The following is a 115,049-nucleotide window of genomic DNA, read 5'->3' on the forward strand; positions in this document are numbered from 1 at the left end:
GTTGCCGCCGGCGACGACAGCCAGAACGTTATTGGGGTCGATGGTGTAGGCCACCAGGCCGGTCACCCAGCTGTACTTGTTGGAATAGTAGCCGTCGTTCACCGAGACCGAGGCGCTGATCGGACCCGAGGCGAAGTTGACCTGGACGCCGCGGTTGACCGCGTTCTCCTGGTTCCACAGCTGGCCGCGGGTGATGTTCATGTTCTGGAAGCTGTTGGTGTACTCGGCGCCGATGAGCGTCGAGAGCTTGCCGATCATGATGTTGAAGTTGTCGTTCGGCACGATCTTCACGAAGCCGACCTGCAGCGCGCCGAAGGTGGCGTCGGTCTGGCCGACGGCCTCAGCCTGGGGGAAGCCCAGTGTGGACATCGAGTAGATGCCGATCTGGCCGAAAAACTGGATCGGGCCGTCGGTCTTCTGGATGAAGACCTGGGCGTTATTGACGTCGATGCCGTCCTTGTTGTCGCCCGCGATGGTGTTGGACTGGGTGTAGGCCACGCCGGTCACGGCGCCCGTCACAAAGACATCGCCGAGGATGCCGGTGTTGATCACGGTCGGGTTCGGGTTGGCCGACAGCGGCGCGGTCATGGCCGGCGTCGTCAGCGGATCGGCGTGAGCAGCGCCGCCAATGCAGGCGAGGGCGGCGACCGAGCCAGCCAAGTACAGACGAGCCTTTGAGGCGGAGCGGCTAACAGAATTCTGCTTATTTTGCGTCATGCGCATGTTTATCTTTCCCCTTTTCTGGTGCGCCGCGGCGAATAGAGCGGGCGACGCATCGCCGCCGCTGATCGCGACGACGCGCAGACCTTGGCCGCAACGGGGGCCCAAGCCCATCGGATCGATATGACGTTCGCTGTATTATAAGCGATCGGACAGTTTCTTGAACTTGTCCTCACGCGGGGGCCTGCAGCCTAAGCGTTCCGGTGCTTGGCGATGCGCGTTCGTGCTAAAAGCAGCTCGACGGCGGCGACCTTCTCTGGGGGGCCGTGCGCGAAGGCGTCTTCCGCGGCGCCTTCTCCGGGTCAGGCGATGTCAGGCGCGGCCGGGCCGCCGTGTGGCGCCGAGGGCGTTGGCTGCGGCGAATCCGCCCGCGCGGAACACCAGCGTGTCGGTCAGCTGACCCGAGAGCGGGCAGCGAAAGGCTGGGCCGTCGACCGTGTCGATCAAGCGCAGCGCCTGGTCGACCAGGCGACCGTCGATGAAGATCTCGAAGCCCGCGAACCAGCGGCCGTCCTCGCGGAGGTCCAGCAACAGGTTGCAGTGATCAAGCCCGCAATCCAGGCCCGACCAGTCGAGCTGAACCCCGCGCCGATGTCCCGGCCGCAGAAGGCCGTGTTGCGCCAGGGCGCGGAGGCTGATGCGAGGGTAGTTCTCGACATAGTCCGGCGCCAGGCGGGCAAGCCCTTCCGCCCAGGCGACGTCGTCGAGTCGCGTTTCGAAATCGCCACCGCGCCGGTAGAGCCACTGGATGGTGTCGTCGTGTTCGTCGCTCAGGGCCTCCGCCCGCTCCAGGGCGCGAAGCGTGGACAGCGAGGGCCCGCGCAGGGCGTCCTGGCGTTCAGCGGGCTTCGACAGGATCAAGAGATCGGCGTTCGCGCCGACGGGGGCGAAGTGCGAGGGCGACCTGCGCCGGACCATGCCGTCGAGGCGGCGACCCAGCCGCTCAAGCCGACCCTCGATCCACGCCCGCCGTTCCGGAGACGGTAGGGGCCGGCCGCCCGCGCCTTCCAGTTCGGCGGTCAGCCGCCGCGCCGTGTGGCCGTAGCGGTCGCTCAGGGATCCGTTCTGCGAGGAGTAGGTCAGACCCTTGGCCTTGCGGCTGCCCCAGCCGCCACCGGCGAAGTAGAGCTTCTCGCAACGCTCCGCCGAGAGCGGGCAGACGAAATAGTAGGCGCCGCCCCGGGACGGATCGCGCCGTCCGACCGTGACGGCGGTGCGCCGGTCAGGCGCGAGATTGGGCGTCCCGATCAGAATCTCGGAACGCTCTGAGTCCCAGGCAAGGTCGACGTCGAGCTCGAAGGCGTCGGGCGAGATGATCTGGCAGGTGACGCGTGTGTGATTGATCGGCGGCTCAAAGAAGCCGTCACGGCGCAGGCGTCGGCTGTCGATGCTGGCCACGCAGTCCGCATACTGCCGAACGGGGTTTTCGAGCTTCACATCGACTGATGGTGGTCAGGCGGCGTTGCTGGAACGCATCCGCATTATGACAAAGTATAGCGAGCGTGCGAAAAGGACGGTCGCTCGCCTGGTCCAGGCTTGGCGACCCATGCAGGCGTCCCCTTGCCGCAGGAGCAGAAGGGACGCCTGAACGGCGGTCAGACCGGGGCCGCGGGTTGGCGCTTAGGCGGCGCAGGCGCTGCTGGCGGCGGCGCGGACGTGGGCGGCCTGGCGGCCGGCTTCGTCGGCCGAGTGGAAGGTCACGACGACCTTGCCGTTGGCGTGCGACGCGTCGGCGACGCCGGCGTGGCCGCGGACGGCGACGGCGGCGCGCGGCGCGCAGTCGCCGAGGTCAGCGATGTGAACGGTGCGCTGGGCCTTGCGGGCGACTTCCTCGGTCAGGCCGAGGCCGGTGCCGGCGGGACCGGCGAGCACCGGCGAGGCGAAAGCGGCGGCGAGGATCAGAGCGGAGAGAGCGAGCTTCATAAGAGCGTTCCGGTTGCTAAGGGTCGAAGAGGGCGGCCGCAGGCGCGGCTCAAGGTGAGGACGACACTTTCTTGGTTTTGATCGACGTCCGGGGCGGGCGGTTACTCGGCCGCCATGGCCTGGGCCGCGGGAAACTGGTCGTAAGCGCGGCGCTGGGTCGGACCGACGGCGAAGGGCAGGTCGGCGCCTTCGCGGACAGGACTGAACGCGCCGGTCTCGCCGTCGAGGGCGAGGATTTCGCCGGCTTCGATTTCGAAGAACCAGCCGTGCAGCCTGAGGTCGCCCTGGGCGAGGGCGGCGGCGACGGAGGGATGGGTGCGCAGGTGGTTGATCTGGGCGACGACATTCTCCAGCGCCAGGGCGTGGGTGTGGTCGTGGTCGCTCATCGGCTGCGGATAGGCGTTGCAGACGACGCTGTGTGCGGCGTGGGCGTGGCGCAGCCAGGCGGCGACGTTGGGCATCTTCTCCAGGGCTTCAGGGTTGGAGAAGGCCTTCATGGCCCCGCAGTCGGAGTGGCCGCAGACGATGATGTCGCGCACGCCCAGCGCCACGACGGCGTATTCGACGGCGGAGGAGACCCCGCCGTTGGCCTGGCTGAAGGGCGGAACGATGTTGCCGGCGTTGCGGCAGACGAACAACTCGCCCGGCTCAGCCTGCATGATCATCTCCGGGACAACCCGGCTGTCGGCGCAGGAGATCATCAGCGCCTTGGGGCTCTGCCCGTCCTTGGCCAGTTGTTCGTAGAGCGCCTGCTTGGCGGGGAAGACCTGACCTTGGAACCGGGACATCCGGCCGAAAAATTCGTCCACGCGATACTCTCCATCGACCAGAGGCCAGGGCGACGCCACCGGCCCGCAGACGCTCTGGAGGAGGTCGGTATGCGGGGGGCGCACGGCGCGAGCCGGCGGCGTCGTCAATGAAGATGGGCGGTGCAATTTGCTGCACCGCGTCCTCAGCGTGACAAACTGTGAGGGCCCGGCGGGTCTTCACCGCCGCTGCGTTCAGGTGTCGCGGGGGCCCAGGGGCAGGAGGATCTCGGCCCGCAGGCCGCCTTCGGGACGATTGCTGAGGCGGAACTCCCCGTTCTCGCGCTCGACGGCCTGGACGACGATCGCCAAGCCCAGCCCCATGCCAGAGCCATCGCGGGCGCGGGCTTCGTCAAGGCGGTAGAAGGGGGCCGTCACGGCGAGCAGCTTGTCCTCCGGCACGCCAGGGCCGTCATCCTCGACGAGGATGCGCGCGTGGGTCGCGGTCTGCTCCAGCCGCACCTGCACGGACTGGCCGTACTTGAGCCCGTTCTCGACGAGGTTACTGAGGGCGCGCTTCAAGGGCAGGGGGCGCGCGACGATGAACAGTCGCTCCAGGCCCTCGAAGCGCACGGGCCGGCCCACATCGGCGTTGGCGTCGACCAGCGTCGAGATCAGCGCCGCCAGGTCGATCTTGCGGGGCGGGGCGCCGTCGGTGTCGCCGGACATGTAGGCGAAGATCGAGGCGAGCAGGGCGTCCATCTCGGCGATATCGCCTTCCATCGCCTCGCGCGCGTCGGGATCCGGGATCAGGCCGGCCCGAAGGCGCATTCGGCTGAGCGGGGTGCGCAGGTCATGGCCGACGGCGGCCAGCGCCTCGGTGCGGTCGGCGATCAACCGGCCGATCCGCGCCTGCATGGCGTTGAACGCCTTGGCGACGCGGCGCAGGTCGCCTGGGCCTTCCTCGAGCACGGTCACCGGCGCGCCGTGGCCCACCCGGTCGGCGGCGTTGGCGAGATTGCGCAGGGGCGCAGCCAGGGTGCGGACGAGCATGCCGGCCGCGGCCAGGACGCCGAGGGTGAGGATCGCGGCGCTGCCGATGGTGCGGTAGAGTTGCGGCCAGTGGCCAAACAGATCGCGCGAGCGGAATTCGAGCCACTTGCCGTCGCTGAGCGACATGGCGCCGACCAGATCGGCGCGGCCCTGGCGGCCCGGGGCGGAGCCGAGCCGCAGGGCGTTGTCCGCCAGGGACGGCTCCCAGGCGATGATCTGGGTGCGCAGGCGGGCGAACACCGGATCGTCCTGTGACTTGATGATCGGCGGGGTGTCGCGCAGGACCGCGGTGAGGTGCTCGGTGGTCAGGGTGTTCAGCACGTCGGCGCGCCGATCAGGCTCGGCGTCGGCGAGCAGGCGTTCCCCCACCACCAGCAGTTCCGCGACCCGCCGCGCGTGGTCGGCGCGCAGGGTGTAGCGCCCCAGTTGATCCTGCAGAAGGATGCTGCCGACGAACTGCAGCAGCACGGCGGCGAGGATGACGGCGGTGACGCGGCCGACAAGGCCCTTGGGCCAGAGCGTCACGTGCATGGCGTCAGTAGCATCCGATCAGTGGCGCGCCTGGACCTGGGCGCGTCAAGCCCGCTCCACCTTGGCCGAGAACATATAGCCGGCGCCGCGGACCGTGCGGATCAGGGCCCGGCCGCCGGCCTGGTCGGAAAGCTTGCGGCGCAGGCGGCTGACCAGGACGTCGATCGAGCGGTCGGAGGCCTCGGCCAGCCGGGTCCGCGACAGCTCCAGCAGGCGCTCACGGCCGATGATCCGCTGCGGATTCTCCAGGAAGCTGATCAGCAGGTCGTACTCGGCGCCGGACAGCTCGACTTCGGCGCCTTCCGGCGAGGTCAGGGCCCGGCGGCGCAGGTCCACCGTCCAGCCGGCGAACTGCAGGGCTTCGCGCGCGACGGCGTGCTCGATCGGCCCGTTGGTGGTGCGCCGCAGGACCGCGCGGACGCGGGCCAGCAGCTCCTTGTTCGAGAACGGCTTGGGAATGTAATCGTCGGCGCCCAGCTCAAGACCGAGAATGCGGTCCATCTCGTCGCCGCGGGCGCTGACGATGATGATCGGCACGGCGCTGTTGCGGCGGATCGTGCGGCACAGGTCCAGGCCATTGGCGCCGGGGAGCATGATGTCGAGCAGCACCAGGTCGAAGGGCTGCTCCTTCATCGCCCGCCACATGTCCGGCGCGGCCGGCGCCGCGGTGGCGCGAAAGCCGTTCTCCCGCAGGGTGCGGGTCAGCAGGACGCGCAGGCCAGGGTCATCCTCGACGATGAGAATTTCTGGCGGGCGATCCTGCAGATCCGACAAGACGCCGTTGCTCAACATGAGGGGCGACCGACGGGCGCGGACGGGCGGAGGAACTGGTCTTGCATCACGCGTCCACGTAGGTCGCGTGGCTGCGCTGTGAAAGCGGCGTTTCAATCATTTTCCACACGAAATGCGTCCTGCGGGGCCTCGTAGGCGAGGTTGCACCGCAATAAGCGTCTCGTTTGCGGCTGAAACATTACAAAACGAGTCTGAACAACAAACTGTTGCGGTATGTCAAAAACGGCGGCCGGCTCGGGCCGGGTACGCCGGACGCGACGTCCGCGCCCGCAGATTTGGGGCCTTGCGCAGGAAATATGGCAGGCCTCGCGTCTTGGGTCCGGCGGCGGCGGCGGCCTAAGGTGCGCCGGCAAGGGTTGGCGCGAGACCGACTCGTTCGGGGGGAGTGGTTGATGGTGGCGAACGAGGAACGGGCGACGCCGTGGGGCATGGTGGTCCTGCTTGCGGCCATGACGGTGCTTGGCCCGCTGTCCATCGCGATCTGCCTGCCGGCGCTGCCGAGCATCGCCACGGCGCTGTCGGCGTCCATGGGCCAGGCGCAGGCGACGGTGTCGGCCTTCCTGCTCGGCATGGGGGTGGGCCAGCTGTTCTACGGTCCGGCTTCGGATCGGTTGGGCCGCCGCGGCCCGCTCCTGCTCGGCGGGGTGCTGTACGTCGCTGCGTCCTTCGCCTGCATCTTCGCGACCAGCCCTGAAATGATGATCGCGAGCCGCTTCGTTCAGGCGCTAGGCGCGTGTGCGGGCGGCGTGATCGGCCGCGCCATCGTGCGCGATCAGTTCGGCCACGTGGAGACCGCGCGGATGCTGAGCCTGATGGCGTTGCTCACGGGGCTCGCCCCGGTGTTCGCCCCGATGCTCGGTGGCCTGTTGCTGGGTCTGGGCGGCTGGACGCTCGACTTCATCTTCATGGGAGTCGCCGGCCTGGTCGTCCTGCTCGCCACCGTGATGACCTTGAAGGAGACACGATCGGCTGAGACCACGGCGCACTCGAAGACAGAAGGTCCGGTGCGCGCCTATCTGATGCTGCTGCGGGAGCGGCGGGTGGCGGGCTATGTGCTGGCCGGAGCCCTGAACGGGGCGGGCCTGTTCACCTTCATCGCCACGTCGCCGGACCTGTTGATCAACACCTATCACATGACGCCGGCGCAATACGGCGGGGTGTTCATCTTCATCGGCATGGCCCTGCTGGGCGGCAACTATTTCAATCGGATCCTGCTGCGCCGGTTCGGGCCGGATCACATCCTGCGCGGCGCCAGCTGTGTGGCCGTGCTCATCGCGATCCTGATGGTGGTGGTCGCGGTGACCGAAGTCGCCGCGCCGTGGAGCCTCATCGGCCTGCTGTTCCTGCTCCAGGGATCCTACAGCTTCATGCAGGGCAACAGCATGGCCGGCGCCCTGAGCGTCGACCCGCGACGGGCGGGATCGACGTCAGCGCTGATGGGCTTCTCCTCCTTCGCCGCCGGCGCCGTGGGATCGGCGGTGTCGGGGGCGCTGCACGATGGCACGGCGCGGCCGATGGCCCTGGTGACCCTGGTGGTCACCGTAGGCGCCGCCGTTTCCCTGTGGGTTCTCGCGCCGCCGAAGCGCGCGCGGTCGCCCGCCTAGAACCAGCCCTGGGCGGGCGGCGCGGTGTAGATGGCGTCGATCGCAGCCAGGGTCTCGGGCGAGAGCTCGAGATCGGCGGCGGCGATGTTGGCCTCCAGTTCGGCGAGGCTTTCCGGGCCGATGATCGCCGAGGCGACGGCCGGGCGGCGAAGCAGCCAAGCCAGCGCCAGGTGCGTACGCGGCTGGCCAACCTCTTCAGAGATGTCCTTCAAGGCCTTGGCGTAGCCCAGCTGAGCTTCGCTGAAGCCTGAGCCGAAGCCCCAGCGGGCGTTGCCGGTGTGGGTGCGCACCTCATCGACCGCGGGCGTGAAGAGGCCGCCGGCGAGCGGGCTGAAGACGGTCAGCGACAGGCCGTGCTTGAGGCAGATCTGGCTGATCTCGCGCTCCGCCAGGCGCTGCTGAATATTGTATGACACCTGGTTGGCGACGGGGCTGTCGAGGCCGAGCTTATCGGCGGTCCACAAGGCCTCCATCATCTGGACGCCGCTGTAGGTGGAGAGCGCGATGTAGCGGACCTTGCCCTGGCGCACGAGATCGTCAAAGGCGCGCAGGGTCTGCTCGATCGGCGTCTCGGGGTCTGGGTGGTGGGCGTAGTAGAGGTCGATGTGGTCGGTGCCCAGGCGCTTCAGGCTGCGCTCGACCTGGTTGAAGATGTGGTAGCGCGACAGGCCCCGATCGTTCGGGCCGGTTCCGGCCTGCTCTTGCACCTTCGAAGAGATGAAGACGTCGTTGCGGCGGCCCTTGAGCGCGCGGCCGAGAATCTCCTCGGCGGATTCGCGTTCAGTGTAGGGCGGCGCGCCCGGACGGTCGAAGGACGCGCGGTCGCCGTAGGTGTTGGCGCAGTCGAAGTAGTTGATCCCGTAGTCCAGGGCGGCGTGGACCAGACGATCGCAGTCGGCGGCGAGCGGCGCGACGCCGAAGGTCGCCGTGCCCAGCGCCAGCGTCGACACCTTCACCCCGGTTTTGCCCAGTGGTGCGTATTTCATGTTGTTTTCCCCCGTTGAGAGCCGGGGACGCTACAGTAGACCTTCGCGACCTTCATCAGCGAAGGCGCCGGCTCGGACAATATTCTTCGATTGTCGGTGAGACGCCAGGGGGACCACATCGCCCTCCGCCATGGGGCGTCGGAGGTTTTCGAGATGGATCTGCAGCTGACCGGCAAGCGCGCCCTGGTGACGGGCGGCAGCAAGGGCATCGGCCTGGCGATCGCGCGGCAGCTGTTGGCGGAGGGCGCGCAGGTGGTCATCGCCGCGCGTGGACAGGCGGTCCTGGACGAGGCGGTGCAAGGTCTGCGCGCCGCGACCGGCGGCAAGGTCGCGGGGTTTCCGGTGGATACGGCTGACGACGCCTCCGTACAGGCGCTGGTGGCCGCAACGGTTGGCGAACTGGGCGGTCTGGACATCCTGGTCAACGCTGCGGCCAAGCCCGGCGGCCATGCGCCACCCCCCAAGCTCAGCGAGATCACGAATGAGCTTTTCTGGGACGATGTGAACGTCAAGGTGCTGGGCTATCTGCGGACCGCCCGGGAGGCCGCGCCGCACATGGCGGCGGGCGGCTGGGGCCGGATCATCAACATCAGCGGGCTCGCGGCGCGGAGCACCGGTTCGACCATCGGCTCGGTGCGCAACGCCGCGGTCACCGCGCTCACCAAGAACCTCGCTGACGAGCTTGGTCCGTCGGGGATCAATGTGACGGTGGTCTATCCGGGCCCGACGCGGACGGAGCGCACGGCGGAGACGGTCGAGCGCCTGTCGGCGCTGATCGGCGCAGACGCCGCCGCCGCTGAACAGCGGATCGCCGCCAACACGACCATTGGGCGCCTCGTGGAAGCCTCGGAAGTCGCCGACATCGTGACGTTCCTGGCGTCGCCGCGCAGCGTGGCGATCAATGGCGACGCCATCGCCTGCGGGGGCGGCGTGCGCGGTCCAATCTTCTACTAGCGACCTCGCGCCGCCTCATTCCCGTGGTTGACGCGAGGGACCGCCACGGGTCTGTTGCCTGGGCTACATAGGAGGCTCTGCGTGGACGTCGACGCCCTTCGCCAGTTTGTCGAGACCGTCTGGGACGAGGAGATCGTCGGCGAACTGACCGACTACATCGCGATCCCGGCGAAATCCCCGCACTTCGATCCGCAATGGGCGGAGAACGGCCACATCGACCGCGCCGTCGATCACATGGTGCGCTGGGCGCAAGGCAAGTTGGCCGAATTGCCGGGGGCGACCATCGAGGTCGTCCGCCTGGAGGGCCGCACGCCGACCATCCTGATCGAGGCCCCGGGCGAGATCGACGACACGATCCTGCTCTATGGCCACCTGGACAAACAGCCGGAAATGACCGGCTGGGCCGAGGGCCTGGGACCGTGGATCCCGGTGCTCAAGGACGACAAGCTCTATGGTCGCGGCGGGGCCGACGACGGCTATGCGATCTACGCCAGCGTCACGGCGCTGCTCGCCCTGCAACGGCAGGGGGTGAAGCGGGCCCGCGCTGTGGTCCTGATCGAGGCGTGCGAGGAAAGCGGCAGCTACGACCTGCCGTACTACGTCGATCATCTGACGGCGCGGCTGGGCGAGCCGTCGCTGGTGGTCTGCCTCGACAGCGGCTGCGGCAACTATGACCAGCTATGGTTGACGACGTCCCTGCGCGGCCTGGCCGGGGGCCTGTTGACCGTGCAGGTGCTGGATGAGGGCGTCCATTCCGGCGACGCCTCGGGCATCGTGCCGGACAGCTTCCGCCTGGCGCGGGCGCTGGTGGGACGGCTGGAAGACGAGGCGACGGGCGAGGTCCGCCTGCCGAAGCTGAATGTGCAGATCCCGCCGGAGCGGCGGCGTCAGGCCGGGCTCGCGGCCGAGGCGCTGGGCGAGGAAGTCTGGCGCAAGTTCCCCTTCAGCGGCCAGACGCGGCCGGCGACGCTGGACGGCGCGGAGCTGGTGCTGAACCGCACCTGGCGGCCGCAGCTGGCGGTGGTGGGGGCTGGCGGCCTGCCGGACCCAGTGCAGGCCGGAAACGTGCTGCGTCCGACAACGGTGCTCAAGCTCAGCCTTCGGTTGCCGCCGACGGCCGACCCGCAGGCCGCCCAGGCGATTATCGGCGAGACCCTGACCGCCGATCCGCCGCAGGGCGCGTCCGTGCAATGGAGCGGCGACCAGGCGGGATCCGGCTGGAACGCGCCAGCGCTGGCGCCCTGGCTGGAAGCGGCGGTGCAGTCGGCGTCCGAGACGGCGTTCGGCCGCCCGGCGATGATGATGGGCGAGGGCGGAACGATCCCGTACATGGGCATGCTCGGCGACAAGTTCCCGGCGGCGCAGTTTCTGATCACCGGCGTGCTCGGTCCCAGATCGAACGCCCACGGGCCGAATGAATTCCTGCACATTCCCACAGGCAAGCGGGTCACCGCCTGCGCCGCCCTGATCATGGAGGCGCACGGCGCGCAGGCCAGCGCGGTCACGTAAGTGTTTGCTGGGGAGCTAGCGTGCAAAGATCAATTTGCGAGCTGTCGCCGACGGCTAACCTTGCTCTGAGTTAATAAGCTGATTTCGTACAGGATTATCGGCCTACCGGTGTCGGATTTCACGCCCGGAGAAAGAGGCCGATGGTGAGGGCGACGCCGATCAGGACCACGCAGACCCGAAGCGCCTTCTCGTTGACCCGGTGAAGCATGTGGGCGCCGACCAGGCTGCCCAGCATCGCGCCGGCGCAGGCGATCGCCGCGGGCAGCCAGTGAACCTGGCCGGAGAACAGGAAGATGGCCACCGCGGTCAGGTTCATGGCGCCCGCCAGCAGGTTCTTGGTGGCGCCGGCGGCGCGCATCGCCAGGCCGCTGAGCGTCAGGGCGGCCAGCATCAGGAAACCGATGCCGCCGCCGAAATAGCCGCCATAGATGGCGATCAGAAATTGCAGGAAGCCGGCGAGCAGGGGGCTAAGGCGGCTCTCGCCGGTGGCGGGCTTGCGGCCGAAGCTGCCCCAGGCGAAGGCGGCGGTGGCGAACAGCACCAGCCAAGGCACGAGGCGGGCGAAGAAGCTGCTGGGCGTCACCAGCAATAGGACCGCGCCAGCGGCGCCGCCGACCAGGCTGATCAGCACAAGGGCGCGCAGGGATAGGCTGGGCGTGCCGGTGGCCAGCTTGCGCGCATACCAGCCTCCGGTCAGCTGACCTGGAAACAGAGCGACCGTCGACGTGATATTGGCGGCCCGCGCGTCCATGCCGGTCAGCATCAGGGCGGGCAGGGTCAGGAACGAGCCGCCGCCGGCCAGCTGGTTCTGGGCGCCGGCCCAGAGGGCTGCGGCGAACAACAGTCCCATCTGCAAAACGGCGGCGTGATCGATGGGCATGGGCGATACTCTATGCTGGCGCGAAGCTGCGCTGTCGGCCTTCTTTGCGTCCTATATATCGAGTTTGCGAGGATGCTGATGATCTCTTCGAACGCCGCTATCATCGCAGAGCTGGCCCCGGGCGGGGTGCTGCGCGCGGCGATCAACCTGGGCAATGTGGTGCTGGCCCATGACGATCCGCAGGAGGGCCCCTCTGGTGTTACAGTGGATCTGGCCAGGGCGCTGGCCGCCCAGCTCGGTCTCCCATTGGAACTGATCGCCTATCCGACGGCCGGTGCCGTGATCCCTGGCTTGCTTAGGGATCGCTGGGACATCGCCTTCCTGGCGGCCGAGCCGGAGCGGGCGGCCCTGGTCCGCTTCACGGCGCCTTACGTCTATATTGACGCCACCTATCTGGTCCGACAGGACGCGCCATTCCAAGCGGCCGACGCCTTGGACGTCCCTGGCGTCCGGATCGCGGTGGGCAAGGGCGCGGCCTATGATCTGGCGCTGACCCGGCGGCTTCAGGCGGCGACGCTCGTTCGCGCGGCGACCTCGGCGGCGGCGATCGACCAGTTCATGGCCGACGGGCTGGAGGCGGCGGCGGGTATCCGCCAGGCTCTGGATGACGCCGCAAACGCCCATCCCGGCTATCGGGTGCTGGCTGATCGGTTCAGCCGGGTGGAACAGGGCATGGCCGTGCCGCAAGGGCGTGAGACCGCAGCAACCTACGTCGCTGATTTCCTGGAGGCGCAGAAGCGCAGCGGCTTTATCCGGGGGGCCCTGGACCGACATGGGCAAGGCAGCGCGACGGTCGCCGACGCCGCACCTTCCTGAAAGGCTCCCTGCAGCCTAGATAACGCGCTCCGCCAGAAGGAAGACAACGTGCCGATCCAGCTGAACAGCCGCGCAGCCCACCATGATATCGCGCCGTTCTTCCTGGAGCGCTGGTCGCCGCGCGCCTTCCTCGACGAGGCGATCAGCGAGGATGCGCTGATGTCGCTGTTCGAAGCCGCACGCTGGGCGCCCTCGGCCGGCAACGGCCAACCCTGGCGTTTCGTCTACGCACGCCGCGGCGCGCCGGCGTGGGACGGCGCGCTGGATGCGCTGGTCGACAGCAACCAGATCTGGGCCAAACACGCCGCCGTCCTGATCTTCGCCATCTCCGATCTTAAGCGCGCCCGACCTAACGGCGAGCTGGTCGACAACCCCACCTCGGCTTTCGACACCGGCGCCGCATGGGGCTACCTCGCCCTGCAGGCGCATCACCTGGGTCTGGCTGCTCATGGCATGGGCGGGTTCGATCGGAACAAGGCCGCCATCGCCTGCGGCGTCGATCAGTCCCGCTTCCAGGTCCTGCTGGCCATCGCCGCCGGCCGGCCGGGCGGCCCGGACCTGTTGCCCGAGGACCTGCGCGCCCGCGAAACGCCGAGTGGCCGCAAGCCCGTGAGCGACTTTGTGTTCGAAGGAAAGCTCGGCGGCTAGCCGGAACGCTGATCGGCGGATCAGACAGAGCCGAGAGGTCGCTGATCCGACGCTGCGCGCGCCCTTTTCCCGCAAGCGGCCAAGGCCGTATGCGCGCGCGCCCATAGGGTGCGCTCTTGCGCTCGCCCTTGAGTCATTCCCAGCCTTGTGCATACTCAGAGCGGAATTTTAGGACCATTCGCGTACAAGAGTGGCCATTGGTCGATCCGTGCATTCAGGAGGAAAGCGCTTGAGCGAAGCTGACGTGATTTCCTTTGAATTTGCAGAAGACGGCGAAGGCCGCGGGCTGCTGTCCGATCGCATCCGCAACGCCCTGACTGACGAGATCGCCAGCGGTGGGTTGCCCGCCGGTTCGCAGTTGGATGAGCAGCAACTGGCTGACCGCTTCGGGGCGTCACGCACCCCGGTGCGCGAGGCGCTACGGCAGCTGGCTGTGGGTGGGTTCGTCGAAATCCGCCCGCGGCGGGGCGCCGTCGTCACCCAGATGACGCCAGAGGCGATCATGGACATGTTCGAGGCCATGGCCGAGATCGAGGCCATGTGCGCCCGGCTGGCGGCGCACCGGATCACGCCGCTGGAGCGCAGCCGCCTGATGCAACTGCACGAGGAGTCCGCCGGGGCGGTCTCCAGCGGCGACCTGGACGCCTACGACGCCTTCAACCGCGACTTCCACGCCGCACTCTATCGCGCGACGCATAACCGTTTCCTGGAAGAACAGGCGCTGGCGACCCGCACACGTCTGAACGCCTTTCGCCGCACGCAGCTTCGCCAGGCCGGACGGATGGATCGTTCCTGGGAAGAGCACGATCAGGTCATGCAGGCGATCGCCGAGGGCGACGGCGAACTGGCCGCCCGGCGCATGCGCGCCCACATGCTGAACGCCGCGAGCGCGCTCGACCGCTACATCGCTGACCACGCTGGACCGCAGATCGCACCCGCGCAGCGCGCATCCTGATGAAGGCTCTTGTTCAAAACCCATAAGGAGGACGCCCCATGCTCTATGAAAACAGAGGTCCGTTCCGGACCATGGTCGATGTGGAAAAGGGCGTGGTCGATCGCTCGATCTTCGCCGACCAGGACATCTATGAGCTGGAGCTGGAGCGGATCTTCGCCCGCGCGTGGAACTTCATGTGCCACGAGAGCCAGATCCCGAAGGCCGGCGATTTCTTCCTGAGCTTCATCGGCGAAGAGAGCGTCATCGCGACTCGCGACAAGAAGGGCGAGCTGCAGGTCCTGCTGAACAGCTGCCGCCACCGCGGCAACGCGGTCTGCCGGGCCGAGAGCGGCAATGCGCGCTCGTTCCTCTGCACCTACCACGGCTGGACCTATGGCCTCGACGGCCAGCTGATCGGCGTTCCCGGCTACAAGGATTTCTACCACGAGCAGTTGGACAAGAGCCAATGGGGCCTGGTGAAGGCCGGCAAGGTGGCCAGCTACAAGGGTTTCGTCTTCGCCACCATGGATCCGGAAGCCCCGGACCTTGAGGAATACCTCGGGGAAGTCGGCCGCATGGGCCTGGACCTCCTGGCCCACAAGGGCGAGGCGCTGGTCGCGGTCGATGGAGTCCAGAAGAACCTGATCGGCTGCAACTGGAAGCTGGCCGTCGACAACCTGTTCGATTGGTATCACCCGCAGATCAGCCACGCCTCGGCCAACATGGCGGACTTCCGCCGCCAGCAGAGCCGGCTGACCGACGAGGAGCGGGAACTTGCGGCCAAGGCCGGCATCGCTGGCGGCGGCGGCGCCCAGCGGCCTCACCGGGTCGTCATGGGGGCCTATGGTCACGCCATCGGCGGGCCGCGGCTGACGCAGGAGGCGCGTGACGCGCGCCAGCAGCTGCGCGGCAAGATCGGCGGCCTGATCAACGACGAATTCCGCGAGACGCCCGCCGCCAAGGAAGCCCTGGGCGAGGTCGGGGCCGATACGGCCGGCCACCCGAACATCTTCCCCAACCTTTGGATGACCAATCACCAGCTGTCGCTGCGTCTGCCCAGGGGCCCGGGCCAATGCGAGATCTGGTGGTTCACCTTCGTGCCCAAGGAAGCCACCGAGGAGCGCCGCGAGGAGATCATTCACGGCGCCAACCACGTGTTCGGCCCGGCTGGCATGCTGGAGCAAGACGACGGCGAGAACTGGGACCAGTCGACGCGGGCCATGCGCGGCGTGGTCGCGCAGCGCTATCCGTTGAACTTCGCCATGGGCCTGGGGCAACACGCGGTGCAGCAGGCGTCGGACACCAGCTACATCGACACCCTGATCAACGAGCACGCCCAGCTCTGGACCTATCGGGCGTGGGCGGAGTGGATGGATGCGGAGAGTTGGGCGGCGCTGAAGGAGAACCACAGCGTGCGGCCAGCGGCCGATAGCCGACCTTAGTCGCGCCGTCGTCGGCGGGCGCCGCTCGCGCCCGCCGCTCTTCTCATCCTCTGGCGCGTCCCCCGTTCGGCGTTAAACTGCCGGCCTTCCATCGAGTCCGCGGCGCATGGCGCTGGGACCGGTCGCGGGACGGGGGGAACGCGCGTGAACACATCGCCTAGCCGGATGAAGCAGGTCCGGTCGGTGGCCATCGTCTCGAGCGGCAACTTCCTCGAGATGTATGACTTCATGGTCTTCGGCTATTACGCGCCGGCGATCGCCAAGGCCTTTTTCCCGTCGGGCAGCGACTTCAACGGCCTGATGTTGACCCTGATGACGTTCGGGGCGGGGTTCCTGATGCGCCCGGTGGGCGCCATCGTGCTGGGCGCCTGGGTGGACAAGCATGGCCGACGAAAGGGATTGATCCTGACGCTGGCGCTGATGGCGCTGGGCACGATGACGATCGCGGCGACCCCCGGCTACGCCCAGATCGGCGTCGCCGCGCCGCTGTTGATCCTGTTGGGCCGCCTCATTCAGGGCCTGTCGGCCGGCGTCGAGGTGGGCGGGGTCTCCGTCTACCTGTCCGAAATCGCCACGCCGGGGCGCAAGGGCTTTTACGTCGCCTGGCAGTCGGCCAGCCAGCAACTAGCGGTGCTGTTCGCGGCGGGTGTCGGCCTGTTTCTCAATAGCCGTTTCAGCCCCGACGAGATGGCGGCCTGGGGCTGGCGCATCCCCTTCATCATCGGCTGTCTGCTCGTGCCGTTCCTGCTGTTCATCCGCCGTCGGCTGGAGGAGACGCCGGCCTTCCTGGCGCGCACCGAGCGGCCGCATCTGCACGAGGTGTTCCGCACCGTCGCGGCGAACTACAGCCTGGTTTTGCGCGGGATGATGATCGCGGTGATGACCACCGTCTTCTTCTACGCCATCACCGCCTACACCCCGACCTATGGCGCCAAGGTGCTGAAGCTCAGTGCGGCAGACGGCTTTCTGGTGACATTTTTCGTCGGCCTGACCAACTTCATCATGCTGCCGATCGCCGGCGCGATTTCCGACCGGGTCGGCCGCAAGCCGCTCCTGGTCGGTGCGGCGCTCATTGGCCTTTTCAGCGCCTATCCGATGATGAGCTGGCTGGTCGGGGACCCGTCCTTCGGCCGGCTGATGACGGTGCAGATCTTCTTCGCCCTGGTCTACGCCACCTACAATGGGGCCATGATCGTTTTCCTGACCGAGATCATGCCGGCCCACGTTCGCACCGCGGGCTTCGCCCTGGCCTACAGCCTGGCGACGGCGCTGTTCGGCGGCTTCACCCCGGCGATCAGCACCTATCTGATCCACGTCACCGGCGATCGCGCCATTCCCGGCGCCTGGTTGTCCTTCGCGGCCCTCCTGGCGTTGCTGTCGGCGCTCAGCTTCCGCGGGCGTGGCCGAGCCGTCGAGACCTAGGGATCGGCGAAACCCTGGACGGTGAGCACGGCGCCGGTCGGGTCCTGTTCGAAGACAAGCCCGCCGCGCGCTTCGCCATTGCCCGGCACATAGGCGAAGGTCGCGCGCCGTTCTTCCGGCGCAAGGCCTGGCCGTGCAAGCACGGCCAGCACCTCGACGTCGGCGGCGGTCGCCGGACCTGCGTTCCGGACAACGACAGGGAGCACATAGGTCTGTCCCGCCTGGACCGCCTGCTCGGCGACGGCGCTGAGCCGGGGCGGACCTTCCCGTTCGCTCAACCCTTCCCACAGGGTGTAGCCGACCACGAGGATCGTCAGGACAAGGCCGGCGGCGGCGGCGGCCCATTCGGCGACCGAGGTCCGCTGCGCCAGACTGGGCGGAGGCTTGCGCGCGGCCATGGTCAGACCACCAGCCGGGCGAGGGCCGCGCCGATGGCGGCCGGAAAGCTCAAGACGACAACGGCGCGCATGGTGTCGCTGAGGCCGCCGTCCAGCCGGCCGAAGGTCCACAGGATGTAGACGCTGATCAGCAAGGCGATGCCGTAGCCCGCCAAGGTGTAGTGGGCGAAGGCATGGACCTGGCTTTCATGCTCTTCCTGGCCGGCGAAGCCCGCGGCGAACACCAGGCCGTGCAGCGTTGCGAGCGACACCGCGATCAGCGCGAGACCGTGCCATGGAGTCATACGGAAGCTGATGAGGATCATCTCCTCGGTGGGCGCGACGTTGAAGGCCAGGAACAGCGCGCCCGCGGCCATCAGGAACAGCTGTCCCGGATAGCCGGCGCGATCCTCCTTGGGTCTCTGGGTCGATTGCTTTTGAAGCTGCTTGTTGGCCAGCATGGCCCCGATGCTGGCGGGCGCGGCCTGGACCGCGATCATGCCGATCGCCTCACGCGGGGCGGTTTGTGGTGTGAGCAGGCCGAGCAAACCCAGAAGGGCGGCGGATACGACGAAGCCGACGAAGAGGGCCGCCAAGGCGTCCAGGGCGTCGTCGGCCAGGTCGGTGGTGTCCCGGAAGCCTGCGAAGCGGCTGAGCCCGAAGACAACGGCCGCGCTGGCCAGGAGAAACAGTCCCAAACGCAGCCGATCCATGTGGAAGCCCAGCGACCACATCTCCATGGTCATGAGCAGGGGGAAGCTGAAGACCAGGGCGCCGGCGGCCGCACGGCCCAGGCCGCGCAGATAGGCTTCCTCCTGCGGGCCCTGCCTCGCGGGCGCGTTCGCACGGCTCATGACTATCGTTCTCCCAACGGATTGCGTTGGGCCAACGGCGCCGCTTGGGCCTAGGTTCCGGAATCCATACGCGGCTGAATCTGGGCGACGGCGGCCAGGCCGCAGACATCGTCCTTTTCACCGCCGGGCGCGCCGCTGACGCCGATCGCGCCGATCAGCACGCCTTTGCTCATCAGGGGCTGGGCGCCGGCGCGGGCGAAGAAGGCCGGATTGGCGGCGAGCCGCTCGGCGATCGCCGGATCGGTCTTAGCCGCCTCAACGACCGCGGCGGTGGGCCGCGCGAAGGCCAAGGTGGTGGCGGCCTTGCGCTGGGCGACGATGACGCTCCTGGCCGATGCGCCGTCCCCCGACAGGATCGCCTTCACGACGCCGGCCTGGTCGATGACAGCGACGCTGACCTTGTGGCCGTTGGTCTCGCAGACGCGCACGGCGGTCTGGGCGGCCTCCACGGCGAGGACGAGGGCAGGTCCTGGCGCAGGCGGCGCGGCGGGCGGCAAGTCGAGGGGCTGGGCATGGGCGCCGAATGTCGATAACCAGACGGCGGCTGCGACGGCTGAAATTTGGCGGACAGACATTACGTGGGCCTCAAGCGGGGGTGGGCGGGGACCTTCCAGCCCTCCGCGTCTCGTCGCAAGGACCGATTGATCGCCGGCGCGGCGCTTCTGATCGGAGCATACGCTGCTGCGGGAGGCTCAGCCGGTTCTGGCGGACCGTTTGGAACCACTGGTTTCGCCGCACGCTCGAACGCTGGGGCGCTCAGGCCCCGTGGGCCCTTTGATGATTCCTCCCGAACAGCGTGCGACGCGGCTGCGTGAAGTTCAGAACCTGAAGATGGCGCGCTCGGCGCACGCCTACGTGCGGGGCAGCACCGCGCGCCTTTACGAGTGGCTGGCCGCCAGCCCGGCGAACGTGCCGGAAGGTCCGCCCGTCTGGATCTGCGGCGATTGTCATCTGGGCAACCTGGGTCCTCTCGCGGACAGCAAGGGCCGGGTCGCCGTGCAGATCCGTGATCTCGACCAGACCGTCATCGGCAATCCGGCCCACGACCTGATCCGGCTGGGCCTGTCGCTGGCTTCCGCGGCGCGCGGATCGGACCTGCCCGGCGTGGTGACCGCGCGTATTCTGGAACGCCTGACCGCCGGCTACGAAGCCGCGATCCTGGGCGATTTTGATCGTCAGGCCGAACATGACCTGCGGCCCAAGAGCATCGGCGCCCTGCTGGATCAATCGGTGCGTCGCCGGTGGCGGCACCTGGCGGCCGAACGCCTGGCGACGGTCGAGCCGGTGGTGCCCCTGGGGAAGAACTTCTGGCCTCTGACGGATGCGGAGCGTTCGGCCCTGTCGGAGATGATCCAGGAGCCGGAGCTGCGCGCGCTTCTCGCCGGCCTGTCGGCGCGCGATCGCGACGATCCCATCGCCCTTGTCGACGCGGCGTATTGGCTGAAGGGCTGCAGCTCGCTCGGCCGGCTGCGCTACGCCGCCATGCTGCGGATCGGCGAGGGCAAGCGGGCGACCTACAGCCTCGTGGACGTCAAGGAGGCGGTCTTCGCCGCCGCGCCGCGCGCGCCTGACGCGCCCATGCCGCAGGATCACGCCCAGCGGGTCCTGGCCGGCGCCAAGGCGCTTTCGCCTAATCTCGGTCAGCGCATGATGCCCGGCCGTGTGCTGGGCCGCCCCGTCGTTCTGCGCGAACTGATGCCGCAAGACCTGAAACTGGAGGTCAATCGCCTGACCGAGGCCCAGGCTGTCGAACTGGCCGAATACCTGGCCAGCGTCGTTGGCAAGGCGCATGGCCGGCAGATGGACCAGGCGGCGCGCAACGCCTGGAACGCCGATCTGCAGCGGGCGCGCAGCACCCAGCTGGATGCGCCGGGCTGGCTATGGTCCGGCGTGGTCGAGCTCCTTGGCATCCATGAGCGCGCCTATCTGGAGCACTGCCGCGCCTATGCCTTGGCCGACCTGCGCGCTGTGGCGTGAGGAGATCCGCATGAGCGGAGTCGGCGTCCGTCGCTTTGTCAGACGTTTGCCCCTGGCGGACGCCTTTCCGCATTGGGTGCGCCCGCTGGCGACTGTAGTCGAGGTTGGCGCGCGTCTCGGCTATGTCGCGCGCGGCGCGGTCTATGTCAGCATCGGCGCCATCGCGCTCCTGGCGGCGCTGGGCCTCACGCCTCGCGCCGTCGGCGTCGTGGGCGCGCTGGAGGCGTGGGGCGAATGGCCGCCTGGCGTTGCGCTGCTGTGGGTGATCGGCCTGGGCCTGTACGCCTTCGCCGGCTGGCGCGCCTTGCAGGCGATCTTCGACGCAGACCGCCTGGGAACGAGCCTTTCCGCATGGGCCGCACGCGCGGGCAAGGCGTTCGGCGGCCTGACCCACGTCGCCCTGGCGATCTCGGTGTTTGGCCTGCTGGACGCGATTGAAGACCTTCGCGAAGTCGACGACCAGGCCTCCACGCGGGCGTTCGTAGAGCAGGCCCTGGCGCAACCCCTGGGCGATCTGATGGTGATCGGGGTCGGCCTCGTCGTCGCCGTCGTGGGCCTGGCCGACATGGTTCGCGCGCCGGGCGGTCGCTTTGCGGCCGACCTGGAGTGCCGCGGCGTCACAGCGCGCTGGGCCAATCGGACGGCGCGCTTCGGCTACGCCGGCCGGGGCTTCGCCATGTTGCTGGTGGGCGTGGTGACCATGATGGCGGGCTGGCATGCGCGCTCAGCCGAGGCGGGCGGACTGGGCGCGGCGCTGGAGGTTCTCAAGGACCAACCTTTCGGGCGTTGGATCCTGGGCGCGACGGCGCTGGGCCTCGTCGCCTTCGGCGCCTTCAATTTCCTGAAGGCGGCGTTCCGCAGGATCGGCTGTTGAATCGAAACCGATGAGCCGCGGACGTGGGCGGCCGGAACAGCTGCCCGGGCTCGCCGTTGGGTGGTCGGGCAGTTCGAGGATTTCAAGTGAGCCATCAGGCAAAGGCGCAGGCCGACGAGGCGGGCGCGGATCGGTTGACCCCGGGTCCGGCGGCCTCTCCGCAGATCGAGCGTGTCCGGCAGACGCCGGCGGCGGCCGTCGCCGCGACCCTGGCGAACCATCTGGCCGCCGCGAAGCCCGCGACCTTCGTCCATCTGGCCTCGAGCGAACGCCGCGCCGACGAGATCGGCCGCGCGCTGACCGCCTTTGCGCCGGACGCGCAGGTGGTGATCGTGCCGCCCTGGGATTGCCTGCCCTATGACCGCGCATCGCCTTCGCGCGATGTCATGGCGCGCCGCATGCGGGTGCTGGAGGTTCTGGAGACGAAGCCCGAGACGCCGCGTGCGGTTATCGCTTCTCCTGAAGCGCTCAGCCAGCGCTTGCCGCCGGTGAGCGCGCTTGCGGCCGGGCGCTTCACGCTGGAACGCGGACGACGGCTCGATCGGGAGGCCCTCGCCGCCTTCGCTGAGGCGACCGGCTATGTGGCCGACGATCGCATAGACGAGCCCGGGGAAATCGCGATCCTGGGGGAGGTCGTCGATATCTTTCCGGGCGATAGCGCCCGGCCGTTGCGTATCGTGACCGACGCCGACGGCCGGATCACGGAGATCCGTGTTTATGACCCGCTGACCCAGCGTTCGGTGGGCGAACTCGATGGCTTCAGCCTGGGTCCGGCCTCCGAGCTGATCTTCGACGCAAGCGCGCCGCACCCGGCGCGTGAGCCTGGCGCGGAACACGGCCTGGCCCAGCATTACGGCGCCTTGCCGAGCCTCTTCGACCTGGCGTCGGACGCCAGCCTGTCGCGCGACGACCTGGCGGATGATCGACTGCAACGCTTTGAAGAGCAGCTTCTTGAGGCCTTTGAGGCGCAGAAGACGCTGAGCGTCGGCGCGACGCCCGCCGCGCCCTCGGCGCTCTACATCCATGGGCAGGATTTGCAGGCGGGCTTGAAGGCCTGGCGCCCGCTGTCGCTCGACCGCGCCGAGCTGGAGCCCGCGCCGCAGGTAGCCGCCTCGCGCAATCCGGGCCGCGCCTTTTGCGATCTGGTGGAGCGCCATCGCGCCGCGGGCGACCGGGTCGTGCTGACGGGCCTGCGCCACGAGCTACGGGCCATGGGCCGGGCGCTGGTGCGGGGCCTGGAGCTCGACCCTGTCCGGGTGGAGAGCTGGCGAGCTGCCCTGGACACGCCGCCGGGCGGCGTTGTCGCGGCCGTCCTGGACCTGGACGCGGGCTTCACGGACGCCAGCGAGAAGCTGGTGGTCTTGGCGGCCAGCGACGTCCTGGGCGGCAGGCTGGCGGAACGGAGCGCCGCCAACGACCCGTCGCTGTTCGTCGAGCCCGAGCTGCGGCTGGGCGATGTGGTCATCCACGAGGACCATGGAGTGGGGGTGCTGCGCGCCCTTGAGCCGGTGGAGGTGGCCGGCGTCGAACGCGAGGTGCTCAAACTCGAATACTATGGCGGCGCCCATGTCCTCGCCCCGATCGAGGAGATCGGCCGGATCTGGCGCTATGGGGCGGAAGAGGCGGCTGTGACGCTGGATCGCCTGAAGGGCGACGGCTGGATCAAGCGCCGCGCCGAGGTGAGCCGGCACATCGACGAGACGGCCCGGACGCTCGTCGAGATGGCCAAGGCGCGGGAGGCCGCCGAATGCCCGGCGATCGTCCCGCCTAAGGCCGCCTACGCCAAGTTCGCCGCCCGCTTCGCCTATCCGGAGACTCCCGACCAAGCCGCCGCCATCGCGGCGGTCCTGGAGGACCTGGCGCGCGGCCGACCGATGGACCGGCTGATCTGCGGCGATGTGGGGTTCGGCAAGACCGAGGTGGCGTTGCGCGCTGCGGCGGCCGTGGCCCTGGCGGGCCATCAGGTGGCGGTGGTCGCGCCGACCACGGTTTTGGCCCGGCAGCATCTGCAGACCTTCGAGCGCCGGTTCGCCGGCACGGGCCTGCGGATCGCCCAACTCTCGCGGTTGGTGAGCCCAGGTGAAGCCAGGGCGGTCAAGGCGGACCTCGCTGCGCGCGAGGTGGACATCGTCATCGGCACGCACGCCATCGCGAATGGCGCGGCGTTTCCGGACCTCGGCCTGATGATCATCGACGAGGAGCAGAAGTTCGGCGCCGCGATCAAGGCGCAGCTGCGCGACATGGCGCGGGGCGGCCACCTGCTGACGCTGACCGCCACGCCGATCCCACGCACCTTGCAGGCGGCCATGGTGGGCCTGCAGGAGGTAAGCGTCATCGCGAGCCCGCCGGCGCGCCGGCGGCCGATCCGCACCTTCCTGGCGCCGTTCGACGCCGCGACCGTGCGCACGGCGCTGCTGCGGGAGAAGCGGCGCGGGGGGCAGAGTTTCGTCGTCGTTCCTCGGATCGAAGACATCCGGCCTCTGGCCGAGCGGCTGGGCGGCCTTGCGCCGGAGCTCGCGATCCGCATCGCCCATGGCGACCTGACGCCGGAGGCGGTCGACCAGGCCATGGTGGGGTTCGCCGACGGCGACGGCGATGTGCTGCTGGCGACCAACATCATTGAAAGCGGCCTGGATGTGCCGCGGGCGAACACCATGCTGGTCTGGCGGCCGGACCGGTTCGGCCTGTCGCAGCTGCACCAGCTGCGCGGCCGCGTCGGCCGCGGCCGCACCCAGGGCGTGGCCTATCTGCTGTCCGATCCCAAGGAGGATCTGTCGGAGGCGACGCGGGCGAGGCTTTCGACCCTGGAGGCCTTCGATCGGCTGGGGTCGGGCCTGGCGATCAGCGCGCGCGATCTGGACCTGCGCGGTGCGGGCGATCTCGTCGGCGACGAGCAGGCGGGCCATATGCAGATGATCGGCGCGGCCCTGTATCAGCGCGCGCTCCATCAGGCGCTGCGCGCTGCGCGCGGCGAGGTTGTCGAGGCGGACTGGACGCCGACCCTGAACCTGGGGGACGCCGGTTGTATCCCTAGCGCCTATGTCCCCGATCCGGCGATCCGGATCACCGTCTATTCGCGTCTCGCCCGGCTGGAATCCGTCGAGGCGATCGACGCCTTCGAGGAGGAACTGGCCGATCGGTTCGGACCGTTGCCGGCCGAGGCCGCCGCGCTGCTGGGTCTCGCCCGACTGCAACGGCTGGCGCGGACGGCCAATGTCCGGCGGGTGTCAGCGGGCCCCAAGGGCATCGCCCTGTCCCTGACGCCGGACCATGACCTCGACGCTCTGCGACGCGCCAAGCCCTTCGCTGGCGCCGACATCGACGGCGAGCGTCTGCTCGCGCCCGCCGTCGCGGGGAATGACTTGATCGGAACGGTCGAGCAGTTGCTGACCGCCGTGGCCAGGGCCTCACGATGATCGATACCCGCGAACAGCTGATCCACGTCCTGACAGAGGCCGCGGAGGTCGAGCACAACCTGCTGTGCTCCTATCTCTATGCCGTCTTCAGCCTGAAACGTGCGGGCGAAGAGGGCTTGAGCGAGGCGCAGGGCGAGGCGGTGGAGCGCTGGCGCAAGCTCATCCTGTCGGTGGCGCTGGAGGAGATGACCCACCTGGCCTGCGTCAACAATCTGCTGCTCGCGGTGGGCGGCGCGACGCATTTCGACCGGCCGAACCTGCCGGTCGCGCCGGGCTACCATCCGGCGGGCGTGGTCGTGCGCCTGACGCCGTTTGACGCGGAAACCCTGGAGCATTTCATCTTCCTCGAGCGCCCTGTCTCGGCGCGGGTTTCGGATGCGCCGGGATTTGCGAGCGCGGACGCCGGGCGCGAGGTTCCCGGCCGGCCGTTGACGCCCTCCGCCATCGACTACGCGACCATCGGCGAGCTTTACGACGCCCTCGCCGAAGGGTTCACGCGGTTGTCCGCGGAGCTCGGCGAGCACGCGCTGATCGATCCCGGCGGACTAGGTGTCGTTTCCAAGAAGGTTGTTCACCCTTGTCCAGGGTGAGAGTCCGCCGATGCCGGCGTGAGGTCGGCTGAGGTTGTAGGCGTCGATCCAGGGTCCGATGGCTTGGGCGCGTTCAGCCGATGAGCTGTAGGGCTTGGCGTAGGCCCACTCCCTGAGGCTGGTCTGGATGAAGCGCTCGGCCTTGCCGTTGGTCCTGGGCGTGTACGGCCGGGTGCGGACGTGGCGGGCGCCGGCGGCCTGCAGGGCGTTGGCGAAGAGCTTGGAACGGTAGGCCGAGCCGTTGTCGGTCATCACCCGCTCGACGCGGACGCCGCAACGGCCGAGCCAGGCCAGGGCGCGTTCGAGGAAGCCGGTGGTGTCGAGTTGGCCTTCCGAAGACAGGATCTCGGTGTAGGCCAGGCGCGAAGCGTCATCGACGCAGACGTGCAGGAAGTCCCAGCCAGCGCGGCGCGAGCGGCCGAGCTGGCGGTCGCCGGTGACGCGGTGGCCGGCGACGTCGAAGCGGCCGAGCTTCTTGATATCCAGATGGATCATCGCGCCCGGTCGGCTGTGCTCGTAGCGGATCACCGGCGGCTTCGGATCGAGCGCGGCCAGCTTGCCCAGCCCCTGCCGGCGCAGGATAGCCCCCACCGTCGAGCGGGCCATGCCCAGCGTCCGGGCGATCGCCGGACCGGTCATCCGCTGACGCCGCAGTTGCTCGATCTCAGCCACACGAGCCGCAGCCACCTTGCGCGGACATCGTCGCGGCGCCGAGCTGCGGTCGTGATGCCTTCGCTCGCCGCCGCGACGATGCCGGGCGATCCATTTGCGCGCTGTCCGCAGCGACACCCCTGCCGCCTCCGCCGCCGCCTTCGCCGTCCAGCCTTGCGACACGCGCCGCGCCAGCAGCGCTCGACCCCCAGGCGTCAGACGGGCATTCTGGTGGACGTTCATCCGGGACCTTCCGGGTTAGGAGTTGGAGCTTTGCAACCCCAGCCTCTCAGCCCTGTCCCGGGTGAACAACCTTCATAGCTTCGACAACTAGGGCAGGTGGACGTGGAGAGCGCCAGGCTGCCAGGCGTGACCCGCGTCGCCAGCCTCGCCGAGGCGCTGGCTGTGATCACTTTGATCAAGGAGCAGGGCGAGGGCGCCTCTGGCGATATTGAGGACAGCCACTTCCAGCGCTTCCTTGCGATCCAGGAGGAATGGGCCGCGTTGAGCGCCGCCGCGCCGGACTTCCAGCCGGCCTGGCCCGCGGCGCACGATCCGGTGATGCGACGCCCGCTAGACATGGCTGAGCGCGTTTGGGTGACCGAGCCTGAGGCGGCGGACCTGCTGGATCTGGGCAACGCCGCCTATGGCGGCATGCTGAACCTCCTCAGCCAGGCCTTTGGCGCGGGGAGCGCCGCCGATCAGGCCCACCTCATGCGCGCAGGCGTGGAGCTGATGGAGTTATCAGCCGCCATGGGCGTCGCTCTTGCGCGGCGCGCGGCCACGGCGGAACGATCGGGCGTGAACGCAGGGCTCACCTTCACTGTGCCGCGGAACCTCGGCCGGCGTCCGCGCGAGACGAAGCGTCACCTGCTCGAGCGGGTTGACGTGATGCAGCGGCGTGCGGAGGCGATTCTCGGCGGTGCGCTGCTGGCGAAGGCTCTCCGCCGATGCGGCGCATGCGCCGAAGCGCTCGGAAAACTCGCCGGGTGAGCGGCGGCGCGCAGCGCGAGCTGCCTGCTCAGGTTCGCGCCCGCGTAGTCACGCCAATTCATTGACCAAGTCGGGAAGGTACGCGGCCCGCGCCGCAAAAAATGGCGGCGCCGGGACGCCGCCAAGTCAGAAGCGGATGGGGAGGCTTTAGAAATTCACATCGAGCCGCGCGCCGAAGGTTCGCGGGGCCGCGACGTTGGCGACGTAGAGGCTGGGCAGGTTCGGATTGGTGAAGCTGCCCGTGTAGATCACGGCGTCGTTGAAGTTGCGGACATAGCCCGCGAGCGACCAGTTCCGGTCGGGGCTGTGGTAGGTGAGGAACAGGTCGCCCGCCACGTAGCTCTTGGCCAGGACGCCGGCGGTGTAGTCGATCCCGAGATATCGTTGGCCAGCGAATTGCGCCGATATGGTCGCGTCCACGGACGATCCGTTGTCGAAATCGATGTTGTGCGTATAGCTCGCCGTGCCTGAGTATTTCGGGGCGCGGATCAACGGCTTGCCGGAGCAATCGATCGTCTGGAACGGGGCGCCGGGCGTGATCTTGCATCCGGTGGTGGCCGCCGACAGGCCTGATGTCGTGTAGACGAACTTGTCGAACGTCGACTTGAGATACTCGACACCGACATGGAGGGTGTCGTTGGGCGTGAACTTGGCGATGACATCGATGTCGCCGCCGTACATGTGGGCCTGACCGGCGTTGGTGTAGGCCGACGCCGGATTGCCGACGCCATTGATGGTCGTGAAGAGTTGCTGGGAGTCTTTGTATTTCCAGCGGAATAGTTCGACGTTCACCTGCAGTCGGTGATCCAGGAAGCGGTTGCGTGCGCCGATCTCCAGGGCCGCCAGGTTCTCCGGGCGGTAAATGGACGGGCTGCCGGGCCGCGTGCCGCCCGCCGTTGACAGCTGGTTGAACCCGCCGGCTTTCAGGCCGGTCGCATAGGTGACGAACAGCATGTTCGAGGGCGTGAGGTCGAACTCCGTCCCCACCTTGTAGGTGAATTTCTTGAACTTGACCGCGCCGGCGTAGAAGTCGGACGTGCAGATCGGCCCCTTCTGATAGCAGACACCGCCCACCCGGAAGGGAAAGCTGATCGGGTCGGCGTAGACGACGTTCATGCCGTCGATCGTCTTGTCGTCCTGCGAGTAACGTCCGCCGGCGATCAGCCGCAAGTCCTCAGTGAGGCTGTAGGTGGCCTGGCCGAACACCGCCTTGCTCTCGGTGGTGAAGAACGAGATCGTTTCGTTGTGGCCGCTGAAGACCGTCTGGGCGAGCACGCCGCCGGCGTGGGCCTTCTGGTTTTCGCGGTAGAAGTAGGCGCCGGCCACCCAGGTCAGGCGTGGGCCGCTGGCGCCCAGTCGCGCCTCGAGGGAATAGGTGTCCGATTGTTCCGGATGGCCGTTGGCGGCGTCGTCATAGACGACGAAGGGGAAGGTCACATAGTCGTTCCGGACTTTGCGGAAGGCGGGGATGACCGTCAGGGTCGCCAGACCGAAGTTCCAGTTGAGCTCGGCGGAGATGTTGTTGTCGTTGTTGTTCAACCGCGCGGCGGAGATGTTCGGCGGCTTAAAGAAGGCGCTCATCCCCGGTGCGCACAGACCCCGGTCGGACGGGCCCAGCACAGTGGTCTGTGAGTTGGACGCGACCGGGATGGTGTTCGGCGTATAGCAGCGGCCGGAGACGACTTCCGCAGCGTAGTAGAGCTGGGTGAAAATCGGGTCCGTCGAGGAGACCCGGGGATCGGTGGGCAGGCTGACGCCATTGGCGTTCAGCACCGCGAGCAGCGCCGCCGAGGGTGGGCCCTTGAAGACATACGCCGGCCCACGACCGCCGCCGACATGTTCACGGTCGACGGTCAGGCGGAGGGAGAAGTCATCCGAGGGCTTCCAGAGACCGGACAGCCGGATCGCCTCATGGTGGTCGTCGTCAAAACCCATGGTCGCGTAGCCGTCGCGGCTGACGATCTGGAAGGCCGCCCGCACAGCGATGTCGTCGCCGATCGGGGCGTTGAAGGCGCCCTCGACATGGGCCAGGCGATAGTTGCCGACCTCGGCCTGCATATGGCCTGAGACCTCGCCCAGGCGTGGCTTTGCGGTGATGATGTTGATGGCGCCGCCGCTGGCGTTGCGCCCGTAGAGGGTCCCTTGTGGGCCCTTCAGGACCTCGATGCGTTCGAGGTCGTGGAAGTTGCCTTCCAGGGAGTTGGCGCGGCTGACGTACACGCCGTCGATATTCGTCGCCACGGCGGGATTGGTGATGGGCGAGGCGCCAAAATCGCCCACGCCACGAATATAGATCTGGGTCGCGGGACCGCCCTGGCCGATCTGCACGCCGGGTTCGAGCTTGATGAGGTCGCGCATCTGCACGACGCCGGCCTGCTTGGCCTGTTCTGGCGAGATGACCGAGATCGCCAGCGAAGACGTTTGAACCGACTGAACGCGGCGCTCGGCGGTGACCACGATTTCCGTGATGGCGCCTGCATCCGCCGGCTCTTCCGCGGCGTGCGCCGCCAGGGGCGCGAGCAACGTGGCTGACAAGGTCAGCATGCAGCTGGTCGAAAGCAAAACGTGTCGACGCATTGAAGTCCCCCTATTCTCAGTGCGAGACAACGAAGTATAGATTTCGATAGGTCCTAATAGACCTTTGTCTGTGCGCCATAGAAGGCTATTTAAGGCTGAGATACAGAACAAATCGTTTGATTCGATACTCAGGTATGGAATCGATGGATGCCTCGGTTCACATGGTCACTAACGGTCTGGCGGAAAATTCGCCGAGGATTGGAAGTATCACGGATATCGATGACTGATCGCGCGGCGATCTGTTCGCAGTCTCGTCGTCATTGGCCAATTAATTCGGCAGGGAACCGAATCCTTCGGCGGGGATCATTTTGGCGTTCGCGCGGGGTTGAGCCGCCTCAGATCATGGCCCCGTCAACCGGTGGTTGCGAATGGCTCTGCTTGAGCGCCGCCCAGCTCTCGGCGTCCATCCATTCGGTCCAGGCGCGATAGGTCCACAACTGGGGATGCTCATTGACGTTGGTGTCGAGGTAGCTGACGCCTTGCGCCACCGTCACCGGCGTCCGGCCCAGACCCATGGCGAAGTTGAGCGGATAGCGCTGGGCGATCACGCCGCGCATGGCGCGGGTGGACTGGTCCCAGTTCTCCCCGTCATCCTGTTCGAGCAGGCCGGCCGCGCCGAAGACATGGTTGGAGCGACTGACAATGTCGGCTTGCCGCGCCTCGGGCTCGTCCTTGGGCACGAAGGTGAACCACCAGATTTCGCAATCGCCAGGCCCGCGAGGCAGTCGCAGCGATAGCTGGTAGCCGGTCATCCAGAGGTTCGGAAAGATATTGGGGTGACCTGCGGTGTCGAGGCCGACTTCACCCAGAGCGTTCCTTGCCTGAGGCCGTTCGCGGAAGGCGTCGTTCGACATCCCCTCGATCTTGTCCCCCAGTTGCGCGCGAGCCTCGCGTTCATCGGCGGTCAAGCGCGGCCCGCCGATCGCATGGCCATAGGCGCCCAGGACCGCACGCTGGTTCTGGCGCGCGCCCCCGCCGAGCAGAAGGCCCGCGCGCGCGGCCAGAACCTGATCTTCTGGGCTCAACTTTTCGAGTTGAGGCCGGAAGCCGGACATGAACGCCGAGGCGTGGCTGATCTGCGGGTGGTACCAGTCGAAAAGGTTGTCGACGGCGAGCTTCCAGTTGCAGCCGATCAGGTTCTTCTGGACGCCGCCGACAGCGACGAGGTCGCCCTTCTCGGCCAGCAGGTCCAGGCCCATGCGTCCGACCGGGCCGAGGTACTCATCGAGGTCCGGGGCTTCCGGATCCATGGTGGCGAAGACGAAGCCCTTGTAGCTGGCGACCTTGCCGGCCTTCACCAGGCCCCATTGGCTCTTGTCGAGCTGCTCGTGGTAGAAATCCTTGTAGCCGGGGACGCCGATCAGCGATCCGTCCAGGCCGTAGGTCCAGCCATGGTAGGTGCAGAGGAACGAGCGGGCGTTGCCCTCTTCCGCGCGGCACACGGCGTTGCCGCGGTGGCGGCAGGAGTTCAGCAGGACCTGCAATTGGCCCTTCTTGTCGCGCGTCGCGATCACCGACTCTTCGCCGATGAAGCTCAGGAAGAAATCGCCCGCCTTCGGGATCTGGCTCTCGTGGCACATGAAATTCCACGCGCGGGCGAAGATCCGCTCCAGCTCCATCTCGTAGATGTCCTGGTCGGCGAAGATCGAGCGATCGACCAGACCGGCCTCAGGATCGACCAGAGTTCGGAATGGACTTGTGGCGCGGTGGAGCATGGCTGGCCCTCGTAGCGATGTGATTGGAGGTGGGCGCGCGGCTTCAGGCCGGCGCGGCGATCGCCGGGGTCACGCCGCGGCTCTGCAGGAAGGCGTCGACCAGGCCGTTGAACCAGGCAGGATGCTCCAGTTGGGACCAGTGGCCGCAGCGGTTGAAAATGTGCGCCGAGGAGTCGGAGATGACCCCGACCAGACGCAGAGTGTTCTCCATGGAAACGGCGCGGTCATCGCGACCATGCATAACCAGCGCCGGACCCTTGAAGGCCGAGAGCCGCGCGATCAGTTCAGCGGGCGGCATCCCGGCCTTGCCGTGCGGAAAGCCCTTGAGGAAGTTCGTCAGGTGCGTGGGGTTGCGCCTGGCGCTGACGCTACGCTCGGCGCAGAAGGCGTCGCTGGCGAAATCGGGGCTGAAGGCCATGGCCGTCGTCATCTTCCGGAAGTTCTCCGGCGTGGGATCGGCGTAGGTGGCGCGCAGGTGGCGCACCGCTTCCGGAGGGCCTGCCGGGGTGAACATGTTAGGCGCGCCTGTCGGCACCGGTGACCCCGTCGTGACCATGTGGGACAGCCGGTCGGGATAGCTCGCCGCGAAGTGCAGCGTGTCGACGCCGCCCGCAGAATTGCCCACGAGGCAGGCCTTTGCCAGGCCCAGTTCGTCCATCAGGAGCTTGACCGCCTCCGCGTTGGCCAGGTTGCGGTTCTCGATCGTCGGATCCATTTCGTCAGAGCCGCCCCAGCCGGGCAGATCGATGGCGATGACCCGGTACTTGCCGGCCAACCCCTGGATATTGGGCGCAAAGTTGTTCCAGCCGGTCGCGCCGGGGCCGGAGCCGTGGATCATGATGACGGGATAGCCCGATCCGGCTTCGTTATAGTGCAGCTTCCATTTCCGGGTCCGCACGTCTCTCGCAGTCGATTCTTCGGTGATCGATGCCATCTGAAGGTCTCCAAGGGTTCGAACGTGGGCTGGTCCCGCCAGGCGCGCCGCCGCGCCGCGCCTCAGCGCGTCGAGATAGCTAATCTTTGAAAGGCGCCGACATCATCGGAGGGCGCTGGATATTCTGTATAAGTTCAAAATAAATCAAACATATACTTAAATTTATAAGGTTAATAACCGCGAATTGAGTCCCTATACTAACTATTCCTATGGAAGTCAGATAAGCACAGGAATCTCGGAAGCGAGATATGGTTGTTTTGGATATCTGACTATCGAGCAGGTCGATGTCAGATGATCATGCTTGTCGCCGCACACGGTTCGGCGATTTCCAATCGCGATTGCGAGGCATATATTTAGAGGATGGCAATAGTCATGCCTCAATTGTAAGCGGTGATCACGCAAAGCGAGCGCAGAGATATCAAGACGATTGAATTTCCATTGCCAAATGGCGTGTAGTGTACGGAATTTGCTTGTGATCAACCTGCTTGCCGCTTCTGCGGCAAGCGACCGGGGTGACCGGTCAGCCGGCCGGGCATGGACCAAGGAGGCGTCGGTGAGATTCAAGGGGCTTGATCTAAACCTCCTCGTCGCGCTCGACGCCCTGCTGACGGAGATGAACGTCTCGGTGGCGGCCAGACGGATATTTCTCAGCCAGTCGGCGATGAGCGGCGCGCTGGCGCGCCTCAGGGATCATTTCCAGGATGAGCTGCTGGTGCCGCTGGGCCGTCGGCTGGTCCTGACGGCCTTCGCCGAAAGCATTGTGGAGCCGGTCCATCAACTGATGCTGCAGATCGAGGCGACGGTGGACACCGGCAACGCCTTCGATCCGACGACCTCGCGGCGGACCTTCAAGCTCGCGGTGTCGGACTACATGACCGAGTTGCTGCTGCCGCAGGTGGCGGCCATGGTCGCCAAGGCCGCGCCAGCGGTGATGCTCGACATCATCGCGCCGGACGGGATGGCGCCCGAGATGATCGAGAACGGCAGCATCGACATCAGCATCGTCTCCGAGCACGCCTTGTCGCCGCTACATCCCTTTGAATTCCTGGCCGAAGAATCGCACGTCATCATCGGCTGCCGGACCAACAGGATCCTGCAGGAGCCGATCTCGACAGAGGACTTCTTCGATATCGGCCGCGTCGTCGGCCGGTTTGGCAAACGCCGCGCGCTCTCCTTTGGCGAGATGCAGCTTCATCGGTTCCCCTACAAGCAGAAGATCGAGCTGGTGACGCCGTCGTTCATTGCGATCCCGAAGTTCCTCATCGAGACGGAGCGCGTGGCGCTGGTCAATAAGGCCCTGGCCAACTTCTACACCTCGACTCTGCCGCTAACGTCCGCGCCGCTGCCCTTCTATCTCAAGCCGCTGCAGATCGTGCTTCAGCACCACACGGTGCGGATGTCGGACTCCGGCGTGCAGTGGTTGAAGTCGGTCATTCGCGAGGCCGTCGCGGCGCCAGACTACTGGTACAATCGCGCTAATCGGCCCTAGTAACAGAAGAATCAGGATATCGGAATTCTGGATACCTGACTATGGATACTATAGATGATCCAAATGTAGTTGACATATATCGTCCGATTAAGACATCAGTATATCTGTGACGTCGGAACGATGCGCCCTGGTTTACTGGCCTGAAGCGCTCTTAACATCTGAATAGCAGCGTCATCCCGTCCAATCGCGGAACGAGACTTTAGGATGACAGTGTCAGCGTCCCCCGGGGCGGCCTATTACTATGGCTGGAACATCGTCGCCGTCACGGCCCTGTGCCAGGCGGCAAGCTTCGGCGTGGCGATCAACTGCCTGTCGCTCTACATCCCGGCCTGGTCGCGGGACCTTGCGGCGCCGGTAAGCACGCTTGCGCTTTGCTACACCGTCTCCGGCGGCCTGTTTTGCCTTCTGGCGCCGGCGGCCGGCGCCGCGGCGGATCGGTTGTCCGTGCGGATCATGATGGTCCTGGGCCTGCTCGGCGTGGCGGGGCTGTTCGGCCTGGCCGCGCTGGTGACCAACGCCGTTCAGCTGATCGCCCTCTTCGCCACCATCGCGCCGGTCTCGATGGTGATCGCCGGGTCCCTGCCGTCACAGGTGCTGGTCTCGCGCTGGTTTGACCGGCGTCGCGGCCTGGCGATCGGCCTGAGCGCGATGGGCTTGACCGTCGCCGGCGCCGTCCTGCCGCCCATTCTGGCGCTGGCCATACCGATCCTGGGCTGGCGCGCCCTGTTCCTGGTGATCGCCGCGACGCTCGCCTGCCTTTGCGCGCCCATCGCCTTCCTGGGCCTGCGCGACAGGCCGGCTGGCGCGCGCGGCGCTGAGCGCGAGCTGGAGGTCAGCCGCGCCAGCGCGACGGTCGTGACCGACAGGCTGACCAGCCGGGCGATCCTGGTGCAGCCGGTGTTCTGGCGTCTCGCCCGCATCTACGTGGTGGGCGGCTTCATGTCTTCGGGCGTCCTGGTCAACATGGCCCCTCTGGCGCTGAACCGGGGCCTCACCACCCAGGACGCGGCGGCGCTCTTGTCGGCCTTCAGTCTCTGCACGCTGGCCACCAAGCTCGCGGCGGGCTTCGCCATTGATCGCTTCGGCGGCCGGATCGTCATGATGGCGATCCTTGCCTGCGGCGTGGCCGGTGTCCTCGCGCTCAAGTTCGCCGGCGGGTTCGCGGCGCTTCTGGGGGGCGTTGTTCTTGTGGCCGGCTGCGGCGCGATGACGGTGCCGGTCGCCACCTTGGCGGCCCGCCAATTCGGCGCGGTCAGCTTCGGTCGGGCGATGGGCATGATCGTCATGGCCGGTCTGGGGGCCGCCTTTGCGCCCCCCATCGTGGCGTTCCTGCGCGAGCGCACCGAAAGCTACGACGCTCCCCTGTGGGGTTTGGCCGTCATCGGCGTCGCGGCGCTGGCCGATGCAGCCCTGTTCCGCGACCTGCGCCGCGCCCGACTAATACGCTGAAGGAAGTTCGATGAAGATTGTCCGCTACCACGAGAAGGGCGCCCCGGAGGTTCTCACCCTCGAAGAAATCGAAACGCCGACCCCTGCGGACGGCGAGCTGCTGATCCGAATCGAGGCCTGCGGCGTCTCCTACGGTCAAACGCTGCAACGCGCTGGCCGTCACTACCCGACACCCATCACCCTGCCGCACGCGCCTGGCGCAAATGTCTCTGGCGTGGTGGCGGCGCTGGGCGCCGGCGTCGCGCAAGGTCTGCTGGGCAAGCGCGTCTATGGCCAGGTGACGAGCGGCGGCTACGCGGAGTTCGGCGTGGGCCAGGCCGCGGCCTTCATCGTCATTCCAGACGGTGTCGCCAGTGTCGACGCCGTAGCGGTCCTCAGTGACGGCGTGACCGCTTCCCTGATCGTCCGTACGGTCGGACAGCTTCAGCCCGGCCAGTCGGTCTTCATTCCGGCCGCGGCGGGCGGCCTCGGGTTTGTCGCCGTGCAACTCGCCAAGCTCTACGGCGCGGGCCGGGTCTTCGCGGCGGCGAGTTCTTCGGCCAAGCGGGCGCTCATCCTCGACCTCGGGGCCGACGTGGCGATCGACTACACGCAGGAGGGGTGGTCGAAGGCCATCATCGCAGCCAACGACGGCGTCGGCGTCGACCTGGCGCTGGAGATGACCGGCGGTCCTGTCTTCTACGAGACCCTCGAGGCCGTTCGGCCGGGCGGCCGCGTCGTCAACTACGGCAACGCCAGCGACACCGATGCGCCCATCAATCCCCGCGTGCTGCTGCGTAGGAATCTCACCCTGTCCGGCTTCATGAACGGCGCGAACATGCCCTACGTGGCCCAGCACGATCGCGCGCGCGCGGAAATCCTCGGCCTGCTGGCGGAGCAGAAGATCAAGGCCCGACACCAGACGTACCCCCTGGCCGCCGCGGTCGAGGCGCACCGGGCGATCGAAGCGCGAAGCTCCGCTGGCCGCCAGATCATCACGCCGTTCGCCTGAGGCGCCGGCCGGCGCCCCAGGCGAACGGCGCAAGGCCGAACTCCTTGAGGGCGGGGATGAAATTGACATTGTCGTGGCCCGCCCGCGTCAACTTCAGCAGGGCGAAGCGTTGCAGCGGACTGAGCGCGGCCCATTGAAGCGGCGTCGGCGCTGGCAGTCCCGCGTCGACCGCCATATGCGCGACGGCCGCTGGCGTCGCGGCGGGGTGACGCCACAGGTCACAGGCGGGTTCAGGCAATGGCTTTGCGGCTTCGCCAACGCGCTCTGCGATCAAGGCGATCAGGCCTGCGCGATAGGCGCTGATCTCCGCGGGCGCGTCGCAGGGCTCGAGCAACAGCCCACGGCGATCGGCGACAGTGAACCGGCTCCACTGGCGCAATGACAGTTTCACCTCGGCCAGATCCAGCTTGAAGCGCACCGCCATGGGCACGCAACGCAGGCTGTCGACGAAATCACGCTCGAAGTCGAAGAGGGTTACGTCGTTCATTCGAACCTCGCTGGTGAGTTGCGCCTGGGCTGTCGTTTCACCGACGATGATGACCACCGGGCCTTGGACGTCGGCCGCCGCAAGGTCGACGCCGAGCGCCGCAAGCGTGCTGGCGATCGGACGCGCGTGGGGCGCCCCGGCGTTCTCAACCGCCAGCACTGGGGTGTGGGCGGCCCGGCCCGCGCTGATCAGGCGCATCGCCGCCTCCGCCGCCCTGTCGCGGCCCATATAGAGGGCGAGCGTCGTCTCGGGATCGGCCGCCTCGACCCAGCCGCCGGCGGGCAGGGCGCCATCGGCCAAGCTTGCCGTGGCGATCAACAGACGACGCGCCTGGCCGCGGTGGGTCAGCGGAAAGCCGAACTGGGCGGCCGCGGCGCTGGCGGCGGTGACGCCGGGGATGATCTCGGCCGACACGCCGTGGGCGGCGAGGAACGCTTTTTCTTCACCGACCCGGCCAAAGATGGATGGGTCGCCGCCCTTCAACCGAACCACCGTCAGGCCGCGCCGGGCCAGCCGCAGCATCAGGCGATTGATCGTCTCCTGCCGCATGGAGGCGCGGCCCGCCCGCTTGCCGGTCTGGATGCGCAGGCAGCGCGCCGGCGCGAGCTCCAGCACCTCGGGCGAGGTCAGGGCGTCGTAGAGCAGGGCGTCCGCGCCCGCGACGGCGCGGGCGGCGCGCACCGTCATCAGGTCGACGGGACCGGGCCCTGCGCCGACAAGCAGCACGCGACCGGGTTCATGCGGCATGGGTGATCTCCTTGGCGAGGATGCGGTTGATCTCGATGCGGCAGGAGCCGCAGTTGGTCCCGGCGCGAGTGGCCGTCCCGATCGCCTCGACGCTGCGTGACCCGGCCGCCGCGGCGGCGGCGATGGCCCGCTCGCCGACACCGAAGCAGGCGCAAACCGTGACGCCGCGGTCTTCGACGGCGCCCATGGGCCGCCCCACGAGGAGCGCGGCGCGATCGTGGGCCGTCAGACTGTCCACGGCGAACAGGTCGATCAGCCAGTCGCGGGGCGGCAGGCGCCCGTGCGTGATGAACAGCACCTGCTGCAGTCGATCGCCGTCAATCCAGGCCCGGCGATAGGTCCCTGTGGCGGGATCATCCAAGCTCAGCATGTCGCCTCGGGCGCCGGCGCTCAGCGCCCTCGCGGTGAAGGCGCGCTCGACCTCGTCGCCGCGGCCGGCGAACTCGTGCTGGTGGCAGGCCTCGCGCACCGTGCGCCGCCAGACGAGACCCGGGCCCGCCGGACGATCGGCGCGGCTGCGCGACAGGAAGACGCCGCGCCAGACGTCGCGCCACGCGGTCAGGCGCGCCGGCGTGTGCTTGAACTCGGGCTGGCCTGAAACGGCGTCGCGGTGCGGCGCGATCAGGTCGTTCGACCGGCCCTGTGGAGCCAGGGCGTCGGTCCAATGCATGGGCATGAAGAGGCCGCCCGGCCGTTGTCGATCGGTGATCTTGGCGACCGCCACGGCCTCGCCGCGGGCGGTGCGCACGCGGGCCAGCATGCCTTCGCTCAGGCCCGCGCGGGCGGCGTCGTCCGGGTGGATTTCGACATAGGGTTCGGGCGCGTGGCGGTTGAGTTCAGGGGCCAGGGCGGTGCGTGTCATGGTGTGCCACTGGTCGCGGACCCGGCCCGTGTTCAGCCATAGCGGGAAACTCGGATCGACCGCCTCCGCGGGCGGCTTGGGCGCAACCGGAACCATGCGGGCGCGCCCGTCCGGCGTCTGGAACCGACCCTCAGTGAACAGGCGCGCGGTTCCCCCTTCGGACGTGACGGGCCACTGCACCGGGGGCAACTGGTCGTAGTCGGCATCGATAAGACCGGCCAGGTTCAACAGCCGCTCGCCCTCGTTCTCGAAGGCGGTGAGCCGGGCGTATTCGCGAAAGACCTCGGCGGAGGCGCGCCAGGAAAACGCGTCGGCGTGACCCATTCGCGTGGCCACGTCGGCGATGATCGCCCAATCGGCGCGGGCTTCGCCCGGGGCGGGGAAGATCGGCCGCTGGCGGGAGACGCGCCGCTCCGAGTTGGTGACCACCCCGTTGCGCTCACCCCACGCGAGGGCGGGAAGCAGGACATGGGCCAAGGCGGTGGTGTCCGTCTGGGCCATCGCCTCGGAAACGACGACAAAGGGACAGTCCCGCAAGGCGGCGCGGACCGACGCGGTGTCGGGCATGGAAACCGCCGGGTTGGTGGCCATGATCCAGATCGCCTTGATGCGGCCGTCCCGCACGGCGTCGAACATCTCGACGGCCTTCAGACCCTGTCCCGCGGCCATCCGTGGCGCCGACCAGAATCGCCGCACGCGATCACGTTCGAGCTCGCTGAAATCCATGTGGGCGGCGAGGGTCGTCGCCAGGCCGCCGGTTTCGCGGCCGCCCATAGCGTTAGGTTGGCCGGTGATCGAGAAGGGCGCAGCGCCCGGCTTGCCGATGCGCCCCGTCGCCAGGTGGACGTTGATCACCGCCAGGGCCTTGGCGACCCCCTGTTGCGACTGGTTCGACCCCATGGAGAACAGGGTGACCGTGCGTTCCGTCGCGGCGAACAGCGCGTAGAAGCGCGCCACGTCCTCAGGGTCCAGGCCGCAATCGCTGGCGATGGCGCTGATCGATTGATCGTCGCGGGCCAGTTCGGTCTCAACGGCGGAGAAGCCTTCGACGTGGGCGACGATGAAGGCGCGGTCGACCACCCCGTGTCCGATCAGGTGGGCCAGCAGGCCGTTCCACAGCCGCACATCGGCCTGAGGGCCGATCGCCAGGTGCAGGTCGGACATCTCGGCGGTGTCCGTGCGGCGTGGGTCGATGCAGACCCAGCGCTGGCCCCGGGCGCGGGCGGCCTCCATGCGGCGCACCAGGACAGGATGGGTCCAGGCCGCGTTGTGACCGCTGAAGACCACCAGATCGGCCAGCTCCAGGTCCTCGTAGCAGCCGGGCACGAGGTCGGCCCCGAAGGCCTGCTTATGGGCGGCGACGGCGCTGGCCATGCACAGCCGCGAATTGGTGTCGATATTGCCGGAGCCGATGAAGCCCTTCATCAGCTTGTTGGCGGCGTAGTAGTCCTCGGTGAGCAGCTGGCCCGAGACGTAGAAAGCGACGCTGTCGGGCCCATGGCGGGCGATGGTCCGGGCGAAGGTGCGGGCGACCAGGCTCGCGGCCCTGGCCCAGCTCGCGCCGCGGCGGCCGATCATCGGCTGCAGCAGGCGACCGTCCAATCCTACGGTGCGGGCCAGGGCTGCGCCCTTGGAGCAAAGCCGGCCGTAGTTGGCCGGGTGCGCCGGATCGCCGGCGATGTCGACCTGGCGCCCGGCCGCCGCCGAAGCCGTGACGCCGCAGCCGACCCCGCAGTAGGGACAGGTGGTCGCCAGGGTCGCAGGCTGGGTCATCGTCACGCCGCCAGCCAGATCCGACCGTCTTCCACCCGGACGCCGATCACCGGCGCGCAACCCTTGCCGGCGTCGGCGCCGACGGGTTCGCCGGTGGCAAGGTCGATGGCCCAGGCGTGCAGGGGGCAGGTGACGCTACGGCCATGGACGATGCCCTGGCTCAGCGGGCCCTGCTTGTGCGGGCACTGGTCGCGCAGGGCGAAGACATCGCCGTCCCCGGTGCGAAAGACAGCGATGTCGCCGATCGGCGTGGCCACGCGCCGCGCGCCGCGTCGCGGCACGTCGCTCACCGCGCCGACATCAATCCAGCGGGTCTCAAGAAGCGAAGCGCTCATGGCTGGGCGAACTCCATGCTGCGGGCCAGGGGCGTGAACTCTTCGGCGTGGCGGCCGGCGACCCGCTCGGCCCAGGGATCGATGCGGTGGAAGCGCTGGGCGTAGGCGAAGCGGTCGTAGAGGGCGCGGCGCTGCGCGCCGTCTTCGACGGCGGCGCGGATGGCGTCGAGGCCGATCCGGTCCATCCACTTGTAGATGCGCTCCAGGTACCAGGCGTCTTCGCGGTAGAATTGGGTGATCGCGCAGATCGCCCAGATCGCCTCGTCCTCGGTGGCGACACGGGTCAGCAACTCCGTGCCGCGGATATGCAGGCCGGCGGCGCCGCCCACATGAATCTCGTAGCCGCTGTCGACGCAAACCACGCCGATGTCCTTGCAGGTCGCCTCCGCGCAGTTGCGCGGGCAGCCCGAGACGGCGAGCTTGACCTTCGCCGGCGTCCAAGATCCCCACATGAACTTCTCGAGCCGGACGCCGAGGCCCGTGGAATCCTGCGTCCCGAAGCGGCACCATTCGGAGCCGACGCAGGTCTTCACTGTGCGCAGCGACTTGCCGTAGGCGTGGCCGGAGACCATGCCGGCGGCGTTGAGGTCGGCCCAGACGGCGGGCAGGTCGTCTTTGCGTACGCCGAGCAGGTCGATCCTCTGACCGCCGGTCATCTTGACCATCGGAATCTGGAACTTGTCCGCCACGTCGGCGATGGCGCGCAGTTCGGCCGCGGAGGTGACCCCGCCCCACATCCGTGGGACCACGGAGTAGGTGCCGTCCTTCTGGATGTTGGCGTGGACCCGTTCGTTGATGAACCGGCTCTGCTTGTCGTCGGCGTAGTCGCCCGGCCAGGCGCAGATCAGGTAGTAGTTCAGCGCCGGCCGGCAGGTGGGGCAACCATCCGGGGTGTTCCATTCCAGGGCCTGCATCACCGCGGGCATCGACTTCAGCCCCTCGGCGACAATCCGCGTCCGGACGTGGCTGTGGCCATGCTCCGTACACTTGCAGAGCGACTTCGGGCCGGTCTCGGCCTTGAACGCCGAGCCCAGGGTCAACTTCAGCAACTGTTCGACGAGCGGCGTGCAAGACCCGCAGGAGGCCGAAGCCTTGGTCACCGCGCGCACGCCCTCCAGGGTCTGAACGCCAGCCTCGATCGCGGTGGTGATCGCGCCCTTGCAGACGCCGTTGCAGCCGCAGATTTCCGCCGTGTCGGCCATCGCCGCCACGGCCGCGCTAGGGTCTAGGCCCCGAAGGCCCTCCGTGATCGCCTGGCCGAAAACGAGCGTCTCGCGCAGGTCGGCGACATCCTCGCCGCGCTTGATCAGGTCGAAGTACCAGGCGCCGTCGACGGCGTCGCCGAACATGACCGCCCCGGCCAGGCGGCCCTCCTTCAGGACCAGGCGCTTGTAGACGCCGCGGCCGGCGTCGCGAAAGACGATGTCCTCGCAGCCGTCTCCGCCAGAGAACTGGCCGGCTGAGAAGACGTCGACGCCTGAGACTTTAAGGCGGGTTGAGAGGTGCGAGCCGGTGTAGGCCGCCGTCTCCTCGCCGGTCAGCACCGCCCCCAGGGTGCGGCACATCTCCCAGATCGGCGCCACCAGGCCATAGGCGACGCCGCGATGTTCGGCGCACTCACCCACGGCGAAGATCGCGGGGTCGGAGGTCCGCATCTGGTCGTCGACGACCACGCCGCGACCGGTCTCCAGGCCGCAGGCTTTCGCCAGGGTGAGGTTCGGACGGATGCCGACCGCCATGACCAGGAGAGAGCACGGCAGGCGGCGGCCGTCCTTCAACTGGAGGCCGGTGACGTGGCCGTCCTCGCCGACCACCGCCTCGGAGTGGGCCGACAGGACCGTCTCGACGCCGCGCGCCTTCAGGGCCTCGCTCAGCAGATGGCCGGCGGCGGAGTCCAGCTGGCGCTCCATCAGCACGTCCATCAGGTGAACGACCGTCGCCTTCATGCCGCGCCGGGCCAGGCCGTAGGCCGCCTCAAGCCCCAGAAGCCCGCCGCCGATCACCACCGCCTCGCCGCCCGCGTCGGCGGCGGCGACCATGGCCTGGACGTCGTCGAGATCGCGGAAGGTGACGACGCCCGCGAGGTCCGCGCCGGGGAGGGGCAGACGGATCGGGTCGGAGCCGGTGGCCAGGATCAGCCGATCGTAGGGGGCCGTGATCCCGCCGGCAGCTCGCACGACCCTGGCCTCGCGATCGATCGCCTCAACGGCGGCGCCGGCGTGCAGGGTGATATCGTTGTCGCGGTACCAGGCCTCGTCGTTGATGACGATGTCGTCGAACCGTTTCTCTCCCGCCAGCACCGGCGACAGCATGATCCGGTCGTAGTTCACCCGGGGTTCCGCGCCGAAGATCGTGATGGCGAAGCGGCCTGGCTCGCGCTTCAGGACCTCTTCAACTGCGCGACAGCCGGCCATGCCGTTGCCGATAACGACGAGTCTCTGCTTTTCCATGGGTCCGTTCCGCTCAGAGCCGCAGGGTCGCGCCGAGGCGTTGGGCCTCGCTGGGCCAGGTCTTGCGCCATCTGGCCTTGACCCCGGTGAGGCCGGCGAGCGCCAGCAACGCCAGGCCGGCGAAGGCCAGCAAGCCGATCTGGTAGGAGCCGGTCGCCTGCTTGGCCCATCCGAGACTGGAGGCCAGGTAGAAGCCGCCGATCCCGCCGGTCATGCCGACCAGGCCGGTGACGACGCCGATCTCCTTGCCGAACCGCTGAGGCGCCAGCTGGAAGACCGCGCCGTTGCCCGCGCCAAGGGCCATCATGGCGAACATGATGACGGCCAGGGCGATCCAAGGGCTGGACTGGTGGAAGCTGGCCAGGGCGAGGCCGAAGGCGGCCAGCACATAGACCACGCTGAGAGTGCGAACCCCGCCGAGTCGATCGGCCAGGGCGCCCCCCACCGGGCGCACGAAGGATCCGGCGAAAACGCAGGCCGAGGTGAAGAAGCCCGCGGTCACGGCGCTCAGGCCGTACTCCGAATTGAAGTAGATGGTGAGCGATGAGGAAAGGCCGACGAACCCGCCGAAGGTCACCCCGTAGAGGCACATCAGCCACCAAGCGTCCGCGGCCTTCAGCACGTCCAGGTATTCGGCGAGGCGCTTGGGCGGCGGGCGGTTCGGCGCGTCCTTGGCGAAGACCATGTAGATGACAAAGGCGACGCTCAGGGGCAGGGCGGCCAGGCCGATCACGGCGTTCCAGCCGAAGACCTGGGCCAGGCCAGGTGCGAACAGGGCCGCCAGAGCGGTGCCGGAGTTGCCGGCCCCGGCGATCCCCAGGGCCAGGCCCTGATGCTCCGGCGGATACCAGCGCGACGCCAAAGGCAAGGCCACGGCGAAGGATGCGCCCGCAACGCCAAGCAGGACCCCGAGGACCAGCACATGGGCGTAGTCGTGGACGCCCAGGAACCAGGCCAGGGCAAGGCCCGCAATCACCAGCAACTGGCCGATCGCGCCAGTGGTCTTCGGGCCGATGTGATCGACGGCGACGCCCGCCACGAGCCGCAGCAGGGCGCCGGAGAGGACCGGCAGGGCGACCATCAGCCCCTTCTGCGCGGGGTCGAGCCCCAGGTCCTTGGCGATCGCCACGCCCAGTGGGCCCAGCAATACCCAGACCATGAAGGAGAGGTCGAAATAGAGGAAGGCGGAGAGCAGAGTCGGGGTGTGACCTGCCTTGAGAAAGGAACGGCTGACCATGGGGAAAGACCCTTGGATAAAATGGAGCTGGCGGCGTCGCCTGGGTGCTGCGGCTCGTCATTGAGCTGCGCTAGAACCGCGAACGCCGTTGTCCTGGGCCTGATCGCACCCTCATCTGTAATGTCGGCGCTGTCGCGTGCGGCGGACGGCTGCGGCGCCTTACGCTGCGCCATGCGAGATGTTTGGGCGCCGGTTTCGCGGCCGGCGCCCGAATTATGAGCGTCAGAGGCGATACTCGAGGGTGAGCCAGAGCTTCGCGCGGGAGGCCGGCGCTGGCGTAGCGCCGGCCCGGACCGCCTTGGCCCGCCGGAAGTCCGCGAATTTCATCGCCGCGGTCAGGTGGGGCGTGACGGCGGCCTGGGCCTGGAGGTCCCACTCGCGGCCGAGGCGCGCGCCGGTCTGTTGCGCCTTGAAGTCGTGATGTCGAAGGATCAGGTCGATCTTCGAGAGGTGAGGCAGGCGCAGGCGAGGGCGGACGTTAAGGCTGAGGTTCAGATCCTCCAGACCGTCGGCGAACCCCTTGTTCGCCCCCAGCGGCTGGATGAAGGCGTCGGCCCATCCGTTGAAGTTGTGGGCGGTCGACAGCGGCATGGTGAAGCCCCGGGTCCCATTGCCCGCCAGGTGTTCGTAGCCGAGCCGCATCGTATAGATGTCATTGGTGGCGCTTAGCGCTCCTGACCAGAAGTCGAGGTCGAACCGGGTCGGCGCGTTTCGCCAGTCGCGCTGTCTGGCGTAGGTCATCTCGTAGGCGAGGCTCAATCTGGCGATGCCGGCCTGACCGGACGCCTTCAATCCGCGCGTCAGAGAACTGTTGGCCGCAGCGTTCTCGAATTCCAACGCATACACGAAGGCCTGGACGCGCAGGTGCGGCGAGATGGGCAGCGCGGCCGTCACAAGGTGACTGTCCGAGCGCCAGTCACGCGCTTCGCCCAGTACGCGATTGACGCGGTCGAGATAGGCGTAGGTGGCCTTCAGGGGCCCAAATGCAATGTCTGCGCGAGCGGCGTCAAAGGTCTGCTCGTCCTGACGCCAGGCGACGGCGCCGATGAACCGCTGGTCGTCGAAGGCGATGCGCTGGCGACCCAGGGTGGCGGTAAGCGGCGGCCCCGCCGTCCAGGTCACCTGCAGGCGATTGAGTTCAGTCCCTTGCGGATCGTTGACTACCGGGAAGCGCGCCTTGCCGGCGCCATTCAACGGTGGCGTCGTCGCGCCCGGGGCGTTGACCGCATAGCGGCCGACGAGGGCGCGGACGTCTTCGACCTCGACCAGGCCTGTCACTCCACGCCAGGACGTCGTCTCCCAGCCTAGCGTCGTGCGCAGCGTCAAAGCCTGAGCGTCGCGCGGAAAATTGGCCTGGTCGACGCCTTCGTAGCGCAATCGCGCCCCGAGGATCGGATGCCCGGCGGCCTGGGCCAAGGCTAGGGCGGGTGCGCTGAAGGCGCCGATGGCGATGAGCGCGGCAAACGTCTTGTTCATGGATCTCCGAGCCAAAAAAAATGACGCCCGGACGGGGTGCGAACCCCATCCGGACGTCATTGTCCGATTCCAGCGGCGCAAGGCTTCGTCGCCCGCGCCAGTACGCGGGACATCGTCGCCCCACGTGGTCGCCGACAACACGTGGCGCCGCAGCGGCCGACGCAACGCGGGGCCGCCCTCGCCGGCTGAACGGCGTTCTGCGGACTAAGGAAGCGGCGCCATTAGCTCGCGCCGCGCTTAATTATCAGGCGCTCAGCGACCCAGGCGCGAGATCGGGAAGCCCTGGATGTAACGCTCCGGCTGCCGCGGATCGAAGATCCGACCGTCGAGGAAGGCGTCCGGCGCCATGGGGATAGCCGTCGTCGCGAGATCCAGCTCCCAGGGCGCTTCGTGCCCGCCCTCGGCCTTCAGGTCCACCAGCGGCGCCGACTGTCCGAGTGCGGCGGCGGCGCGGCGGAAGAGATCGGGACGATAGACGCTGTCGGCGACGGCGCGAATATCGACTTCCGGCCCGATCTGGCCCCAGCGTCGCATCTGCGTCAGGAACCACAGGGCATGGCTGCGCCACGGGAAGCTCGCGGCGTAGCGGTTGAACACCAGGTAGTCCTGGCTGGCCGGTCCGTCCTCGCCAGGGGCATAGGGGGGCGAGCCGATCAGGGACTGGCGGACGACCGCCTCGGCCACATCGACGTAGGCCGAGCCGGCCAGCAAAGTCGCAACCTGGGCGCGGTTCTCTGGCGCGTCGGCCCAGGCCGCGGCCTTAAGCAGGGCGCGAACCACGGCCTGCAAGGCCTCGGGATTGGCCTCAGCCCAACCGCGGGTCACGCCGAACACCTTGTCCGGACCCATCCGCCAGATGTCCGAGGCGTAGACGACAATCTCGCCGTCGCCCTGGCTGACGGATAGCGCATTCCATGGGGCGGCGACGCAGAAGCCATCGATATCGCCAGCCTTCAGCCGCTCGCCCATGCGCGGGGGCGGCACCACCACCAGGCGGATGTCGTGGTCGGGATCGACTCCGGCCGCGGCCAACCAGTAGCGCAACTCATAGGCGTGCATCGAATAGGGAAAGACGACCGCGAAGGTCAGCGGCCGCTCGCTGAAGGCGCGACGCGATGCGATCAGCCGGGCCAGAGGCCGCGCGGTGCGAGGCCGCTCCGCCATGCCTTCGGGGTCGACGGCACGCATGGCCTCCGCCAGGGCCGTCGAGACGGTCACTGCGCTGCCGTTCAGGTTCAGCGACAGCGGCACGGTCATCGGCGTTCGCTCGCCGCCGACGCCGATGGAGGCCGCCAGCGTCATAGGCGCCAGCATGTGGCCGCCGTCCAGAGCGCCGACCGCCACCTTGTCGCGGATATTGGCCCAGGATGCTTCACGCGACAACTCGACGCGCAGGCCCTCCGCCTCGAACAGGCCGAGCTCCTTGGCCACCACGAGGGGAGCCGCATCGTTCAAGGGGATGAATCCCAGACGCAGGTCGTTGCGTTCGAGCCCGTTCATTCGGCCTTGCCCTTCAACACGCCAGCGAACGCCAGGAGGTCGCTGGCGACGGCGCCGAGCGGCCGGCCGGTGTCCATGGCCAACTTGCGCAGCAGCTTGAACGCCTGCTCTTCGTCCATGCCGCGTTCCTTCATCAGCAAGCCCTTGGCGCGTTCGATGGTCTTGCGCGCCGCCAGGTCCGCCTGGGCCTTTTCCAGATCGGCGCGCAGGCGTTGCATCAGGGAGAACCGGCTCATGGCCACTTCGAGCACCGGCCGCACGCGCGCCTCCTGGAGGCCATCGACCACATAGGCGGCGACGCCGGCTTCGACCGCCGCCTCCGCGAGGCCCGGGGCCGAGCGGTCGACGAACATCACCACCGGCCGGGGATTGTGGGCGTTGGCGTCGCGCAGGGATTCCAGGGTGTCGCGGTCCGGGCTTTCGCTGGCGATGACGATCACATCCGGCGCAAACCGGAGCGCCGCAGCCTCGTCGAAGGCGGAGATTCGCTCGACGTCGAGGGGTTCGATGCCCAGCAGCCCTTGGGCCACCAGCGCCGCCCGCGCCTCGTCAGGGTCTATGATCAAAACGCGCATGTCCGATCGGTCCCTAGCGCTAAGCGGCGAAACACCCAAGCGCACTCTCGCGCCAGCGACTGCTCTTGATGTCTGGGCGGACCTGCGTAGCACGCCATAGAGCACACTCCGGAATATCGGCATCGCGAAGAGGCGCTTAGCAGCAGGGCCTCAACCGACTTAAGATGGATAGCGCTCCGCTCCCACCGGGCGCAGGTTTCAGAAGCGGACGAGCGAGGGCCCAATGCATAGGCATTCCGAACATCATGCGGTGGAGCGCATCGGCTGGCTTCGCGCCGCCGTCCTCGGTGCGAACGACGGCATCGTCTCAACCGCCAGCTTGCTGGTCGGTGTCGCCGCAGCCGACCAGGCGCGAAGCGCCGTGCTCCTCGCCGGCGTGGCCGCTCTGGTGGCCGGGGCCTTTTCGATGGCTGCGGGCGAGTATGTGTCCGTCAGCTCCCAGGCCGACACCGAGGCCGCCGACCTCGCGCGCGAACGGGGGGAGCTGCGCGATCAGCCCGCCCTGGAGCGCGATGAGCTGGCCGACATTTACATCGGGCGCGGGCTGGAGCCGCCGTTGGCGCGCCAGGTGGCCGACCAACTGATGGCCAAGGACGCGCTCGGCGCCCACGCCCGCGATGAGCTTGGGATATCTCAGGCCACCACCGCCCGGCCGGTGCAGGCGGCGCTGACCTCGGCGATGACCTTCTCAGCCGGCGCCGCCCTGCCGTTGCTCGCGGCCTGGATGGCGCCGACAAGCTTGCTAGGGTGGGTGGTCGCCGCAACGTCGATCGTGGCCCTAGCGGCTTTAGGCGGCGTGGGGGCTCGCGCCGGTCGCGCCGGCGTGTGGCGCGCGGTCGCGCGGGTCACATTCTGGGGCGCCCTGGCGTTGGGGGCGACGGCCGGCGTCGGCGCTCTGTTCGGCGCCGCCGGCTAGCTGGCCGCGGCCTACAGGCGGACCGACCGCAGCCGGAGCGCGTTGAGGATCACACTGACGGACGATCCCGCCATCGCCGCCGCCGCCAGTTGCGGCGAGAGCAAGAGGCCGAAGGCCGGGTAGAGCACGCCCGCGGCCACGGGCACGCAAGCGACGTTATAGATCAGCGCGAAGGCCAGGTTTTGCCGGATGTTGCGCATCACCGCCCGCGAGAGCCGCCGCGCGCGCGCCAGGCCCCGCAGGTCGCCTTGCAACAGGGTGACCCCCGCGCTCTCGATGGCGACGTCCGCGCCGGCGCCCATGGCGATCCCCACCTCGGCCGCAGCCAGGGCGGGCGCGTCGTTGACGCCGTCGCCGGCCATGGCGACATGGAGGCCCTCGGCGCGGAGTCGCTGGACGACGGCCGCCTTGTCCGCGGGCAGGACCTCGGCCTCGACTTCCTCGATGCCGAGCCGTGCGGCCACCGTCTGGGCGGTCGTGCGGTTATCGCCGGTGAGCATCACCAACCGCACGCCGTCGGCCGCGAGCGCTTTCACCGCTTCGGCGGTGGTCGCCTTCAGGGGATCGGTGATGGCAAGCAGTCCAGCCAGGCTCTGGTCCGCCGCGACGAAAACAACCGTAGCTCCGGTGGCGCGCAGGCCTTCAGCCTCATGCTCCATGGCGCGGGTATCGACCTGCTGGTCCACCATGAGCGGCGCGCCGCCCAGGGCCACCCGCCGGCCATCGACCCTACCGAGAACGCCCATGCCGACCGGCGAGTCGAAGTCATCGGCTTGCGAGAGCGTCAGGCCGCGGAGATTGGCGGCGCGAACGATCGCGTCGGCCAGCGGATGTTCACTGCCGCGTTCCAGGCTGGCGGCGAGCTGGAGGAGCGCGGCTTCATTGACGCCGGGCGCGGGGATGATCGCGGTGACGGCGGGGCGGCCCTCGGTCAAGGTCCCGGTCTTGTCGATCACCAAGGTGTCGATCCGCTCGAGGCGCTCGAGCGCCTCGGCGCTGCGGATCAAGACGCCCGCCTGGGCGCCGCGTCCGACCCCAACCATGATCGACATCGGCGTCGCGAGACCGAGCGCGCAAGGGCAGGCGACGATCAGCACAGACACGGCGACCGCCACGGCATAGGCCAGGCGCGGTTCGGGTCCGACGAAAGCCCAGCTCAGGAAGGCGGCGAGAGCGACGAGAATGACGGCGGGGGCGAACCAGGCGGAGACCGTATCCGCCAAGCGCTGAATAGGCGGACGGCTGCGTTGGGCCTCGGCCACCATCTGGACGATGCGGGCGAGCAGAGTCTCGCTGCCGACGCGATCCGCGCGCATGACGAACGAGCCGGTCCTGTTCAGCGAGCCGGCGACAACCTTGCCGCCCGGCGCCTTGGTCACCGGCATGGATTCGCCCGTGACCAGGCTTTCGTCGAGAGACGCGCGGCCTTCAATAATCTCGCCATCCACGGGTGTCTTTTCGCCTGGGCGGACACGCAAGCGATCGCCGACCTGAACGAGGTCCAGGGTGACCTGCTCATCGGATCCGTCGTCCTTGAGCCGGAGCGCCATCTTCGGCGCAAGATCCAGCAGCGCCCTGATGGCGTACGACGTTCGTTCACGCGCTCGCAGTTCCAGGACCTGCCCCAAAAGCGCGAGCACCGTGATGACGGCGGCGGCCTCGAAATAGACCGCGACCGAGCCGTCGCCCTGATGGAAGGCGGGAGGGAAGAGGCCCGGCGCCAGGGTGGCGATCACGCTATCGGCCCAGGCGATCCCTACGCCCAAGGCGATGAGGGTGAACATGTTGAGGCTGCGGTTCCGCAGGGATTCCCAGGCCCTGACGAAGAAGGGCCAACCGGCCCACAGGACGACCGGCGTGGCGAGCGCCATTTGAATCCAGCCCGAAAGCTTGGGCGGACCGCCGTGGCCCATCATGTGGCCGCCCATTTCAAGCGCGAACACCGGCGCGGCGAAGGCCAAGCCGCCCCAGAAGCGCCGAGTCATGTCCTTCAGTTCGCCGCTCGGCCCCGCATCCTGCAGCGGGGTCACCGGCTCCAGCGCCATGCCGCAGATCGGGCACGCGCCAGGTGCAGGGCGCCAAACCTGCGGATGCATGGGACAGAGGTAGCCGGTCCCCGCGCCGCGCGGTTCGGTCCTACCGGTGGTGTTCGCCGCGCCTTGTGCGGGTTGCGCGTCCATGGTTGCGCCCTGTCAAATTTCGTCCGGACCGCAGAGCGCCAGGTCTGCGTGGCCAAACCCTTTGCCATAGTCGAGGACGGAAATGACGGTCGGCGTCACCCGGAATAGGGCGATATCGGCCAGCGCCGGCATCGGCAGGCCCATTGCGGCGTGTTCGGGATATCGCGCCATGATCAGGGGCAGCACCTTCGCCGCCTCGGCGGCGTCAGTGATGCGGTCCGCCCTTGCCGCCATGGAAAGGCCCGTGATCTGCATCACCATCGGCTTGTCCTCGTCGATGGTCAGCGAGACCCGGTTGTCTCGCGCCAGGTTCGCCGCCTTCTGACTGTCAGGCGCGCAAAGGAAGTAGAGCCTCAAGCCGTCGTGCGCGTAACCGACCGTCGTGACCTGCGGCCAGCCGTCAGGGCGCAGGGTCGCCAGCGACATGACGCGGTGCTGGTCGAGCAGTTCGAGAACTTTCAGTCTGTTCGCAAGATCCATGCCGCTGTCCCTCTCTCGCGGAACAAGACGCGACCTGGCGCAAGGGAGCCTTGACCGCGCTCAAAGTCCGTCAGCCGCGCAAGGCTCAAGGCCGCAGCGCCGCCTCGGGCGGCGACGACGGTCCATCACCCGATCACGGATGAACCTTGAAAAAGCTCCGACCAAAGTTCGCGCCGGCCTTCGTGCGGAACGTGCGGCGACGGTCCAAAACCTCGGAATAGACGTCAAGATACCGGTCCGCCATCTCACGCGTGCCGTAGGTTGTTCCGGTCGTCTGCTGCCAACGCTCAACGGCGAGGGACTTTTCGAGTCTCTGTGAACTGCTCGCTCTCAAATCTAGCAAGAGCTTGTACAGCGCTTCGGCCGTTGGGTTGTTGAACAGCCACCCGGCTCCGCTTTCTGAAATACGTCCGCCGACAGCGCCGATGTCGTAGCCCACCACCGGGAGGCCGCTCGCCCACAGTTCAGTCAGCGTGTGGCAATAGGTTTCCGGCCATATAGAGAATATTCCGCCGACATGAGGTTGGATATTCGTCAGAATGTCAGGAAGATCCTCTCGGAGATAGACACCGTGTTTTATGACCGCCGCGTCCGATAAGGATTTACCCGGCTTTCCGATGATGTGGAATTCTATCAGGTTGTCGACATCCAAAGCCTTGACGGCCGCGATGAGTTTCCCGCCCTTTGCGTCATTGATGTTCCCGGGCACGGCGACACGGATCGGGCCTTCGATTTCGCCCTCGGGCCGAACAGCTGGCCGCATCTCAGGGAAGTCCCGACCGTGCTGGATGACATAGCGAGGCACGTCCAGCAGAGACGGGTAAGCGAGATCAAACACGGGATACACATCCGCGAGTGTCGTTACAAAGGCGTCAACCTTCGACAGGCTAGTGGCTACGATCCTCCGCCAATTGTGCACCCATTGGTGTTTCAGATTAGGCACGGTGGCTAAGTCCCAAAGAGAAGGTAAGCAATAGCCTTCTCCGGATGTGCAGACGCCTCCACAATAAATGCCGTTATTATCGAGAAGCTTAACAGTTGGGCAAACGAGATAATAATCATGGAGGGATGTGACGACTGGTATGTCTAGATTCTTAGATATATCGATCAGACCAAGGCTGTGCCACGCGATGTGACGAATGTGCACGAGTTCAATCGCGTAGATGGACAGCCATTCGGCGATGACGTCGTCATATTCGCTCGACCTGTGTGTCGTCACAGCCACCGGCGCAGATAAGGCATGTTTGGCGACGGGTATCAGTACGCCATCCTGAAGACGCGAAAGGACCATGTCTCCGTCCGTGCAGGTCAGGAGGAAGGGATCGCAATCTCCCTGCAGGGCGCTCATCAGATCGAGATTCGTTTGTGGGGTGCCACCGATCGGCGAACTGATGACGAACATGATGCGCGGCGCAGGTTTTGCGGCGCGGGACATGGCTGTTGCGATGGCCGAACGGACGCGGGCCTTTGCCGTGAGAAACGGGACACTAGACGCAAGGGGCGCGACGAGGCGCTGGTACTCAGGGTAGCGCGTCTCGATCACACGGCGTCCTTGTGCGAGGAGGGCGGGCTTGCGATCGCCAAAACTGGCGCCGCGCCTGTGAAACACGATCGTCCGATCGTCGACGACCTGACGCCAGCCCAGATAGCTGGCGCGCATGGACCAGTCGTTTTCTTCACCATAGCCGACAGGAAACGCGTCTTCGTCGAACAGGCCGACGGTCTCGAGAGCGTCGCGACGGACGTAGACGCAAAAGCCATGCGCCGTTGGAGACGCGAAATGCTGGTGAGCCGACGACTGAGTGACCAGCCGGGCCAGTTCTGGCTGGGACAGGCCGTGAGGTTGTTCCGCGACGGGGAGGCTGAAGACGCCCGCATTATCGGACATGGCCGTGGCGGAAGAGACTTTTACATCCGAATAGGCGGCGAGCCGAAGGTTCTCGACCCAACGGGGGGTCACCGCGGTGTCAGAGTTGAGCAGGATCACATCGCCAGATGAGGCCAATGAGATCCCACGATTGATCGTCCCGCTGAAGCCGATGTTCTGGGGGTTCTGATAGGCCGAAAAGCCGGGGCGGGCTGTGTAATCGCTGAGGACAGCCTCTACTCCGAGGTCGGTGCTCGCATCATCGATGATGATGACGGATGCGCCAGCGTAGGTCGTGTGTTCCACAATTGACTGCAAGCAGGCGCGCAATTCGTCCGGCGCGTTGAAGACCGGGATGATGATCGTCACGTCACGGGGGGCGAAGCGCTGCAATTTCGCCGATAGCGCCGCCTTGGGCGCGGGATTGTGCGCGAGCAAGCCGGTGAGCGGAAGCTTTCCCAGGCTGCCGTCAATCGTACGCGCCTCCAGTACGGCGCTGGTGGCTTCGGCGCTCATCGAAAAGGGGATGCTGGTGATGAAACCAAAGCCCCTATGACCTGAGCGGCTGATGTCGGGGCGCGTCTGGCTGGCGGAGATTCTGCTGTGCAGAACGCCATCGACGAAGAGTTCGACGACAGGCGGGGAGGACACGCCATCATGCCGCGCCCATCCCGTTATCCGCTGCGGCGTGGCGGTCTCAAGCACCCCCAGCACAGTCTTGCCGACTCGGCTGCGCGGTGGCCGGTCGGCTTGCGCGCCTTTCGGCGGCTTGGCGTCGCTCGCGGCCTGCTCAACCGTGTCGCGATAGACGATCGCAAGGCGCCGCGCCTTCTGAAGCGGGAGGCCGGTGCGGCTTTGCCTCACCTCAATATCTTCGACGCTAATATCACTAGAGGCGCCTGAAACCGTGAAAGCATATCCAGCTGTGCGGATTTCCGAGCGTACTTTTCGCTGGATATTGGCGAGGGTTGAGGCAAATTTCTTGCCACTTAGATAGAGATCGACTTCACAAATCTCAGATAAATCATCCAATGCCCAGCCGGAGACACGTAAATCTCCTTTCGTCCACTCAAGGGTGTCGACCCAGCCTGAGACCTCAGGGGATGCATTGCTGTCTGCGATGGGGCGGAGCTCAGATTTTCCGGCCTGGCTCAAGTGCGTTTCCTTGTCAGCCAAGAGGCGCCTCAGGATTCAAGCGCAGAGCCGAGGAGCGATCACTGGGACCGCTTCGCCGCGAGAACGGCCTGCATAGCTCAAGCTTTGTGAGAAGCGCCAGCCGCTGTCCAGCGGCTATTCGTCGGATAGCCTCCTGGTCTTGGCGAACGCCGGTTCACCGTCCGCAACGACGCAGCGCCGACTTAAGCGTCGCCCTCGAAAACAGCCCTTCCTTTGGCTAACGGTTGTAACGTATGTGGCTTTCAACCGGTCGCGGTGGGCGGGTTCACCGGGTCGCGTGATCGAGGCGGTTATGCGGGGGCGCGTAGAGGCGATCGAGGGCGGCGCGCTCCGTGGTTGGGCGTGGGATCCTGCTCGGCCCACCGAGAGGCTACGTGTGCGCGTGCGCGTCGCCGACGCAGTTATTGGTGAAGCCATTGCTGAGGCGCCGCGGGGGGATCTCTTGCGAGCCGGCATCGGCGACGGCGGTCATGGCTTTCGCCTCGCCCTGCCTTCACAGATTCAGGACGGCGGCCTTCAGGCCTTCCTGCTTGAAGCGAAGACGGCCGATGGCGGTTTCGCCCACGTGCATCGGGCTCGCCTGGTCGCCCCGGCCTTGGCTGCGCCGACGGAGATCGCGACCCCGGAGACCGCCGCAACCTTGAGGCGGGCTATGCCGCCCGTTGCGGCGCCCCTGATTGACCCAGCGCTGGTCCGGGGACTGTCGATTGAGGTGGGCGACCAGGGCGTTTTCGCGGAGGTGATCGCGCCCGCGGCTGAGCTGGGCCTGCTGGTGTATGAGCGCGACACTCTGCTCGGCGCCGCCACGCTCCGCGCCTCGAACGCCGTTGAGGATGAGGCCGGCGCCTATCGCCTCCAATTCCATTTCGACTTGCCGCTTCAGTCCCGCGACGGCGGCTTCCACGCCTTCAACCTGCGCATGCCTGGGTCGGACCGGGTCATCCTCGATGCGATCCCCATCGCTCTGCCGGCCGGGCGCGCAAAGCTGGCGAAGGCGCCGCCAGCACGGCCGCAATATCTCATGCAGCCAGAGGCGCTAGCGCGTCTTTCCTCCGGTCCTTGGGAGCCACTGGCCGGTCGAAACCTAAGTCCAGCTCCCCGCGAACGATACATAGAAGCGCTTAGGGCCGAAAGCCGATGGTTCGAAGCGCACCAGGACCATTGGAACGTGACGGTCGGGCTTGTCCTAACGCCTGCCGTGGAGCACGACGCCGGCTGGACGGACAGTGAGCGCATGTGGGCGTTGCAGACACGGCCCGGCGCCGTGGTCCTGGCGCTGGGCGCTTCCGCAGCGACGCTTGATCCCGGTTCCGAGGCTATCGCCGTCTCCGCCTCAGACGACCTCAGATCGCGCTTGGCGAGCCTGGACTGGTGCGTGTTCGGCGCGGCTGGCGACCTGTTGCATCCCTCAGTCAGCGCCACTCTGATCCAGGGCGGACGGACAGCCGACTGCGTGGTGTGGAGCTTGCTGGTCGCTTCCGGGGACGTCGCGGGCGAGGCCGATCTTCATCGCCGGCCCGAGATCGACCCGCATACGCTGCGGCATAATCCGTCCATCGACACCACGTTCGCGGTTCGGGCGTCCTGTCTCGCGGACTGTCCGGATCTTGTGCTCGAAGCGTTGCTGCACGGTCACATCCATCCCCTGCTGTTCTGGTTGTCGACCCGGCCCGGCCTGCGCTGGCAGACCCGCCTCGAAGCCCACACCGGCCGCCTTCGCGCGCCCGACGCAGGTCCCCGTTTCGAGCGAACGGGGCGCCCGGCGCCGATCGAGGTTTACGCGGCGATGGAGAGCTCAGTGACTGAGGCCTTCGATCTTCGCGAGTCGACCGCTCATTTCCCGACGCCCTTCGTTCTCGTGCCGAAAGCTCGCGCCGGGCTCACCAGCGTCGTCATCGGCGGCCTCGGCGTCGAGACGACAACGGTTCTGAAGTGTCTCCATAATCTGTCGCGCCAGCGGGTCACGGGACTGATCGAACCGGTTCTGGTGTGCGAAGGCGAAGATGCGGCGCCTGAGATCGTCGCGCTCGCGCGCAGACTGTTTGTGGGGGTCGAGGTGCGAACGGCGGTGGTCGCGCGCGGCGCCTACGGACGCAGCCGGGTGTGGAATGCGGGGGCGGCCCAGTCGACTGGCGAGGTGCTGGTGTTCATGAACCCTGCCGTGCGCCTGCGCGATGGTGTGGCCCTGGAGCAGTTCGGCGCGTGGGCGCTGCGCCCCGACATCGCGACAGTCGGCTGTGGGATCCATGCGAGCGGCGGCGGATCGTCGGTCTATGGCTACTCGGGCGCCGCCCCGGCGGATAGCGGTCCAGTTCTACAGGGGCAGCAGGATCAGAAATTCGCCGCGAGCCTGCGGCAGTGCCTCGGCAATGTGGGCGATCTTTTCGCCGTCTCTCGGGAGACGTGGCTGGGCATGGGGGGCATGGACGCCGAGCGGTTCGCCCATAGCCAGGGCGACGTGGAGTTCATGCTGCGGGCGCGGCGGCGGGGATTGATCCATCTTTATCTTGGGCAGTTGTCCGCAGAGATCGATGGGGCCGGTGTCGTCCACAGTGAAAACCTGTTCGAGATCGCCGAACTGCGGCGCCTCTATCCAGAGGCGACGCAGGAGTCGCAATACGACCTACGCACCGACCCTGTCGGCGTTCGCGCTTTGGAGGAATCGTTCGGTGACTCCGCTGAACTCAGTCCGCTTGAAGTGGCCGCCGCCAGCAGGATCGGCGCGGCCGAGGACTCGCGCCGTGAGCTGATCGCCCAGATCGCACGGGCGCTGAAGAGCAAGAACGACCTTGAGGCGGCCGTCGTGCGACCGTGACAAACCTTCCGATCCGACAAGTGAGTTGGGTGCTGGCGTCGCCGATCGAGACGCTTGGCGTAGCCGCAATCACCCTGTTGCAGCCCATGCTCTCGCCCGAGCTAGGCCATGTCCGCACGCGCCTGGTCGACCTTGCCCGCCTGTCCGCCTCGACGGTCGTTGACGATGAGCTGCTGGTCTTTCTGATCGACCGTAGCGCCGCGCGGCGCAAAGACGAGATCCGGTCTCTGATCGCCAAGGCGAAGCAGCGTGCGGTGCTTGTGCGATGGCAGGGGGTCGGATTGGCCGCGCTCGCGGGATGGACGTCCGACCTGGATCTGGAGGTGGCGACGATCGCAGACCCCTGGGCGCCCCGCAGCGGCTGGATCGGCGGGGTGGCGGTCGAGCCCTTGCCGCTGCTCTCCTCGGGCCGCGAGATCGACGCCTTGATCCGGGAGTTTCTGCCCCTTCTGCGCCGTGATGAAGCGCCGCCCTACGAGGGCGCGCCGCCCATCATCTGCCTCGCCAATTCCGCGGAAAAGTTCGCTGAACTGGCGCCGCTTCTGATGAGGGCGTCCGCGCGCCATCGCACGCCGCTGATTGTGGTAACGCGGGATGTCAGGATGATCCGCGAGGCTGGAGCGCCCAAACGTCGGATTGCGGCTGTCTTTAGTGAAGCCGATCCCGCCTGGCTTGATCTGCTGCCAACCGCGCGCGTGGTGGTGATCGCGGCGGATGACGATGACGCGGCGGCGGGAGTCTGGGTGCGCACCGCTGCTTACGCTGGTGCGCCAGTGGTCGCGGGGGCTGACAGTCTGAACGCCTGGGCCAGCGGCGCGATCGTCGAGGACGACTGGGAGCGAGGCTTAAGCCTCTACCTTAACGACAGCCCCTTCCGCGCGTCCGATCCCGTGAAGGCCAAAGCTCGGCTCATGGAGCAGGAAGAATTCACTGCGGTGCTGGACGCCTGGAAGCGCTTGCTGCCGGCGGCGCAACGGGCCGTCCCTGCGCGGCGTGACGTCCCGAGGCCCAGGTTGATGGTCTTTGTCGACCTGGCGCAGGACATCGATATTCTATTGCCGGTCGCCTTGGCGGTTCGCAGGGACGATCGGCTCGAGCTGCAGATCGTCGTGACCGACTGGCTCGAACGGGTTTCGCCCCGCACGTTTGAGCTGTTGAACGCTGCGGGTCTTGCCTACGCCGTCGTCCCCCGAAAGCGAGCCCTGACGGCGACGGCGCCGTCCTTCGAGGGGGTCGACGCGTTCATCTCGGCGTCCGAAACCAACCAGCCGGCGCACCGCGCAGCCTACGCGCTCACGGTGGCGGCGCGGCGGCGTGGGGTCGCGACCTTTACGCTCCAGCACGGATTCGAGAACATCGGCCTGACCTACCGCGATGCTGTCCACGGCGACGATGTACGGTTCGCCTCCGACTATGTGTTCACCTGGGGGAAAGCTGAACGCTTGCCCAACTGGGTTCCACCGGAGACCCTCTATAGGGTCGTGCCGGCCGGCAGCCCAAAAAGCGCGACCAGGCAGGCCGTCGCCGCGGGACCGCTTCCGATCGAGCGCGAATGGGCGCGCAAGGTCGGTCTTTTCGAGAACTTGCACTGGCACCGGTATGACGAGGCGGACCGCGGCCGCTTCATCGAACGGACGGTCGAGGCGGCGGACCGGTTCACCGACACGCTTTTCATCGTCAAGCCGCACGGCGCGGGCCGTTGGCTGAACCTCAATGCAGACCGGCTTCCGGCCAGAAACAATCTGCTGCTCGTCGACAGCCTCGATCCGGCCTGGTCGGCCTTCGCCGCGCCGGTGCTCGCGCCCTTGCTTGACCTTGTCGTCACGACGCCTTCGACGGTCGCTGTCGACGCCGTTCGGGCAGGACGGCCGGTGGCGATCTTTCGGTGTGCGAACTGGACGACGGCCTATGACCCTCTCCCGGTGCTGGAAGGGTTCGACGACTGGGACCGCTTCATTCGCGAGGGGCGCATGGACGCCGAGACCGTGACGCGGGGTGAGCTGTTCCTGCGCGGCCATAGCCTGCCGGGCGACGGCGCGCCGCGTATCGCGCGCAAGATCTACGCGATCACGTCCGCACAGCGTCGGCGCGAGGCCGCTGCTTGAACTCGCAGCGTACGATCCTGGTCGTTTGCGACGTCATTGGCGCGACGCAGACCATCAACTTCTCCGGCCCCTTGGCCCAGCCTGTGGCGGCGGGCGAGATCGCGCTCCACATGGTCGCCAGCGCCGACTTGCCCAAGGCCTGGGGTGAGACCCAGGCAGCCTGGTGGCGCGGCATTGGGCCCAGCGTGCTGGTGTTGTCGCGCTACAGCGACGGCGAACATCAAAGCCTGATCGACCTGGCCCACGCCAATGGCGTCCCGGTCATCTATCATCTTGATGACGACCTGTTGGCGGTGCCGGAGACCCTGGGGCCTGAAAAACACGCCCACTACAACCAGCCGCGGCGCCTGCGCGACCTGAGGGCGGCGATCGAAGCCAGCGACCTGGTCTACGCCTCGACGCCCTATCTGGCCGAACGCTTGAAGGTGATCCACCGCATCTCGCGCCCGATCCTGACGGCGGAGATCGCTTGCGGCCTTGATCCCAGCATCCTGTCGACGCACAGCGTCAGGACGCGCCCGGTCATCGGCTACATGGCGACCAGCGGCCATGGCCGCGACCTTGAGCGGATGACGCCCGGGATCATCGAAGCGCTTGAGGCCATGCCGGACTTAACCTTCGAAATCTTCGGCACCCTGGCTGCACCCGCGGACCTGCGGCGGGCCTACGGCGACCGCATCGTCCACCGCCCCGCGGTGACCGACTACGACGCCTTTCTTGCGACCCTTTCGTCCCTCGGCTGGTGGCTGGGGCTGGCCAGTCTCGAGGACACCGACTTCAATCGCTGCAAGACCGAGACCAAGTGGGTGGAATACACCTGCGCCGGCATTCCGACTGTCGCGTCCAACATAGAGGTCTACCGACGCTGCTGCGGCGCTGACGCCGGCGTGATCGTGCCGGACGACAGCCTCTGGGGTGCGGTGATCCTGAAGGTCCTGCAGGGGCGCCAGCTGCGTGAGACATTGGCGCGCGCAGCCCAGGCGAAGGCGCGGGATCTTTACGCCCACGATCGCATGCGCGGGCAACTGGAGAGGCTGTTCGCGACCGCAGACGTCGTCGCGCGCGCTCGTCCTGTCGTGTCCCGGCCGCCGACCTCGCCGACGCCCCCGCCGGGGCCGCGGCCGAAGGAATACGACCGGTGGATCGCCGCACATGATGGGCTGGGAGAAACGGATCGCGCCCGGATCATCGCCGCTCTCGACCGACGCGAGACGCCGGCGCCCCTGGTCAGCGTGGTGTTGCTGGCCTCGGAGGCTGGTGTTCCGCCGGCGCTCGTTGAGCGTTCGCTCGCTTCGCTCCACGCCCAGATCCATCGGCGATGGCAAGTGATCGCGCCGGCCGGATCCGTACCGGCGGGCCTCCAAGAGGACCCATTGCTCGTTCTGGCGCCGGGGGCGGATCTTCCGGCTGGGCTCGATGCGGCGTCGGGCGAATTCGTCACCTTTCTCGAGGCCGGCGATGAACTCGCGCCCCACGCGCTGTTTCATCTTGTCAGCGCTGCGGAAGCCGCTGGGGGCAAGGGGGGGGCGGACTTCATCTACAGCGACGAGGACGAGATCGACGCTTCGGCGGAACGCCGGCGGCGGAACCCCTTTTTCAAGGGCGCGTGGGATCCCGACCTGTTCCTGGCGCAGGACTACGCCTGTCGGGCGGTTCTGCTTCCGCGCACCTCGGCCCTGGCGGTCGCCGAAGGCGCCATCGCGCCGTCGTCGGTCTACAAGCTGCTGCTGAGGCTGACGGGACAGCGCGGCGCCCCCCGGGTCGAGCGCCTGCCGCTCGTGCTCTATCACCGCCTCGCCGGACGTGAGACGCCGGGCGCGGAACGCGAGGCCATGCTGCAGGCCGCGCAGGCCGCGCTCGCCGGCCCGGCGCAGGTTGAAGGCGCCGGTTCGGTGCGCCGAGTGATATGGCCGCTGCCGCGCAAGCCGCCCCGCGTCAGCCTGGTGATCCCGACCCGCGACCGGGCGGATCTGCTCAAGACCTGCGTCGAGAGCGTGCTGACCGATACCGACTACGATGACCTCGAGGTGTTGATCCTCGATAACGACAGCCGCGACCCCGAGGCTGTCGCCTGTCTGGAAGCGCTCGGACGGCGACCCAAACACCGGGTGATCTCCGTCCCGGGACCGTTCAACTACTCGGCGATCAACAACCTTGGCGTCGGCCATGCCACCGGCTCGGTGATCGGGCTGTTGAACAACGACATACGGGTGATCGAGCCCGGCTGGTTGAAGGCGATGGTCGCCCAGGTCGTCCGCCCCGAAGCCGGCGCGGTGGGCGCTCTGCTCTATTACGAGGACTACACCGTCCAGCATGCCGGGGTGGTGCTGGGGGTGGGCGGCGCGGCCTCCCATCTGTTCAAGCGGCAGCCTCAAACAAGCGCCGGCTACCATGACAGCATGCTCGTCGCCCACCAGGTCTCGGCCGTCACCGCAGCCTGCATGCTGGTGCGCCGTGACACGTGGGACGCTGTCGGCGGCCTCGATGAGGCCCTGGCCGTCGCCTTCAACGACATTGACCTGTGTCTGCGCATTGGCGCGCTGGACAAGCGGATCGTTTGGACCCCGCTCGCCCGGCTCCTGCATCTGGAGTCCGCATCGCGCGGGCGAGAGGAGAGCCCCGCCAAGCGGGCGAGACTGGCCGCCGAGATCGCCCTCATGCGCGCCCGCTGGGGCGTTCTGCTGGAGAGCGACCCCTTCTTCAGCCCCAATCTGGCGCTCAACAGCGTCGACTGCCGGCCGGCCTTCCCACCGCGCTACAGTCCGCCTTGGCTCAGGGACGCTTAAGGCGCGGCCCCGTGCTCACGCCGTGGGGCGCGGGGTCGCCAGAGCGACGTTCAACGCTTTCTGAAGACGGGCGATCTCCAGGCCGCGCGCCTGGGCGATCTCCAGGATCTTCGCCAGATCCTGGCGAGCGGCGGCGAGCTGCGCAGCAAGCTTATCGCGCTCGGCGGCCTGTTTTCGGAGGGCGGGTAACTCGCCTAGCAGGTCGGCGTAGGCGCCGATCACCTGAAGAACCAGGCGCAGTCGGTCCAGCGTCGACCTGATTTCCCCCTGGGCATCCGAACGGTCCGCCTCCTGCGCCAGCCGGCCGAACTGGCGGTAGACCTGGTGCATCTGAGGGGCGAGGGCTGCGCCATCGAACTCAGGCTCGCGTTCATGGCGATACTCGGCGTTGACCACTTCCAGAACCCTATCGTCCTCGACCTGTGGAAGGTCGATGGAACGCTGCAGGCCCGCGCGCAGCTGACCGAGGGTGCGGTGGGGGTGGTCGAACCAGTCTGCGTAACGGACGACCGTCGGATCCGACGCCAGGGTGTCGCGCGCGATGTCGTGCATGTAGGCCAACCACATGGCTTCGCATTCCACGAGGCTGAGGATGCGGTCGCCCGGGCTCTTCTTCGCCATGGAGGCGGCCGCTTCGCCCCCAGGCCGCAAGGCCCAGACGTAGACCGGCCTCAACCCGAGGTCTTCCATCACCTCCTCCCAGAGTGGCAGGAGGCGGCAGGCGCGGGGATCCTTGAAACCCCACAGCCCCGGCTCCGCTACGAGTCGCGCGGCGAGCCAGGTCTTCATCTCGGCCTTGATCGCCTGAACGGCCTCGGTCTTCCACCAGTCATGCGGAAAGAGGCCGGCGTGAGCGGGGCTGCGCAGCGGCCTGCCGATGGCCTCCAGCACCCGGTCGTGGAACGCATTGAGGACGGGCCGCTCCCAGAATCCGCGCGGGTTCTTGGGGCTGGCGCGATCAGATTCGTCGGCCATGTCGACGCCAAGCCGGTGGATGATTTCCGACAGCAGCGATGTGCCGCTGCGATGCATGCCAAGCACGATCACGATCGGGCGCGCGGTCTGCAGGTTGGCGTTCATGTCTCTCTCAAGCTCGGCGATCGACCGGCAAGCGGTGCGACGTCATACCATGAGTGGGCTCTTGGCGCGTAACGGCCGGGAGCTCCAGACGAAGGCGGGCGAGGCGGTAGCGCAGGCCATGGGCGTGGCTCACAGCTGCATTGATGGCGTCGGCCATGTCATCGGCTGTCGTGTGCTGCGCCAGCACGGCGTCGTAACCGCTCAAGCCGTCGTCGACCGCCGCCGCGGGGTGCGGCCACAGCAGGTTCAGGCGGGTCGGGTCCAGGTCCAGGTCCAGGTCGGTCGCGGCCGTCGAGTGGATCAGAACCTCGCTCGCGCCCTCGGTAAGGTCGGAGGCCCGAGTGACGATGCGGGCGCAGTGGCCGCGATCTTCAAGCGCAGCGACGAGGCCAGGCGGGACCACTGCGTCTGGACGCTGGATGGCGATGGAGAAGCCGTCGCGCCGTCGCGCATCCACGGCGTCCAGCAGGTCGGAGAGGACGACGCCCCGAGGCAGGGGGGTGACGGCGCGGCCCAGCGCCACGCTCAGCGCCGCCGCGTCGGTCTGCGGCGTGGCGAACCAGTAGTCGATTCCATCGCGTCCAGGATGTTGGGACCAGGCCACAGTGTCGCCTTGGACCACGGCTGCGGTCCGCGCGACGGAGCCGATCCCTCGCAGGCGGCTCAGGGCCACGCCGGGGTCGAGGACGACGATCAGGTCCAGGCCGCGCACCGTCTCGAAGAGGTCCCCGCCGAGCGGCAGCACGACCACCGGCTCAGGGCCGGGTCTCTGCAGCAGGCTTTCGGCGCCTGCGTCGGGCCGGCTGCAGGCGACGCCAATGCGGGCCAGCCGGCCAGCGATGGGGGCCAGCGCGCGTAGGCCGTGCTCGGAAGCCACCCGGCGGAGAGAATAACCCCAGGCGCCATGAAAGATATCCTCGTTCGACCCTAGGATCCGGCGGGTCGCTGTCCTGTCCCGGCGGGTCTCGCCGCGGATATGGATGGCGGATACGCGCGTGGCGCAAAGATTGAGCAGGCCGGCGGCGGCCAGCCGGAGGCACAGATCGGTGTCCTCCCACCCGTAAACATAGCGTTCGTCAAAGCCGCCCACAGCGTCGAAGGCTTCCTTGCGGACCGCCACCGCCGCCGCGGTGACAGCCAGGCATGAGAGGCCTTCCGCCGCGCTCCAGTCGAAGTCGGTGAGATCGCGGCTTTCGCCGGGGCGAACGCTCCGGTCATGCCCGGCAAGGTCAAAATGCACGCCCAAGTGTTGGATGGCTTCGGCTTGCGCGCCCTGAGCGGGGTTGTCGAGCAACCGCAGGCCGACCGCGCCCACGCCCGGCGACATCAGCCGTCCCAGCGCTTCCATCAGCGGCTCGACCAGGACGATGTCGTTGTTGAGGAACAGGATCACCTTTTCGTCGCATCGCGCCGCGCCGCGGTTGTTTGACCCGGAGAAGGTGTCGTCACGTCCGCCCTGAACATAGTCGATCGGCAGCCGATCACTGTAGCTGGCGACGACGGCGGCCGTGTCATCGAGGGATCCATGGTCCACGACGACGATCTTCGAGAAGGCGCTGGGGTTGTGCTCAAGCAGGCTCCCAAGCAGCGTCGCCATGAGATCGGCTCGATCGCGGGTCAGGACGACGGCGGCATAGGTCAGGTCGGTCGCTTCGGCGGAAGCGGTCACGCCGCCGGGTGAAGGGCGGCGTCCGTTCGGCGTGGTCTCGACTGCGAAGGGCGGAATCCAAACGCCGATCGTGCGTTTCTCGCGCGGAAGCCGCAGGCCCTCGACATCCACCTCGAGCTCCACCTGACCGCCTGGGCGGAAGGTGGTTGGAAGTTCGAGCTGGAAGCTGTGACGCGCCCCGGTGGGCGGCTCCACGCCTTTTCGCGCCCTGACCCGCGACATCAACTGCGCGAACGGCTGTCCGTCGGCGAAGACGGCGACCTTCAGCGGCGGCCCCTCCTGCGCCAGGCCGATGACGCCTTGAAGCCTCGGCGGGCCGCGGCCGCGCAGAGTGATCGACAGGGTCAGTTGCGGCGCCGCCGCGCCGGCGGGCTCCGGGGGGCGCGCCAAGCCGGCCGCCTAGCGGATCGAGACAGGGCTACCGCCCAGCTCGATCTTCCTGTCCGCGGTTCGGACGGTGACGTTCCTGGCGCGACGGGCGGCTTCGGGCAGCACGAACCGAAAGCCGTGACGTCCATCACCCTTTCCGTACTGCTGCAGGTAGCGTGAATAGTCGCTGCACTCCAAGGTCGCGACCAGGTCATCGCCGGCGAAGATCTGGACCCCTATGGGCTCGTCGGGCCTCTGCGGATCCCAGGCCCAGCCGACCAAGGTGTCGCCGGTCTCCGCGGAGACCTGCCCTTCCGGCTTCTTGGGGTCGAGGAACCGGTTAAACGGCGCGATCCAGACTTCGTCAGGGCGATTGACCGGGGGACCTCTGACGCCAATCCACGAGAAGAGTTTGGGCGCGACATGCCCTTGCTCGATGGCGTCGACCACTTCGGACTTCTTGATGACGCCCGCCGCGATCGCGGCGCGGCAGCCGTCGTACCAGAGATGGCCGTTCGGATTGGCTTGGGACACCCACGGCTGGCGGCGCATGTCGGTGTAGTGGATCAACGCCGTGCGGCCGGGCTCATAGAACTCCAGGCTGTTCCACCAGTAGGGCAACAGCGCCTTGCTTCGGCCTGCAGGCACGATGCACAGGTCTCCCATCAGCTCCTTGTAGGTATATCGCTCCTCATCGAGACCCCTGATGATATCGGCCACGTCCCACTTCAGCGTCTCGCAGTTGATCAGCATGACGCTGGTCTGCGGCGCGCGGCCTTGGGCCGGCGGGCTCAGGGCGTAAAGCAGGTCGGCCTCCTCCATCGGCATCGTCCAGAGGTCGGCGATGTCGGTGAAGACCTGCATGTCGGCGTCCACGTAAACGCCTCGGCCGGCGTAGCCGCACAGGCGCGGGATATCGAAACGGCAGAAGGAGAAGCCCGTCTTCGAACGGTTCTTCGGCTCGGCGGGCACCGGCATCGCACGCCAGTCGAGAATTTCGAACTCGACGTCCATGCTGGAGTATCTGTCGATGCTGTGCTGCAGCACCTTGGCGCCCAACAGCTGTTCGTCATCGGCGCCAATGAAGATGCGCGCCGGGACCGGGTAGCCAAAGGGACCGTACGAGATTCCGTAGCGCCGGCGGATGGCGGCGATCGCGCCGCCGGCTTGTTCGCGGACCGGATGCATGGCTTCGAAGCCGGCCACGCCGCTGCTGCGAGGAGCGACGCCGGAGCGTCGGGCCATCTTCACCCCGGCCTCGGCGAGCAGCCGCAGCGGCAGCTCGTCGTTTTCGAAGTCATCCAGCGGCGCGGACGGTGACGCTCCGTGCGCCGTCCACAGGTCGAAGCCCAGCAGGCGGCCTTCCAGGACCAGGCGGCGCAGAACCGGATGATCGGCGGCGAGGCTGGCCAGGGTGCGTCCTGTCGCCCAACCGCGGACGTGCGGCTGGTTCGGCATAGCCACGGTCCTGGCCTTGGAAAGTATGGCGTCGCCGTGTCGGTCCAGCGTCTCAAGGTCCACTACCAGAGCGACATCGGCGCTGCGCCGGGAAATAGCCGCGCCGATGGTCATGACGCAGAAGTCGAGCGCGATGGCGTCACGCAGATGTTGCTCCGGCGCGGGCTCCCCCAGGATAAGCCAGGGTTGGGTGTTGCGGCTCTCCGCGCCGATCCAGTCGATCAACTGTGGCGTATTTCCGCCCCTGTCGGAGCCTGCTGGTTGCGGCGTCGCTGCGCCCATCATTGCCTCCACGAGGGCCTCCGGAGGTCGGGTGTTGGTCGGTTGGGCGACCGGATCACCCGGTGTCGGGGCGGCGAGCCCCAATATCGCCGCCCACTGGCCGGCGACGGTCTCGACTGACCAATGGGTCTCGATGTAGGCGCGCCCGGCGGCGGTGCGCCGCCGGGCGTCCTCAACGCCTGGCCCCAGAACCTCGGTCAGCCCGGCGTCCCAGTCGCTGAGGACGGCGTAGGGGGCGAACGCCTGGTAGGCCTCGATCGTGTCGGCGATGACCGGCTTGCCCGCGGCCAGGGCCAGGGTCAGGCGATTGTGGGTCTTGCACGCCACGAACGGATTGTCCGACAGCGGGATTAGCACCGCGCGGGCGTCACTCAGGGTCTGGGCCAAGACGTCCGAACTCCATTCCACGTAGCGCGTTGGGAATGGCAGCGGCGCGATGTGCTCATCGAACTTGGCGCGGTTGTTGCTCAGCACGACCAGCTCGAAAGGGTGGCGCTCATAGGCGCGCCGCAGGGGCTCGGCCACCCGGAGAAGATCGGTCATTCCCGAGGGCGCGTTCGGCGAACCATGCATGCCGAACCACAGAAGCCTTGGGGACCCCGCTTCGGTGCTCGGCGGCAAAGGCGCCAAATCCTCGAACATGTCGCCGACCACATGCGGCAGGGCGTCAAGTTGCGCCGCCTGCCGCACCTCCCGGGCCAGGGCGGGCGTGGAACAGATCACGCCATCGCACGCGGCGATCATACCCAGCAGATCGACCCGCAAGGCCTCGTAAGCGGGCAGGCCATAGGGGTTGTAGAAATGGTTGTCGCAGAGATCGAGCAGCACCCGCTTGCCCTGCGCGCGGAGGCTCATCGCCAAGGCCTGGTCCTGGGCCCGGTAGCTCTTGCCGAAGACGACGACATCATAGGTGTCCAGGTTCGCCTCGTCCCACAGCTCGACGGCGTGGCCGCGCTTTGCGAGAGCCTCGATGACGAGCAGAACCCGGTAGCGGAAGCTGGCGATGGCCGGATCGGCGACGCGCGGCTTCCAGGCGATTCGCATCGAGACCTCGTCGAACCTCAATTCAAGGCTAGCATGAGCCCGGCCTGCCAAGCGTCGCCGCAGAGTAAAGTAGTAGTAGACGGCTGCCAAGTTGACCAAGCGAGCGCGGACCTTCGGCGCGTCCGCCTAATTTCAGCGGAGGGGCGCGGCGATGAACGTCCTGGTGAGGCCTTTAGCACTCTGCGCCGGGAGGCGCCAAAGGGCGTTGATGCAAACAACACGTTCCCCTTATCCGCTTAGGGTTGGGGGAGTAGGTTGGGATGGTCCGCGCATAGCGCCGCATTGCCGCCAACTGCGCGTTCGAGATTGGGTTCTCTGTTGGCAAGCGAACTCAAGACCGAAGCTGCATATTTTGTCATCGTGAGGGGCTGCATGAGTTTCATCAATATTATGCAGAAGTTCGATGGTGTTAGACTGTGATAATCGCGATTATGCAGCCTTATTTGTTTCCGTATATCGATTATTTTCGTCTGCTAGCGAAATCTCACGTGTTTGTTTCTCACGATGACGCGCAATACGTTAAGGGCGGTTGGATCAACCGAAACCATATACGTCTTGACGGGCGGCTCACCGGTATCGGATTGCCGGTGCGCCGCGCGTCCCACGCCCTGCCAATTAATCAGAGGGCATATGTCCCGGGGCCAGAGTCTCGCCGTCGCCTGGAAAGGCAGGTGGCTGCCGCCTATCGGACGGCGCCTCATTTTTCGGCGGTCATGCCGTTGCTCTCAGAGATGCTCGCGACGGAGGAGGACAACGTCGCTATCATGAACACGGCGCTGCTCAGGCGGCTCGCTGAAGTCCTGCGGCTGCCGACCAGGATCGTGTGCGCGTCCGAAATCGGGCTCGAGGGTGGGCTTTCGGGCGTCGACAAGGTGCTGGCGCTCTGCAAAGCCATGGGCGGCAGCAGTTACCTCAACGCTAGCGGCGGGGTCGGTCTCTACGATCCAGAAACGTTCGAGGCGGCGGGGCTTGGGTTGAAGTTTATTCCGCCGCCCAAGCAGCGGAGCGCATCGATCATCGATGACCTGATGCGGCGGTCCCTTCCCGAGCTGACCGAAGACCTGATGGGCACGACGCCCATCGATGCGTCGCGGAAATGACCTTCGAGAGGCGCTACTTTCGAGAAATCCAGTCGGCGGCGAACGCGCGGAAGGTCTCGACATCGATGACGTAGTCCGAGTTGTGGAGGAAGTCCTCCTGCCGCCGGACGACCGGACCCGTGAGAACGGTCATTTCGATGTGCTGCGTGGCGAAGAGACTGTTGTAGTCCGCCAGCGCCTCGATGAACGGATGGCAGAGAACACAGACCCGCGCGCCGGGATTGGCGAGCAGGACGAGGAAGAGCGCTGAGCCTTCCGGCGCGACGATGAAGCGAGCGGCGCGAATAACTCGCAGCTGTTCGCCGAAAGACATGTCTTCCGGGTAGACGACGCGGAAGCCCAAGGCCTCCGCTGCGGCTTCCAGGGCGTCGCGGTTGCACAGTTTGCGGTGCCGGAATCCTCGCCGGGCGAGGTAGAGGCGCTCGGATCCCTCAGTTATGCCCAGAGCTCCATCAGCGCGACGACGCCAATCTTTGAGCACCGGATCGAACCTGCTGGGCGGCGCGCAAACGTGCTCCCACGGGAAACTGCCGTCCGTGTGCTCGTGCATGCCGAAATACATCAGGGTTGGCGCGGTCCAAAGGCGGGCGACCGAGACGTGCTCGAAGGCGCGAACCTCGACGATGTCCAGTTCCGGATAGAGCAGGGCCAGCGCCTGACGGTGAGAATCTGGCATGGACGCGTCGATCAGCACCGGCGTTCTAGGCATATGCCGCGCCGCGTAGGCGTATTTCGGCAGGTACTCGCACATCCAATGTCCGAAAAAATCGCTGTGGCAGCCCAGCAACGAAAACGCTTCGGCGAGTTCCAGCGCAGGGCGGGCCCCGGGCTCAGGCGACAGGGGCGTGCCGCCGCGGACACTGAAGATCGACGGGTCCCAATCGAGATCGTCCCCAATGCGGGCGCGTTCGGCGTCATCACCGTCAAGCAGCGACAGGCCGTCTCCTTGGACAACGGCTGACCGGCCCAGCAGGCGAACGTCGCTCAGACTGGCCACGTAGAAAGGTCTGGTCCGGCTTTGCAGCGAGATCGCATCACCTTCGCCGACCAGTCGTGGCGCCTGCGCTGTGAACGGCGTCCCGCCAGGCTCGATGTTGAGGAACGTGTCGCCGTTTGCGCAGGCGAAGTCGCGCAGGCCGTGCGCCGGCGCTGGCCGCAAAGCGTTGGCGGCGGGCAAACGGAGCGTCGCCTGATAGCGCCGGAAGGCTTCGTCGACGCCATGCTCGGCGACCAGCGCACGCTTGAATCCCATGAGTCGGAAAAGATTCGGACGTCCCGGCGCATACTCTAAGTCAACCCTGCGCGGCTGCAGATCCGCCATCGCCGACCGCGCTCAAGTTCGAGGGCGGGAGAACAGGTCCGCTGCGCTCCGCACTGTGCCATTCCGCTGCAGGGCGGCCAGTTCATCAGCGGAGAATTGGCTTCTCCTGAACTCCTGTTCCAGTTCGCCGCGCTCGGCCAGCGCCAGCCAACGCCGCCAATGCCACGCCCGCGTCGGCTCTTCCTCAGGATCGGTGAATTCGAGTTGCTCGTCCGCATCGAAGCACTCGCGGATGTTCACCGTGACCTTTCGTTTGAACCTCTCGAAGGTCGTAAGTGGGAGATGAGCGATCAGCAGTTCGTCCGATACTCGGCGTCGCGGTGTCTGGCCGGCGGCGACGACGATCTGGTGCATGCCGTCCCGGAGGCCGCCTATGCAGTGTTGGCGGGCGATCACCTTCGCAGAAGGAACGGCCCGAATCCACGCGGTTTCTGGATTGTTCCTCAGGTGGAGGCGCATGTCACCGCCTGGCGGTTCGACGATCAATTGAATCTGCGCGTGATGTTCGGGTGAAAGATCCGCCGGCATCAGCGCACCCTCCGGCCCGAGGGGGACGTTATACCTCGGCACGGTTATCAAGTCGGCATCGGCGCGCGCCAGGGCGCCCTTCAGGTCGCCGTCGCGGGCGATCAGCAACTCGTCGGCGTCGATGAACACGACCCAGTCTGCGTCCAGCGCCTTGACCGCGGAAAGGTCCATAGCAAGTGCGACGTCGTGCAACTCGTCGTTGGCGATCTTGATGATTTTGAATGCATCCGATCGGCGATTTTCCAGTATCTTCTCTGTGCCGTCTGTAGAAAAGAGATCGCAGATCAAAATCTCTTCGACACCAAGTGAGTAGAGCTGGTCGATCGTGCGATCTATCAACTCAACTTCGTCCTTGACGCCTATGTGGGCTGCGATCTTCACTGTTTTATCGTGATCTCGGGACGATGAAGCGGTACCATACCGCGCCGCTGGCCGCCATTCAATGTGGCCGGGCGCAGGGCGCAATCTCTGCAAGGAGCGTGGGTGGACAAGCTGATTCCGCTGAGCGACGATGCCGGCTGGCACGCCGCTCTGCATGGGTTGCGATATGGGTTCGGCCATACGCTTGGAGCCTGCAGGGCGCTTGCGCTCAGTTCGGGTTCGCCGACCTTCCTCTATGTCTTTGAATCCAACGACGCGAAGCTGATCTGTCCCTTGTCGGAGCGGAGCTTCGCTGGCGCGCGGGACATCTGCACCCCGTTCGGATTCTCAGGGTTCGCGGGCCGAGGCGAGCTTTCAGGATTTCCCCAGCACTGGCGAGACTACGCGCGCCGCGCGGGCTGGGTCTGCGGATATATCGGGCAGCATCCGCTGTACGCACCGTCAAACCTGGAGTGGGGCGCGGAGCTGTTCGCTCAGAATGAGCTGTTCTTCCTCGATCTCAAGCAATCAGAAGAGGCGCTCTATGGCCGACTATCACGGTCGCGGCGCCGACAAATCGCCGCTTGGTCTGCGCCCAACCGGTCTGTCGTGGCGGATCGTTCTGCGGCGATCGCCTTTTTCACCGACACCGTGGATGGATTCTTCGCCGCGAAAGGCGCCGCGGGCGCGTATTTCTTTTCGCCGGAAACTTGGAGGGCGCTCTTCGAACTCGAAAGTGTCATGGTGCTCGGTGCTCAGGTCGATGGGCGGATCGTCGCTGCGACCGTGTTTGTCTATTCGCCCTTCGGGGCAGAGGCGCTGTTCAACGTGTCGGTCGCCGACGGACGTGACGCCGCGACGGCGATCATGTGGAGTGCGGCGCTCGCGCTCCAGAGGCTCGGCGTCGCGAGCCTGAACATGGGAGGAGGGGTCCGCCCCGGCGATCCGGTTGCTGAAGCCAAACGCCAGTTCGGCGCTGAAGTCCGGCCACTCAACGCCCTCAAGCAAATCTACGACCGGGACGCGTTCCTGGATTTGTCCCCCGGCTGGATAGATCGCGACATGGCTGGCTATTTCCCGCCGTATCACAAGGCATGAATTGACGATGTATTCGAAGTCCGCACAGTTTTACGACGAACTATATCACTTCAAAGACTACCGCAAAGCGTCTGAAGGGGTGATTTCAGAGATAAGGTCTTTAGCTCCAGCGGCGCGGACTCTTTTGGATGTCGCCTGTGGAACTGGTCTTCATCTCCAGGAGCTCTCGAAGACGTTCGCGGTCGAAGGGCTAGATATCAATCCGGATTTCGTTGAAGCCGCACGTAAACGTGTTCCAGACGCGCCGATCCACCTCGGTGACATGACTGAATTTTATCTTGGAAAGACATTCGACGCCGTCACCATCCTCTTCAGTTCCCAAGCCTATGTGAAGACGAAGGAAAATCTGCGAAAGACAGTCGCTTGCCTTGCGCGCCATCTCGCCGATGGAGGCGTGGTCATTATGGAGCCATGGTTCAGCGCTGAGACTTTCTGGACGGGAACCATCACCGTTAACGTCGTGGACAAAAAAGATCTGAAGATCGTTTGGATGTACACGAGCGAGCGGGTCGGCGATTTGGCGGTGCTCGATATCCACTACATGGTCGGCCGCCCCGGCGGCATCGAACAGTTCCGAGAAGTGCACGAGCTCGGACTTTTCGGCGTTGAGGACTACCGCGACGCCTTCGAACACGCTGGTCTGGACTTTAGCCACTCAGAGGGCGGACCGTTTGGTCGCGGAGTCTATCGCGCTTGGCGAGGACGCCGATCCTAACCGCGGGCTTCGCGCGATGGCCACCGCGCCGTGACGCACTACCGGCGCGTTGGCGACCCCACTCGCGCGACGCGGCCCAGGTCAGCTTCTGTGACGCCCGCTGGTTAACCTGGCAAGTTTGGCGCCCTATGTGGGGAACTACCGATGAACCTATACGACATCGTCAAGCGCCGGGATCGGACGCTTTCGGAAAGCGAAGGGACGATCGAGGCCGTCGTTGGCAAGAAGCCGCGAACCTTTCTAGGCGCCCGTTTGAGCCCCGGCGCCCGGATCCAGCTGAAAGGCGCGCATGAGTTCACCTGCCTCCGGAATTTCCCGCGGGACATCGGGTGGCGCTACTTCTTGCCAGCGGACGCAACGGGATCGGCGTCTGTCAGAATCCTTGTGCGCGCGACCAGCGCTCGCGGGCTCGGCGGGGCGGGCGATAATACGGCGCAACTCTGCCTGGGCGTGGCGTCCCCGCTGCAGCAGCCCGGCGAGCCGACGCTTCTGACTTGGCCGGCCTGGCTCGGCGAGGCTGACGGCTTCGACATCGAATTGGTCAACGATGGACCTTCGGCGATCGATATCGCCTCAAGTCCCATGTTCAATCCGCGATCGGGACTTGAGGGTCTGTTGCGCGGCAAGGGAATAGAGGTCGGGCCTGGCGCAAATCCTTTCGTCATGCCCGGCGATGATGTCGATGTGCAGTACCTCGAGGCTGCGCCAATGACCGAATGGCTAAGCAATTACGACCATCAGGCTGTCATCGCGCAGGAAAAGCGACAGCTCTGGGAGCGCTACATCATCGGCGACGCCCAGCAATTGGACGTCTGCCCCGACGAATCCCTCGATTTCATTTTCTCGAGCCATGTGTTTGAGCACTTCGTGAACCCGCTCGCCGTACTCGGAAACTGGGCCAAGAAACTGAGGCCCGGCGGCAGGGTCGTTTGCGTTATCCCGGACGCCAGATATTGCTTTGATCTTCGGCAGCCGCTGAGCGAACCATCGGACTGGCTTGAGGAAGAGCATACCGGAATCTGGACGCTTGCGGACGCTAAGTATGAAAAATGGCGCCGTTACACCGCACCATACAATACGACGGAAGATTTGATCCGGCGAAATTACTCAATTCACGCCCATTATTATACTTCTAGTTCCTATGTTTGGATCGTCGATAGACTGATATCTGCAGGCGTATTTGCAAAATATTTTATCAACAATTCGCCCAACAACAAGGATTTCGGTGTGGTTCTCTGGCGTGCGGCCTGACCCATCGCTCGGACGGTGACAGGCGGCGGAGAAACCCGGGCGATCCGTCGAACGAGCGCAACTTCGCAGTCGGGTTGGCTCGTCGATTGCGTGGCGGTGCTGTCAGTCCAACGGCAACTCCCCTCCGGCAAGGCGTAGCGAGTGCAGGGCGGCCATGGCTCTAGCCCATGACCTGCGGCGAACTGTCAAAATAGCGGAACGGGTTGGTCGGCCTGGTCATGCAGCGCGGCTATGGGCTTCGGTTAGCGGGCCCTGAACGTTGGGCTGACAACACCCCTGCCGAAGCTCGATCGGAACAGTCCCTTGCTGCGGCCGGCAAGCTGTCACCGCATAGCGAAACTGTCACAATGAGCGATTAAGCGGGCGGCTAGACGCGCGGGCTTTCGGGCACGTGGTATCAAAAGGGGCCGCTGTGAAACTCTTCAAGAACCTACTCTTAATTGGTTGTGGCGTGCTGGCGCTCGCCGGCTGCGGACCAGACGATATCGCCTCGCCGGGTACCGGTGGCGACGTCATCATCAACCCGGGTACGGGTACGGGTACGGGTGGTGGTGGCGGTGGCGGTGGTACGGGCAATGTCACCCCTGCGTCGGGCTGCCCCACGATTGCTGATCCGCAAGGCTTGAAGGACGACGGCACGATCACCGGCCCGAGCGGCACATGGCGCGTCTGCACGCTTCCGTCGCGCATCAACCGTTCGATCACGCTGACCAAGAGCGCCGGCGTGCTCTACCAAATGTCCGGCCGCGTGGACGTCGGGTCCGACGGCGGCTTCACGGCCTCGGCTTCAGACACCAACGTCACGCTGACGATCGAGCCGGGCGTCATCGTCTTTGGCGGCACGGGCGTGTCGTGGCTGGCGGTCAATCGCGGCAACAAGATCAACGCGGTCGGCACGGCGATCCGTCCGATCGTCTTCACCAGCCGGGATAATGTGCTGGGCCTGAACACCGATACGTCGCAAGGCCAGTGGGGTGGCGTCGTGCTGCTCGGCCGCGCGCGCATCACCGACTGCGCCACCGGTTCGGTGGCCTCCAACACCTGCGAGCGCCAGACGGAAGGCGCGGCTGACCCTGCTCGTTTCGGCGGGACCAATGACGCCGACAACAGTGGCGTGATGTCCTACGTCCAGATCCGCTTCTCGGGCTACGTGCTGGGCGGCAATTCCGAACTGCAGTCCCTCACTCCCTCGGGCGTCGGCAGCGGCACGCAGCTCGACCACATCATGTCGTTCAACAGCTCTGACGACGGCGCGGAGTTCTTCGGCGGCGTGGTCAACTTGAAGTACTACGTTTCGGTCGGCGCGGACGACGACAGCCTTGACGCCGACGTGGGCTCGCGGGGCAGCTTCCAATACGGCCTGCTGATCCAGCGCCCCGGCGCCGGCGACGCCCTGATGGAAATCGACTCGAACGGCTTTGAAAGCGATACGCCGCGTCAGAACCTGACCATCTCCAACTTCACGATGGTCCAGCCGGCGGTCAGCGCGAGCAATGAGGCCAACGACCAAGCCGCGATCCTGATCCGCGGCAACGCCGACGCCACCCTCGTCAACAGCATCGTCAATACGCCGAACAACGAGTGCATCCGCCTGAACGGCACGGGCACGACGCCCGCGACGCTGACGGCGCGCTCGGTGGTACTGAACTGTAATGCAACGAAGTTCCTGGGCACGGGCAGCTACACCGCCGCCCAGGTGGCCACCGCCTTTGGCGCCGGCGCCAACAACAACCGGGACGTCTTCACCCCGACCCTCAGCAATGGCTACCAGAACGGCGCCAATGAAGCCGCGGTGCCGCCCTTCGCCGCCGCCAGCCTGAGCAGCTTCTTCACCAGCCCGACCTACATCGGCGGCGTGCGGGACGGCAACGACACCTGGTGGGCCGGTTGGGCCTGCAACAGCTCCACGGCCAACTTCGGTTCGACCAGCGGCGCCTGCACCGCCCTGCCCACGTACTGATCAGGCCGGCGTCTGAAGTAGGGAAGGGGGCGGCCGGCGACGGCGGCCCCCTTTTACCAAAAGATTTCACGAGGGGATGAGGGGTTTGGCTATGTTGTCGCGGCGGTTCAACTATCTGTTGCTGCTTTCCACAGCGCTGTGCGCGCCAACCTTGGCTCGCAGCGCGACCTTCGCCCAGGCTGCGCCGTCGGCCGAAGCGTCGACCCCAGCTCAGGCTGCTACCGACCAGGGGGTCCCGGCGGCGGACGCCGCGCAGGAGGCTCCGGAGATCTCCATTCCAGGGGGTGTCTCCGAAGTCGTCGTCACGGGCTCCCGCAATGTGGCGCGGGTGACGTCGCAAGTCGTTTCGGTGCTTTCAACCGCTGAAATCCAGCGGACCGGCGAAGGCAACATGGCCGGCGCCCTGCAACGGGTGACGGGCCTCAGCCTGGTCGGGGGCGGCTACGTCTATGTGCGCGGCCTGGGCGATCGCTATTCGCTGGCTCTGCTGAACGGTTCGCCGCTGCCCAGCCCTGAGCCGCTCAAGCGCGTGGTTCCGCTGGACCTCTTCCCGAGCAGCATGATTTCCTCCTCGCTCGTGCAAAAGACCTACTCGCCGAACTTCCCCGGCGAGTTCGGCGGCGGCGTGATCAACCTGACCACGCGTTCGATACCGGACGAAAGCTTCTTCAGCATCGGCGGCTCGATCAGCGGTGACACCGTCACAACCAATAACCTCGGCTACACCTATTACGGCAGCAAGAGCGACTGGACCGGGTTCGATAATGGCAACCGCGACTACGCGCCGGCCCTGGCGGCTTTCCTCGCCGGTGGCGATCGGATCAGCACCGGCCAGGTCGACACCCCTGAAATCGCCAAACAGCTGATCAACAGCAAGAACGCCATCGTCCAGCGCTGGAATCATATCCCAGCCAACTGGTCGGCGAATTTCGCCGGCGGTCGTCCGTTCGCGCTGGGCGATGCGAACCTCGGCCTGATTGTCGCGGCCGGCTACTCCAACCGTTGGACTTCGCGGGAATCGACGAACCAGACGTCTCTGCAGAGCGATCTTTCGCTGCTGGAATCCGACTTCCGGCGGGTTCAGACCGACAATCGCGTGGTGCTGAACGGTCTAGCCGGCGCCGCCCTGGAGTTCGGCGACAACAAGATTCGTTGGACCAACGTCTACATCCACGACACGGTCAAGCACACGCGCCTGGGCCTCGGCAATGTGCAAGAGACCGAAGTCGATTTCATGGGTCAGAACACGGCCTGGTTTGAACGCCAGCTCTTCGACACCCAAGTGGTCGGCGAATTCAAGCTCACCCCGGATCTCAGCCTGGACCTTCGCGGCAGCTACGCCACATCAAAGCGCAACTCGCCCTATGAATTGTACCTCGAGTACGTCCGCACGAACGCCGCAGCCGATCCCTTCGGCGCGCAGTTCGTCAATCGTCTGAACAACGGCAACGGCGGCGACGCCACGGTCAGCTTCTCGAAGTTGAACGAGCGGCTCTGGTCGGGTGGCGCGGACCTTTCCTACCGCTTCTCGCCATCGGTCCGAGCGACGGCCGGCTACGCCTACCTCGATACGCGCCGGACCAGCTCGCGACGCGACTTCCAGTTTCAAGCGCCGAACACCTTCCCGAACGGCGTGGACATGTTCCGCCCCGACTACCTGCTGCAGCCGTCGGTCATCGAGAACTTCGGCATCGCGCTCTTCGAAACCAACGAAGGCAACCCGGCCTTCCTCGCAACGCTGCGCAACAACGCGGGCTACATCAAGTTTGACGGGACGTTGAACGAGGTTCTGCAGTTCGACGTCGGCGCACGCTATGAGACCGCGAAGCTGACGGTGTCGCCGATCCAGGTGTTTGACACGCCCGGCTCATCCCTCGCCGGGACAAGCCTGGACAATGATTACTGGCTGCCGGCCGCGACCCTCACCTGGAAGTTCAGGCCCGAGATGCAGGTTCGGGTCAATGCCTCCAAGACCATAGCGCGCCCGCAGTTTCGCGAGCTGATCTACCAGTTCTACTTCGACCCCGACAGCAACCGGACGTTCCGGGGCAACCCGCTCTTGCTGGACAGCGTGCTGACCAATGCGGAGGCCCGTTACGAGTGGTACTTCGCGGGCGTGCAGCATATCGCCGCCGCCGCGTTCTATAAGAAGATCGACCGGCCCATCGAAAGCTATGTCTCAGGCGGCGATTTCACCACGAGCTTCGCCAATGCGCCGCAGGCCGATCTCTACGGCGTCGAGGTCGAGGTGCAGAAGAACTTCGACCTCGGCGAACGATGGGACGGCGAATTCTGGGCGAGCCGCAGTCTGGTTCTGTCTGGCAACTACACCTTCACCCGGTCGAAGCTGAAGGTCCGGCCGGGCGACGAGACCTTCGCCTTTGCGGCGACCTCGACGAACGCGTTGGATTACTTCCGGGATGGCGCCGCTCTGACCGGTCAATCCGACCACATCGCCAACCTTGAGTTCGGCCTGGAGGACACCGCGCGTCTTTCGCAACAGACGCTGTTGTTCAACTACGCCAGCAAGCGGGTGACGAGCCGCGGCCTGGTGAACAGCGGGCAGCCCGATATCATCGAGTACCCAGGTCTTCGCATCGACTTTGTCGCTCGCGAGGGGATTGAGCTGGCGGGCCGTGAAATCGAGCTCAAGTTCGAGGCGCGAAACCTGACGGGCCGCGCGCACCTTGAATATCAACGCTCAGGTGAGAACCGAGTGGACTTCAACAGCTACGACGTTGGTCAATTCTTCGCCGTGAGCGCTTCCGTCAAATTTTGACTGATCAGGGTGGCGAGGCCTCCGGCCCGCCACCCTTTTCTCTTCGCAGGCAGGTCGCGCCGCCTCTGCGAAGATGTCCGTGGTCGGAGGATTTCCGCCGCGGCGCGTACAAAAGTGTCATGAATTTATCGTACTCGTCGCCCCGGTGGAGGGCGGATGTCTATTCCCTTGAAAACGGCGGCTCTGTTGCTCGGCGCGTGGCTTTTGACAACGCCATCGCTGTCCTATGCCGACGTGATTCAGTTCGACGGGGACGGTTTCACGTGGGTCGTTGGCGGGCCAGCGACAGCGCCTGCGCTCACCAACGCCGTCAACAGCGAGCCCGAGTACACCCAGGCCCTAGCGTCAGCGGGCCCGGAAGCGTGGAGCGGCTATGTCGCTCTCCTTGCATCCAAGTACGACATCAGCCCGGCTCTGCTTGAGGCCGTCGTCTGGCAGGAAAGCCGATGGTGCCTGGCGGCGACCTCCAGCGCCGGCGCGCAGGGCCTGGCCCAACTGATGCCCGCAACGGCCAGGCAACTTGGCGTCGACATCCGAGATCCCTTCGCCAACCTCGAAGGGGGGGCCCGCTATCTGCGGATGCAACTCGACGCCTTTGATGGCGACGTCGAAAAGGCGTTGGCGGCCTACAACGCCGGACCTGGCCGGGTCACCCATGCCGGCGCCGTTCCCAACATTCCTGAAACCCAAGCTTATGTCGCGGCGATTCTTGCGCGCCTGGCGAACCGTGTCCGGAGATAGTTCGATGCTGAAGCACCGTGTGGCGATCGCCGCCTTCATGCTTGCCGCGCCTGGCTTCGCCCAAGCCCAGGTCGTGGCGGCGAACCCGCAAGGCTCTGGTCCGATCGTGGCGGCGCTGGGTTGGCTGCAGGGCACGCTCATGGGCCACGTCGCCACCGCGGTGGCGGTCATGGCGGTGGCTGCGGTCGGCCTGATGATGCTGACCGGCCGCATGAACTGGCGCTTCGGCGCCACCGTGATCCTGGGTTGCTTCATCCTGTTCGGCGCTGGCGCGATCGTCTCAGGCATTCAGTCCGTTTCGGCGGCGGGCTGAGCCAGGGCCGTGGAGCTGCTCCGCTTCCCAGTCCACAGGGCGCTCACGCGACCCCAGATGTTCGCGGGGGTAACCTACAGCTATTTTATCATCAACGGGGCGATCACGACGGAAGCCTTTCTGATGACCAAGAGCTTCCTCGTGCTGCCGGTTGCATTGATCGTGCATGCCGTCGGCTATTTAGCCTGCCTGCGCGAGCCCCGTGTCTTTGACCTGTGGCTTAACAAGGTCAGCCGTTGCCCCCGGGTCCGCAATTGGCGGCGATGGGGTTGCAACAGCTACGCCGCCTGATCAGGCGTGCAGAAATGGACGGATCACGATGATCGGCTGGTCAAAGAGAGAGGCGTTGGCGGGAGATAGGCTGCCCTATCGCGCCCTCATTGACGAGAGCGTCGTCCTACTGCGCGATGGGTCTGTGATGCTGTCGCTCATGGTCCCGGGCTTCAGCTTCGAAACCGCTGACACCGTTGAACTGAACGCCCACGCCGCCACGCGCGAGGTTCTCCTGAGGAGCTCGCTCGACTCCCGCTTCGTGCTTTACCACCACGTGATCCGCCGGCGTGTTCAAGTTGAACTTGAGGGCGCATTTGCGGATCCGCTTGCGGACTATATTGACGCGCGGTGGCGCGAAAAGGTCTCCAGCGGCGCACTCTTCGTCAACGACCAGTTCATTACTTTGGTCCGCCGTCCGGCCCGCGGCAAAACGGGGTGGGTGGAGCGACTTTCGCGCGCAATGACGCGCAATCGCCGCGAAGAGTCGGAGCCCGGCGTCCAGGATCTGCGTGAGCTACGCGCCGCCGCGAATGCGATGGTCGCCACGCTGAGCAGCTACGGCGCGCGCCTCCTCGGCGACTATGAGGGCGCCGGCGGGACCTGTTCTGAGGTCCTGGAGTTCCTCTCAGCCCTGTACAACGGCGAAATGCGTCCTGTTCGACGACCTGCGGAGTCCGCAGACATTGGCCGCATGCTGCCCTATCGGCGGATCAATTTCGGCCTGGATGTGCTGGAGCTGAAGGAGGCGGGGGCAAGCAGCTTCGCCTCTGTGATCTCACTCAAAGACTATCCCGATACGACGGGGCCCGGCCTGACCGACTCGCTGCTGCGCATTCCCTGCGAGATGGTGCTGACGGAAAGCTACGCTCCGTGTGATCGGCAGGTTGCGCGCGAGCGCATTGACCTGGCCGTTCGCCGCCTGCGGTCGGCCGATGAGGACGCGATGTCCGAGAGGGCGGAACTCCATGCCGCACGCGATGCGCTTGGCGTGGGCGCCGTCGGGTTCGGTGACCACCATCTTTCGGTCCTCGTCCGCACGGATCGCCTTGAGGCGATCGACCATATCACCGCCGTTTGCGCCGCCACCCTAGCGGAAAGCGGCGCCGTGGCGGTGCGCGAAGAGATGAACCTCGAGCCAGCCTTCTGGGGCCAGATGCCCGGCAACGAGGCCTATTTGGTCCGCCGCGCGCTGATTTCCTCGGCCAACATGGCGTCCTTCGGCTCGTTGCACGGCTTCGCCATGGGCCAGGCGGAAGGCGCGCACTGGGGCGATCCGGTCACCATCCTGGAAACGACCAGCGCGACGCCGTTCTTCTTCAACTTCCACCACGGAGACCTGGGCAACTTCACCGTCATCGGCCCGTCAGGCTCGGGCAAGACGGTGGTGATGAATTTTCTGGCCGCCCAGGCTCAGCGGTTCGAGCCGCGGACCGTCCTGTTTGACAAGGACCGTGGCGCAGAGGTTTTCGTGCGCGGGATCGGCGGCCGTTACAGCCGGATCACGTCTGGCGAGCCAACCGGTTTCAACCCCCTGGCCATGCCCGACACGGCGGCGAACCGCGCTTTCCTGCGTGACTGGCTGGGCGTGTTGCTGCAGGCGCACGGGCCGGAGGAACTGGCCAATATCGCCGGCGCCGTCGACGCCGCCTATGCGAACGATCCGTCGCTGCGCCGGCTGTCGCATTTCCGCGAACTGCTCGCCGGCACGATGCGGCCCCAACCGGGCGACCTGGCTCATCGCCTCGACGCCTGGATCGGCCGCGGGGAATACGGCTGGCTGTTCGACAACGCGCAGGACCAGCTCGATCTCTCGGCCATGACCCTTGGCTTCGACATGACGGCCCTGCTCGAGACCCCGCGCTTGCGCACGCCGGTCATGATGTATCTTTTCCACCGCATTGAAGAGCGGTTGGACGGCCAGCCGACGATGATCCTGATCGATGAGGGCTGGAAGGCGCTCGACGACGAGGTCTTCGCCGCCCGTATCCGTGATTGGCTGAAGACGCTGCGCAAGCGCAACGCCTTGGTCGGCTTCGCCACCCAGTCCGCCCGTGACGCGCTCGACAGCCGGATTTCCACCGCCCTGGTCGAGCAGACGGCGACGATGATCTTCATGCCCAACGCGCGCGCGCGCGCTGAGGACTACTGCGAGGGATTTGGTCTCACCGACCATGAACTCGACATCATCCGCACGCTTCCGGCCCACAGCCGCTGCTTCCTGGTGCGCCAGCCAGACGCCTCCGTCGTGGTGCGGCTCGACCTCTCGGGGATGCCTGAAGTGCTTACGCTCCTGTCGGGGCGCGAAAGCACGGTGCGGAAGCTTGATTCCCTGCGGGCGACCTATGGAGATCACCCGTCCGCCTGGTACGGAGCGCTGACTGGGGCCTCGTGGCCGGGTGACGACGATGACGGTCCCGGCGGTCTTCGGCTCGGCGGCCTTTGGAATGAGGCCGCTGCATGAGCGGGTGCGAGGCTCTGGTGCAGGAGGCGACCGCCGGTGTCGCCGCGTCCCTTCGCGCCGTCGATTGCGTGAGCGCTGAGACGACCACCAGCGCCTTCTCGCGGCTCTTCGGGACGCACGGCGCCTTGCTGCCCGTTCTGACGATCCTGCTCACGCTTTATGTCGCGACCTTCGCGGTCCTCTTGCTGACGGGCCGGTCGCGCCTGAGCATCACGACCCTGACGCCACGGATGATCACCCTGGGTCTGGTCCTCACCTTCACCACGAGCGCGGTCGCCTACCAGACCGTCTTCTGGAATCTGACCGTAGGCGGCCCCGATCAGATCGCCGGGGTTTTGATGGGTGCGCGGGGTTCGGCGACACAGATGTTCGGGGACCGGATCGACATCCTCTTCAACGCGATCGCCGAAGCCGCCAGCGCCGCCTCCCCCACGGCGGGTGCGGGGGCGGGGACAGCCGGGACGTTCACGTCGGGCAATCTGATGTGGATCAGCGCCTTGATGTTGCTCCTGGGCACCGTAGGTGTGTTGGTCACGGCGCGCATCGTCTTGGCGGTCCTCCTGGCGATCGGACCCGTCTTCATCGTGCTAGCGCTGTTCCCAGGGACCCGCGGACTTTTCGCGGGCTGGCTTCGCGGCCTTGTCCTTACCGCTTTCACGCCCCTGATCGCCGTGCTCGCCGGTGCGTCCGTCACGGAACTGGCGGCCCCCGTGGTCGCGACCTTGCGGGGGGGAGACGGCATTGACGGTCGGGCGGCCATCGCCCTCTTCGTCATCGCGGCCGTCTACTGCTCGGTGATGGCGCTGGCCCTCCGCGTCGCAGGGACGATGGTCGCGGGGTGGCGTGTTTTTGGCCTTTCGAATGAAGCCAGCCGAAACGGCCAATCCGCCCCGCCGACAACCGCAATCGCCGCCGCCTCGACGCCCTATCCAGTGGCTCCCGCCTCGAATCGCCTGCAGACCTTGGCGGCGGCCGCCGGCACGGTCGGGCCAAGCCCTGCAGCCGGCCATGGCCTCGCCACCACCTCGCGGTCACGGATCGTCGCAACCGCGGGCGCCCTTGCTGAACCCGCGAGACGATCAACTCAGCCCCAACGGGCGCGGGGCATCGGCAGCCGCTTCTCCAGCCGTGCGACGGCGCCGAGGAACTTCCTGAAATGAGATTACGAACCCTGCTCTTCGCCGTCGCCTTTTGCGGCATGGCCGCGACGGGCTCGCAAGCGGCGGACCCCCGAATTTCGACGCGGTTCTACAATCCGGACGAAGTGGTGGTTGTCCATGGTCGCGCTGGCGTTCAGGCGACCATCGCCTTCGCCGATCAAGAGATGATCGAGAATGTCGCGATCGGCGATTCCACCAGCTGGCAGGTGACGCCGAACAAGCGCGCCAACCTCCTGTTCGTAAAGCCGCTCGGCGCGAGCGCGCGGACCAACATGACGGTGGTGACCGATCGACGGACCTACCTTTTCGACCTGACCGCCTCGCCGATGGCGGCGCCGCTCTATGTGCTGCGCTTTACCTACCCCGCCGAGCCCCCTGGCGCGAACAAGGTGGCGGGCGGCCTGACCCCAGCGGAGGTGCTGGCGGCGACAGCGATCCCCAAGGACGTGCCCCCTGGCCAAGCCGCAAGCTTGAACTTCGCCTGGCGTACGACGGGTGCGCGCAAGATCCTGCCGTCTCGGGTCTACAATGACAACGACGCCACCTACCTGAGCTGGCCGGTTGGCAGTGCGATACCGGCGATTCTCACCCGCAACGCCAAGGGAGAGGAGGGCGCCGTCAACTACGCCGTTCGCGGCGACGTGCTGATCCTCGACAGCGTGCCCGACTTGATCATCCTGCGCGCGGGCCGGGAACTGGCGACGCTGGAAAACCAGGCCCAGCCGAAAACGGCTCTGGCCATGGGCCCTTCGATCGACGGCCCATCGACCGCCACGGCCGCGCTGCCGACTGAAGCGCAAAAATCTGCGCAACAAGGGCGATAATCATGCGTGAAACTCTCCGCTACGAGCGCCTGCCCGTCCTGGTTCAACGTGACCCACGTGACGCCGAGGGCGCGGAGATCATTAGTCTGGCGACGCGAAACACCTTGCCGGCGGTCAGTCAGCGCAAGGGTCGGTCTGAGGCCATGACCCTCGTGGCGGGCGTGGCTGTGGTCGCTCTCCTCGGTGCGGTCACCTTCACAAGCATGAGCGAGGGTCAAAGGCAGGCTGTCCCGGCGGCGGCGCCCAACGGCCAGCTGCAGGTCTCGCCGAACACGGCGCCGACAGAAGCGCCTTACGCCTTGCCCGCGGAAGCCTTCACGCCGCTGCCTCTGCAGGCGCCGGCGCCCCAGGCGGTCTTGGGCGTGTCGCCAAACACCCAGATGACCCTCAGCAACCCGCTGTCGACGCCCACGGTTGTGTTTGACGCAAGCGCGCTTCCTGCGGGCGTGCCGGTAGGCGCCGCGGGGGCGGCGGGCGCCTCACCGGCGACCGGAGGTCCGAACGAGGAATTCGCCAATCGGATTGGCGGCATCGGCGGCGGTTCTGCTGTGGCGACGGCCGGCATCAACCCACAAACGACCGTCACCCAGGGCACCCTGATCCCGGCCGTCCTGGAGACCGCCATCGATACCGACATACCCGGCTATGTCCGCGCCGTCGTTTCCAGCGATGTCCGCGGCTTCGACGGCACGCGCATCATGATTCCGCGGTCCTCGCGCCTGATCGGCCAGTACAAGAGCGGAATGCAAGCCGGCCAGAAGCGGGCCTATGTGGTGTGGTCGCGCCTCATCCGGCCCGATGGGGTCTCAGTTAACATCGCCTCGCCCGCCACGTCCTTCGGCGGCGAAACCGGCCTCGCTGGCCAGGTCAATAACCACTTCTTCGAACGTTTCGGCTCGGCGATGCTGCTGTCTGTCGTGGGCGGCCTTTCGGCCATCGGGGGCAACGGCGCCTCTGTCATCATTGGCGGCCAAACACAGTCGGCCGCGGCCGCTGCGGTCGGTCAAAGCGGTCAGATTGGGCCGACGATCCGTGTGCGCCAGGGTGAACCGATCCGCGTCTTCACCGCGCGCGATCTGGATTTCTCGAAAGTGGCGACCCAGTGAGCGACGCCAAGGTCGTGGCGCTTGCGGGAGGGTCTGGCGTGGAGAAGCCGGTCAGCGTCTATCTGGACGCCTATCTGGCGCCGTTCCGACCCTGGCTCCATCGCGAGACGGTGACGGAAATCCTGGTCAACAGGCCCGGTGAGCTCTGGGTCGAAGACGCCGCCTATCCCGGCATGAGACGCATCGAGCTTCCTGAGGTGGATAACGTCCTCCTGCAACGGCTTGCCGAACAAGTCGCGCGGGCCAGCCATCAGGGGGTCAATCGGCAGCATCCTCTCCTGGCCGCGACCCTGCCGGGCGGTGAGCGCATCCAGCTCTGCGGTCCGCCCGCGACGCGCGGTGATTGGGCCTTGGCCATCCGCCGACATCGGCTGATTGACCTGCCGCTCGACGCCTACGATCACGGGAGCCTAGAGACCGCGGCCCCGCCGCCGGCGCTCGACCCGCGCGCGTCTCCGATCGCCTACCTGAGGGACGCCATTGCGCGCCGGCAGACGATCCTGGTTTCCGGCGGCACGTCGACCGGGAAAACGACCTTCCTGAATGCGATGTTGCGCGAACTCCCCCGGGAGGATCGCGTCGTGCTTGTTGAAGATACCGCCGAGCTGAAGTTGCCGAGTGAAAACGGCGTGGGTTTGATCGCGGTGAAGGGCGAACTTGGCGAGGCGCGGGTCTCGACGGATGAGCTTGTTCAGGCCGCGTTGCGGCTCCGCCCTGACAGGATCGTCGTGGGCGAGCTGCGTGGGAAAGAAACGGTCAGCTTCCTGAGGGTGATCAACACCGGGCATCCTGGCTCGTTCTCAACTGTGCACGCGAATTCACCTCGGGGCGCACTGGACCAGATTGCCTTGATGGCGATGCAAACGGGCATCGGTCTAACGCGCAATGAGACTGTCGAATACGCTGCCTCGGTGATCGACATTATTGTGCAGCTTGAGCGCATAAATGGTCAGCGCCGGATTTCGGCAGTCACAACCGCGAAGTCGGCCCTTAACGCCTAGAACGTCGGCTCAGTGACTTCGCTATGGCGCCATGTAACGGGGGGCGACTGTTCTTACGGCGCTGGATTATGTTTAATCGCGAAGGGCACGTTCGAGATCAAGAGGAGAAAGGCGAAATATCTGACCAATATATCGCATGGAAATTCCTTGTTTCCGTAGGCGTTTAGCGTAGTCGATTTGGAAAGCAGATAGATCACCAAATGGCCTATCGGTTTCGCCTGACCGACCGAGCCAGCGGATCTCTTCTCGCGAGATAAGATCCATCAAGTCAATCACGTCGTCTGACGGCGTGATCTTCGAAATCCGCGCATTCTTACCGATGACCTCAAGGAAGACGCCCGTCTGGAGAAGGTTTTTTAAGCTTCTCATCATCTGGCGGGGAGGCAGGTAAAATGCCTCCAGACCACATACCGTCAAGGTGTCTCCTGCCCGAAGTTTTTCAAGAAATCCTAGCATGCGGCTGTGCGCTTCTAAGCTGCCACCGCCGACCAAGACAACAGTCTCACATCCGGCAGCAAGAAGTTGCTCTTCTTGGCGCTTGGATACTGGGAGCTCAAGGATGTCCCGGATCATTCCGTAGCGCACGGCGCTTCCGTAGGAAATCGTAGCTCCTCACCATCTTCCTTGGTGAAAGTAGTAGGTTTCGCATCGAGGTGAGTTAGGACCGCCTCCGAAGGTCGGGTGATTTTCACGCCTTTGGGTGTAGCGACGATGGGTCGGTTCACCAAAATTGGGCGGGCAACCATGGCGGCGAGTGTGGTGTCGTCTCCGACGCTTACATCAAGAAGGTCAAGCTCCGCGGCCGGCGTCCCGCCTTGGCGCAATATGTCCCGTGGCTTGGCGCCCATTGCGGCGAGCCGTTTCAGAAGCTGCGGCTTGGTCCTGCCAACGGACAGGTAGTCGACTACGTCAGGTCGGAAGCCCGCGGCCTCCACCAGGGCCAAGGTGTTCCGGCACCGCTCGGCCACGCGCTGGACGGCCGCGCCGCGCTGGTACCAACCCCTTGAGCGGTTCACGACGGCGACGATGGTGAGCATCAAAGGCACTGCGATCAGCACACCCACGACGGTGGCAAGCGCCGCGCCCGAAGAGAAGCCGAACAGGCTGATGGCGGCCGCGACCGCGAGTTCGAAAAGGTTGCTGGCGGCAGCACACCCAGGCGTCGCGCCACTTCGCCCGCCGCCAGGCCGTCAGGCCCGGCTTGCACCAACAGGCGGAAAGTGGAGAGGCGGACCTCGTGGGCGAGAGCCGGGAGGCTTGCGACGGCTAGATTGGTTTCCATATTTCCACGATATAGGAATTTTGCGACGGATTTAAGTCGCCTCTGTCGTTCTCAAGGGTTCCGATGACCGCATTCGTCGCCCTTCACCCGCAGTCCCTCGATATCCCGAGGTCAGAATGGTGCTCTCAGTTTAACGCTACTTGTCTCCGGTCGGGCGGACTCCGGGCAGGGGACGCAGCTCGCTTAGGCCATGACCTCCCGCCATTCAGCCAAGGCGGCTGAGCGTCGTTCTCGGTAGAGGTCTCTGCTGATAAGGTAGCGGTCCTGATTGAAGTGGTTGTGGACGGCGCCGTGGACGGCGGCGAACTTCTGAAGGGTCTTCATCCTTCGAAACCGCTCCATGGCGCGCTCTCGTCGTCGGAATGGCTGATGTGAATTCTCAGCCCGGTTGTTGAACCAGCGGCCGACCTTCTGACGATCGACGTTGCCGATCTCCTTCAGCGCCGCCCCGTAGGATCGCAGGCCGTCTGCTCCGTCCAACCTCTACAAGCGTCAGCTCGCCAGGCTAGCCTTCCTGGCGCCGGACCTTCAGGAGCAGATGCTCCGCGGTTCTTCGCCTTCGATACGCAAGTTGAGTGAACTCATCGCGCCCGAAGCCGCGTCGTGACGGAATGCGGCGAATTAAATGGGGAAAGTCCGCGGGCTTGCCGGCGGCGGCGCAAGAGACCCAAGCCCGAAGTGCGTGGCGGTGCACGCAGTCGGAGGTCAACACGTCTCCGATATCAGGAACCTAAATACGGGCTGTCCTACGGCCAAACTCCCCTCGCTAAAAGCCTCGGCGTAGGCGGCCTGGAGAACATCGACGGCCGATCTGGAGCTACTAGCCGACCGGCATTAGCGGCATTAGCGGCATCAACGTGACAATGCTGCTCAATCCTACTCGTCGACCTTCACCCAGCCGGCGCTCCCCCGCGGCCACTTGATCTCCTCTGGGTTTTGGACGCACCGGCGCACCTCTGCGAGCTCTTTGACCCACAAGGCGCGGCGGCCCCGACGGGTCAGGGCCGCTTGAACCGCCCAGCCCTGCAGCTTGAGGCCAGGGACAGGATCATTATCGGCGTTGGCAATGCCGAGAAGGACCATCGCCTGGTCGGCATTGCGCGGATCGTCAGTTTGGGCGCGCAGCGTGACGCCAGATCGAACTGGCTGTCTGGCGCTCATGGCCTGTTCGCGCTTCCTAATCATCTTCAGGATTTCGCGTTGCGCCAGACGGCTGCCCCCGATCGCGTCCTGGTAGGTCTTTAGCTGTAACGCTTCCTCGACCGTGAGCTCGCGCTCCTGACCGCCCTGAACGACGGTTAGGGTTCGATCGATGACAATGTCAAAGGCTGAGACCCGCTCCTCGGGCTTGGCTTTAGGCCGGCCTTTCGGGTTGCCGCTGTGGCCCTTCTGGAACCGGCTGGAGGTCATGCCGAGCCCGCCTTGAGCAGATGGGGCTCGCCGCCGGTCAAGGCTGCCCAGCGTTCGACGGCCACGTCGACATAGGCTGGGTCGATGTCCAGGCCGCGGAACCGACGACCTGTCCGCTCGGCCGCGATCAGGCTGGTTCCAGAACCCAGGAAGGTGTCGAGGACGAGGTCGCCGCGGCGCGTGACGTCGCACAGCGCGTCCGCCACCAGAGCCACCGGCTTGACCGTCGGGTGCAGGGCCAGATCTTCGCGCCGGCTACCTTTGAGGGAGTTCACCGATGCGTAATCCCACACGTTGGTGCGGTTGCGACCGTGGCGGCCCAGCTCCACGGCGTTGAAGTGCGCTGCTGCTCCCACTTTGTAGACGAAGACCAGCTCATGCTTGGAGCGGTAGAGCGACCCCATGCCGGCGTTGGACTTGTTCCAGACGCAGACGTTCAACAGGTCGCCGAATACTTCTGCGCCGACAGCCTCCACGTCGGCCATGTGACGCCAGTCCATGCAGACGAAGTGGACGGCGCCGTCACGTGACACCTGGGCGCAGGCGCCGAGGGTTTCAGTCAGGAATGCGCGGAACTGCCCGTCGCTCATCTCACCCGAAGCCATCGCGAACTCACGGTGACGGCCTTTGGCGTTGGCGTGGCCGTTGATGCGAACGTTGTAGGGCGGGTCAAGGAACGCTGCGTCGATGCGGGCGCCCTGACCTACGACGGACTGCACGAAAGCGATGTCCCTGCCGTCGCCACAGCCCACCCTGTGCTCGCCCAGGATCCAGATGTCGCCGACCTGGGTGCGAGGTGTCTGCGGAACTGGTGGGATGACATCGTCGTCCGGATCGAGAGCCGTCTTCAGCACCACGTCGATCTCTCCGGCCGAGAAACCCGTGACACTCAGATCAAAATCGACGTCGATAGCCGCCAGCTCGCCCAGCTCCAGCTTGAGGATGTCCAGGTCCCAGCCGGCTCCCAGGGCGATCTTGTTGTCTGCTAGCCGCAAGGCGCGTTTCTGCGGCTCGGTGAGGCCGACCAGGGCGATGGTCGGAACCTCGCTGAGCTCCAGCATCTTGGCCGCAAGCAGCCGGCCGTGTCCGGCGATGATGGCGCCTTGCCCATCCACCAGCAGGGGGTTGGTGAACCCAAAGGTGCGGATCGAGCTGACGATCTGCTCCACCTGCCGCTTAGGGTGGGTGCGCGCATTGCGAGGGTCAGGCTTCAGCTCGTTAATCGGACGATAAACAACAGCGAGGGGGCGATCGGTCAGCGACATCTGATCATGGCTCATACAGTGAACAATGCCAGAACCTTGCGATTCGCGTAACAGGGGGCGACCAGCGCTGGACTTCCGTCCACAAAGACGCGCTGTTGTCCCCAGCCCGGCCGCCGCCGGGCTCACCTCGGTAGCGCCGGCGACCCGCCGGCGCCTCAACCGAGGACAAGCCATGAAAAGCAAGACGACCCGTTCAAAGGCGGCCGCTCCCGCCGCTCCAGCGCCAGCCACGAGCAAGCTTGATCGGCTGGTGGTGCAACTGTCCGAGCCGGGCGGCGCCACCCTTCAAGCCTTAATGTCGGAGACCGGCTGGCAGGCCCACTCCGTGCGCGGGGCGATCGCGGGATCGCTGAAGAAACGGGGACATTCGATCTCGTGGGCCAAGGTTGATGGGGTGCGTCGCTACGCCATCACCCAATCGGGTGATGCCCAATGAGAGCCGACGCGCTCGGCGAGGTCGCAGCTCTGAGCCCGCTGGACCTGGAGGGACTGCGCGAGGCTTGGCGCCGGCGGTACGGAGCGCCGCCGGCTCTCCGCTCGGTGGAACTGCTGCGCCTTTGCCTGGCCTGGCGGATCCAGGCGGAGGCGAGTGGGGGCCTGTCTCTCGAGGTTCGACGGCAGCTCAAACGTAGCGGCGCTGTCCAGGCTGAGGGCCTGTCGCTGGGGGCGGGCGCCGTGCTCAGCCGTCACTGGCAGGGCGAGCGCGTTGAGGTGGAGGTGGTCGATCGGGGATTCCGCTGGAACGGGACCGTCTACAGAAGCCTCTCGGCGGTCGCGACCGCCATTGCCGGCACGCGCTGGAACGGTCCACGCTTCTTCGGCCTGCGCGACGCTTAGCCGTGAGCGTTCGCCGAATCCGCTGCGCCATCTACACCCGCAAGAGCTCCGAAGAAGGGCTAGAGCAGGCCTTCAACACTCTGAATGCGCAGCGCGAAGCGTGTGCGGCCTATGTGAAGAGCCAGGTGGGCGAAGGCTGGAGGACCCTGCCGGAGGTTTACGACGACGGCGGGTTCTCGGGCGGAACCATGGAACGGCCGGCGCTGAAGCGGCTGATGGCGGACATCTCCGCCGGCAAGGTCGATGTGGTCGTGGTCTATAAGATCGACCGCCTCACCCGTTCCTTGGCCGACTTCGCTCGCATGGTTGAGGTGTTCGATGCGCGCCAGGTGAGCTTCGTCTCCGTCACCCAGGCGTTCAACACCACCAGCTCTATGGGGCGACTGACCCTCAATGTGCTGCTCTCCTTCGCGCAGTTCGAGCGTGAGGTCACCGGCGAGCGCATCCGCGACAAGATCGCGGCTTCGAAGAAGAAGGGCATGTGGATGGGGGGCACACCGCCCCTGGGGTATGACCTGCCTACGGGCACCGACAGGATCCTGGTCGTCAATCCAGCCGAGGCGGACACCGTCCGTTGCCTCTTCAGCGCCTACCTCCAGCTTGGATCCGTCCACGCGGTGCAGCGCCGGACCGAAGCGCAGGGGATCGTCTCAAAGGCCCGAACGACGGCTAAGGGGCGTAGTGTTGGCGGCCTGCCTTTCAGCCGCGGCGCGCTCTTCCATCTGCTGAGCAACCGCGTCTACCGCGGCCAGATCATCCACAAGGACGCGGCCTATCCGGGCTTGCACACCCCGATTGTCGAGGCCGAGGTCTTCGACCAGGTGCAGCAATCTCTGAGTGCCCATCGCAGCGGAGTGCGGGAGCGGGCCGCGCGTGTAGCGCGCCCGGTCCTCGCTGGGCGTATCTTCGACGAAGATGGTCAGCCGATGAGCCCAACCTTCACCCACAAGCCGGGTGGTCAGGTCTACCGCTACTACGTGTCGGCGCCGCTGCAACAAGGCGCTCGCCGGAAGAAAAACGATGACGCAGTCCGCCGCGTCCCGGTCGCCAGCCTGGAAGCCAGGCTCACCGAGCTCCTTCGCGGCGTCGCGCCAGGCCAGACAGGTCTGCTGGCGCAGGTCCTGCGGCTCGAGATCCACCGCGATCACGTGCGGCTCCGGCTGCCTGGCGCTCTCGGCGGCTGGGTTCAACCGCGAGCGGAGCGAGGAGAGCACCTGCATCTCGACGGCGAGGCCGTGGTCCTGAGCGCGCCCATGCGGATGCAGCTGCGTGGCGGTCGAACCGAAATCCTGGGCGCCGTGCCGCGGGGCGTTCAACACGACCGGGCCCTGATCAAGGCGTTGCGCACGGCGCATGCGATGGTGGCTGCCGACGCTCGGCAGCTACCTGTGCTCACCGAGGCGCCGAACCGGCCCTATTACCGGCGCATGATCAGGCTCGCATTCCTTGCGCCAGAAATTCAGGAGGCGATCCTGGCGGGGCGCCAGCCTCTCGGCCTGACGCTTGGATGGCTCATGCAGCAGGACCTACCGGCGGCCTGGCCCGAGCAGCTGGCCCTGGTGCGTCAGGCGGCCAGGAGCTTCGACGTCGCCTGTTAGACCGAAGAACAGGCCCTGTTACGATCGATCTAATTGCCTGTTATGGCGCCGAACAGGGCCTGTTTTCGGAAAGAACAGGAACGCGCTCACAGCGCCAGCTAAGTCTTGGAACTGGCGAGGTATTCTAGGCTGATCAGGGGCAAATTTCGCTTCGATCGCCTGATATAGCGCCCGGAATGCAAAATATTCCCTGTTCCAGCGAACTGACGCCAAACTCACCCTCCATCCAACGATGCAGAGACTGGGCCTTGAAGGTCGCCCCGGATGGGAGCCGGGGAGGGCGATCGGCTCGCGCAGGATTGGGATTTGCGGCTGAAAGCCCCGTCTATTCAGAGGCTCAGTCGCGGGGCGCCTGTTCTGAGATCAGTTGCCCGGGTCCGTGGCGGTGCGAGTGGGATTCGAACCCACGTTAGGCTTTCACCTAAACACGCTTTCCAAGCGTGCGCCTTCAACCACTCGGCCACCGCACCACACGTCAGGAGAGGTCAGCCCCCCGCGGAAGGCGGGCAATATAGCCAGGACGTCTTGCCCCGCAAGCTCCGCTTGGAGAAAGGCGGGAAGCGCCTATCTTGGGGCCTGAACACGAGGAACCTCCCATGATCTTCGGCCGCAAATCCCTGGACCTGCCGACGCCTGAGCAAGCCTTGCCGGGGCGCGCCCATCCCATTCCAACCGCCGAGACCCACTTCCTGAACGGGCGCCCGCTGAAGGGTCCTTATCCTGAGGGGCTGGAGGTCGCGATCTTCGCCATGGGCTGTTTCTGGGGCGAGGAGCGCAAGTTCTGGCAGGTCCCGGGCGTCTATGTGACGGCGGTGGGCTATATCGCCGGCCATACGCCCAACCCGACCTATGAGGAGACCTGCACGGGGCGCACTGGCCACACTGAGGCGGTGCTCGTGGTCTTCGACCCGAAGGCGGTCACCTACGCTGAGCTCTTGAAGGTGTTCTGGGAAGGCCATGACCCGACGCAAGGGATGCGCCAGGGCAATGACGTGGGCACCCAGTACCGCTCTGGCCTCTATCCCCTGAACGACGCCCAGGCCGCCGAAGCCCAGGCGTCCAAGCTCGCCTACCAGCAAGCGCTGGCCGATGAGGGCTTCGGCGAGATCACCACCGAAATCCGTCCCGGCGGGCCATTCTATTTCGCCGAGGACTATCACCAGCAGTACCTGGCTAAGAATCCGCATGGCTACTGCGGCGTCGGCGGCACCGGCGTCAGCTGCCCGATCGGCGTTGGCGTCTCGGCCTGAGGTGACGCCCCAAGCCTTCGAGCGCGTCGCCCTGGCCTTGCCGGCGGCGACCATGACCGTGCAGTGGGGCGAGGACCAGGTGTTCAAGGTCGGCGGCAAGATGTTCGCTGTGCAGGGCCAAGGCGGCGCCTCTTTCAAGGCCAGCGACATCGCCTTCGATGTGCTGACGGAGACTGGCCGCGCGCGACCGGCGCCCTATCTGGCGCGGGCGAAGTGGGTCTATTTCGATGACGTCGAAGGTCTCGACGACGCCGAGGTCACGGCTTGGCTGGCGGACGCCCACACGCTGATCGCCGCCAAGCTGACCCGCAAGGCCCGAGCTGAACTCGGCCTCTAGTCGACCCTGTCAGGTCGCGCTTCGCTGCGCTCAATCGACACCTGGTGGGGGTAGGGGAAACTCAGGCCCCTGGCCTCGAAGGTCTCCTTGACCTGCTTTGTGAGGTCGAAGCCGGTGTTCAGGTAGTCCTGCGGCTTGGTCCAGCAACGCAACATGACCGTTACGGCGCTGTCGCCCAACGCGGTGACCTTGGCCCACGGCGCAGGGTCTTGCAGGACGCGGGGTTCGGCGGCGGCGATCTCTTTCAGCAGGTCCAGCGCCAGGTCCAGATCGTCCTCGTAGTCGACGCCGAAGGTGAGCTCGATGCGGCGGCGGCCCGCCTGGCTGATATTGACGATCATGTCGGCGAAGACCTTGCCGTTGGGCAGGTAGACGGTCAGGCCGTCGTAACCCATCAGCTTGGTGTTGAAGAGGTCCATGCCCGCCACTCGGCCCTGGCGGCCGTTCAGCTCGACCAGGTCGCCGGCGCGGTAGGGCCGCAGCAAGAGGATCATCACCCCGGCCGCGACGTTGCCCAGGGTGCCCTGCAACGCCAGGCCGATCGCCAGGGAGGCGGCGCCCAGGACCGCCAGTATCGAGGTCGCCTGGACGCCGAGCTGCTGGAGCACCGCGACCAGCCCGACGGCGATGACGATGTACTTTACGAGGGTCGAGACAAAGACCGCCAGGGTCTTGTCCGCCGGATGCTGATGGTGCGGCAGCCTTTCCAGCGCCTTCTCGGCCAGCGCCCCCAGCCTGCGGGCGATCCACAGGGTCACCGCCAGGATCAGGCCGGCGACGATCAGGCGGACTGAAAAGGCGCCCAGGACGGCCAGGAAGCCGCGCAGCATGACGGGGTCGCCGGACAGCGCTCGTCCGGCCATCTCGAAAAACGGTGTGACAGGTTCGGTGGCGGGTGCGGCCAAGGTTCGTCTCGCTTCAGCTTTGACCGAAGAGAACACCTCAGCCGTGGAAGCGATGCGCGGCTCAGGCTAGCTTCGCGGCCCGACCGGAGCGAAACAAGTCATGACGAACACCCCACCGCGATACGCGCCCGCCGCCTATGAAGCGCTGAGCGACGCCCAGCGCGGCGTCTACGATCGCATCGTCGCGGGCCCCCGCGGCAAGGTGCTGGCCCCGCACCACCTGTTGCTGGCCAGCCCGATCCTGGCCGATCAAGCCCAGGAGATGGGCGCCTTCCTGCGCTACGGCAGCGCGCTGTCGCCGGCCTTGTCGGAGCTGGCGATCATGATCGCGGCCCATCGCTGGGGTTGCGCCTATGAGTGGGGTCATCACCGGCCGATCGCCGTGGCCGCAGGCGTGCCAGACGCCTGCCTGGTTGATCTGGAGGCCGATCGTCAGCCGATCTTCCCGGCCGCTGACCAGGCGCTTATCTACGAGACCGTCAGGGCGCTGATGAAGGACGGTCGCCTGGATGATGATCAGTTCGCCGCGGCGAAGGCCACGCTCGGCGACCGCGGTCTCGGCGATCTGGTGGGCATTGTCGGCTACTACTCGATGCTGGCGATGTTGCTGAACGCCTATGAGACGCCGGCAGAGGCCTGATCAGTCGCCTTCGTCCTCGATCATCCGGCGCAGGTCGGCGATCGCCACGGCCGCCCGCGAGCCCCGTTGTCGCCACAACAGAAGCACGACGGCGCCCACGGTCGCGATGACGAAGGGCAGCGGGCCGAACAGCCAGGCGGCGGCGGCCAGGGCGAAGTAATAGCCTCGTGCGCCCGCGTTGAACGACGACAGCGCGGGGTTGAGAAGGCGGGCGATGACCGCGCCGAACTCGACGCTGCGGTCCGTCTCGGAGGGCACCGCGCCGATCGCGGCGATCGCGTAGTTCAGTTGCCGGATCGCCCAGATGTAGTCCAGAAGGCCGCGGGCGAGGGTGATCAGGACGAGGCCCAGCTGCATCTCGAAGAGCGCCCGCGTCGAGGTCTTGAGCACCACGAGGCTTGAAGCGCTACGGAAGGCGGTCTCGCCGCTGAACAGGGCGCTCGCGACCGCCGCGATCAGGATCAGGTTGGACGAGGCGAAGAAGGACGCCGAGTTCAGGACGTTGCCCAGCAGGGCGCCGTCCACCAGCCGGTTCTCACGCCGCGCCATATTGCCCATCCACGCCGTGCGGATGACGTGCATGTCCGTGTTGATCGCCTGGCCGTTGCGCCGGGCCAGCCGCACGAGAACGGGCTCATAGGCCAGCCAGCAGAAGGCGAAGAGGCCGAGCGCTGCGATATCGAGGGGTTTGAGCAGCGCCAGCATCGGCTCAATCGTCGCGGATCAGGCTGGTGACGTTGGTGTTGCGCATGCGGAAGGCGATGACGGCCGAAATCGCCATGACCACTGAGACATAGATGTAGAAGCCGCTCTCCAGGCCCTCGTCCTTGAACTTGAGCGCAACATACTCCGCCGTCCCGCCGAAGATGGTGTTGGCTAGGGCGTAGGGCAGGGCGACGCCGAGCGCGCGGACATGGGCGGGCAACAGCTCGGCCTTCACCGCGGCGTTGCAGGCGCTGTAGCCTGAGACCACCAACACCAGCGTCGTCATCAGGACGAAGGCGATGAAGGGCGAGTCGGTTACGGCGATCATGCTCATGATCGGGTAGGTGAGGATGGCGCCGAGGGTGAAGCTGATGGCGATCATGTATTTGCGGCCGACGTAGTCGGAGATCCAGCCCGAGAGCGGCTGGATGAACATGTAGAGCACCAGAGCGCCGGCCGAGATCGCGGTGGCGGTGTCTTTGGTGAAGCCGGTCGTATTGACCAGGAACTTCTGCATGTAGGTTGTGTAGGCGTAGAACGAGAGAGAGCCGGCGGCGGTCAGGCCCAGGATCGCCATGAACTCTGTTGGGTGCTCCCTGAGCAGGCGCAGCGTCCCGCCCTTCTCGCCGGCGGCCTTGGCGCGCAGGTACTCGTTGCTCTCGTGCAGGCCGCTCCTGATCCAGAAGACGACGATGGCGAGCAGACCGCCGATGGCGAAGGGAATGCGCCAGCCCCAGCTCTCGAGCGCCTCGACGCTCATGGTCTTCTGCAGGACGATGAGGACAGCGAGGGCCGTCAGCTGGCCAGCGATCAGGGTCAGGTATTGGAACGACGACCAGAAGCCACGGTGTTTGCTGCCGGCCATCTCGGACATGTAGGTGGCGCTGGCGCCATATTCGCCGCCCAGTGAGAGCCCCTGGACGAGGCGCGCCAGAACCAGGCCGATCGCCGCGAACTGGCCGATCTGGCTGTAGGTCGGCAGGATGGCGATGGCGAAGGAGCCGACGCTCATCAACGAGACTGAGGCCGTCAGCGCCGCGCGCAGTCCCGCCCAGTCGGCGTAAAGGCCCATCAGCCAGGCGCCGATCGGCCGCGCCAGGAAGCCTACGGCGAAGACTGCGGCCGCCTGCAGCAGTTGGGCGGTGGAATCGCCGGCGGGGAAGAAGTGCTTGGCGAAATAGAGGGAGAACGACGAGTAGGCGAACCAGTCGTACCACTCGACCATATTGCCGGCCGAGCCGCCGAGGATGGCGTTGATCCGCTGCAACGGCGTCATGGACGACGCTTTGAACGCGCCCGTTTCAGTCGACATTCCAGTTTCCCCCCGAACTCCGGGGGGAAACTAGCGGCGCTCGGGCCTGCTGGAAACTGTCAGCCCGCTATATGCGTCCCAACAGCACCAGGATGATCACGATGACGAGCACCAGACCCAGGCCGCCGGACGGGAAATACCCCCAGTTGCGGCTGTGGCCCCAGCTCGGCAGGGCGCCGATCAGAAGCAGGATCAGGATGATGATCAGGATGGTGCCAAGGGTCACGGGCGTTCCTCCATTGCGGTTGATCCGCGTCAGGGAGGCAACGAACGGCCACGGCCCAGGTTCCTGAGGCGCTAGTCGGCGTAATCGGCGGTATGCTGCTTGTGGTCGGCGTCGGTGGACTTGATGGCGTACATCAGACCGATCCACCCGCCCTTGACCCGTGGCAGCAGGGCGAGCGTCACCGCCGCCAGGACGGTCAGGCTGATCGGCACGCTGTAGAGGGGCGACGCTTCCCAGACGATGGGGAAGAAGAGCGCCGGGCCGACCACCAGGTGGCCGACCAACAGGATCGTCAGATAGGCTGGACCGTCATCGGCAGGATACCGCGACAGGTCGTGGCCGCAGGCTGGGCAGGCGGCGTTGACCTTGAGGTAGCTGGAGAACAGCGCACCCTCGCCGCAATGCGGGCAGCGGCCCCTCAGACCGCGACCGATCGATGGCCAGAGCTTGCGATGCTTGACGTCCATAGAGCGCCATATGCCCACGCCGTGGGCCGAATGAAAGCCTAACGGCGCGTCTCTTCCGCAGCGCCGGTGACCGCGCGGCCGGCGGACTGGGCGTCGCGGCCGAGGCCGGCGACGGTGTTGCAGGCGCTGATGGCCAAGGCCGCCGCCATGAGGGCGAGAATTGCGATCCGGGGCACGATCAGAGATCCTGAAGTTGAGGGAAGTTCCGGTTATAGCCAAGCTTGCGGCGAAATTTGGACCTGTCGGCTGCGGCGGGCCGTTCGGCGTGGTCCGGGATGATGGCGAAAGGCTTAGGCGGAAGACGGATGAGCCAGCGCAGAAGGATGGGCTCGGGGACGTTCAGGGCTTCAGTGATCGCTAGGAGCAGTCGGGCGACGCGACGACGTCGATACTTCAAGCGGATTGATCCGCTCAGCCTGATTTCTGAGGAGAGCGGGGCGAGCCCGCGCGAGGCGGACGCGTGGCGACGACTTCTCATGGGATCACCGGAGCACTGGCCGCCGGCTCAGCGGCAGGAGGCCCTCAAGCATGCTCAGGAGGTACGCCGTCTCGTCCAGTCGCTGGAGTTCAATGACCCCGATTACCTGACGTGGGTTGATCCAGCGGCTCTGGACTGGTGGCGACGCCACACGCCAAGCCGAAAGGGGTCGGCCGCCGGCTTCCCGTGGATCGGGGTATGGCTCGTCGCCTTCATCGCCGCCGCCCTTGGAGGCATGGCGCTGATGGCTCGCGTTCTAGCTGCGTGAAACCTCGGCCTCAGTCGCTGTCCATCTTCAGGGCGGCGATGAAGGCTTCCTGCGGGATCTCGACCTTGCCGAACTGCCGCATGCGCTTCTTGCCCTCCTTCTGCTTGTCGAGGAGCTTGCGCTTGCGGCTGGCGTCGCCGCCGTAACACTTGGCCGTCACGTCCTTGCGTAGCGCCCGCACGGTCTCGCGGGCCACGATCCGGCCGCCGATGGCCGCCTGGATCGGGATCTGGAACATGTGCGGGTTGATGAGGTCCTTCATCTTCTCGACCATGCCGCGGCCGCGGGTCTCGGCGCGGTCGCGGTGGACCAGCATGGAGAGCGCGTCCACGGGTTCGGCGTTGACCAGGATCGACATCTTCACCAGGTCGCCGGTGCGGTACTCCTCGATGGCGTAGTCGAAGGAGGCGTAGCCCTTCGAGATCGACTTCAGGCGGTCGTAGAAGTCGAAGACGACCTCGTTCAGGGGCAGGTCGTAGACGACCATGGCGCGGGCCCCGACGTAGGATAGCTCACGCTGGGCGCCGCGGCGGTCCTGGCAAAGCTTGATGATCGCGCCGAGGTATTCGTCCGGCGTGAAGATCGTCGCCTTGATCCAGGGCTCGGCGATGCTTTCGATCTTCACCGGATCGGGCAGGTCGGCCGGGTTGTGCAGCTCGATGATCGAGCCGTCGGTCATGGTCACCTTGTAGACGACGCTGGGCGCCGTCGCGATCAGGTCGAGGTCGAACTCGCGGGAGAGGCGCTCCTGGATGATCTCCAGGTGCAGCAGGCCGAGGAAGCCGCAACGGAAGCCGAAGCCCAAGGCGGCGCTGGTCTCCATCTCGTAGCTGAAGGAGGCGTCGTTCAGCCGCAGGCGGCCGATGGCGGCGCGCAGGTCTTCGAACTTGGCGGCGTCCACGGGGAAGAGGCCGCAGAAGACCACGGGCTGGACGTCGCGGAAGCCGGCCAGGGCTTCGGCGGCGGGCTTCTTCTCATCGGTGATAGTGTCGCCGACGGCGGCGTGGGCGACTTCCTTGATCTGGGCGGTGATGAAGCCGATCTCGCCGGGCCCAAGCTCCTGAACCTCGGTGCGCTTTGGCCGGAAGTAGCCGACGCGGTCGATCAAGTGGGTCGAGCCCTGCTGCATCATCTTGATGCGTTGGCCGGATTTCAGCACGCCGTCGATCACGCGGACCAGGACGACGACGCCCAGGTAGGGATCGTACCAGGCGTCGACCAGCAGGGCCTTCAGGGGCGCGTCGCGGTCGCCCTTGGGCGGCGGCAGGCGTTTGACCACGGCCTCCAGCACCTCATGGATACCTAGGCCCGTCTTGGCCGAGCAGAGGATGGCGTCCGACGCGTCCAGGCCGATGACGTCCTCGATCTGCTGGCGCACCCGGTCGGGCTCGGCGGCGGGCAGGTCGGCCTTGTTCAGGACCGGGACGATCTCGTGGTTGTTGTCCAGCGCCTGGTAGACGTTGGCGAGCGTCTGGGCCTCGACGCCCTGGCTCGCGTCCACCACCAGAATCGAGCCTTCGCAGGCGGCCAGGCTGCGGCTGACCTCATAGGCGAAGTCGACGTGGCCCGGGGTGTCCATCAGGTTCAGGACATAGGTCTCGCCGTCGTCGGCCTTGTAGTGCAGGCGCACCGTCTGGGCCTTGATGGTGATCCCGCGCTCGCGCTCGATGTCCATGTTGTCGAGGACCTGCTCGGTCATCTCGCGCTGGGTGAGCGCGCCCGTCTCCTGGATCAGGCGGTCCGACAAGGTCGACTTGCCATGATCGATGTGGGCGACGATCGAGAAGTTGCGGATGTGGGACAGAGGCGTGGTCATCGTGGCTGCGTCTAGCACATTCCGCCGGGATCGCGAGGGCGGCGGGGCCGCACGGTTAATCGGCCATTAATCCGGAGCGCGGCAATCAACGGACGGGGCGTTTTCTAAGGATACAGGTTTCATGCATCGTCGCACCCTGATCGTCGCGGGCCTGGCGACTCTCTCGGCCAGCCGGGTGCTGGCGCAGACCCAACTGCCGCCGGCGCGATCGCGTGACGAGTCCGGCGTGCTGGAGCGGCCTGAGCCGATCGGCGATCCCAACGCCATGCCGGGCGTCGCCAAGACCCCGGAATATCCCGTCGGATCAGAACGCTCCACACCGCCGCCGCGCGGTTATCGCGACCCGGCGAACAACCCGCCGCCCCGGGTGGAGACCTACTCCGAGGACGAGCTGGTCAATAGCGTCTCGGATTTTCTGGGGGTCACGGCCGAGGCCGCGGGCGGCGCGATCGAGCGCGTCTTCAGTCAGAACCAGGACCGCCGACCGACCGGATATATCGCTGGCGAGGAGGGCGCCGTCGCGATCTTCGCCGGGGTCCGCTATGGGCGCGGCCTGCTCTATATGAAGAACCGCGAGCCGGTGACGGTGTACTGGCAAGGCCCGTCCATCGGCTGGGACCTGGGCGGTAACGCAAGCCGCGTGTTCACACTCTGCTATGACCTGGAAGACCCGGCCACGATCTTCCAGCGGTTTCCTGGCGTCGAGGGCTCGGCCTATGTGGTCGGCGGCCTGGGCGTCAACTACCAGCGCGCGTCCCGCGTAACGCTGGCGCCCATCCGCGCCGGCGTGGGCCTGCGGCTGGGCGCCAACGTGGGGTACCTGTCCTACACGCGAAAGCGGAACCCCTTCCCGTTCTGACGACCCAGCAAGCGTCCTTCTCCCGCAAGGGAGAAGGCGGCCTTTGGTCACCCCCGCAGCTTCGCGCCAGTCGCCTTGGCCGCGGCGGCGACGATCTTGGCGCTGACGGCTTCGATCTCGGCGTCCGTCAGGGTCTTGTCCTGCGGCTGGATGAGGACCTCGACGGCGACGGACTTGAAGCCCTCCGGCACACCCTGGCCTTGATAGACGTCGAAGACGCGGGCGTCGGCGATCAGCGCCTTGTCGGCGCCGAGGATCGGCTTGACCAGGTCGCCGGCGGCCACGGCGGCGTCCACCAGGAAGGCGAAGTCGCGGCTGAGCGGCATGAGCGGCGAGAGCGTCAGGGCTGACCGGCTCTTGAAGGCCTTCTTCTTCGGCTCCGGCACGGCGTCCAGCACCAGTTCGAAGGCGTAGATCGGGCCCGCGGCGTCCAGCGCCTTGAGCGTCGCCGGGTGCAGCTCGCCGAACTCGGCGACCACCGTTTTCGGGCCCAGCTTCAGCTTCGCCGAGCGGCCGGGATGGAACCAGGGCGAGGCTTCGCTCTGGACGACCTGCAGGTTGGGCGCGCCCATCTCGTCGAGCAGGGACTGCACGTCGGCCTTCAGGGCGAAGAGGGGATCAGACTTGGCGCCGTCCCAACGCCGGGGCGTGTGCGGCGCGAGCAGGCCGCCGACGACGGCGGACTGATCCTGCGGCTCGTCGCCGGCGAAGATCGGGCCGACTTCGAAGATCGCGGCGTCGGGGAAGCCCTTGCGGGCGTTGCGCGCGGCGATCTCGATCAGGTTCGGCAGGACCGACGGGCGCATGCAGGACAGGTCGGCGGCGATCGGGTTGGTCAGCACCAGTTTCGGATCGCCGCCGCCGAACAGCTTTGCCCATTCCGTGCGCAGGAAGCTCCAGGTGACGGCTTCGGCGTAGCCGCGCGCGGCCATCAGCCGTCGCGCGTTGCGGATGCGCATCTGCCGCACCGTGAGCGCGCCGCCCGCCTGGCGGGGCATGTCGGGCAGCGGCGTCGATGGCAGGGCGTCATAGCCCTGGATGCGGGCCACCTCCTCGACGAGGTCGGCCTTGCCTTCCACGTCCCGGCGCCAGGACGGCGGCGTGACCTGGGCGGGCTCGACCTTGAAGCCGAGCAGCGACAGGATCTCGTCGGCGCGGGCTGCGGGGACGGTCAGGCCGGAGAGCCGCTGGACGTAGGCGCGATCGAAGGCGATCGGGCCCGGCTCGGCCGGGGCCTGACCGGCGACGCGGATTTCCGAAGGCTCGCCGCCGCAAAGATCGAGGATCATCCGCGTCGCCAGCTCCAGGCCGGGGACGACGGACGCGGTGTCGACGCTGCGGGCGAAGCGATACTGGGCGTCGGAGTTGATGCCTGTGTCGCGGCCGGTCTGGGCGGTGCGGATCGGGTCGAACCAGGCGCTTTCGACGAAGACGTCGACGGTTTCCTCCGAACAGCCGGTCGAGGCGCCGCCCATGACGCCGCCCAGGCCGACAGGCCGGTCGCCGCCCGCGTCGGCGATGACGCTCATGTCCTTGCCGATGTCGTAGGTCTTGCCGTCGAGCGCAATCAACTGCTCGTCGTGGTGCTCCTCAGGCGAGGCCTGGTCGCCGTGGTGTTCGGCGACGCCGCGGCCCAGGCGGGCCTCGATGACATCGCCGACCAGAAGCTTGGCGTCATAGACGTGCAGCGGCCGGGCGCGGTCGTAGGAGATGTAGTTGGTCACGTCGACCAGGGCGTTGATGGGGCGCAGGCCGATGGAGACCAGCCGCTTCTGCAGCCAGGCCGGCGAGGGGCCGTTCTTGACGCCGCGGATCAGCCGGCCGGCGAAGACCGGGCAGGCGACGCCGTCGACGCGGATCTCGATCGGGCACGGGAAGGCCCCGGGCACGGCCGCGACCGGCGCTGACTTCAGCACGCCCAGGCCAACGGCGGCGAGGTCGCGGGCGATGCCCTGGACGCCCAGCCAGTCGGAGCGGTTCGGCGTGACCTCGAAGTCGATGACGGCTTCCAGGCCCAGCGCCTCGGCGACGCTGGTTCCGACGGCGAGATCATCCGCCAGCTCCATGATGCCGTTGGACTCCTCGGAGACCTCGAGCTCCTTGGCCGAGCAGAGCATGCCGTTGGAGACGACGCCGCGGACGGGCTTGGCCTCGAGCGTCACGCCGAGGCCGGGCACATAGGTCCCGATCGGCGCGAAGATGGTGGTGAGGCCCGGACGCGCGTTCGGCGCGCCGCAGACGATCTCCAGGCGGCCGTCCTTGGTGTCCACCTGACAGACGCGCAGGCGGTCGGCGTTGGGGTGCTGGACGGCCTCGACGATCCTGGCCACCGAGAAGGCGGCCAGTTTCGCGGCGGGGTTCTCCACATGCTCGACCTCGAGGCCGGCCTTGTTCATGGCGGCGACCACGTCATCGACGGCAGCGGTCGTCTCCAGGTGCTCTTTGAGCCACGACAGGGTGAATTTCATCGTGGGCGCTCCTAGCTCAGGGCCGTGGCGGCGTTCGGGGCCTGGAAGGCCGAGAAGCCATAATGCTCGATCCAGCGGCGGTCGCCGGCGAACATGTCGCGAAGGTCGGGCATGCCGTATTTCAGCGCGCCCAGGCGGTCGATGCCGAAGCCGAAGGCGAAGCCTTGCCACTTGTCAGGGTCGAGCCCGCAATTGCGCAGGACATTGGGATGGACCATGCCGGCGCCAACGACCTCCAGCCAGTCGTCGCCCTGACCCACGCGGATCTCGCCGCCCGAACGGTCGCAACGCACGTCCATCTCGGCGCTGGGCTCGGTGAACGGGAAGTGGTGCGGACGGAAACGGACCTCGACGCCCGGCGTCTCGAAGAAGCGCGAGACGAAGGTCTCCATGGTCCATTTCAGGTGACCCATGTGGATGTCCTCGCCGATCACCAGACCTTCCATCTGGTGGAACATCGGCGTGTGGGTGGCGTCCGAATCCGACCGATAGGTCCGCCCCGGCACCATGATGCGGATCGGCGGCTTCTGGCCATTGGCGATCCAGGCCGGCAGCTGGCGGTTCAGGGTCTGCATCACGCGCACCTGCACCGGGCTGGTGTGGGTGCGCAGGACCTTGCGCTCGCCGTTCTCGTCTTCTGGCAGCCAGAAGGTGTCATGCATCTCCCGCGCGGGGTGCTTGGGCGGGAAGTTCAGCGCGGTGAAGTTGTGGAAGTCGTCCTCAATGTCCGGGCCTTCGGCCAGCGAGAAGCCCATCTCGGCGAAGATGGCGATCATCTCGTCCATGGTCTGCATGGTGGGATGAACACGGCCGCGGCGTTCCGGCGGCGCGGGCAGTGACAGGTCGACCCGCTCGGCGGCCAGGCGGGCGTCGAGTTCGGCGGCCTCCAGCGCGGTCTTGCGCGTCGCCAGGGCGGCTCCGATACGGTCGCGCAGGCCGTTGACGAGAGGGCCGCGTTCACGGCGCTCGTCCGGGCTGAGTGCGCCCAGGGTCTTCAGCAGCTCAGAGACGGAGCCGGACTTGCCGAGGGCTGCGACGCGCACGGCGTCAAGGGCGGCGGCGTCAGCGGCGGCGGCGATCTGGGCCGAAAGGTCGGCTTCCAGTTGGGCGAGATCGGTCATGGACGGTGTCCTACCTTGCGCTCGTGATGGAGAAAAAGGGTTTCAGGACCGGACAGCAAAAAGCCCCCGGCGGTTCGGCCGGGGGCTTTTCAAAAGCTTGGAGACGAGCTCCAGGCGTTCTTAGGCCAGCGCGGCGCGAACCTTGTCGGCGATGGCCTTGAACGCGGTCGGATCGGCGCCGGCGATGTCGGCGAGGACCTTGCGGTCCATTTCGATCCCGGCCTTGTCCAGGCCGTGAATAAAGCTTGCGTAAGTCATGCCCTCGATGCGGGCCGCAGCGTTGATCCGTTGGATCCACAGCGAGCGGAAGCTGCGCTTGCGGACCTTGCGGTCGCGGTAGGCGTATTGGCCGGCCTTGTCGACCGCGGCCTTGGCCGTGCGGATGGTGTTCTTGCGCCGGCCGTAGAAACCCTTGGCCTGCTCGAGAACCTTCTTGTGCTTGGCGTGGGCGGTGACGCCCCTTTTAACGCGAGCCATCGGTCAGCGCTCCTTAAGACAGGCCGTAGGGGATGAAGTTCCGGATGATCTTGGCGTCCGAGTCGCTCATCACCTTCGTTCCGCGGTTCTGGCGGATGTACTTGGAGTTGTGGCTGATCAGGCGGTGGCGCTTGCCGGCGACGCCGGCCTTCAGCTTACCCGACGCCGTCAGTTTGAAGCGCTTCTTCACGCCTGACTTGGTCTTCAGTTTGGGCATTTCATGTCGGCGCCCGAGAGCCCCGTCCTCTAGTAGGATTGATGAGCCGCCATGGCATGCCTTTGGCCAGGCGACTCCCGAAGGGACGCGCTGATACGCGAAAGGAGGGTGGAAGGCAAGGGACCGGCGGGCGGCGCGAAAAATGTTCCCTATTTGTTCTTTACTCTCAAGCTCTGCCGTTGTAAGATCTGGCGGAGCTGGAGAGTGTAGCCGGACTTTTGGTTTCGGAGCGCGGGACAGATGGTTCTGGAGTCACTCCGAAAATAGCCGGCTCCCGCTGAACGCCCTTTAACCGCCGCTCGAAGACGCTTCAGGCGGCCATTGAACGCGGCCATCACCGCCCAGGTCGCCACAGGCTGCTGACCTCAACCTGGTCATCGCACCCTCGAAATCGAAGGAGCCCGGATGGCGCGCGATCCTCTCCCTGTAGCCCCAGGCCGTGCCGTCCAGATCGCAGGGTCTGACGTCGATGAAATCCCGCCCTCTATAGCCGCACCCCGAGCAGCGCATGCGATCGCGCAAGCTGCCGAACGGCGTCTCGCGCCCAAGCCGTCTGACGGCCTCGACGGCGCCCCACCGCTCATGGCGGCCGCAGCCCGGCCGAGCGCACCAAATGTCCATGTGCTGGTTGATGGCCAGCAGGTCGCCGACGACGAAGGTGGCTGAGCCCATGAGAACCTCCGGGCCGCAGGAGCGCCGCCGGCGACGGCCGGTCAAGCCGCACGGGGAGTTATCACCACCTCTTTGGCCGGCCGCGCGCCCTTGCCCGCGAGGCCATAGTGAGTGTCGATCTCGGCGATCTCGAAAGCGCTGAAGATCTGACGCACTGCCGGCACGTCGTTCAGCGAGAGGATGAAGCGCCCCTCGATCGCAGCCAGCACGGCCGCCATCTCCTCAAACTCCGCCCGGCTGAACATGGCCGGGCCATAGTCGCCCTCGGAGCCGTAATAGGGCGGGTCCAGGTAGAAGAGCGTCTCGGGCGTGTCGTAGCGCGCCATGAACTGCGACCAGGGCAGGCGCTCGATGATGACCCCCGACAACCGGTCGTGAAGGTCGGCCAGGTCAACGGCCAGGCGGCTGACGTCGACACGGGCCGGGCGGTGATGCGAGACGCCAAAGTTGCGGCCACTGACCTTCCCGCCGAAGGCAAGGCGTTGCAGAAACAGGAAGCGAGCGGCCCGCTCCAGGTCCGTGAGCGTGTCCGGATCGACCGCCATGAGGCGGTCGAACTCCGCCCGGCTGGTGAACTGCCAGCGGAGCATGTCCAGGAACGCCTGATGGTGGCGCTGCAGCACCCGGTAGAAGGTGGCGACGTCCCGGCTCCAGTCGTTGATGACCTCGGCCGACGGCCGAAAGCGGCGGCGCAGGAAGACCCCCGCCATGCCAACGAAGACCTCAGCATAGGTGCGGTGGGGCGTCGCCTCGATCAGGCTGGCGAGGCGGCGCGCCAGGTTGCGTTTGCCGCCGATGTAGGGCGCCGCGGGCTTAGCGAACGGCGCCGCGATGTCAGGGATGGACTCCATAGGTTCTGGTTGCTCTTAAAGCCCCGCCGGTCGGACCGGTGGCGGGGCGGAAGGGTGCGCGCGCACCCCAATGTGCGGGTCTGTGGCCCGCGGCTCTGGGCGTTACAGCGCCCAGGCCCCCGCCGTTTCCGGCGGGGGTCAGTACATGTCGACGCCGCGCGCGATCGCCACCTCCTTGAACCGCGCGTAGATCGTGTCGAGCTCGGCTTGCGTCTTCTCGGCCATGGTCGTGAAGCGCGCGAACTTGGTGCCGGCGTTGGCGAGCGCGCCGCCGGCGACAGGGCCCAGGCCGATCTTCTTGGTCGGCGTGAGTAACTTAACGCCCGCGTCTCGATAGACGGGCGCGCCAGCGCCGCCCACGTAGCGCGCCCTCACCAGCGCAGGCAAGGCGCGCGGCGGCCTCGATTACCTCGGCACGGGCCTGACCCGCCCCGGTGGCGGCTCCCTCAATTTCCGCGACAGCACGCCCGACACCTTCGTGGTGAGCGGCGTCACCTATTACGGCTGGCACGTCTGTCGGGCCTTTGAACTGGACATCAGCATTCTGGATCCCCTCCTGATGAATGTGCTGGCTGAGGGTCGGACCCCCGGCAGTCCAATTGCGAAGGACGGCTGCTACGATCGGCAGGTGAGACCGCTAATGGCGACGGTCATGGCCGCCGGCCAGTGGCACATCGACTATCTCGGGCTCCGGATCCGCAGCAAGCCGGCGACAATCAAGCCGTTCAGCTTGCAGCTCGACCAGCTCTACGATCGCGCCGACTGACACGAGCCACTTCCCAGTTCGAAGCGCAAGCGATGCGCGCAGGACATGCGGCTGCCCATCTCAACTGATTGATTTTACCGATGTTTTGCGAAGTGGGAAGCACGCGCCTAACTGGGAAGCCTTCTTCCCACTTCGCTTCCCAGTTCGCAGGCGGAATATGAGCGTTCCGCCATCCTTCCGCGCGGCAGCGGCCGGTCGTTACCTTGCCGTTTGAACGGACATTTCCTTTGGATTCTCAATGCCGGCAGCGCCTGAGCCCTATGCCCTTCAAACGCCGTTGGAACGCACAGCGACTGTCTAACTAGCGCTCCGAATTGGACTGTCCAGAACGCCACCAGCGGCCGTTTTCGGGCCCGAGCGCAGGACACGCATGCGAGAAGCCCGAAACGCCGAGCAGCGCCGATTTTTCCCTTACGAACCGCGGGGTTGTCCCACTTGGGCACCGGCCAGTCCCACCCCATCCCGTGACTCCAGGATCATCTGTCCCCTCACAGAGAGTACGATGCCTTGGATGACTAATATTGAGCACGAGCCTCGTCGCGAACCCCTGAGAAGGAAAGCGAGAAGGGAAGAGAACGCTCTTCTTCAGCCGCGGATTCCGGAGCCGGGCCCGCTGATGGGGTTTGTGCCGGGAATCGGATCGGCATGGCAAGCCGCGGCGGATCTGGAACGGGGCAGGTATGGAAGCGCCGCGCTGAACGCAGCCTTCGCAGTCGGAGAGGTCACCCCGCTCGGACCTGCGGTAAAAGGTTTGAGGTATGCGCGCGCGGGCCTGGGCGTACTGAAGAAGGGTTCCGTAACGGCGAACGCTTCCGCCAAAATGATCAAATCGAAAGGGCTAGCGAAAGGTGAGGTGGAAATTCACCATTCCATCCCGTTGAAAGGCAAAAGTCGCACGGCGCAAGACCCGCGCAACCACTACCTGTTTCTGAAGGTCATGCCCAAGGAACAACACCGCCGGCTTACTGGACGTTGGAATGGCAAGAAGAGGTACGATCCCGTGCGCAAGCTTTGGTACGGGACAACAGACTGGCAGAAGGTCGCGCCGACGAGCACCGCGATCTATGGAGCGGATGCTTTCGAGAACATGTCTCGGACCGCCCGCGCTCGTGGGAGCAGATGAGTGAAAACGTCGGACGCTGGCCTCGTCTTTCCGGTTTTCGGATTCACCCCAGATCGTGGGATCTGGGGGTTTGCCGATCTGGACACTTTCACGTCCTGCGGTGCGATGACGCTCAGGGAGAATCTCCAACTGGGAATGGAGGTGATCGACTCCAATCTCGATCGCTGGGTCGTTCGCTCCGTGCGCCCCCTAGGTCGTGCGGAGCCGTTTTGGCGGTGGCTGGTCAGCCGGCTGCTTTCGACCCCGCAGATTCGCATCGAGCATGAGTTGGAGCGCTTGCCGTCAGTTTCACTCGATGACGCCAAGGCGCGCCTGATCCTCGGCCTTGAGACCTTTCCGGACCACTATGCCAACGATGACGAGATGGACACGGTATTGCGCCCCCTCATCGTCAAGGTGCGCGATATGGATCGCCTATCCGACGCCCTGGAACTCCTGGGGTTGGACTCGTTCATGGCCTACTGACGGCGAGCAGTTGCGATGGGCCCGGTGGTCACAAAGGTGGATGAGAGATGACCGCAGTTCTGTGCAGGCGCCTGGTTTTTCTCGCGGCCCTTTTCGGGTTGACTGGCGCGGCCCACGCCGCCGGGACCGGCTACCTCGGTCCCGCGGGCTCGTGGACGCATGAGGCGTGCGCGGACCTGTTTGGAGAGGCCGACCTCAGGCCCTTGGATCGCGCGGCGCTGTTCGCCGCCTACCGCGGGGGCGAGATCGAACGGATGTGCGTTCCGGTGACCACCGTGGCTGTCGGCGTCACGCCTTACGTCGACGATGTGCTGGACCTGCCCCAGGTGCGGGTCGTCGCCGAATATCCCAAGCCGTTGAGCTACAGCCTGCTGGCCAAGCCGGGCGCGCGGCTGGAGGACGTCAGCGAGGTGGTCGCCCACAGCGTGGCCCTTGTGGCGGTGAAGCCCTGGCTCGACGTCCATCTCCCGGCGGCGCGTCGGACGGAGGCGGTGAGCAACGGCGCCGCCGCCAAGTCGGTGGCTGAGGGCCAGGCGCGGAGCGTCGCCTCCATGGGCCCGAAGCTCGGCGAGCGGATCTATGGGCTGAAGTCCCTCGCCGACGGGATCGAGGAGGGGCCGCACAACATCACCCGCTTCTGGGTGCTGGGCCGAGCGCTGCCGGCGCCCAGCGGCAATGATAAGACGTCGCTGGTGATCGACACGGTCGATGGCCGTCTGGCCGATGTGCTGAAGGCTTTTGACGCCGGCGGCGTGCGGATCCTCGACATCTATGAGCGGCCCAGCAAGGTGCGGCTGGATCAGCACCGCTATCTCATCGAGGTGGCGGGGCACGCAGCAGAGGGAAATCTGGCGACATTCCTGGCGGCTCATCCCGAGATCCAGGTCTTGGGATCCTACCCGCGCAAGTATTAGATTGTTGCGTCCCGCGACTGACCTGCTTTCATCCTCGCGACCGTTGGAGCGACAGACGATGACACAAAGCCAAGGGATGACCCGCGGGCGCGTCGCGCTCTGGTCGCTGATCGCCGGCCTTTTGATCGCGCCGCTGATCGCCATGCGGTTCATCCACGAGGTCGCCTGGACCACCTTCGACTTCGCTGTGGCGGGGACGCTTCTGGCGGTGGGCGGCGCGGCGATCGAGCTGGCGATGCGGCGGCTGCGCACGCCCCGCAGCCGATGGGCGGCCAGCGCGCTCGTTGTGCTGGCCGTGGCCGTAGCCTGGGCCCAGGGCGCGGTCGGGATCGTCTAGGCGATCGCCTAGAAGGCCAATCCCAGCTTGGCGCCGACGAAGCGGCCGGCGGGGTCGTAGCCGAGGGGGCTGTTCGGGGCGTAGGCCCGGGCGTTTCCGCACATGAAGCCCAACGAGCCGGTCAGGCCGTCGCTGATCTTCTGGTCGATGGCGGTGCGGGCGATTCCCGTCGATCGCGTCGCCGCCAGGCGGGCGCGGGTCTGGGCGGTGGGGCCGGCCTTGCTGGAGGACGCGGCGTAAACCGCAGCCCTCAAGCCCTGGGCGTCGTCAGCGTGGGCGGGGGCGGCGCCGGCCGAGGCCAGCGCCAGGAGGGCGATGAGCCCGGCGCGGATCACCGCGGCGCCAGGATCATGATCATCTGCCGGCCTTCCATACGCGGCTCGTACTCAACCTTGGCCACCGGCTCGAAGTCGGCCTTCACCTGCTGGAGCAGCTTCATGCCAAGTTCCGGGTGGGCGAGTTCGCGGCCACGGAAGCGCAGGGTGACCTTCACCTTGTCGCCTTCTTCGAAGAACCGGTGCATCGACTTGGCCTTGACCTCATAGTCATGGGTGTCGATGTTCGGACGGAGCTTGATTTCCTTAAGCTCGACGATCTTCTGCTTCTTGCGAGCTTCGTTTTTCTTCTTCTGTTCCTGGAACTTGAACTTGCCGAAGTCCATGATCTTGCAGACAGGCGGTTCCGCGTTCGGCACGATCTCGACCAGATCAAGGCCCGCTTCTTCAGCGGCTTCCAGGGCGGAGGAGGTCGGCATGACGCCCTGCTTCTCGCCAGCCTGGTCGATCAACAGAACGCGGGGAACACGGATTTCATCATTGATGCGCGGGCCGTCTTTGACGGGGGGCGCCTGCATGGGACGGCGAATAGGCGAAGCTCCGAAACTGTTTCACAGGAAATGCGCCGGAAAACCTCGGGTTCGCCAGCTCGGCTGAATATGACCCTCAGGGGCCTCTCTATCAAGCCACGCTCTTAGGCTTGCGCGAGGACGGGCTGCAGAAGTTTAGCCCTGCGCCAAACCTCATCGATTTGAAGCTGCGCCATATCGGTCGTTTGGAGGACAGCGACCTTGCCGCGCGGGGCGGCGAGCGCTGGGTCTGAGGCGGCGGAAAACAGCACGACGGATGGCGCCCCGGCCGCGGCGATCAGATGCATGGGACCCGTGTCATTGCCGACGGCGATGGCCGCCCTGGCGCCCCAGACGGCGAGCCCTGCGAGGTCGGTGCGGCCCGTGAGGTCGCGGGCGGCCGGCGCCTTGGCGCGGATGGCCTTGGCGAGGTCGGCCTCCTGCGGTCCGCCGATGATCACGACGTCGAAGCCGGCCGCGCCCAGGCGTTCGGCGACCTCTGCGAAGTGCTCGGCCGGCCAGCGTTTGTCCAGCCGATGGGCCGAGCCGCCGGGGACGAGCAAGGCCAGCGGCCGCGCGGCCGTCGCCGGATCTGGCATGGCCGCGCCGCGCCAGATCCACGAGACGTCCGGCGGCGGCGCTGCGCCCGGCGCCGTCGGCGCGTCAGGCCAGGCGCCGGCCTCCTTCAACTGGTCGGCCTGCCGCTCCAGGGTGTGCATCGCATCGCGGGCGCGGTTACGGTGGGGCAGGGCGCAACCCCAGGCGATCCCCGACCAGGCGGGCGGACGAGGGCGCAGGACCTGGAAGATGCGGCTGGAGTGGGCTGAGGTCTGCAGGTCGTAGACGCGGTCGAAACGGCCGGCTCGGAGGCGCTTCCGGAGCGCCAGCCAGGCCTTGAGGCCCTCGGGCCGCCCGCCTGTGTCCACCTGGTCGACATAGGGGCAGGCCGCAGCCAGCTTCGCGAAGCCCGGCGTCGTCAGCAGGGTGATCTGCGCCTCCGGATGGGCCTGGCGGATGCGCGCCATGGCCGCCAGGGCCAGGACGAAATCGCCCAGGGCCGAGAGCTTGATAACCAGCACCTTCATCAGCGGGCCTTGAGCACCCGGTCGTAGACGGCCAGCGTCTGGGCGCACATGGCCTCGACGGAATAGAGCTGCCGGGCGCGGTTCATGCCGGTCTCGCCCATCCGCCGACGGGCGGGGGCGCCCAGGTCGATGGCGCGGGCGATCGCCGCCGCCCAGGCTGAAGCGTCGCCCGGCGGCGCCAACCAGCCTGTCTGTCCTTCGACGACAGTCTCCGTAGTGCCGCCATGGCTGGAGGCGATGACGGGGCGCCCCATGGCCTGGGGCTCCACCGCGGTGCGCCCGAAGGCCTCGGGGATGATGGTCGGCAGGAGCGCGAAGTCGGCGAGCATGAAAGCCGCCGGCATGTCGTCGCAATGGCCGACGATCTTCACTTCGTCGGCCAGGCCGGCGACGGCGATGGCCGCCTCCAGCTCGTCGCGATAGCCGATGCGACCCTGGTCGTCCCCGGCGAACAGGATCAGGAAATCGCTTCGCCCGCCGGCCTTCAACCGCTGCGCCGCCTCGATGATGGTGGCGTGGCCCTTGATGCGGGTCAGTCGCCCGGCCAGCAAGATCTTGGTGCGCCGCTCGGATGGGGTGACGCCCCAGGCCTGGGCCAGGGCCTCCATCCGTTCGGCGGGCACGGCGGCGGGATTGAAACGGCCGAGGTCGACGCCACGGGGGATGGTGACGACCTTATCAGGGTTGACCTGGTGCTCCGCCAGGATGTGGTCGCGGGTGTAGTTGGAGTTGGCGATCACCAGGTCGCCGCGGGTCATGATGGCGTTGTACCAGCGCTTCAGCGGCGACTGGGACTTGTAGACCCCGTGGTAGGTGGCCACGAACGGCGTGCCGGTCACCTGAGCAGCCCACAGCGCTGAGAAGGCCGGCGCACGGCTGCGGGCGTGGACGACGGAGACCTTCTCGCGGCGGATCAGGTCGACCAGGCGGGCGGCGTTGCCCATCATGGTGATGGGGTTCTTGCTCTGAACAGGCATCTGGGCCAGGCGGGCGCCATCGGCGATCAGTCGGGAGGTCATCCGTCCCCCGCGCGTCGCCACAAAGCAGCGCCCACCCTCGCGCACCACCGCTTCGGCGACATCGATGGCGCTCTGCTCGGCGCCGCCGGTCTCCAGTTCCGGAATGACCTGCAGCAGGGTGAAGTCAGATGGCGGCATCAGCTCTGCATTAGCGGCAAACGTGGCGCGGTAAAGGCGCGGAGCCTACAACTGCGCCATGCGTGAGACGAGCGGAAGCCTAGAACGACCCGACGGCGAGACCCTGGCCTGGCGGCGGGAGGAGGGCGCTGGCCCCACGGTCGTGTGGCTAGGGGGCTATCGCTCGGACATGAACGGGGCCAAGGCGCAGGCCCTGGCCGCCTGGGCCGTGGAGAGCGGCCGGGACTACCTGCGCTTCGACCATCTGGGCCACGGCGAATCGAGCGGCGACTTCGTGGCCAAGGGCGCGATCACCCGCTGGCGTGAGGACGCGCTCGCCGTCATTGACGACCTGACCGAGGGGCCGCTGGTGCTCGTAGGCTCGTCGATGGGCGGTTGGCTGGCGTGCCT

Annotated in this window: 102 protein-coding genes and 1 tRNA gene (2 of these 103 only partly in view); 48 read left to right on the top strand and 55 right to left on the bottom strand. The window is 66.5% G+C overall.

All coding sequences use genetic code 11. The features are described 5' to 3' along the window. The 6 genes from BN1313_RS05725 to BN1313_RS05750 all read right to left on the bottom strand — a co-directional run. Positions 1-660, bottom strand: the 5' portion of a protein-coding gene (locus BN1313_RS05725) for an outer membrane beta-barrel protein (RefSeq protein WP_176695913.1). It extends 459 nt beyond the left edge of the window; the window shows 660 of its 1,119 coding nt (coding positions 1-660); the start codon lies at positions 658-660; its stop codon lies beyond the left edge, outside the window. A gap of 372 nt (positions 661-1,032) precedes the next feature. Next, a complete protein-coding gene (locus BN1313_RS05730; RefSeq protein ID WP_091737651.1) occupies positions 1,033-2,118 on the bottom strand; it encodes a hypothetical protein in 1,086 nt (361 codons plus the stop codon). Between the two features lie 222 nt (positions 2,119-2,340). Continuing rightward, complete coding sequence (locus BN1313_RS05735) at positions 2,341-2,643, bottom strand: hypothetical protein (protein WP_091737654.1); 303 nt, start codon at positions 2,641-2,643, stop codon at positions 2,341-2,343. Positions 2,644-2,744: 101 nt separating this feature from the next. Continuing rightward, positions 2,745-3,452, bottom strand: a complete 708-nt coding sequence (locus BN1313_RS05740) for a carbonic anhydrase (RefSeq protein WP_245620108.1) — start codon at positions 3,450-3,452, stop codon at positions 2,745-2,747. Between the two features lie 192 nt (positions 3,453-3,644). Further along, a complete protein-coding gene (locus tag BN1313_RS05745; protein ID WP_091737657.1) occupies positions 3,645-4,973 on the bottom strand; it encodes an ATP-binding protein in 1,329 nt (442 codons plus the stop codon). Between the two features lie 45 nt (positions 4,974-5,018). Beyond that, positions 5,019-5,765: a response regulator gene (locus BN1313_RS05750; protein ID WP_091737660.1), complete on the bottom strand. Its 747-nt coding sequence runs from the start codon at positions 5,763-5,765 to the stop codon at positions 5,019-5,021. Positions 5,766-6,157: 392 nt separating this feature from the next. On the opposite strand from BN1313_RS05750, the gene BN1313_RS05755 reads away from it, so the two are divergent. Continuing rightward, positions 6,158-7,369 carry a multidrug effflux MFS transporter gene (locus BN1313_RS05755; RefSeq protein ID WP_091737663.1) on the top strand — a complete coding sequence of 404 codons (1,212 nt, stop codon included), beginning with the start codon at positions 6,158-6,160 and terminating at the stop codon, positions 7,367-7,369. Here BN1313_RS05755 and BN1313_RS05760 read toward each other — a convergent pair. Further along, positions 7,366-8,355 carry an aldo/keto reductase gene (locus BN1313_RS05760; RefSeq protein ID WP_091737666.1) on the bottom strand — a complete coding sequence of 330 codons (990 nt, stop codon included), beginning with the start codon at positions 8,353-8,355 and terminating at the stop codon, positions 7,366-7,368. The two genes, BN1313_RS05755 and BN1313_RS05760, sit on opposite strands and share 4 nt — an antisense overlap. A gap of 153 nt (positions 8,356-8,508) precedes the next feature. On the opposite strand from BN1313_RS05760, the gene BN1313_RS05765 reads away from it, so the two are divergent. Then, entirely contained in the window at positions 8,509-9,309 is an 801-nt protein-coding gene (locus tag BN1313_RS05765; protein WP_091737669.1) for an SDR family NAD(P)-dependent oxidoreductase, read from the top strand. Between the two features lie 81 nt (positions 9,310-9,390). Beyond that, complete coding sequence (locus tag BN1313_RS05770) at positions 9,391-10,818, top strand: M20 family metallopeptidase (RefSeq protein ID WP_091737672.1); 1,428 nt, start codon at positions 9,391-9,393, stop codon at positions 10,816-10,818. 118 nt (positions 10,819-10,936) lie between these two features. Here BN1313_RS05770 and BN1313_RS05775 read toward each other — a convergent pair whose 3' ends face one another. After that, entirely contained in the window at positions 10,937-11,698 is a 762-nt protein-coding gene (locus tag BN1313_RS05775) for a sulfite exporter TauE/SafE family protein (protein WP_218054317.1), read from the bottom strand. Between the two features lie 72 nt (positions 11,699-11,770). Between BN1313_RS05775 and BN1313_RS05780 the strand changes: the two genes are divergently transcribed. From BN1313_RS05780 to tcuC, 5 genes are all read left to right on the top strand, one after another. Then, positions 11,771-12,514 (top strand): transporter substrate-binding domain-containing protein, encoded by a 744-nt coding sequence (locus tag BN1313_RS05780; protein WP_218054318.1) that lies wholly within the window; start codon positions 11,771-11,773, stop codon positions 12,512-12,514. A 48-nt stretch (positions 12,515-12,562) separates the two neighbouring features. After that, positions 12,563-13,162 (top strand): nitroreductase family protein, encoded by a 600-nt coding sequence (locus tag BN1313_RS05785; RefSeq protein ID WP_218054319.1) that lies wholly within the window; start codon positions 12,563-12,565, stop codon positions 13,160-13,162. A 229-nt stretch (positions 13,163-13,391) separates the two neighbouring features. Then, entirely contained in the window at positions 13,392-14,117 is a 726-nt protein-coding gene (locus BN1313_RS05790) for a GntR family transcriptional regulator (RefSeq protein WP_218054320.1), read from the top strand. Positions 14,118-14,155: 38 nt separating this feature from the next. After that, the gene (locus BN1313_RS05795) at positions 14,156-15,538 is read left to right on the top strand and encodes an aromatic ring-hydroxylating oxygenase subunit alpha (protein ID WP_091737675.1); all 1,383 of its coding nucleotides are present in this window, start codon (positions 14,156-14,158) and stop codon (positions 15,536-15,538) included. 144 nt (positions 15,539-15,682) lie between these two features. Beyond that, positions 15,683-16,960, top strand: a complete 1,278-nt coding sequence (gene tcuC, locus BN1313_RS05800; protein ID WP_218054321.1) for an MFS transporter — start codon at positions 15,683-15,685, stop codon at positions 16,958-16,960. Here the strand turns inward: tcuC and BN1313_RS05805 are convergent. The 3 genes from BN1313_RS05805 to BN1313_RS05815 are packed head-to-tail and all read right to left on the bottom strand — an operon-like array spanning position 16,957 to position 18,766. Next, positions 16,957-17,358, bottom strand: coding sequence for a hypothetical protein (locus tag BN1313_RS05805; protein ID WP_091737681.1), 402 nt, complete (start codon positions 17,356-17,358; stop codon positions 16,957-16,959). The two genes, tcuC and BN1313_RS05805, sit on opposite strands and share 4 nt — an antisense overlap. A gap of 2 nt (positions 17,359-17,360) precedes the next feature. Beyond that, entirely contained in the window at positions 17,361-18,191 is an 831-nt protein-coding gene (locus BN1313_RS05810; protein WP_091737684.1) for a TIGR02587 family membrane protein, read from the bottom strand. 50 nt (positions 18,192-18,241) lie between these two features. Then, positions 18,242-18,766: a GlcG/HbpS family heme-binding protein gene (locus BN1313_RS05815; protein WP_091737687.1), complete on the bottom strand. Its 525-nt coding sequence runs from the start codon at positions 18,764-18,766 to the stop codon at positions 18,242-18,244. A 190-nt stretch (positions 18,767-18,956) separates the two neighbouring features. Between BN1313_RS05815 and BN1313_RS05820 the strand changes: the two genes are divergently transcribed. The 4 genes from BN1313_RS05820 (at position 18,957) to BN1313_RS05835 (ending at position 25,048) form a co-directional block, all read left to right on the top strand. Continuing rightward, positions 18,957-20,168, top strand: coding sequence for a DUF2252 family protein (locus BN1313_RS05820; RefSeq protein WP_342666760.1), 1,212 nt, complete (start codon positions 18,957-18,959; stop codon positions 20,166-20,168). Between the two features lie 10 nt (positions 20,169-20,178). Next, positions 20,179-21,042, top strand: coding sequence for a DUF1206 domain-containing protein (locus BN1313_RS05825; protein ID WP_176695914.1), 864 nt, complete (start codon positions 20,179-20,181; stop codon positions 21,040-21,042). An 86-nt stretch (positions 21,043-21,128) separates the two neighbouring features. Then, complete coding sequence (locus tag BN1313_RS05830) at positions 21,129-24,458, top strand: TRCF domain-containing protein (RefSeq protein WP_091737696.1); 3,330 nt, start codon at positions 21,129-21,131, stop codon at positions 24,456-24,458. Further along, positions 24,455-25,048 carry a ferritin-like domain-containing protein gene (locus tag BN1313_RS05835; protein ID WP_091737699.1) on the top strand — a complete coding sequence of 198 codons (594 nt, stop codon included), beginning with the start codon at positions 24,455-24,457 and terminating at the stop codon, positions 25,046-25,048. Before BN1313_RS05830 ends, BN1313_RS05835 begins: the two co-directional genes overlap by 4 nt. Here BN1313_RS05835 and BN1313_RS05840 read toward each other — a convergent pair. After that, the gene (locus BN1313_RS05840) at positions 25,004-25,942 is read right to left on the bottom strand and encodes an IS481 family transposase (RefSeq protein WP_091734875.1); all 939 of its coding nucleotides are present in this window, start codon (positions 25,940-25,942) and stop codon (positions 25,004-25,006) included. The genes BN1313_RS05835 and BN1313_RS05840 overlap by 45 nt on opposite strands. Before the next feature lie 126 nt (positions 25,943-26,068). Between BN1313_RS05840 and BN1313_RS05845 the strand changes: the two genes are divergently transcribed. Continuing rightward, positions 26,069-26,692 carry a ferritin-like domain-containing protein gene (locus BN1313_RS05845; RefSeq protein WP_176695915.1) on the top strand — a complete coding sequence of 208 codons (624 nt, stop codon included), beginning with the start codon at positions 26,069-26,071 and terminating at the stop codon, positions 26,690-26,692. 147 nt (positions 26,693-26,839) lie between these two features. Here BN1313_RS05845 and BN1313_RS05850 read toward each other — a convergent pair whose 3' ends face one another. The 3 genes from BN1313_RS05850 to BN1313_RS05860 all read right to left on the bottom strand — a co-directional run bounded on the left by BN1313_RS05850 (position 26,840) and on the right by BN1313_RS05860 (position 31,918). Continuing rightward, on the bottom strand, positions 26,840-29,269 hold the full coding sequence (locus BN1313_RS05850) for a TonB-dependent receptor (protein WP_091737705.1): 2,430 nt from the start codon (positions 29,267-29,269) through the stop codon (positions 26,840-26,842). Between the two features lie 335 nt (positions 29,270-29,604). Further along, positions 29,605-30,984 carry an aromatic ring-hydroxylating oxygenase subunit alpha gene (locus tag BN1313_RS05855; protein WP_091737709.1) on the bottom strand — a complete coding sequence of 460 codons (1,380 nt, stop codon included), beginning with the start codon at positions 30,982-30,984 and terminating at the stop codon, positions 29,605-29,607. A 43-nt stretch (positions 30,985-31,027) separates the two neighbouring features. Beyond that, positions 31,028-31,918, bottom strand: coding sequence for an alpha/beta fold hydrolase (locus BN1313_RS05860; protein ID WP_091737712.1), 891 nt, complete (start codon positions 31,916-31,918; stop codon positions 31,028-31,030). 553 nt (positions 31,919-32,471) lie between these two features. On the opposite strand from BN1313_RS05860, the gene BN1313_RS05865 reads away from it, so the two are divergent. The 3 genes from BN1313_RS05865 to BN1313_RS05875 all read left to right on the top strand — a co-directional run bounded on the left by BN1313_RS05865 (position 32,472) and on the right by BN1313_RS05875 (position 35,847). Continuing rightward, entirely contained in the window at positions 32,472-33,407 is a 936-nt protein-coding gene (locus BN1313_RS05865) for a LysR family transcriptional regulator (protein ID WP_176695916.1), read from the top strand. A gap of 204 nt (positions 33,408-33,611) precedes the next feature. Next, complete coding sequence (locus tag BN1313_RS05870; RefSeq protein WP_091737718.1) at positions 33,612-34,856, top strand: MFS transporter; 1,245 nt, start codon at positions 33,612-33,614, stop codon at positions 34,854-34,856. Positions 34,857-34,866: 10 nt separating this feature from the next. Next, on the top strand, positions 34,867-35,847 hold the full coding sequence (locus BN1313_RS05875) for a quinone oxidoreductase family protein (protein ID WP_091737721.1): 981 nt from the start codon (positions 34,867-34,869) through the stop codon (positions 35,845-35,847). On the opposite strand, the gene cobA is transcribed toward BN1313_RS05875, so the two are convergent. The 8 genes from cobA to BN1313_RS16965 form a co-directional block, all read right to left on the bottom strand. Then, positions 35,831-37,081: a uroporphyrinogen-III C-methyltransferase gene (gene cobA, locus BN1313_RS16710; RefSeq protein ID WP_091737724.1), complete on the bottom strand. Its 1,251-nt coding sequence runs from the start codon at positions 37,079-37,081 to the stop codon at positions 35,831-35,833. The genes BN1313_RS05875 and cobA overlap by 17 nt on opposite strands. Beyond that, complete coding sequence (locus BN1313_RS05885) at positions 37,071-39,716, bottom strand: nitrate reductase (RefSeq protein WP_091737727.1); 2,646 nt, start codon at positions 39,714-39,716, stop codon at positions 37,071-37,073. The genes cobA and BN1313_RS05885 overlap by 11 nt, the downstream gene beginning before the upstream one ends. Before the next feature lie 2 nt (positions 39,717-39,718). Further along, positions 39,719-40,051, bottom strand: coding sequence for a nitrite reductase small subunit NirD (gene nirD, locus BN1313_RS05890; RefSeq protein WP_091737729.1), 333 nt, complete (start codon positions 40,049-40,051; stop codon positions 39,719-39,721). After that, positions 40,048-42,501, bottom strand: a complete 2,454-nt coding sequence (gene nirB / locus BN1313_RS05895) for a nitrite reductase large subunit NirB (RefSeq protein ID WP_091737732.1) — start codon at positions 42,499-42,501, stop codon at positions 40,048-40,050. Before nirB ends, nirD begins: the two co-directional genes overlap by 4 nt. A 13-nt stretch (positions 42,502-42,514) precedes the next feature. Beyond that, on the bottom strand, positions 42,515-43,738 hold the full coding sequence (locus BN1313_RS05900; protein ID WP_091737735.1) for a nitrate/nitrite transporter: 1,224 nt from the start codon (positions 43,736-43,738) through the stop codon (positions 42,515-42,517). Positions 43,739-43,960: 222 nt separating this feature from the next. Continuing rightward, positions 43,961-45,214 carry an alginate export family protein gene (locus BN1313_RS05905; RefSeq protein WP_091737738.1) on the bottom strand — a complete coding sequence of 418 codons (1,254 nt, stop codon included), beginning with the start codon at positions 45,212-45,214 and terminating at the stop codon, positions 43,961-43,963. Positions 45,215-45,466: 252 nt separating this feature from the next. Continuing rightward, a complete protein-coding gene (locus tag BN1313_RS05910; protein WP_091737740.1) occupies positions 45,467-46,714 on the bottom strand; it encodes a CmpA/NrtA family ABC transporter substrate-binding protein in 1,248 nt (415 codons plus the stop codon). After that, the gene (locus BN1313_RS16965) at positions 46,711-47,289 is read right to left on the bottom strand and encodes an ANTAR domain-containing response regulator (protein WP_091737743.1); all 579 of its coding nucleotides are present in this window, start codon (positions 47,287-47,289) and stop codon (positions 46,711-46,713) included. Before BN1313_RS16965 ends, BN1313_RS05910 begins: the two co-directional genes overlap by 4 nt. A 223-nt stretch (positions 47,290-47,512) precedes the next feature. On the opposite strand from BN1313_RS16965, the gene BN1313_RS05920 reads away from it, so the two are divergent. Next, a complete protein-coding gene (locus BN1313_RS05920) occupies positions 47,513-48,205 on the top strand; it encodes a VIT1/CCC1 transporter family protein (protein WP_091737746.1) in 693 nt (230 codons plus the stop codon). A gap of 11 nt (positions 48,206-48,216) precedes the next feature. Here BN1313_RS05920 and BN1313_RS05925 read toward each other — a convergent pair whose 3' ends face one another. The 3 genes from BN1313_RS05925 to BN1313_RS05935 all read right to left on the bottom strand — a co-directional run bounded on the left by BN1313_RS05925 (position 48,217) and on the right by BN1313_RS05935 (position 53,908). After that, positions 48,217-50,385, bottom strand: coding sequence for a copper-transporting P-type ATPase (locus BN1313_RS05925; RefSeq protein ID WP_091737748.1), 2,169 nt, complete (start codon positions 50,383-50,385; stop codon positions 48,217-48,219). Positions 50,386-50,397: 12 nt separating this feature from the next. Next, positions 50,398-50,865 (bottom strand): pyridoxamine 5'-phosphate oxidase family protein, encoded by a 468-nt coding sequence (locus BN1313_RS05930; protein ID WP_091737751.1) that lies wholly within the window; start codon positions 50,863-50,865, stop codon positions 50,398-50,400. Positions 50,866-50,998: 133 nt separating this feature from the next. Next, complete coding sequence (locus BN1313_RS05935) at positions 50,999-53,908, bottom strand: glycosyltransferase (protein ID WP_141653078.1); 2,910 nt, start codon at positions 53,906-53,908, stop codon at positions 50,999-51,001. A 292-nt stretch (positions 53,909-54,200) separates the two neighbouring features. Between BN1313_RS05935 and BN1313_RS05940 the strand changes: the two genes are divergently transcribed. From BN1313_RS05940 to BN1313_RS05950, 3 genes are read left to right on the top strand one after another with little or no spacing between them, the layout of a single operon-like run. After that, on the top strand, positions 54,201-56,723 hold the full coding sequence (locus BN1313_RS05940; RefSeq protein WP_176695917.1) for a hypothetical protein: 2,523 nt from the start codon (positions 54,201-54,203) through the stop codon (positions 56,721-56,723). A gap of 20 nt (positions 56,724-56,743) precedes the next feature. Beyond that, entirely contained in the window at positions 56,744-58,828 is a 2,085-nt protein-coding gene (locus BN1313_RS05945) for a hypothetical protein (protein ID WP_176695918.1), read from the top strand. Continuing rightward, positions 58,825-61,614 carry a glycosyltransferase gene (locus tag BN1313_RS05950; protein WP_091737763.1) on the top strand — a complete coding sequence of 930 codons (2,790 nt, stop codon included), beginning with the start codon at positions 58,825-58,827 and terminating at the stop codon, positions 61,612-61,614. Before BN1313_RS05945 ends, BN1313_RS05950 begins: the two co-directional genes overlap by 4 nt. A gap of 15 nt (positions 61,615-61,629) precedes the next feature. Here BN1313_RS05950 and BN1313_RS05955 read toward each other — a convergent pair whose 3' ends face one another. From BN1313_RS05955 to BN1313_RS05965, 3 genes are read right to left on the bottom strand one after another with little or no spacing between them, the layout of a single operon-like run. After that, a complete protein-coding gene (locus BN1313_RS05955; protein ID WP_091737766.1) occupies positions 61,630-62,694 on the bottom strand; it encodes a sulfotransferase family protein in 1,065 nt (354 codons plus the stop codon). A 7-nt stretch (positions 62,695-62,701) separates the two neighbouring features. Beyond that, positions 62,702-64,753, bottom strand: coding sequence for a glycosyltransferase (locus BN1313_RS05960; protein ID WP_091737769.1), 2,052 nt, complete (start codon positions 64,751-64,753; stop codon positions 62,702-62,704). A 9-nt stretch (positions 64,754-64,762) separates the two neighbouring features. Continuing rightward, positions 64,763-67,516 (bottom strand): hypothetical protein, encoded by a 2,754-nt coding sequence (locus BN1313_RS05965; protein ID WP_141653080.1) that lies wholly within the window; start codon positions 67,514-67,516, stop codon positions 64,763-64,765. A gap of 416 nt (positions 67,517-67,932) precedes the next feature. On the opposite strand from BN1313_RS05965, the gene BN1313_RS05970 reads away from it, so the two are divergent. Further along, on the top strand, positions 67,933-68,616 hold the full coding sequence (locus tag BN1313_RS05970) for a WbqC family protein (protein ID WP_091737775.1): 684 nt from the start codon (positions 67,933-67,935) through the stop codon (positions 68,614-68,616). A gap of 13 nt (positions 68,617-68,629) precedes the next feature. Here the strand turns inward: BN1313_RS05970 and BN1313_RS05975 are convergent, their stop codons facing one another. Together BN1313_RS05975 and BN1313_RS05980 are read right to left on the bottom strand one after the other, a co-directional pair. Beyond that, positions 68,630-69,868 (bottom strand): glycosyltransferase family 61 protein, encoded by a 1,239-nt coding sequence (locus BN1313_RS05975; RefSeq protein WP_176695919.1) that lies wholly within the window; start codon positions 69,866-69,868, stop codon positions 68,630-68,632. Positions 69,869-69,949: 81 nt separating this feature from the next. Beyond that, positions 69,950-70,846, bottom strand: coding sequence for a glycosyltransferase family 2 protein (locus tag BN1313_RS05980; RefSeq protein WP_176695920.1), 897 nt, complete (start codon positions 70,844-70,846; stop codon positions 69,950-69,952). Between the two features lie 102 nt (positions 70,847-70,948). On the opposite strand from BN1313_RS05980, the gene BN1313_RS05985 reads away from it, so the two are divergent. From BN1313_RS05985 to virB11, 13 genes are all read left to right on the top strand, one after another. Continuing rightward, a complete protein-coding gene (locus BN1313_RS05985) occupies positions 70,949-71,923 on the top strand; it encodes a hypothetical protein (RefSeq protein ID WP_141653081.1) in 975 nt (324 codons plus the stop codon). A gap of 7 nt (positions 71,924-71,930) precedes the next feature. Next, positions 71,931-72,638, top strand: a complete 708-nt coding sequence (locus tag BN1313_RS05990) for a class I SAM-dependent methyltransferase (protein ID WP_141653082.1) — start codon at positions 71,931-71,933, stop codon at positions 72,636-72,638. A 144-nt stretch (positions 72,639-72,782) separates the two neighbouring features. Further along, positions 72,783-73,889 carry a methyltransferase domain-containing protein gene (locus BN1313_RS05995; RefSeq protein WP_091737788.1) on the top strand — a complete coding sequence of 369 codons (1,107 nt, stop codon included), beginning with the start codon at positions 72,783-72,785 and terminating at the stop codon, positions 73,887-73,889. Positions 73,890-74,301: 412 nt separating this feature from the next. Further along, entirely contained in the window at positions 74,302-75,849 is a 1,548-nt protein-coding gene (locus tag BN1313_RS06000; protein WP_091737791.1) for a hypothetical protein, read from the top strand. A 76-nt stretch (positions 75,850-75,925) separates the two neighbouring features. Then, a complete protein-coding gene (locus BN1313_RS06005; RefSeq protein ID WP_245620109.1) occupies positions 75,926-78,628 on the top strand; it encodes a TonB-dependent receptor domain-containing protein in 2,703 nt (900 codons plus the stop codon). Between the two features lie 156 nt (positions 78,629-78,784). Further along, positions 78,785-79,369, top strand: coding sequence for a lytic transglycosylase domain-containing protein (locus BN1313_RS06010; protein ID WP_091737797.1), 585 nt, complete (start codon positions 78,785-78,787; stop codon positions 79,367-79,369). Positions 79,370-79,373: 4 nt separating this feature from the next. After that, positions 79,374-79,682 carry a TrbC/VirB2 family protein gene (locus BN1313_RS06015; protein WP_091737800.1) on the top strand — a complete coding sequence of 103 codons (309 nt, stop codon included), beginning with the start codon at positions 79,374-79,376 and terminating at the stop codon, positions 79,680-79,682. A gap of 9 nt (positions 79,683-79,691) precedes the next feature. After that, positions 79,692-79,973: a VirB3 family type IV secretion system protein gene (locus tag BN1313_RS06020; RefSeq protein ID WP_091737803.1), complete on the top strand. Its 282-nt coding sequence runs from the start codon at positions 79,692-79,694 to the stop codon at positions 79,971-79,973. A 28-nt stretch (positions 79,974-80,001) separates the two neighbouring features. Then, on the top strand, positions 80,002-82,416 hold the full coding sequence (locus tag BN1313_RS06025; protein WP_091737804.1) for a VirB4 family type IV secretion/conjugal transfer ATPase: 2,415 nt from the start codon (positions 80,002-80,004) through the stop codon (positions 82,414-82,416). Next, on the top strand, positions 82,413-83,576 hold the full coding sequence (locus BN1313_RS06030; RefSeq protein ID WP_091737806.1) for a TrbL/VirB6 family protein: 1,164 nt from the start codon (positions 82,413-82,415) through the stop codon (positions 83,574-83,576). The genes BN1313_RS06025 and BN1313_RS06030 overlap by 4 nt, the downstream gene beginning before the upstream one ends. Further along, the gene (locus tag BN1313_RS06035; protein WP_091737809.1) at positions 83,573-84,400 is read left to right on the top strand and encodes a TrbG/VirB9 family P-type conjugative transfer protein; all 828 of its coding nucleotides are present in this window, start codon (positions 83,573-83,575) and stop codon (positions 84,398-84,400) included. The genes BN1313_RS06030 and BN1313_RS06035 overlap by 4 nt, the downstream gene beginning before the upstream one ends. A gap of 2 nt (positions 84,401-84,402) precedes the next feature. Next, positions 84,403-85,506, top strand: coding sequence for a TrbI/VirB10 family protein (locus tag BN1313_RS06040; RefSeq protein WP_091737811.1), 1,104 nt, complete (start codon positions 84,403-84,405; stop codon positions 85,504-85,506). Further along, positions 85,503-86,507, top strand: a complete 1,005-nt coding sequence (gene virB11, locus BN1313_RS06045) for a P-type DNA transfer ATPase VirB11 (protein WP_091737814.1) — start codon at positions 85,503-85,505, stop codon at positions 86,505-86,507. Before BN1313_RS06040 ends, virB11 begins: the two co-directional genes overlap by 4 nt. 72 nt (positions 86,508-86,579) lie before the next feature. Here the strand turns inward: virB11 and BN1313_RS16270 are convergent, their stop codons facing one another. From BN1313_RS16270 to BN1313_RS06070, 5 genes are all read right to left on the bottom strand, one after another. Then, a complete protein-coding gene (locus BN1313_RS16270; RefSeq protein WP_218054322.1) occupies positions 86,580-87,092 on the bottom strand; it encodes a hypothetical protein in 513 nt (170 codons plus the stop codon). After that, a complete protein-coding gene (locus tag BN1313_RS06050) occupies positions 87,077-87,544 on the bottom strand; it encodes an ArsC/Spx/MgsR family protein (protein WP_091742417.1) in 468 nt (155 codons plus the stop codon). Before BN1313_RS06050 ends, BN1313_RS16270 begins: the two co-directional genes overlap by 16 nt. A gap of 428 nt (positions 87,545-87,972) precedes the next feature. Then, positions 87,973-88,269, bottom strand: coding sequence for a DDE-type integrase/transposase/recombinase (locus tag BN1313_RS06060; protein ID WP_218054323.1), 297 nt, complete (start codon positions 88,267-88,269; stop codon positions 87,973-87,975). 396 nt (positions 88,270-88,665) lie between these two features. Then, positions 88,666-89,199 carry a DUF5681 domain-containing protein gene (locus tag BN1313_RS06065; RefSeq protein ID WP_091737817.1) on the bottom strand — a complete coding sequence of 178 codons (534 nt, stop codon included), beginning with the start codon at positions 89,197-89,199 and terminating at the stop codon, positions 88,666-88,668. After that, positions 89,196-90,464, bottom strand: a complete 1,269-nt coding sequence (locus BN1313_RS06070; protein ID WP_218054324.1) for a site-specific DNA-methyltransferase — start codon at positions 90,462-90,464, stop codon at positions 89,196-89,198. The genes BN1313_RS06065 and BN1313_RS06070 overlap by 4 nt, the downstream gene beginning before the upstream one ends. A gap of 172 nt (positions 90,465-90,636) precedes the next feature. On the opposite strand from BN1313_RS06070, the gene BN1313_RS06075 reads away from it, so the two are divergent. From BN1313_RS06075 to BN1313_RS06085, 3 genes are read left to right on the top strand one after another with little or no spacing between them, the layout of a single operon-like run. Beyond that, positions 90,637-90,900 carry a DUF3489 domain-containing protein gene (locus tag BN1313_RS06075; protein ID WP_091737823.1) on the top strand — a complete coding sequence of 88 codons (264 nt, stop codon included), beginning with the start codon at positions 90,637-90,639 and terminating at the stop codon, positions 90,898-90,900. Beyond that, positions 90,897-91,301, top strand: coding sequence for a DUF2924 domain-containing protein (locus BN1313_RS06080; RefSeq protein ID WP_091737825.1), 405 nt, complete (start codon positions 90,897-90,899; stop codon positions 91,299-91,301). Before BN1313_RS06075 ends, BN1313_RS06080 begins: the two co-directional genes overlap by 4 nt. 2 nt (positions 91,302-91,303) lie before the next feature. After that, a complete protein-coding gene (locus tag BN1313_RS06085; protein WP_091737828.1) occupies positions 91,304-92,899 on the top strand; it encodes a recombinase family protein in 1,596 nt (531 codons plus the stop codon). 380 nt (positions 92,900-93,279) lie between these two features. On the opposite strand, the gene BN1313_RS06090 is transcribed toward BN1313_RS06085, so the two are convergent. Further along, positions 93,280-93,369, bottom strand: a tRNA-Ser gene (locus BN1313_RS06090). A gap of 126 nt (positions 93,370-93,495) precedes the next feature. On the opposite strand from BN1313_RS06090, the gene msrA reads away from it, so the two are divergent. Together msrA and BN1313_RS06100 are read left to right on the top strand one after the other, a co-directional pair. Beyond that, entirely contained in the window at positions 93,496-94,149 is a 654-nt protein-coding gene (msrA, locus tag BN1313_RS06095) for a peptide-methionine (S)-S-oxide reductase MsrA (protein ID WP_091737831.1), read from the top strand. Position 94,150: 1 nt separating this feature from the next. Then, complete coding sequence (locus BN1313_RS06100; protein WP_091742420.1) at positions 94,151-94,486, top strand: MmcQ/YjbR family DNA-binding protein; 336 nt, start codon at positions 94,151-94,153, stop codon at positions 94,484-94,486. Here the strand turns inward: BN1313_RS06100 and BN1313_RS06105 are convergent. After that, complete coding sequence (locus BN1313_RS06105) at positions 94,483-95,391, bottom strand: mechanosensitive ion channel family protein (protein WP_091737834.1); 909 nt, start codon at positions 95,389-95,391, stop codon at positions 94,483-94,485. The two genes, BN1313_RS06100 and BN1313_RS06105, sit on opposite strands and share 4 nt — an antisense overlap. 100 nt (positions 95,392-95,491) lie before the next feature. Here BN1313_RS06105 and BN1313_RS06110 point away from each other — a divergent pair, with 100 nt between their 5' ends. Next, positions 95,492-96,031 carry a carboxymuconolactone decarboxylase family protein gene (locus BN1313_RS06110; RefSeq protein ID WP_091737837.1) on the top strand — a complete coding sequence of 180 codons (540 nt, stop codon included), beginning with the start codon at positions 95,492-95,494 and terminating at the stop codon, positions 96,029-96,031. On the opposite strand, the gene BN1313_RS06115 is transcribed toward BN1313_RS06110, so the two are convergent. The 5 genes from BN1313_RS06115 to BN1313_RS06135 all read right to left on the bottom strand — a co-directional run bounded on the left by BN1313_RS06115 (position 96,032) and on the right by BN1313_RS06135 (position 98,917). Then, the gene (locus tag BN1313_RS06115) at positions 96,032-96,736 is read right to left on the bottom strand and encodes a DUF599 domain-containing protein (RefSeq protein ID WP_091737839.1); all 705 of its coding nucleotides are present in this window, start codon (positions 96,734-96,736) and stop codon (positions 96,032-96,034) included. Between the two features lie 4 nt (positions 96,737-96,740). Next, positions 96,741-98,048: an MFS transporter gene (locus tag BN1313_RS06120; protein ID WP_091737843.1), complete on the bottom strand. Its 1,308-nt coding sequence runs from the start codon at positions 98,046-98,048 to the stop codon at positions 96,741-96,743. A 67-nt stretch (positions 98,049-98,115) separates the two neighbouring features. Next, entirely contained in the window at positions 98,116-98,274 is a 159-nt protein-coding gene (locus BN1313_RS06125) for a DUF3309 family protein (protein ID WP_091737846.1), read from the bottom strand. 71 nt (positions 98,275-98,345) lie between these two features. Further along, entirely contained in the window at positions 98,346-98,741 is a 396-nt protein-coding gene (locus tag BN1313_RS06130; RefSeq protein WP_091737849.1) for a DUF983 domain-containing protein, read from the bottom strand. 38 nt (positions 98,742-98,779) lie between these two features. Next, positions 98,780-98,917: an entericidin A/B family lipoprotein gene (locus BN1313_RS06135; protein ID WP_091737852.1), complete on the bottom strand. Its 138-nt coding sequence runs from the start codon at positions 98,915-98,917 to the stop codon at positions 98,780-98,782. Between the two features lie 300 nt (positions 98,918-99,217). Between BN1313_RS06135 and BN1313_RS06145 the strand changes: the two genes are divergently transcribed. Further along, entirely contained in the window at positions 99,218-99,487 is a 270-nt protein-coding gene (locus tag BN1313_RS06145; protein WP_091737857.1) for a hypothetical protein, read from the top strand. A gap of 10 nt (positions 99,488-99,497) precedes the next feature. Here the strand turns inward: BN1313_RS06145 and lepA are convergent, their stop codons facing one another. After that, positions 99,498-101,303, bottom strand: coding sequence for a translation elongation factor 4 (lepA, locus tag BN1313_RS06150; RefSeq protein ID WP_091737859.1), 1,806 nt, complete (start codon positions 101,301-101,303; stop codon positions 99,498-99,500). A gap of 121 nt (positions 101,304-101,424) precedes the next feature. Here lepA and BN1313_RS06155 point away from each other — a divergent pair, with 121 nt between their 5' ends. Then, complete coding sequence (locus tag BN1313_RS06155; RefSeq protein WP_091737862.1) at positions 101,425-102,162, top strand: DUF1134 domain-containing protein; 738 nt, start codon at positions 101,425-101,427, stop codon at positions 102,160-102,162. Positions 102,163-102,209: 47 nt separating this feature from the next. Here BN1313_RS06155 and pheT read toward each other — a convergent pair whose 3' ends face one another. From pheT to BN1313_RS06190, 7 genes are all read right to left on the bottom strand, one after another. Continuing rightward, positions 102,210-104,630, bottom strand: a complete 2,421-nt coding sequence (gene pheT, locus BN1313_RS06160; protein WP_091737865.1) for a phenylalanine--tRNA ligase subunit beta — start codon at positions 104,628-104,630, stop codon at positions 102,210-102,212. 11 nt (positions 104,631-104,641) lie between these two features. After that, entirely contained in the window at positions 104,642-105,751 is a 1,110-nt protein-coding gene (pheS, locus tag BN1313_RS06165) for a phenylalanine--tRNA ligase subunit alpha (protein ID WP_091737867.1), read from the bottom strand. Between the two features lie 120 nt (positions 105,752-105,871). After that, entirely contained in the window at positions 105,872-106,228 is a 357-nt protein-coding gene (gene rplT / locus BN1313_RS06170; protein WP_091737870.1) for a 50S ribosomal protein L20, read from the bottom strand. Between the two features lie 13 nt (positions 106,229-106,241). After that, on the bottom strand, positions 106,242-106,445 hold the full coding sequence (rpmI, locus tag BN1313_RS06175; protein ID WP_091737873.1) for a 50S ribosomal protein L35: 204 nt from the start codon (positions 106,443-106,445) through the stop codon (positions 106,242-106,244). A 288-nt stretch (positions 106,446-106,733) separates the two neighbouring features. Continuing rightward, positions 106,734-107,117: a hypothetical protein gene (locus BN1313_RS06180; protein WP_091737876.1), complete on the bottom strand. Its 384-nt coding sequence runs from the start codon at positions 107,115-107,117 to the stop codon at positions 106,734-106,736. Between the two features lie 41 nt (positions 107,118-107,158). Next, positions 107,159-107,968: a DNA adenine methylase gene (locus tag BN1313_RS06185; protein ID WP_091737879.1), complete on the bottom strand. Its 810-nt coding sequence runs from the start codon at positions 107,966-107,968 to the stop codon at positions 107,159-107,161. A 138-nt stretch (positions 107,969-108,106) separates the two neighbouring features. Further along, a complete protein-coding gene (locus tag BN1313_RS06190) occupies positions 108,107-108,343 on the bottom strand; it encodes a hypothetical protein (RefSeq protein ID WP_141653084.1) in 237 nt (78 codons plus the stop codon). 103 nt (positions 108,344-108,446) lie between these two features. On the opposite strand from BN1313_RS06190, the gene BN1313_RS06195 reads away from it, so the two are divergent. The 5 genes from BN1313_RS06195 (at position 108,447) to BN1313_RS06210 (ending at position 111,573) form a co-directional block, all read left to right on the top strand. Then, complete coding sequence (locus tag BN1313_RS06195; protein WP_176695921.1) at positions 108,447-108,734, top strand: hypothetical protein; 288 nt, start codon at positions 108,447-108,449, stop codon at positions 108,732-108,734. A gap of 511 nt (positions 108,735-109,245) precedes the next feature. After that, a complete protein-coding gene (locus BN1313_RS16275; RefSeq protein WP_141653085.1) occupies positions 109,246-109,857 on the top strand; it encodes a hypothetical protein in 612 nt (203 codons plus the stop codon). Next, positions 109,858-110,322: a hypothetical protein gene (locus BN1313_RS06200; RefSeq protein WP_176695922.1), complete on the top strand. Its 465-nt coding sequence runs from the start codon at positions 109,858-109,860 to the stop codon at positions 110,320-110,322. A 47-nt stretch (positions 110,323-110,369) separates the two neighbouring features. Beyond that, entirely contained in the window at positions 110,370-111,236 is an 867-nt protein-coding gene (locus tag BN1313_RS06205; protein WP_091737887.1) for a prephenate dehydratase, read from the top strand. A gap of 76 nt (positions 111,237-111,312) precedes the next feature. Beyond that, the gene (locus BN1313_RS06210; RefSeq protein WP_218054325.1) at positions 111,313-111,573 is read left to right on the top strand and encodes a hypothetical protein; all 261 of its coding nucleotides are present in this window, start codon (positions 111,313-111,315) and stop codon (positions 111,571-111,573) included. A gap of 8 nt (positions 111,574-111,581) precedes the next feature. Here BN1313_RS06210 and BN1313_RS06215 read toward each other — a convergent pair whose 3' ends face one another. From BN1313_RS06215 to BN1313_RS06230, 4 genes are all read right to left on the bottom strand, one after another. Next, the gene (locus BN1313_RS06215) at positions 111,582-111,908 is read right to left on the bottom strand and encodes a hypothetical protein (RefSeq protein WP_091737892.1); all 327 of its coding nucleotides are present in this window, start codon (positions 111,906-111,908) and stop codon (positions 111,582-111,584) included. After that, positions 111,905-112,426, bottom strand: a complete 522-nt coding sequence (gene infC, locus BN1313_RS06220) for a translation initiation factor IF-3 (RefSeq protein WP_091737895.1) — start codon at positions 112,424-112,426, stop codon at positions 111,905-111,907. The genes BN1313_RS06215 and infC overlap by 4 nt, the downstream gene beginning before the upstream one ends. 116 nt (positions 112,427-112,542) lie before the next feature. Then, on the bottom strand, positions 112,543-113,502 hold the full coding sequence (locus BN1313_RS06225) for a glycosyltransferase family 9 protein (RefSeq protein ID WP_091737898.1): 960 nt from the start codon (positions 113,500-113,502) through the stop codon (positions 112,543-112,545). Continuing rightward, entirely contained in the window at positions 113,502-114,659 is a 1,158-nt protein-coding gene (locus tag BN1313_RS06230; RefSeq protein ID WP_091737901.1) for a glycosyltransferase family 4 protein, read from the bottom strand. Before BN1313_RS06230 ends, BN1313_RS06225 begins: the two co-directional genes overlap by 1 nt. A 58-nt stretch (positions 114,660-114,717) precedes the next feature. Between BN1313_RS06230 and BN1313_RS06235 the strand changes: the two genes are divergently transcribed. After that, positions 114,718-115,049 carry the start of an alpha/beta hydrolase gene (locus tag BN1313_RS06235; protein ID WP_091737904.1) on the top strand. It continues 412 nt past the right edge of the window, so the window shows 332 of its 744 coding nt (coding positions 1-332); it begins with the start codon at positions 114,718-114,720; its stop codon lies beyond the right edge, outside the window.

Source organism: Phenylobacterium immobile (ATCC 35973) (assembly GCF_001375595.1).
GTDB lineage: Bacteria > Pseudomonadota > Alphaproteobacteria > Caulobacterales > Caulobacteraceae > Phenylobacterium > Phenylobacterium immobile.

Coding starts and splice junctions, on each gene's coding strand:
- BN1313_RS06145 (WP_091737857.1), top strand. CDS start 99,218: ATGGGATCACCGGAGCACTGGCCGCCGGCTCAGCGGCAGGAGGCCCTC.
- BN1313_RS06230 (WP_091737901.1), bottom strand. CDS start 114,659: ATGCCGCCATCTGACTTCACCCTGCTGCAGGTCATTCCGGAACTGGAG.
- BN1313_RS05850 (WP_091737705.1), bottom strand. CDS start 29,269: ATGCGTCGACACGTTTTGCTTTCGACCAGCTGCATGCTGACCTTGTCA.
- nirD (WP_091737729.1), bottom strand. CDS start 40,051: ATGAGCGCTTCGCTTCTTGAGACCCGCTGGATTGATGTCGGCGCGGTG.
- BN1313_RS06225 (WP_091737898.1), bottom strand. CDS start 113,502: ATGAAGGTGCTGGTTATCAAGCTCTCGGCCCTGGGCGATTTCGTCCTG.
- BN1313_RS05835 (WP_091737699.1), top strand. CDS start 24,455: ATGATCGATACCCGCGAACAGCTGATCCACGTCCTGACAGAGGCCGCG.
- BN1313_RS06075 (WP_091737823.1), top strand. CDS start 90,637: ATGAAAAGCAAGACGACCCGTTCAAAGGCGGCCGCTCCCGCCGCTCCA.
- BN1313_RS06110 (WP_091737837.1), top strand. CDS start 95,492: ATGACGAACACCCCACCGCGATACGCGCCCGCCGCCTATGAAGCGCTG.
- BN1313_RS05750 (WP_091737660.1), bottom strand. CDS start 5,765: ATGTTGAGCAACGGCGTCTTGTCGGATCTGCAGGATCGCCCGCCAGAA.
- BN1313_RS05855 (WP_091737709.1), bottom strand. CDS start 30,984: ATGCTCCACCGCGCCACAAGTCCATTCCGAACTCTGGTCGATCCTGAG.
- BN1313_RS05905 (WP_091737738.1), bottom strand. CDS start 45,214: ATGAACAAGACGTTTGCCGCGCTCATCGCCATCGGCGCCTTCAGCGCA.
- lepA (WP_091737859.1), bottom strand. CDS start 101,303: ATGACCACGCCTCTGTCCCACATCCGCAACTTCTCGATCGTCGCCCAC.
- BN1313_RS05815 (WP_091737687.1), bottom strand. CDS start 18,766: ATGTCTGTCCGCCAAATTTCAGCCGTCGCAGCCGCCGTCTGGTTATCG.
- BN1313_RS05975 (WP_176695919.1), bottom strand. CDS start 69,868: ATGGGATTCAAGCGTGCGCTGGTCGCCGAGCATGGCGTCGACGAAGCC.
- BN1313_RS06015 (WP_091737800.1), top strand. CDS start 79,374: ATGCTGAAGCACCGTGTGGCGATCGCCGCCTTCATGCTTGCCGCGCCT.
- BN1313_RS05930 (WP_091737751.1), bottom strand. CDS start 50,865: ATGGATCTTGCGAACAGACTGAAAGTTCTCGAACTGCTCGACCAGCAC.
- BN1313_RS06185 (WP_091737879.1), bottom strand. CDS start 107,968: ATGGAGTCCATCCCTGACATCGCGGCGCCGTTCGCTAAGCCCGCGGCG.
- BN1313_RS05735 (WP_091737654.1), bottom strand. CDS start 2,643: ATGAAGCTCGCTCTCTCCGCTCTGATCCTCGCCGCCGCTTTCGCCTCG.
- BN1313_RS06080 (WP_091737825.1), top strand. CDS start 90,897: ATGAGAGCCGACGCGCTCGGCGAGGTCGCAGCTCTGAGCCCGCTGGAC.
- BN1313_RS06065 (WP_091737817.1), bottom strand. CDS start 89,199: ATGACCTCCAGCCGGTTCCAGAAGGGCCACAGCGGCAACCCGAAAGGC.
- BN1313_RS05860 (WP_091737712.1), bottom strand. CDS start 31,918: ATGGCATCGATCACCGAAGAATCGACTGCGAGAGACGTGCGGACCCGG.
- BN1313_RS05870 (WP_091737718.1), top strand. CDS start 33,612: ATGACAGTGTCAGCGTCCCCCGGGGCGGCCTATTACTATGGCTGGAAC.
- BN1313_RS06155 (WP_091737862.1), top strand. CDS start 101,425: ATGCATCGTCGCACCCTGATCGTCGCGGGCCTGGCGACTCTCTCGGCC.
- BN1313_RS05745 (WP_091737657.1), bottom strand. CDS start 4,973: ATGCACGTGACGCTCTGGCCCAAGGGCCTTGTCGGCCGCGTCACCGCC.
- nirB (WP_091737732.1), bottom strand. CDS start 42,501: ATGGAAAAGCAGAGACTCGTCGTTATCGGCAACGGCATGGCCGGCTGT.
- msrA (WP_091737831.1), top strand. CDS start 93,496: ATGATCTTCGGCCGCAAATCCCTGGACCTGCCGACGCCTGAGCAAGCC.
- BN1313_RS06210 (WP_218054325.1), top strand. CDS start 111,313: ATGACCCGCGGGCGCGTCGCGCTCTGGTCGCTGATCGCCGGCCTTTTG.
- BN1313_RS06010 (WP_091737797.1), top strand. CDS start 78,785: ATGTCTATTCCCTTGAAAACGGCGGCTCTGTTGCTCGGCGCGTGGCTT.
- BN1313_RS05920 (WP_091737746.1), top strand. CDS start 47,513: ATGCATAGGCATTCCGAACATCATGCGGTGGAGCGCATCGGCTGGCTT.
- BN1313_RS05965 (WP_141653080.1), bottom strand. CDS start 67,516: ATGCGAATCGCCTGGAAGCCGCGCGTCGCCGATCCGGCCATCGCCAGC.
- BN1313_RS06030 (WP_091737806.1), top strand. CDS start 82,413: ATGAGCGGGTGCGAGGCTCTGGTGCAGGAGGCGACCGCCGGTGTCGCC.
- pheS (WP_091737867.1), bottom strand. CDS start 105,751: ATGACCGATCTCGCCCAACTGGAAGCCGACCTTTCGGCCCAGATCGCC.
- BN1313_RS05900 (WP_091737735.1), bottom strand. CDS start 43,738: ATGGTCAGCCGTTCCTTTCTCAAGGCAGGTCACACCCCGACTCTGCTC.
- BN1313_RS05795 (WP_091737675.1), top strand. CDS start 14,156: ATGCTCTATGAAAACAGAGGTCCGTTCCGGACCATGGTCGATGTGGAA.
- infC (WP_091737895.1), bottom strand. CDS start 112,426: ATGCAGGCGCCCCCCGTCAAAGACGGCCCGCGCATCAATGATGAAATC.
- BN1313_RS16275 (WP_141653085.1), top strand. CDS start 109,246: ATGACTAATATTGAGCACGAGCCTCGTCGCGAACCCCTGAGAAGGAAA.
- BN1313_RS06115 (WP_091737839.1), bottom strand. CDS start 96,736: ATGCTGGCGCTGCTCAAACCCCTCGATATCGCAGCGCTCGGCCTCTTC.
- BN1313_RS06040 (WP_091737811.1), top strand. CDS start 84,403: ATGCGTGAAACTCTCCGCTACGAGCGCCTGCCCGTCCTGGTTCAACGT.
- BN1313_RS05995 (WP_091737788.1), top strand. CDS start 72,783: ATGAACCTATACGACATCGTCAAGCGCCGGGATCGGACGCTTTCGGAA.
- BN1313_RS05825 (WP_176695914.1), top strand. CDS start 20,179: ATGAGCGGAGTCGGCGTCCGTCGCTTTGTCAGACGTTTGCCCCTGGCG.
- BN1313_RS06070 (WP_218054324.1), bottom strand. CDS start 90,464: ATGTCGCTGACCGATCGCCCCCTCGCTGTTGTTTATCGTCCGATTAAC.
- BN1313_RS05780 (WP_218054318.1), top strand. CDS start 11,771: ATGCTGATGATCTCTTCGAACGCCGCTATCATCGCAGAGCTGGCCCCG.
- BN1313_RS05760 (WP_091737666.1), bottom strand. CDS start 8,355: ATGAAATACGCACCACTGGGCAAAACCGGGGTGAAGGTGTCGACGCTG.
- pheT (WP_091737865.1), bottom strand. CDS start 104,630: ATGAAATTCACCCTGTCGTGGCTCAAAGAGCACCTGGAGACGACCGCT.
- BN1313_RS05755 (WP_091737663.1), top strand. CDS start 6,158: ATGGTGGCGAACGAGGAACGGGCGACGCCGTGGGGCATGGTGGTCCTG.
- BN1313_RS06205 (WP_091737887.1), top strand. CDS start 110,370: ATGACCGCAGTTCTGTGCAGGCGCCTGGTTTTTCTCGCGGCCCTTTTC.
- BN1313_RS05840 (WP_091734875.1), bottom strand. CDS start 25,942: ATGAACGTCCACCAGAATGCCCGTCTGACGCCTGGGGGTCGAGCGCTG.
- BN1313_RS05990 (WP_141653082.1), top strand. CDS start 71,931: ATGTATTCGAAGTCCGCACAGTTTTACGACGAACTATATCACTTCAAA.
- BN1313_RS05925 (WP_091737748.1), bottom strand. CDS start 50,385: ATGGACGCGCAACCCGCACAAGGCGCGGCGAACACCACCGGTAGGACC.
- BN1313_RS06005 (WP_245620109.1), top strand. CDS start 75,926: ATGAGGGGTTTGGCTATGTTGTCGCGGCGGTTCAACTATCTGTTGCTG.
- BN1313_RS05955 (WP_091737766.1), bottom strand. CDS start 62,694: ATGAACGCCAACCTGCAGACCGCGCGCCCGATCGTGATCGTGCTTGGC.
- BN1313_RS05765 (WP_091737669.1), top strand. CDS start 8,509: ATGGATCTGCAGCTGACCGGCAAGCGCGCCCTGGTGACGGGCGGCAGC.
- BN1313_RS06180 (WP_091737876.1), bottom strand. CDS start 107,117: ATGGGCTCAGCCACCTTCGTCGTCGGCGACCTGCTGGCCATCAACCAG.
- BN1313_RS06120 (WP_091737843.1), bottom strand. CDS start 98,048: ATGTCGACTGAAACGGGCGCGTTCAAAGCGTCGTCCATGACGCCGTTG.
- BN1313_RS06050 (WP_091742417.1), bottom strand. CDS start 87,544: ATGCTCACCATCGTCGCCGTCGTGAACCGCTCAAGGGGTTGGTACCAG.
- BN1313_RS05775 (WP_218054317.1), bottom strand. CDS start 11,698: ATGCCCATCGATCACGCCGCCGTTTTGCAGATGGGACTGTTGTTCGCC.
- cobA (WP_091737724.1), bottom strand. CDS start 37,081: ATGCCGCATGAACCCGGTCGCGTGCTGCTTGTCGGCGCAGGGCCCGGT.
- BN1313_RS05805 (WP_091737681.1), bottom strand. CDS start 17,358: ATGGCCGCGCGCAAGCCTCCGCCCAGTCTGGCGCAGCGGACCTCGGTC.
- BN1313_RS05875 (WP_091737721.1), top strand. CDS start 34,867: ATGAAGATTGTCCGCTACCACGAGAAGGGCGCCCCGGAGGTTCTCACC.
- BN1313_RS05910 (WP_091737740.1), bottom strand. CDS start 46,714: ATGAACGGGCTCGAACGCAACGACCTGCGTCTGGGATTCATCCCCTTG.
- BN1313_RS16965 (WP_091737743.1), bottom strand. CDS start 47,289: ATGCGCGTTTTGATCATAGACCCTGACGAGGCGCGGGCGGCGCTGGTG.
- rplT (WP_091737870.1), bottom strand. CDS start 106,228: ATGGCTCGCGTTAAAAGGGGCGTCACCGCCCACGCCAAGCACAAGAAG.
- rpmI (WP_091737873.1), bottom strand. CDS start 106,445: ATGCCCAAACTGAAGACCAAGTCAGGCGTGAAGAAGCGCTTCAAACTG.
- BN1313_RS06130 (WP_091737849.1), bottom strand. CDS start 98,741: ATGGACGTCAAGCATCGCAAGCTCTGGCCATCGATCGGTCGCGGTCTG.
- BN1313_RS05885 (WP_091737727.1), bottom strand. CDS start 39,716: ATGACCCAGCCTGCGACCCTGGCGACCACCTGTCCCTACTGCGGGGTC.
- BN1313_RS06025 (WP_091737804.1), top strand. CDS start 80,002: ATGATCGGCTGGTCAAAGAGAGAGGCGTTGGCGGGAGATAGGCTGCCC.
- BN1313_RS05940 (WP_176695917.1), top strand. CDS start 54,201: ATGCGGGGGCGCGTAGAGGCGATCGAGGGCGGCGCGCTCCGTGGTTGG.
- BN1313_RS05810 (WP_091737684.1), bottom strand. CDS start 18,191: ATGAGCCGTGCGAACGCGCCCGCGAGGCAGGGCCCGCAGGAGGAAGCC.
- BN1313_RS06035 (WP_091737809.1), top strand. CDS start 83,573: ATGAGATTACGAACCCTGCTCTTCGCCGTCGCCTTTTGCGGCATGGCC.